The sequence below is a fragment of the Vibrio sp. KUL70 genome, assembly GCF_059725515.1.
Genome location: NZ_AP045834.1, coordinates 634,387 through 749,729, shown reverse-complemented (window position 1 = coordinate 749,729; position 115,343 = coordinate 634,387). Strand labels below are relative to the sequence as shown.

99 protein-coding genes, 1 other RNA gene, 1 pseudogene and 1 riboswitch (1 of these 102 running past the window's edge) are annotated in these 115,343 nt (G+C 45.7%); of the genes and pseudogenes, 36 read left to right on the top strand and 65 right to left on the bottom strand.

Features of this window, described 5'->3' with window-relative positions:
- The 3 genes from AC6I7V_RS03315 to AC6I7V_RS03305 all read right to left on the bottom strand — a co-directional run.
- Window positions 1-343, bottom strand: partial view of a sodium-dependent transporter gene (locus AC6I7V_RS03315; protein ID WP_498011332.1) — the beginning only. It extends 1,019 nt beyond the left edge of the window; the window shows 343 of its 1,362 coding nt (coding positions 1-343); its start codon is at window positions 341-343; the stop codon falls past the left edge of the window.
- A gap of 259 nt (window positions 344-602) precedes the next feature.
- Window positions 603-1,358 carry a YggN family protein gene (locus tag AC6I7V_RS03310; protein WP_498011331.1) on the bottom strand — a complete coding sequence of 252 codons (756 nt, stop codon included), beginning with the start codon at window positions 1,356-1,358 and terminating at the stop codon, window positions 603-605.
- A 73-nt stretch (window positions 1,359-1,431) separates the two neighbouring features.
- On the bottom strand, window positions 1,432-1,905 hold the full coding sequence (locus AC6I7V_RS03305) for a GreA/GreB family elongation factor (protein ID WP_498011330.1): 474 nt from the start codon (window positions 1,903-1,905) through the stop codon (window positions 1,432-1,434).
- Between the two features lie 134 nt (window positions 1,906-2,039).
- On the opposite strand from AC6I7V_RS03305, the gene AC6I7V_RS03300 reads away from it, so the two are divergent.
- The gene (locus AC6I7V_RS03300; RefSeq protein ID WP_498011329.1) at window positions 2,040-3,974 is read left to right on the top strand and encodes a RecQ family ATP-dependent DNA helicase; all 1,935 of its coding nucleotides are present in this window, start codon (window positions 2,040-2,042) and stop codon (window positions 3,972-3,974) included.
- A gap of 50 nt (window positions 3,975-4,024) precedes the next feature.
- Here the strand turns inward: AC6I7V_RS03300 and dinB are convergent, their stop codons facing one another.
- Window positions 4,025-5,101: a DNA polymerase IV gene (gene dinB / locus AC6I7V_RS03295; protein ID WP_255231279.1), complete on the bottom strand. Its 1,077-nt coding sequence runs from the start codon at window positions 5,099-5,101 to the stop codon at window positions 4,025-4,027.
- A 158-nt stretch (window positions 5,102-5,259) separates the two neighbouring features.
- Between dinB and AC6I7V_RS03290 the strand changes: the two genes are divergently transcribed.
- Window positions 5,260-6,483 (top strand): diguanylate cyclase, encoded by a 1,224-nt coding sequence (locus AC6I7V_RS03290; RefSeq protein ID WP_255231280.1) that lies wholly within the window; start codon window positions 5,260-5,262, stop codon window positions 6,481-6,483.
- A gap of 65 nt (window positions 6,484-6,548) precedes the next feature.
- On the opposite strand, the gene nqrM is transcribed toward AC6I7V_RS03290, so the two are convergent.
- From nqrM to bolA, 9 genes are all read right to left on the bottom strand, one after another.
- On the bottom strand, window positions 6,549-6,803 hold the full coding sequence (gene nqrM, locus AC6I7V_RS03285) for a (Na+)-NQR maturation NqrM (protein WP_255231281.1): 255 nt from the start codon (window positions 6,801-6,803) through the stop codon (window positions 6,549-6,551).
- A 15-nt stretch (window positions 6,804-6,818) separates the two neighbouring features.
- A complete protein-coding gene (locus AC6I7V_RS03280; protein ID WP_498011328.1) occupies window positions 6,819-7,823 on the bottom strand; it encodes an FAD:protein FMN transferase in 1,005 nt (334 codons plus the stop codon).
- A gap of 162 nt (window positions 7,824-7,985) precedes the next feature.
- Window positions 7,986-9,212 carry an NADH:ubiquinone reductase (Na(+)-transporting) subunit F gene (gene nqrF / locus AC6I7V_RS03275; protein WP_255231283.1) on the bottom strand — a complete coding sequence of 409 codons (1,227 nt, stop codon included), beginning with the start codon at window positions 9,210-9,212 and terminating at the stop codon, window positions 7,986-7,988.
- 29 nt (window positions 9,213-9,241) lie between these two features.
- Window positions 9,242-9,838, bottom strand: a complete 597-nt coding sequence (nqrE, locus tag AC6I7V_RS03270) for an NADH:ubiquinone reductase (Na(+)-transporting) subunit E (protein ID WP_032551424.1) — start codon at window positions 9,836-9,838, stop codon at window positions 9,242-9,244.
- 7 nt (window positions 9,839-9,845) lie between these two features.
- Window positions 9,846-10,478, bottom strand: coding sequence for an NADH:ubiquinone reductase (Na(+)-transporting) subunit D (locus AC6I7V_RS03265; RefSeq protein ID WP_255231284.1), 633 nt, complete (start codon window positions 10,476-10,478; stop codon window positions 9,846-9,848).
- A complete protein-coding gene (locus AC6I7V_RS03260) occupies window positions 10,478-11,245 on the bottom strand; it encodes a Na(+)-translocating NADH-quinone reductase subunit C (protein WP_255231285.1) in 768 nt (255 codons plus the stop codon). The genes AC6I7V_RS03265 and AC6I7V_RS03260 overlap by 1 nt, the downstream gene beginning before the upstream one ends.
- Entirely contained in the window at window positions 11,235-12,479 is a 1,245-nt protein-coding gene (locus tag AC6I7V_RS03255) for an NADH:ubiquinone reductase (Na(+)-transporting) subunit B (protein ID WP_032551421.1), read from the bottom strand. The genes AC6I7V_RS03260 and AC6I7V_RS03255 overlap by 11 nt, the downstream gene beginning before the upstream one ends.
- A 5-nt stretch (window positions 12,480-12,484) precedes the next feature.
- Window positions 12,485-13,825 (bottom strand): Na(+)-translocating NADH-quinone reductase subunit A, encoded by a 1,341-nt coding sequence (locus tag AC6I7V_RS03250; RefSeq protein WP_261882682.1) that lies wholly within the window; start codon window positions 13,823-13,825, stop codon window positions 12,485-12,487.
- 519 nt (window positions 13,826-14,344) lie between these two features.
- Window positions 14,345-14,656: a transcriptional regulator BolA gene (gene bolA / locus AC6I7V_RS03245; protein ID WP_255231763.1), complete on the bottom strand. Its 312-nt coding sequence runs from the start codon at window positions 14,654-14,656 to the stop codon at window positions 14,345-14,347.
- Between the two features lie 169 nt (window positions 14,657-14,825).
- Between bolA and AC6I7V_RS03240 the strand changes: the two genes are divergently transcribed.
- The 7 genes from AC6I7V_RS03240 (at window position 14,826) to csdA (ending at window position 22,173) form a co-directional block, all read left to right on the top strand.
- A complete protein-coding gene (locus AC6I7V_RS03240) occupies window positions 14,826-15,977 on the top strand; it encodes a methyltransferase (protein WP_498011327.1) in 1,152 nt (383 codons plus the stop codon).
- A gap of 63 nt (window positions 15,978-16,040) precedes the next feature.
- The gene (locus AC6I7V_RS03235) at window positions 16,041-16,610 is read left to right on the top strand and encodes a YajG family lipoprotein (protein WP_255231288.1); all 570 of its coding nucleotides are present in this window, start codon (window positions 16,041-16,043) and stop codon (window positions 16,608-16,610) included.
- Window positions 16,610-17,158 carry a peptidylprolyl isomerase gene (locus tag AC6I7V_RS03230; protein ID WP_150871279.1) on the top strand — a complete coding sequence of 183 codons (549 nt, stop codon included), beginning with the start codon at window positions 16,610-16,612 and terminating at the stop codon, window positions 17,156-17,158. The genes AC6I7V_RS03235 and AC6I7V_RS03230 overlap by 1 nt, the downstream gene beginning before the upstream one ends.
- 54 nt (window positions 17,159-17,212) lie before the next feature.
- Entirely contained in the window at window positions 17,213-18,568 is a 1,356-nt protein-coding gene (locus AC6I7V_RS03225; RefSeq protein ID WP_498011326.1) for an AmpG family muropeptide MFS transporter, read from the top strand.
- A 447-nt stretch (window positions 18,569-19,015) separates the two neighbouring features.
- Entirely contained in the window at window positions 19,016-19,873 is an 858-nt protein-coding gene (locus tag AC6I7V_RS03220; RefSeq protein ID WP_498011325.1) for a nucleoside-specific channel-forming Tsx family protein, read from the top strand.
- Window positions 19,874-19,983: 110 nt separating this feature from the next.
- Window positions 19,984-20,871 carry a 2-dehydropantoate 2-reductase gene (gene panE / locus AC6I7V_RS03215; protein ID WP_498011324.1) on the top strand — a complete coding sequence of 296 codons (888 nt, stop codon included), beginning with the start codon at window positions 19,984-19,986 and terminating at the stop codon, window positions 20,869-20,871.
- 90 nt (window positions 20,872-20,961) lie between these two features.
- Window positions 20,962-22,173 (top strand): cysteine desulfurase CsdA, encoded by a 1,212-nt coding sequence (csdA, locus tag AC6I7V_RS03210; protein WP_498011323.1) that lies wholly within the window; start codon window positions 20,962-20,964, stop codon window positions 22,171-22,173.
- A gap of 57 nt (window positions 22,174-22,230) precedes the next feature.
- Here the strand turns inward: csdA and csdE are convergent, their stop codons facing one another.
- The 4 genes from csdE to AC6I7V_RS03190 form a co-directional block, all read right to left on the bottom strand.
- Window positions 22,231-22,659 (bottom strand): cysteine desulfurase sulfur acceptor subunit CsdE, encoded by a 429-nt coding sequence (csdE, locus tag AC6I7V_RS03205; protein WP_498011322.1) that lies wholly within the window; start codon window positions 22,657-22,659, stop codon window positions 22,231-22,233.
- 9 nt (window positions 22,660-22,668) lie between these two features.
- Complete coding sequence (gene tcdA / locus AC6I7V_RS03200) at window positions 22,669-23,478, bottom strand: tRNA cyclic N6-threonylcarbamoyladenosine(37) synthase TcdA (RefSeq protein ID WP_032551412.1); 810 nt, start codon at window positions 23,476-23,478, stop codon at window positions 22,669-22,671.
- A 103-nt stretch (window positions 23,479-23,581) separates the two neighbouring features.
- Entirely contained in the window at window positions 23,582-24,694 is a 1,113-nt protein-coding gene (gene mltA / locus AC6I7V_RS03195) for a murein transglycosylase A (protein ID WP_255231294.1), read from the bottom strand.
- Window positions 24,695-24,775: 81 nt separating this feature from the next.
- Window positions 24,776-25,252: a DUF2850 domain-containing protein gene (locus AC6I7V_RS03190; protein ID WP_255231295.1), complete on the bottom strand. Its 477-nt coding sequence runs from the start codon at window positions 25,250-25,252 to the stop codon at window positions 24,776-24,778.
- Window positions 25,253-25,410: 158 nt separating this feature from the next.
- On the opposite strand from AC6I7V_RS03190, the gene argA reads away from it, so the two are divergent.
- Both argA and AC6I7V_RS03180 read left to right on the top strand, forming a co-directional pair.
- A complete protein-coding gene (gene argA, locus AC6I7V_RS03185; RefSeq protein WP_255231296.1) occupies window positions 25,411-26,748 on the top strand; it encodes an amino-acid N-acetyltransferase in 1,338 nt (445 codons plus the stop codon).
- 299 nt (window positions 26,749-27,047) lie between these two features.
- A complete protein-coding gene (locus tag AC6I7V_RS03180; RefSeq protein ID WP_255231297.1) occupies window positions 27,048-27,236 on the top strand; it encodes a hypothetical protein in 189 nt (62 codons plus the stop codon).
- Window positions 27,237-27,297: 61 nt separating this feature from the next.
- Here AC6I7V_RS03180 and recD read toward each other — a convergent pair whose 3' ends face one another.
- From recD to AC6I7V_RS03160, 4 genes are all read right to left on the bottom strand, one after another.
- Window positions 27,298-29,490 (bottom strand): exodeoxyribonuclease V subunit alpha, encoded by a 2,193-nt coding sequence (recD, locus tag AC6I7V_RS03175; RefSeq protein ID WP_338062721.1) that lies wholly within the window; start codon window positions 29,488-29,490, stop codon window positions 27,298-27,300.
- Window positions 29,490-33,164, bottom strand: coding sequence for an exodeoxyribonuclease V subunit beta (gene recB, locus AC6I7V_RS03170; RefSeq protein ID WP_498011321.1), 3,675 nt, complete (start codon window positions 33,162-33,164; stop codon window positions 29,490-29,492). The genes recD and recB overlap by 1 nt, the downstream gene beginning before the upstream one ends.
- Window positions 33,165-33,566: 402 nt before the next feature.
- A complete protein-coding gene (recC, locus tag AC6I7V_RS03165) occupies window positions 33,567-37,043 on the bottom strand; it encodes an exodeoxyribonuclease V subunit gamma (RefSeq protein ID WP_498011320.1) in 3,477 nt (1,158 codons plus the stop codon).
- A gap of 127 nt (window positions 37,044-37,170) precedes the next feature.
- Window positions 37,171-38,166 carry a TDT family transporter gene (locus AC6I7V_RS03160; protein ID WP_498011319.1) on the bottom strand — a complete coding sequence of 332 codons (996 nt, stop codon included), beginning with the start codon at window positions 38,164-38,166 and terminating at the stop codon, window positions 37,171-37,173.
- Window positions 38,167-38,323: 157 nt separating this feature from the next.
- Between AC6I7V_RS03160 and AC6I7V_RS03155 the strand changes: the two genes are divergently transcribed.
- From AC6I7V_RS03155 to dapD, 5 genes are all read left to right on the top strand, one after another.
- A complete protein-coding gene (locus AC6I7V_RS03155; RefSeq protein WP_255231300.1) occupies window positions 38,324-39,220 on the top strand; it encodes a LysR substrate-binding domain-containing protein in 897 nt (298 codons plus the stop codon).
- An 87-nt stretch (window positions 39,221-39,307) separates the two neighbouring features.
- Entirely contained in the window at window positions 39,308-39,601 is a 294-nt protein-coding gene (locus AC6I7V_RS03150; protein WP_032551401.1) for a YebG family protein, read from the top strand.
- A 155-nt stretch (window positions 39,602-39,756) separates the two neighbouring features.
- A riboswitch (Fluoride riboswitch) is annotated at window positions 39,757-39,843 on the top strand.
- A 179-nt stretch (window positions 39,844-40,022) separates the two neighbouring features.
- Window positions 40,023-40,715 carry an iron-sulfur cluster assembly scaffold protein gene (locus AC6I7V_RS03145; protein WP_498011318.1) on the top strand — a complete coding sequence of 231 codons (693 nt, stop codon included), beginning with the start codon at window positions 40,023-40,025 and terminating at the stop codon, window positions 40,713-40,715.
- Between the two features lie 21 nt (window positions 40,716-40,736).
- On the top strand, window positions 40,737-41,717 hold the full coding sequence (locus AC6I7V_RS03140; protein WP_498011317.1) for a GGGtGRT protein: 981 nt from the start codon (window positions 40,737-40,739) through the stop codon (window positions 41,715-41,717).
- A gap of 350 nt (window positions 41,718-42,067) precedes the next feature.
- Complete coding sequence (gene dapD, locus AC6I7V_RS03135) at window positions 42,068-43,099, top strand: 2,3,4,5-tetrahydropyridine-2,6-dicarboxylate N-succinyltransferase (protein WP_498011316.1); 1,032 nt, start codon at window positions 42,068-42,070, stop codon at window positions 43,097-43,099.
- 222 nt (window positions 43,100-43,321) lie between these two features.
- On the opposite strand, the gene purL is transcribed toward dapD, so the two are convergent.
- On the bottom strand, window positions 43,322-47,233 hold the full coding sequence (gene purL / locus AC6I7V_RS03130) for a phosphoribosylformylglycinamidine synthase (RefSeq protein ID WP_498011315.1): 3,912 nt from the start codon (window positions 47,231-47,233) through the stop codon (window positions 43,322-43,324).
- 307 nt (window positions 47,234-47,540) lie between these two features.
- Here purL and mltF point away from each other — a divergent pair, with 307 nt between their 5' ends.
- A complete protein-coding gene (gene mltF / locus AC6I7V_RS03125; protein WP_255231305.1) occupies window positions 47,541-49,139 on the top strand; it encodes a membrane-bound lytic murein transglycosylase MltF in 1,599 nt (532 codons plus the stop codon).
- Between the two features lie 70 nt (window positions 49,140-49,209).
- Here the strand turns inward: mltF and ohrR are convergent, their stop codons facing one another.
- Entirely contained in the window at window positions 49,210-49,641 is a 432-nt protein-coding gene (ohrR, locus tag AC6I7V_RS03120; RefSeq protein WP_255231765.1) for a transcriptional regulator OhrR, read from the bottom strand.
- A 139-nt stretch (window positions 49,642-49,780) separates the two neighbouring features.
- Here ohrR and ohr point away from each other — a divergent pair, with 139 nt between their 5' ends.
- Together ohr and AC6I7V_RS03110 are read left to right on the top strand one after the other, a co-directional pair.
- Window positions 49,781-50,203, top strand: a complete 423-nt coding sequence (gene ohr / locus AC6I7V_RS03115) for an organic hydroperoxide reductase Ohr (RefSeq protein ID WP_498011314.1) — start codon at window positions 49,781-49,783, stop codon at window positions 50,201-50,203.
- A 354-nt stretch (window positions 50,204-50,557) separates the two neighbouring features.
- Window positions 50,558-50,683, top strand: a complete 126-nt coding sequence (locus AC6I7V_RS03110; RefSeq protein WP_255231307.1) for a hypothetical protein — start codon at window positions 50,558-50,560, stop codon at window positions 50,681-50,683.
- A gap of 135 nt (window positions 50,684-50,818) precedes the next feature.
- Here the strand turns inward: AC6I7V_RS03110 and tadA are convergent, their stop codons facing one another.
- The 6 genes from tadA to AC6I7V_RS03080 all read right to left on the bottom strand — a co-directional run bounded on the left by tadA (window position 50,819) and on the right by AC6I7V_RS03080 (window position 56,391).
- Complete coding sequence (tadA, locus tag AC6I7V_RS03105; protein WP_498011313.1) at window positions 50,819-51,391, bottom strand: tRNA adenosine(34) deaminase TadA; 573 nt, start codon at window positions 51,389-51,391, stop codon at window positions 50,819-50,821.
- A 189-nt stretch (window positions 51,392-51,580) separates the two neighbouring features.
- Window positions 51,581-53,146, bottom strand: a complete 1,566-nt coding sequence (locus AC6I7V_RS03100) for an AbgT family transporter (RefSeq protein WP_255231309.1) — start codon at window positions 53,144-53,146, stop codon at window positions 51,581-51,583.
- A gap of 295 nt (window positions 53,147-53,441) precedes the next feature.
- Window positions 53,442-53,891, bottom strand: coding sequence for a prepilin-type N-terminal cleavage/methylation domain-containing protein (locus AC6I7V_RS03095; RefSeq protein ID WP_261882666.1), 450 nt, complete (start codon window positions 53,889-53,891; stop codon window positions 53,442-53,444).
- Window positions 53,881-55,227 carry a hypothetical protein gene (locus tag AC6I7V_RS03090; RefSeq protein ID WP_498011312.1) on the bottom strand — a complete coding sequence of 449 codons (1,347 nt, stop codon included), beginning with the start codon at window positions 55,225-55,227 and terminating at the stop codon, window positions 53,881-53,883. Before AC6I7V_RS03090 ends, AC6I7V_RS03095 begins: the two co-directional genes overlap by 11 nt.
- The gene (locus AC6I7V_RS03085; RefSeq protein ID WP_498011311.1) at window positions 55,224-55,859 is read right to left on the bottom strand and encodes a PilW family protein; all 636 of its coding nucleotides are present in this window, start codon (window positions 55,857-55,859) and stop codon (window positions 55,224-55,226) included. The genes AC6I7V_RS03090 and AC6I7V_RS03085 overlap by 4 nt, the downstream gene beginning before the upstream one ends.
- On the bottom strand, window positions 55,843-56,391 hold the full coding sequence (locus AC6I7V_RS03080; RefSeq protein WP_498011310.1) for a prepilin-type N-terminal cleavage/methylation domain-containing protein: 549 nt from the start codon (window positions 56,389-56,391) through the stop codon (window positions 55,843-55,845). Before AC6I7V_RS03080 ends, AC6I7V_RS03085 begins: the two co-directional genes overlap by 17 nt.
- Window positions 56,392-56,493: 102 nt before the next feature.
- On the opposite strand from AC6I7V_RS03080, the gene AC6I7V_RS03075 reads away from it, so the two are divergent.
- Window positions 56,494-56,931: a type IV pilin protein gene (locus AC6I7V_RS03075; protein WP_498011638.1), complete on the top strand. Its 438-nt coding sequence runs from the start codon at window positions 56,494-56,496 to the stop codon at window positions 56,929-56,931.
- A 120-nt stretch (window positions 56,932-57,051) separates the two neighbouring features.
- Here the strand turns inward: AC6I7V_RS03075 and dnaJ are convergent, their stop codons facing one another.
- The 5 genes from dnaJ to grpE form a co-directional block, all read right to left on the bottom strand.
- Window positions 57,052-58,197: a molecular chaperone DnaJ gene (dnaJ, locus tag AC6I7V_RS03070; RefSeq protein WP_152468255.1), complete on the bottom strand. Its 1,146-nt coding sequence runs from the start codon at window positions 58,195-58,197 to the stop codon at window positions 57,052-57,054.
- A 286-nt stretch (window positions 58,198-58,483) separates the two neighbouring features.
- Window positions 58,484-60,397 (bottom strand): molecular chaperone DnaK, encoded by a 1,914-nt coding sequence (dnaK, locus tag AC6I7V_RS03065; RefSeq protein WP_255231313.1) that lies wholly within the window; start codon window positions 60,395-60,397, stop codon window positions 58,484-58,486.
- A gap of 352 nt (window positions 60,398-60,749) precedes the next feature.
- A complete protein-coding gene (locus tag AC6I7V_RS03060) occupies window positions 60,750-61,787 on the bottom strand; it encodes a polysaccharide lyase family 7 protein (protein ID WP_255231314.1) in 1,038 nt (345 codons plus the stop codon).
- A gap of 839 nt (window positions 61,788-62,626) precedes the next feature.
- Complete coding sequence (locus AC6I7V_RS03055; RefSeq protein WP_255231315.1) at window positions 62,627-63,901, bottom strand: dicarboxylate/amino acid:cation symporter; 1,275 nt, start codon at window positions 63,899-63,901, stop codon at window positions 62,627-62,629.
- A 322-nt stretch (window positions 63,902-64,223) separates the two neighbouring features.
- Window positions 64,224-64,817 (bottom strand): nucleotide exchange factor GrpE, encoded by a 594-nt coding sequence (grpE, locus tag AC6I7V_RS03050; RefSeq protein ID WP_255231316.1) that lies wholly within the window; start codon window positions 64,815-64,817, stop codon window positions 64,224-64,226.
- A 143-nt stretch (window positions 64,818-64,960) separates the two neighbouring features.
- On the opposite strand from grpE, the gene nadK reads away from it, so the two are divergent.
- From nadK to AC6I7V_RS03030, 4 genes are all read left to right on the top strand, one after another.
- Window positions 64,961-65,845 (top strand): NAD(+) kinase, encoded by an 885-nt coding sequence (gene nadK, locus AC6I7V_RS03045; protein WP_498011309.1) that lies wholly within the window; start codon window positions 64,961-64,963, stop codon window positions 65,843-65,845.
- 286 nt (window positions 65,846-66,131) lie between these two features.
- Entirely contained in the window at window positions 66,132-67,796 is a 1,665-nt protein-coding gene (gene recN, locus AC6I7V_RS03040; protein WP_498011308.1) for a DNA repair protein RecN, read from the top strand.
- A 167-nt stretch (window positions 67,797-67,963) separates the two neighbouring features.
- Entirely contained in the window at window positions 67,964-68,323 is a 360-nt protein-coding gene (gene bamE, locus AC6I7V_RS03035) for an outer membrane protein assembly factor BamE (RefSeq protein ID WP_255231319.1), read from the top strand.
- A 122-nt stretch (window positions 68,324-68,445) separates the two neighbouring features.
- Window positions 68,446-69,882, top strand: coding sequence for an IS1182 family transposase (locus AC6I7V_RS03030; RefSeq protein WP_498010706.1), 1,437 nt, complete (start codon window positions 68,446-68,448; stop codon window positions 69,880-69,882).
- A 124-nt stretch (window positions 69,883-70,006) separates the two neighbouring features.
- Here AC6I7V_RS03030 and AC6I7V_RS03025 read toward each other — a convergent pair whose 3' ends face one another.
- Together AC6I7V_RS03025 and AC6I7V_RS03020 are read right to left on the bottom strand one after the other, a co-directional pair.
- Window positions 70,007-70,315 (bottom strand): RnfH family protein, encoded by a 309-nt coding sequence (locus AC6I7V_RS03025; protein ID WP_255231320.1) that lies wholly within the window; start codon window positions 70,313-70,315, stop codon window positions 70,007-70,009.
- A 2-nt stretch (window positions 70,316-70,317) separates the two neighbouring features.
- On the bottom strand, window positions 70,318-70,746 hold the full coding sequence (locus tag AC6I7V_RS03020; protein ID WP_255231321.1) for an SRPBCC family protein: 429 nt from the start codon (window positions 70,744-70,746) through the stop codon (window positions 70,318-70,320).
- Between the two features lie 118 nt (window positions 70,747-70,864).
- Between AC6I7V_RS03020 and smpB the strand changes: the two genes are divergently transcribed.
- The 6 genes and pseudogenes from smpB (at window position 70,865) to AC6I7V_RS02990 (ending at window position 74,515) form a co-directional block, all read left to right on the top strand.
- Window positions 70,865-71,350, top strand: a complete 486-nt coding sequence (gene smpB, locus AC6I7V_RS03015; protein ID WP_032551363.1) for an SsrA-binding protein SmpB — start codon at window positions 70,865-70,867, stop codon at window positions 71,348-71,350.
- 67 nt (window positions 71,351-71,417) lie between these two features.
- Window positions 71,418-71,784: a transfer-messenger RNA gene (ssrA, locus tag AC6I7V_RS03010) on the top strand.
- A 97-nt stretch (window positions 71,785-71,881) separates the two neighbouring features.
- The gene (locus AC6I7V_RS03005; protein WP_498011307.1) at window positions 71,882-72,412 is read left to right on the top strand and encodes a DUF6538 domain-containing protein; all 531 of its coding nucleotides are present in this window, start codon (window positions 71,882-71,884) and stop codon (window positions 72,410-72,412) included.
- 81 nt (window positions 72,413-72,493) lie between these two features.
- Window positions 72,494-72,643: pseudogene (locus AC6I7V_RS03000) on the top strand (IS3 family transposase); the annotation flags it as partial.
- A 322-nt stretch (window positions 72,644-72,965) separates the two neighbouring features.
- The gene (gene hipB / locus AC6I7V_RS02995) at window positions 72,966-73,214 is read left to right on the top strand and encodes a type II toxin-antitoxin system antitoxin HipB (RefSeq protein ID WP_102385596.1); all 249 of its coding nucleotides are present in this window, start codon (window positions 72,966-72,968) and stop codon (window positions 73,212-73,214) included.
- Window positions 73,214-74,515 carry a type II toxin-antitoxin system HipA family toxin gene (locus tag AC6I7V_RS02990; RefSeq protein ID WP_498011306.1) on the top strand — a complete coding sequence of 434 codons (1,302 nt, stop codon included), beginning with the start codon at window positions 73,214-73,216 and terminating at the stop codon, window positions 74,513-74,515. The genes hipB and AC6I7V_RS02990 overlap by 1 nt, the downstream gene beginning before the upstream one ends.
- A 236-nt stretch (window positions 74,516-74,751) precedes the next feature.
- On the opposite strand, the gene AC6I7V_RS02985 is transcribed toward AC6I7V_RS02990, so the two are convergent.
- Window positions 74,752-76,635 (bottom strand): ATP-dependent zinc protease family protein, encoded by a 1,884-nt coding sequence (locus tag AC6I7V_RS02985; RefSeq protein ID WP_498011305.1) that lies wholly within the window; start codon window positions 76,633-76,635, stop codon window positions 74,752-74,754.
- 414 nt (window positions 76,636-77,049) lie between these two features.
- Here AC6I7V_RS02985 and AC6I7V_RS02980 point away from each other — a divergent pair, with 414 nt between their 5' ends.
- Both AC6I7V_RS02980 and AC6I7V_RS02975 read left to right on the top strand, forming a co-directional pair.
- Window positions 77,050-77,463, top strand: coding sequence for a hypothetical protein (locus tag AC6I7V_RS02980; protein WP_498011304.1), 414 nt, complete (start codon window positions 77,050-77,052; stop codon window positions 77,461-77,463).
- 309 nt (window positions 77,464-77,772) lie between these two features.
- A complete protein-coding gene (locus tag AC6I7V_RS02975; protein WP_498011303.1) occupies window positions 77,773-78,237 on the top strand; it encodes a copper chaperone PCu(A)C in 465 nt (154 codons plus the stop codon).
- Window positions 78,238-78,315: 78 nt separating this feature from the next.
- Here AC6I7V_RS02975 and AC6I7V_RS02970 read toward each other — a convergent pair whose 3' ends face one another.
- Both AC6I7V_RS02970 and AC6I7V_RS02965 read right to left on the bottom strand, forming a co-directional pair.
- Window positions 78,316-79,017: a DUF429 domain-containing protein gene (locus AC6I7V_RS02970; RefSeq protein WP_498011302.1), complete on the bottom strand. Its 702-nt coding sequence runs from the start codon at window positions 79,015-79,017 to the stop codon at window positions 78,316-78,318.
- A 10-nt stretch (window positions 79,018-79,027) separates the two neighbouring features.
- On the bottom strand, window positions 79,028-80,740 hold the full coding sequence (locus tag AC6I7V_RS02965; protein ID WP_498011301.1) for a class I SAM-dependent methyltransferase: 1,713 nt from the start codon (window positions 80,738-80,740) through the stop codon (window positions 79,028-79,030).
- A gap of 301 nt (window positions 80,741-81,041) precedes the next feature.
- Between AC6I7V_RS02965 and AC6I7V_RS02960 the strand changes: the two genes are divergently transcribed.
- From AC6I7V_RS02960 to AC6I7V_RS02950, 3 genes are all read left to right on the top strand, one after another.
- Complete coding sequence (locus AC6I7V_RS02960) at window positions 81,042-81,809, top strand: 1-acylglycerol-3-phosphate O-acyltransferase (protein WP_498011300.1); 768 nt, start codon at window positions 81,042-81,044, stop codon at window positions 81,807-81,809.
- A gap of 141 nt (window positions 81,810-81,950) precedes the next feature.
- Entirely contained in the window at window positions 81,951-83,300 is a 1,350-nt protein-coding gene (locus AC6I7V_RS02955) for an MBL fold metallo-hydrolase (RefSeq protein ID WP_498011299.1), read from the top strand.
- A gap of 319 nt (window positions 83,301-83,619) precedes the next feature.
- Complete coding sequence (locus tag AC6I7V_RS02950) at window positions 83,620-85,167, top strand: alanine/glycine:cation symporter family protein (protein ID WP_498011298.1); 1,548 nt, start codon at window positions 83,620-83,622, stop codon at window positions 85,165-85,167.
- Window positions 85,168-85,288: 121 nt separating this feature from the next.
- Here AC6I7V_RS02950 and AC6I7V_RS02945 read toward each other — a convergent pair whose 3' ends face one another.
- The 4 genes from AC6I7V_RS02945 to guaB all read right to left on the bottom strand — a co-directional run bounded on the left by AC6I7V_RS02945 (window position 85,289) and on the right by guaB (window position 91,210).
- On the bottom strand, window positions 85,289-85,882 hold the full coding sequence (locus tag AC6I7V_RS02945; protein WP_032551341.1) for an acetate uptake transporter: 594 nt from the start codon (window positions 85,880-85,882) through the stop codon (window positions 85,289-85,291).
- A 179-nt stretch (window positions 85,883-86,061) separates the two neighbouring features.
- Window positions 86,062-87,354 (bottom strand): group II intron reverse transcriptase/maturase, encoded by a 1,293-nt coding sequence (ltrA, locus tag AC6I7V_RS02940; protein ID WP_498011627.1) that lies wholly within the window; start codon window positions 87,352-87,354, stop codon window positions 86,062-86,064.
- Window positions 87,355-87,993: 639 nt separating this feature from the next.
- Window positions 87,994-89,547 (bottom strand): glutamine-hydrolyzing GMP synthase, encoded by a 1,554-nt coding sequence (gene guaA / locus AC6I7V_RS02935; protein WP_255231356.1) that lies wholly within the window; start codon window positions 89,545-89,547, stop codon window positions 87,994-87,996.
- Between the two features lie 199 nt (window positions 89,548-89,746).
- Window positions 89,747-91,210, bottom strand: coding sequence for an IMP dehydrogenase (guaB, locus tag AC6I7V_RS02930; RefSeq protein WP_261882637.1), 1,464 nt, complete (start codon window positions 91,208-91,210; stop codon window positions 89,747-89,749).
- 238 nt (window positions 91,211-91,448) lie between these two features.
- On the opposite strand from guaB, the gene xseA reads away from it, so the two are divergent.
- The gene (xseA, locus tag AC6I7V_RS02925; RefSeq protein WP_498011297.1) at window positions 91,449-92,789 is read left to right on the top strand and encodes an exodeoxyribonuclease VII large subunit; all 1,341 of its coding nucleotides are present in this window, start codon (window positions 91,449-91,451) and stop codon (window positions 92,787-92,789) included.
- Window positions 92,790-92,873: 84 nt separating this feature from the next.
- Here the strand turns inward: xseA and ureG are convergent, their stop codons facing one another.
- From ureG to rlmN, 22 genes are all read right to left on the bottom strand, one after another.
- Window positions 92,874-93,512, bottom strand: coding sequence for an urease accessory protein UreG (gene ureG / locus AC6I7V_RS02920; protein WP_008222792.1), 639 nt, complete (start codon window positions 93,510-93,512; stop codon window positions 92,874-92,876).
- A 38-nt stretch (window positions 93,513-93,550) separates the two neighbouring features.
- Window positions 93,551-94,231 carry an urease accessory protein UreF gene (locus AC6I7V_RS02915; RefSeq protein WP_498011296.1) on the bottom strand — a complete coding sequence of 227 codons (681 nt, stop codon included), beginning with the start codon at window positions 94,229-94,231 and terminating at the stop codon, window positions 93,551-93,553.
- Between the two features lie 21 nt (window positions 94,232-94,252).
- Window positions 94,253-94,837, bottom strand: coding sequence for a HupE/UreJ family protein (locus tag AC6I7V_RS02910; RefSeq protein WP_390520382.1), 585 nt, complete (start codon window positions 94,835-94,837; stop codon window positions 94,253-94,255).
- 57 nt (window positions 94,838-94,894) lie between these two features.
- Window positions 94,895-95,347, bottom strand: a complete 453-nt coding sequence (ureE, locus tag AC6I7V_RS02905; RefSeq protein ID WP_498011295.1) for an urease accessory protein UreE — start codon at window positions 95,345-95,347, stop codon at window positions 94,895-94,897.
- Between the two features lie 208 nt (window positions 95,348-95,555).
- Complete coding sequence (ureC, locus tag AC6I7V_RS02900; RefSeq protein ID WP_255231362.1) at window positions 95,556-97,259, bottom strand: urease subunit alpha; 1,704 nt, start codon at window positions 97,257-97,259, stop codon at window positions 95,556-95,558.
- A gap of 59 nt (window positions 97,260-97,318) precedes the next feature.
- A complete protein-coding gene (locus AC6I7V_RS02895; protein ID WP_498011294.1) occupies window positions 97,319-97,654 on the bottom strand; it encodes an urease subunit beta in 336 nt (111 codons plus the stop codon).
- Between the two features lie 10 nt (window positions 97,655-97,664).
- Window positions 97,665-97,967 carry an urease subunit gamma gene (gene ureA, locus AC6I7V_RS02890; protein WP_032551330.1) on the bottom strand — a complete coding sequence of 101 codons (303 nt, stop codon included), beginning with the start codon at window positions 97,965-97,967 and terminating at the stop codon, window positions 97,665-97,667.
- 144 nt (window positions 97,968-98,111) lie between these two features.
- Window positions 98,112-99,041 (bottom strand): urease accessory protein UreD, encoded by a 930-nt coding sequence (locus AC6I7V_RS02885; protein ID WP_498011293.1) that lies wholly within the window; start codon window positions 99,039-99,041, stop codon window positions 98,112-98,114.
- Window positions 99,038-99,733, bottom strand: coding sequence for an urea ABC transporter ATP-binding subunit UrtE (urtE, locus tag AC6I7V_RS02880; protein WP_498011292.1), 696 nt, complete (start codon window positions 99,731-99,733; stop codon window positions 99,038-99,040). Before urtE ends, AC6I7V_RS02885 begins: the two co-directional genes overlap by 4 nt.
- Before the next feature lies 1 nt (window position 99,734).
- The gene (gene urtD, locus AC6I7V_RS02875; RefSeq protein WP_372065885.1) at window positions 99,735-100,577 is read right to left on the bottom strand and encodes an urea ABC transporter ATP-binding protein UrtD; all 843 of its coding nucleotides are present in this window, start codon (window positions 100,575-100,577) and stop codon (window positions 99,735-99,737) included.
- Window positions 100,574-101,797, bottom strand: a complete 1,224-nt coding sequence (gene urtC / locus AC6I7V_RS02870) for an urea ABC transporter permease subunit UrtC (RefSeq protein ID WP_498011291.1) — start codon at window positions 101,795-101,797, stop codon at window positions 100,574-100,576. The genes urtD and urtC overlap by 4 nt, the downstream gene beginning before the upstream one ends.
- Before the next feature lie 10 nt (window positions 101,798-101,807).
- Window positions 101,808-103,436 (bottom strand): urea ABC transporter permease subunit UrtB, encoded by a 1,629-nt coding sequence (urtB, locus tag AC6I7V_RS02865; RefSeq protein WP_498011290.1) that lies wholly within the window; start codon window positions 103,434-103,436, stop codon window positions 101,808-101,810.
- A 193-nt stretch (window positions 103,437-103,629) separates the two neighbouring features.
- Window positions 103,630-104,916, bottom strand: a complete 1,287-nt coding sequence (gene urtA, locus AC6I7V_RS02860) for an urea ABC transporter substrate-binding protein (RefSeq protein ID WP_498011289.1) — start codon at window positions 104,914-104,916, stop codon at window positions 103,630-103,632.
- A 296-nt stretch (window positions 104,917-105,212) separates the two neighbouring features.
- Window positions 105,213-105,440, bottom strand: coding sequence for a zinc ribbon domain-containing protein (locus AC6I7V_RS02855; protein WP_255231370.1), 228 nt, complete (start codon window positions 105,438-105,440; stop codon window positions 105,213-105,215).
- Between the two features lie 311 nt (window positions 105,441-105,751).
- Entirely contained in the window at window positions 105,752-106,639 is an 888-nt protein-coding gene (locus AC6I7V_RS02850) for an alanyl-tRNA editing protein (RefSeq protein WP_498011288.1), read from the bottom strand.
- A 73-nt stretch (window positions 106,640-106,712) separates the two neighbouring features.
- Complete coding sequence (der, locus tag AC6I7V_RS02845) at window positions 106,713-108,194, bottom strand: ribosome biogenesis GTPase Der (protein ID WP_032551321.1); 1,482 nt, start codon at window positions 108,192-108,194, stop codon at window positions 106,713-106,715.
- A gap of 159 nt (window positions 108,195-108,353) precedes the next feature.
- The gene (bamB, locus tag AC6I7V_RS02840) at window positions 108,354-109,514 is read right to left on the bottom strand and encodes an outer membrane protein assembly factor BamB (RefSeq protein ID WP_255231373.1); all 1,161 of its coding nucleotides are present in this window, start codon (window positions 109,512-109,514) and stop codon (window positions 108,354-108,356) included.
- Between the two features lie 10 nt (window positions 109,515-109,524).
- Window positions 109,525-110,139, bottom strand: coding sequence for a YfgM family protein (locus tag AC6I7V_RS02835; protein WP_255231374.1), 615 nt, complete (start codon window positions 110,137-110,139; stop codon window positions 109,525-109,527).
- Window positions 110,140-110,225: 86 nt separating this feature from the next.
- The gene (gene hisS / locus AC6I7V_RS02830; protein ID WP_255231375.1) at window positions 110,226-111,494 is read right to left on the bottom strand and encodes a histidine--tRNA ligase; all 1,269 of its coding nucleotides are present in this window, start codon (window positions 111,492-111,494) and stop codon (window positions 110,226-110,228) included.
- Window positions 111,495-111,555: 61 nt separating this feature from the next.
- On the bottom strand, window positions 111,556-112,677 hold the full coding sequence (ispG, locus tag AC6I7V_RS02825; protein WP_498011287.1) for a flavodoxin-dependent (E)-4-hydroxy-3-methylbut-2-enyl-diphosphate synthase: 1,122 nt from the start codon (window positions 112,675-112,677) through the stop codon (window positions 111,556-111,558).
- Between the two features lie 7 nt (window positions 112,678-112,684).
- Entirely contained in the window at window positions 112,685-113,626 is a 942-nt protein-coding gene (gene rodZ / locus AC6I7V_RS02820; protein WP_498011286.1) for a cytoskeleton protein RodZ, read from the bottom strand.
- Window positions 113,627-114,067: 441 nt separating this feature from the next.
- Complete coding sequence (gene rlmN, locus AC6I7V_RS02815) at window positions 114,068-115,186, bottom strand: dual-specificity RNA methyltransferase RlmN (protein ID WP_032551314.1); 1,119 nt, start codon at window positions 115,184-115,186, stop codon at window positions 114,068-114,070.
- Window positions 115,187-115,343 lie beyond the last annotated feature (157 nt).

Genomic DNA, 115,343 nt, shown 5'->3' with positions numbered 1-115,343 from the left:
CAATGCTGTAAAAGCCTAATACAGCACTTGGTACACTTAAGCCAATCCAGCCGGTCAGTGCACCGACTTTTTTCGCCAGTGGGTTCGACGTTAGTGAGCGCATACTATCCACTGGGTTAGCTTGACCATGACGACCAATCGCCATTTCAACCACCAGCATTGGGAATGCGACCACAAAGATCAGCACCAAATACACTAACAGGAACGCGCCGCCACCATTACTTGCGACTTGTGTTGGGAAACCCCAAATGTTTCCAAGGCCAACTGCAGCGCCCGCTGCTGCCAAAATAAAACCCAAACGAGAACTAAACAGCTCTCTTGATGAAGAAGATTGTTGGTTCATACTGCCTGCAAAATACCAATGAACTAGTTTGCTAGTACAATAATCAAAACCACTAACCCATGCAATCTATATATGATTAAAATGCTTATTTATAAGAAAAAACCAAACAGTAAAACTGTAAATTTTAATATACATGGAATTACCAACCACAGATAAACAACAAACCATTAACAATCACCACTCCGCACCCTTATACAACAAGCACAAAAAAGGGCACGCGAGGTGCCCAATCGAAGGTTCAATTTAATACTAACTGGTGCTAAATGGTAAACACTTGGTAGTCTTTCAAATTCGGGATCTTTTCATGCAACGATTTTTCTTGCTCAGCCATCTCATCAAGTGAGTCACAAAATGCTTCCGCTTCTTTCTCTACCTGTTGTGAGTGCTCTTTAAAACGCTCTTCAATTTTCAACTTCAGTTCAGACATACTGTCCGCCATCTCAGTTAAGTTAAGACCGCCCTCTTGCTTCATTTTTTCAGACATGGCATTGAAAGCGCTTGAGATAAACTCTTCGTTAAAGATCTCCATCGCCTTATCGAAGTCTGCACTCCAGCCATTCGCCATCGATTCAAAGCTCTCAGCCGGAAGCACTAAGTCGCCGTCTTTATAGTAACGTGCTTCCATCTCCGCAAAGAAATCACTCATTGATTTTTTAACATTATCAAACGCTTCTGGCGCATCCAAACTTAATGCAATGTCATCAATAACATCGTTTGCCAATGCTAATCCCTCTTTCGCCATTGCCTTGGCTTGAGGTAAGTATTCACTCATGCTTTCACGGTAGCGTTCAATCGCCGCTTGCTGATCTGCATCGAGCTCAACCTTTTCACCATGAATATAGAGCTCGTTACCATCAAGTACGGCCGTATCGCCATTGGTTTGGTGGATTTCAACTGTCTGCTGATCAATTCTCAGTTCATTTTTCAGGTCTACACGACACTGAGCCGCATACACAGGAACACTCGCTGCGGCCAACACCAAGGATAGTGATGCAATTAATACGTTCTTTTTCATAACATCCTCACATACATTGCTGTACTAACTATACATTGAGTGATTCACTCTATGTCATGGAAAGGTTTAGAACTTAACAAACCGACACAATTTCATAGAGAAAATGGCTGTCTGCAACACTAAATTCCACTTCGTCTCCCACCTCTTTCCCCATCAAGGCTGCACCTAGAGGAGCGTTTGGCGTCAATATGGAAACATTTTTATCACCCCACTCGAGTGATAAACCTCCGACTCTTGGCCCAATAAAGAAATACTTAACCTTATCTTGATCATCGATAACAGAAAGAAAGCTGCTCATCGCCACGCGCTCGCCTTCTCTCAGAACTAAATCACGATAGCATTGAATATCCTCTTCACACTCTTGAACTCTTACGGCCTGACCATGTGCGAGGTAAGATGCCTCTAGTGCCAGAGTATCATATTTATGTTCTGGAACTGTCTCTTCGTCTGTCGCAGCATCAATCGCTCGCTGCGTTGCTGACTGTGCAATTGCAAGCCGAGATTCAAGCTGCTGGAGGATTATTTGTTTAAACTCGGATTTATTCATACTTTTGAAGTGCTTTTCTTTAGGAGCTACAGAATAGAATTAGGTACAATCTGGTGCAAGCGCTTTGAAACTGGAGTTTCTCTGCCAATTGAACAGGCTTAGCGGCACACCACACAGATTAACCGGGCACACTTATGATAGAACAGAAGCTAAAACAGGTCTTTGGATTCGACTCACTGCGTTATGGACAAAAGCAAGTTATCGATAATGTTCTAGCAGGCCAATCGGCAGCGGCAATTTTTCCGACCGGATCAGGTAAATCTCTCTGTTATCAGCTTCCGGCGCTAGAGTTGCCCCATCTCACTTTGGTGATTTCCCCCTTACTTGCACTTATGAAAGATCAATTGAGTTTTCTACACAGTAAAGGGATTGCTGCCGCGGCCATCGAGTCGAGCCAAGACAGACAAACCACTCAACGAGTGATGCAGTCCGTTCGCAATGGCGAAACCAAAATCTTGATGATCTCGGTTGAGCGCCTAAAGAACGAGCGCTTTCGACAATTCATCTCACAGGTACCTATCTCGCTTCTAGTGGTCGACGAAGCGCACTGTATCTCAGAATGGGGTCACAACTTCCGACCTGACTATCTCAAGCTGCCCCACTATCAGAAACAGCTCAACATTCCTCAAGTCCTTTTGCTAACCGCAACGGCGACAACGGGAGTGATTCAAGACATGCAGAGCAAGTTCAATATTGCTCCAGAGAGTGTCGTAGTCACGGGCTTTTATCGTAAAAACCTCGACTTAGCGATACAACCTTGTGAGCAAGAGACGAAGTTAGAGACTTTATGTAATGTGGTCAATCAAGCGCCGCAATCGCCGACTATTGTTTATGTGACGCTTCAGCAGACAGCAGAGAATGTCGCGCAAGCCCTCAGAAATGTCGGTATTAATGCGATTGCCTACCATGCCGGTCTCAAGCCAGAAAACCGCGATGCCATTCAGCAGCAGTTTATGAGCGATGAAATCAGCTGCATCGTTGCGACCATTGCGTTTGGTATGGGTGTCGATAAGTCGAATATTCGCCGAGTGATTCACTTTGATCTGCCTAAATCGATAGAGAATTACTCCCAAGAGATTGGACGTGCCGGTCGTGACGGACAAAACTCTGAGTGTATACTGCTCGCTAATAAACACGGCCTCAGTACGCTAGAGAACTTTGTCTTTGGTGATACACCCGATAACATCGCGATTCAAACCGTGCTGCAAGAGATATACGCTTGTCAGCCCTCTGGCAATACCTACGCTACTCAGTGGGAAATCATACTCAATCAGCTCTCTCGCGAATCCAATATTCGTCAGCTGCCACTGAAAACACTATTAGTGTACCTTGAGATCGAGGGCATCATTGAACCCAAATACAGTTTCTTCGCCGATTACAAATTCAAGTTTGTTCGACCAAAACCACAGATCATCGACCAATTTCAGGGAGAGCGCCGTGCGTTTGTGGAGTCGATCTTCCAATGCTCACCGCAAGCTCGTGTTTGGTGCCAAGTGGACTTCGATGCATTGTGGACGCACTTTCAAGCAGACAGGCAGCGAGTGATCGCGGCAATCGACTACTTTAATGAGCAAGGTTGGATTGAGCTGGAAAGCAAGCAGATCACCGATGTGTATGCAGTACACAATACCAGTGAAGACCCAAATGAGGTTGCTCAGCGTCTGTCGGCACTGTTTAAACAAAAAGAGGACAATGAAATTGGCCGCCTCAATTATATGTTGGATTTCTTTGAATCAAGCACCTGCCTGAGTTCAAAACTCGCCAACTACTTTGGTGACCTTAATGCACCACAAGAATGTGGACACTGCTCAGCTTGTCGTGGCAACGCCGCCAAGCTACCTGATGTACCGTTGACGGCGATTGACGAGAGTGACCTTCAAGCTTGGATAAATGAATTCACAAGTAGCAGCCCACAATGGGTAACAGATGAAGCAATTACTCGCTTCTTATCGGGTATTGCAACGCCACTGTCTACCAAGCTCAAAGCCAGTAAGATGGTTGGATATGGCAAGCTTGAACAGCACCCTTTCCGCGATACCCTCGCTCTGGTTCAACGAATTCCAAGATAGTTCAACAAACTCCAAGATAATAAAATAGTCGCCAACTTAGCTTCTTATGATTAGAAGAAACTGAGTTGGCGCATTTGATCTTTGGGTTGCAGCATGACACTCAACCCTAGCAAGCGAATCTCACGTCCTTGCTGACGCTTTAGAATCTCACTCAACAGCTCTTTGAAGTGCTCGAGATTCAAAGAGGGTTGAATATGTTCAATGGTGGTTTGTTGAAAGTCCGCAAACTTAAGCTTGATGCCTTGCTTGGTGATAGATTTAGTCGGGCTCGCTTTCTCAAGCCTTGCTTCCAACTCAGGAAACAGGCGCTCTTCAATCACTTTCCAGCACTCTTGATAGGTTGAGATGTTTTCACTGAAAGTGCGCTCCACACCCACCGACTTTCTTTCTCGCTCAACTACAACCTCTCGATCATCAATGCCATGGCTTCTCTTCCAAAGCGAGGCACCTTGTCGACCAAACTTAGCCAACAAGGAACGATAATCTGTCTGCTTAATATCTTTACAGGTATAAAAGCCCGCTTGATGAAGCTTCTCGATACTCACTTTGCCAACGCCAGGGATCTTCTCTAATGGCAGTTCATCAATTACCCCCTGAACGTCTTGAGGGGGAATAACAAACTGTCCATTGGGCTTATTCATATCCGAAGCCACTTTAGCCAAAAACTTAATCGGCGCGACACCTGCAGACGCCGTTAACTGGAGTTCATTCCAAATATCACGACGGATAGCTTCGGCAATAAGAGTGGCTGAGCCATGACACTGCTCTGAGTCAGTCACATCAAGAAAGGCTTCATCCAGTGATAGCGGTTCAATGATGGAGGTATATCGAGAAAAGATGGCTCGGATCTGCTTGGAGATTTCCTTATAGACCTGCATCCGCCCTGGCACCACCAACAGGTTTGGGCACAACTGCAACGCCTTAGCCGTTGGCATCGCCGAGCGAATACCAAATTTGCGCGCCTCATAGTTACAAGTACTCAGTACTCCACGCTGCTTCTCGTGTCCACCTACGGCTAACGGACGATTTCGATATGATGGGTTATCGCGCATTTCGACAGCCGCGTAAAAGCAGTCCATATCAACATGGATTATTTTCCGCACTCTTTCTCTATCAGAAGCACACATGACCAAAACACCCGCCAAACACTGTATTAATAAACAGTATAATCATTTATTCGCCGAGAACAAAGTGATCATTGATTGAGCCATCTTTCGCTTAGTCAGTTGTTAACACTTCTGGTAGTATAGTTAAAAAGTATTTACTCAATATGTAGGGAACACAGTTGACTGAAAAAATACTGGTTGTTGAAGACAGTCGAGCCTTTAGAAATTACCTTCACCAACAGCTAACTACTAGCGGTTTTACGGTGACGCTCGCCGAATCTGTCCAGCAGGCTAAAGAGATACTTGAACAGGAAACAGACTTTCTTTGTGCGGTATTAGACTATTGCCTGCCAGATGGACAGGATGGCGAAATCGTCGACTTGGTTCTTGGTTACCAACAGAAGATCATCGTACTGACTGCCATGTTCAGTGCAGCCCTACGTGAGCAAGTACTTGCTAAAGGTGTGATTGATTACATTCTAAAAGACAGTAAGGCGTCAGTGACGTATTTGCTACCTTTAATTCAACGCATTACTAACAACAAAAATCACAAAGCTCTGGTTGTCGACGACTCCTCAGTGGTGCGCCACTACATAGTGCAACTCCTCGAACACCAATACATCCAAACTGTTCAAGCTGTTGACGGTGAACAAGGCTTAGCTCTACTTCAAAGCGACCCCGATATTACGTTTGTCGTTACCGATCATGACATGCCCAATAAGGACGGCATCACCATGATTCGAGAAATTCGCCAACACTACACACGCAACGAACTGGCCATCTTAGGACTGTCAGGAAGTGATGATCGCACATTAACCGCACAGTTCCTAAAAGCGGGCGCTAACGACTTTCTCTATAAGCCATTCAATCAAGAAGAGTTCTTCTGTCGTATTCACCAATTACTGGATATGAAAGAAGCCAACAATGAACTTTTCCGTCACGCCAATGAAGACGCGCTTACCGGATTATGGAATCGCCGATTCTTGTTCAATCAGGCTTGTAAAGGTTGCGATAAACGCAATATCGCGATGATGGATATCGACTTCTTTAAAAAAGTAAATGATACCTATGGTCATGATGGTGGCGACGCTGTACTAATTGCAGTTGGTCGAATCATTAAATCATTTTTCAAAGATGACGTGGCTGCTCGTTTTGGCGGCGAGGAGTTCTGTATTCAGGCTTGCGGATCATTTAGAGACTTTATCGTGCGTCTAGAAAAGATGAGAATGGCGATTGAACAGCAGGTCATAACTCATGACGATCAACAAATTCAAGTTACCATGAGTATTGGCGTCACCAATATTGAGTCCGACTTAGATAGTCAAATAAAAGCGGCTGATGAACTCTTATATCAAGCAAAAGAGCAAGGCCGTAATAAACTGGTGTTTGAAAGAAACAACTAAAAACCACCACAAACAAAAAAGCTCAAGGCTTCCCCTTGAGCTTTTCTTTTATCAGGTAAGTCTGATTAAGCGATACGGTCTTTTTCCCATGCGGCGAGCTTCTCTTCACGTGCAGCTAACTTCTCAGCACGGTAAGCTTCACGAGCTTCACGCTTCTTACGCGCATCACAAGGCTCAGGACAGTTACATACCTTATCGATACCAACCGCACCAAGACCACCACAGCTGCCTTTTACCACTTTCTTCTGGATGATGTAGCCAATCGACATTGCTGCAATCACTGCTAGAAAAACACCAAATGTAATAATAAATGTATTCATAATGCTCTCGCTACCTTATTTATTTAAGTATGGCTTGAACGCTTCAGAGGCGATCTCTTCAAAGCCATCGGCTGTTTTTACCACCATAAATGCTGGGATATTATGTTGATTTGCGATTTCCATACCTTTTACCTCACCTAAGACCATAAGGCCAGTAGATAAACCATCTGCAGTCATTGAAGACGGGTCTAGTACGGTTACTGATACCACTTTATGGTGAATCGGTTTACCTGTTTCTGGATTGATAATGTGTGAGTAACGAACACCATCACGCTCAAAATAGTTTCGGTAATCACCCGATGTGGCAATAGCCATGTCACCTGGCTCAATGATCTCTTGAATCGTACGCTCTTCAACGCTTGGCTTTTCAATCGCAATGCGCCAACCAACATTTTCACGATTTAGACCTTTCAAGCGAATCTCACCACCGACTTCAACCATGTAGTTGTGAATGCCAATAGAGTCTAGGTAGTCAGCCAGTACATCCACACCCCAACCTTTCGCAATAGTTGAAAGGTCAACGTATAAACTTGGCAGATCTTTCGTCAGCTTGTTGCCCTCTACGCTTAGATGGTGGATACCAATTTTTTGTTTGCGTGCAGCCAGCTCTTCATCCGTTGGAACCACTTCAGGGCGGGCTTCAGGGCCAAAGCCCCAAAGATTGACCAAAGGCCCAACTGTGACATCCAATGCACCTTCAGTAAGACCGTTCAAACGAATCGCTTCTTTCACAACCGTCGCAGTTTGCTCAGATACTTCAAACGCATCGCCACCTTCATACTTGTTAAAGCGACTTAACTCGGAATCTTTGCGGTATGTCGACATCTGATCATTCACTTCTTCAAGCAGACGATCGATCTCTGCGTGCACCTTGTCTGATGCAGGAAAATCATCACTATTGATGTACTTAATATTGTAGCTCGTGCCCATAGTCGGACCGTTCAAATGTACTTGCTCTCGTGGCTTTTCACAGCCAGCCAAAAACAGTAGAGAAGTTAATGCAACAAGCCAAATTCTCACTTGCTTACTCCCATTATTGTTAGTGATTTATATAAGAAAGAACAGTGTCTGCATGGTTGCCACATGTGCTTTCTTATATAAGCCGTTGTGTGGTGAACACAGCTTAGAAAAACAAATGGCTGACTCCTAAGAGCCAGCCATAATATCAGTTACTTAAGTGGATTAACCACCGAAGTCATCTAGAAGGATGTTCTCATCTTCTACACCAAGATCTTTTAGCATGCCGATAACAGCCGCGTTCATCATCGGTGGACCACACATGTAGTACTCACAATCTTCAGGAGCTTCGTGATCCTTCAGGTAGTTTTCGTACAGTACGTTGTGGATGAAGCCTGTGTAACCATCCCAGTTATCTTCTGGCATTGGATCAGACAGAGCACAGTGCCAAACGAAGTTATCGTTTTCAGCTTGTAGGCCGTCGAAGTCTTCTACGTAGAACATCTCACGCTTAGAACGTGCACCGTACCAGAAAGACATCTTACGAGTTGAGTTAAGACGCTTAAGCTGGTCGAAGATGTGTGAACGCATTGGCGCCATACCAGCACCACCACCAACGAATACCATTTCAGCATCAGTGTCTTTCGCAAAGAACTCACCAAATGGACCAGAGATAGTACACTTGTCGCCCTCTTTAAGAGACCAGATGAACGATGACATTTGACCCGGTGGAACATCAGGATTATTTGGCGGCGGCGTAGCGATACGCACGTTCAGCATAATAATACCGTGTTCTTCTGGGTAGTTAGCCATTGAGTATGCACGGATGATATCTTCATCAACCTTAGACTCGTAACGGAACAGGTTAAACTTGTCCCAGTCTTCGCGGTACTCTTCTGGTACATCGAAATCAGAATATTTGATGTGGTGAGCAGGCGCTTCAATCTGAATGTAACCACCAGCACGGAATGGTACTGATTCGCCATCAGGGATTTGCAGCTTAAGCTCTTTGATGAAGGTTGCTTTGTTATCGTTAGAGATAACTTCACATTCCCACTTCTTCACACCGAAGATCTCTTCAGGAAGTTCGATATCCATGTCAGTTTTCATAGCAACTTGACATGCAAGACGTTCACCTTCGCGCGCTTCACCTTTAGTAATGTGGTCAAGCTCAGTTGGAAGGATGTCGCCACCGCCTGATTTAATTTTTACGCGACACTGACCACAAGAGCCACCGCCACCACAAGCAGAAGATACGAATACACCAGCACCAGCTAGAGCACCAAGCAGTTTACCGCCCGGTTGTGTCGTGATTGCTAGAGATGGGTCATCGTTTACAGCGATAGTGATGTCACCTGTAGGTACAAGCTTAGATTTAGCGAAAAGAATCACTAAAACCAGTGCAAGTACAATGATGGTAAACATCGCTACACCAAGAATAATGCTTTGCATTTGTTATTCCTTATTTCTGGGTGCTTACCCTACAGTTGAACACCAGAGAAAGACATAAAGCCTAACGCCATTAGACCAACACTGATGAACGTGATACCAAGACCACGAAGACCAGGAGGTACGTCAGAGTACTTCATCTTCTCACGGATACCCGCAAGTGCAACGATAGCTAACATCCAACCCACACCAGAACCGAAGCCGTACACAACAGATTCTGCGAAGTTGTAGTCACGCGTTACCATGAAAGATACACCACCAAAGATTGCACAGTTAACTGTGATCAGTGGTAGGAAGATACCTAGTGCGTTGTACAAAGGTGGGAAGAAACGGTCAAGAACCATCTCTAGGATTTGTACAAGTGCCGCGATAACACCGATGAATGCGATGAAGTTAAGGAAACTTAAATCGACACCTTCAACAAGCGCGTTCTCTTTTAGAATGTGCGTGTAAACAAGGTTGTTTACAGGTACAGCGATTGTAAGTACTACAACTACCGCAACACCAAGACCAAAAGAAGTTTTAACTTTCTTAGATACCGCTAGGAATGTACACATACCTAGGAAGAAAGAAAGCGCCATGTTTTCGATGAAAATCGATTTAACTAGCAGACTAATATAATGTTCCATGACTACCTTACCCCTTCGCTTCTACTTGCTCTGGTTTGAACGTACGAATCGCCCAAATCAAGAAGCCGATTAGGAAGAATGCAGAAGGTGCTAGAAGCATCAAGCCGTTTGGCTGATACCAACCACCGTTGCTCACTAGAGGTAGTACTTCCATACCAAATAGTTTGCCTGAGCCTAGAAGCTCACGGAAGAAACCTACAGTGATAAGAACGAAGCCGTAACCAAGACCGTTACCAAGACCATCGATTAGAGATGGGATTGGCTCAGACTTCATTGCGAATGCTTCAGCACGACCCATTACAATACAGTTAGTAATGATTAGGCCTACGAATACAGATAGCTGTTTAGAGATATCGTATAGGTATGCTTTAAGCACTTGGTCTACCACGATTACAAGTGATGCGATGATCGCCATCTGAACGATGATACGCACACTGTTAGGAATGTGGTTACGGATTAAAGAAACGAAGAAGTTAGACAGAGCAGTAACAAACATTACTGCGATAGTCATAACAAATGCTGTTTCTAGTTTAGTGGTTACCGCAAGAGCAGAACACACACCAAGAACCTGTAGCGCGATTGGGTTGTTGTCCAATACTGGCGCTAAGATGCTCTTTTTAATATCTTTTGCACTAGACATTAGTTCAGACCTCCGTCACGAACTTTTGCTAGGAACGGACCAAAGCCCATTTCACCTAACCAGAAGTCAAATGTATGTTGAACACCAACGCTAGTTAGTGTTGCACCAGAAAGGCCATCAACACCGTGCTCAGAACCTTCAGGAGCGCCACCTTTCACAACTTTGATAGCTGGCTTGTGGTTTTCGTCGAATAGTTTCTTACCAACGAATTGAGCACGCCATGTTGGGTTCTCAACTTCACCACCAAGTCCTGGAGTTTCACCTTGCTCGTAGTACGTGATGCCAGAAACTGTGTTGCCATCAGTCTCTACCGCAACGAATGCGTACATCATTGACCATAGGCCGTTACCGTGAACAGGGATGATAACTTTAGTCGTTTCTTCACCAGATTTAACTAGGTAAACCGTACCAGTGTTAGCACGACGAAGGATCTTAGCTACGTCTTCTTCAGCTGAAAGCTTGATAGACTGAGCTGGATCTTTTGCCGCTTTACGTTGGTCGTATGCAGCTGCATCGCCGTCAACGAAATCACCAGTAGCGAAATCAACTAGACGAGGTTCGATGTTCTCTGCGTATAACGCAGGAATGTCGCCTGCTAGGTCGATGCCTGCAACTTCTAGGATCTTAGTTTGCTGATCAAGAACTGCGTTAGCTTGTTGCTTAGGTTTAAGAACAACTGCAGCTGTTGAAACGACGATTGAGCACACTAGACTCAACGCGATAACAACAAACAGCGTCTTTTTAATGCTATCGTTATTACTTGCCATAGCGAGCTAGTCTCCGCTTAATGTTCTTCTCGATTACAACGTGGTCAAACAGAGGAGCAAATAGGTTTGCGAATAGGATCGCAAGCATCATGCCTTCTGGGTATGCTGGGTTAACAACACGGATCATTACACACATTGCGCCGATTAGGATGCCGTACCACCACTTACCTTTGTTAGTAAATGATGCTGATACTGGGTCTGTTGCCATGAAGAACATACCGAATGCGAAGCCACCTAGAACTAGGTGCCAGTGCCAAGGCATGCTGAACATTGCATTCGTGTCAGAACCGATCACGTTGAACAGCGTAGACACAGCGATCATACCGATCATTACACCCGCAATGATGCGCCATGAAGCTATACGCATGTATACGATCATCGCAGCACCGATCATAAGTGCTAGAGTCGATACTTCACCGATAGAACCTGGGATGTTACCAATGAACGCGTCCATCCAAGTGATTGCTTCACCAGATACCGTGTTCACTAGAGCGCTACCGCCGCCTTGAGCCCATTGGCTAAGAGCAGTTGCACCAGAGAAACCATCCGCTGCAGTCCATACTACGTCACCAGAAATCTGAGCAGGGTATGCAAAGAATAGGAACGCACGGCCAGCAAGAGCAGGATTCAAGAAGTTACGACCCGTACCACCGAAGATCTCTTTAGCAACAACAACACCGAAGGTAATACCTAGTGCCGCTTGCCATAGAGGAAGTGTTGGCGGAACGATAAGTGCAAAAAGGATAGAAGTAACAAAGAAACCTTCGTTAACTTCGTGCTTACGCACCATACAGAACAGAACTTCCCAGAAACCACCAACGATGAATACCGTTGCGTAGATAGGTAGGAAGTAAGTCGCACCTAGTAGCATTTTGCTGCCAACACCTGCATCGGCTCCCAAGGAAGCGCCAAGCATTTGAGTCAGCCAGTAGTGCCAGTTACCATCGATTACAGATGCTAGTTCAGCGCCTGCGTACATATGGTTAAGTGCAGCGATAGCTTGGCCACCCGCGTTGTACATACCCCAGAACATAGCTGGGAATACCGCGAACCAAACCATAATCATGATACGTTTTAGGTCAACGCTATCACGAACATGCGAGCTCTTCTTTGTAATAAGACCTGGCGTGTAGAACACAGTTGCCGCTGCTTCGTAAAGCGCGAACCACTTCTCGTGTTTACCACCTGGCTCAAAATGATGCTCGATGTCTTCAAGAAACTTTTTAAGGCCCATGAAAATTACCCTTCCTTCTCAATCGTATCTAGGCATTCACGAAGTAGTTGACCGTACTCGTACTTGCCTGGACATACAAAGGTACACAATGCTACATCTTCTTCATCTAGCTCTAGCGCACCTAGTGCTTGAGCACTATCAACGTCGCCTGCACATAGATCACGAAGCAGCAGAGTAGGTTCCATATCTAGAGGCATTACGCGCTCGTAGTTACCAATTGGAACCATTGAGCGATCACTACCGTTCGTTGTCGTTGTCATGTTGAACAACTGACCTTTGAACAGGTGACCAAGGAATGAACGAGTAACAGAGAACTTGTTCTTACCAGGCATAGCCCAGCCGAACAGCTCTTTATCACGACCTTCACGTAGAACAGAAACTTGCTGATGGTAACGACCAAGGTAAGCATGAGGACCTGTTGCTTGAGTACCAGTTAGTACTGAACCAGAGATCACACGAACTTCACCTGGCATCAACTCGCTGTCCGTAAGCTCATCAAGGCTAGCACCAAGTTGAGTACGAACAAGACGTGGGTTGTTTACGACTGGACCAGCCAGAGAAACAACGCGATCTGTGTAAATTTCACCCGTTAGGAAAAGTTTACCGAACGCGATAACGTCTTGATAGTTAATGCTCCACGCTACGTTTTCTGCATTTACCGGATATAGGTAATGCATATGTGTACCTGCAAGACCTGCAGGATGTGGGCCATCGAAAACATGTTCTTCAACATTAGACTGAGACGAACGAGGTAGGCTTGTGCCTTTTTTACAAACGTAAACCTTGCCGCTCGTTAGAGTTGAAAGAATATCTAAACCAGCAACGAAAGCATCAGACTGCTCGTTAATGATCAATTCTGGCTCAGCAGCTAGAGGGTTCGTATCCATAGCAGTTACGAAAATAGCCTGAGTTTCAGAATCAACAGCTGGAACCTTGCTGAACGGACGAGTACGCAGAGCGGTCCATGCGCCAGACTCAACAAGCTGAGTCTTAACCGTATCACGGTCTAGACCTGCTAGTTGGTTAGCTTCATAGTTATTGAACGTGATTTGCTCATTGCCTGCTACTTCAATCACTACTGATTGAAGAACACGCTTAGCACCACGGTTTACTTCAATAACTTTACCGCTTGCTGGAGAAGTAAATACAACACCTGGGTTCTTTTTATCTGCAAAAAGAACTTGGCCTTTCTTCACTTCATCACCAACGCGAGCATGCATCGTAGGACGCATACCAACGTACTCTTCGCCAAGCAAGGCGACTTTAGTGATGGACTTACCATCATTAATCACCTGGGATGGAGCTCCTGCAATAGGAAGATCCAAGCCCTTCTTTATTGTAATCATACGCACTTGCACTACTTTATCGGGAAAAAGATTCTTTTAATTGCGTAAATTCAGGACGGTTTTTATGCGCCCTTAGACACGACATTAGAGTGTCCGGTTTTGGTAAAATTAAGGCACCAAAATCGCAACATTATCTTAATAAACTCATCACAAAAATGAGGTGAGATTTATCAGGTGCCGTATTCTAGCATTTTTTGACGTCTTGATGCCATGACCAATAACTTGAATAAGGGTTATATTTGGTGAGAATTGAAGCATATGGACTCTCAAATATGAATAATTTTGACGAGCCGCACAGATAAAAAGGCATTTTAATCGCGTTTTAAACAAGAGATTAACACTCTGTCACAAAGTAATATTTTTCCGATTATGTTGAAACACTGTTAATAAAAACATTACTATTTATGGGTATTTCAGATCGTTTAAGGTGTCATCAAGCTGGTCAATATAACAACGAAAAACCGATAGATTTGGCGATAAAAAAGGCAGCCAATGCCACCCTTTGTTTATCTACCCGCTTTATGACTTGCTGCCACCCATACACATTGGACTGTCTGGCACGCTGTCAAACTGCTTCTGCCATTCTTCTTTTGTATAAGTATGAATAGAGAGCGCATGGATGTGATTCGCTAACTCTTCAGACAGCACTTGATTGACAGCTCGGTGACGTGCAATCAAACGCAGACCTTCAAATGCATCACTCACCACAACCACTTTAAAATGGCTTTCAGAACCTGCTGGAACATTGTGCATGTAGCTTTCATTTACTACATTGAGATGTGTTGGCTCAAACTCATTATGCAGTTTAGTTTCAATGACTTCTTGGATCATCATGATTCCTTTATCGGACTCTTATTATTCACTATCAAAACAGTATAAACCCAAAGTGGGTAAGTGTCTTTAATACATGACACTCATAGGAATGTAGAGTTTTTTCTATCTTGTTTAGTCCGCTTTTGAGAGAATGCCGCCGTTATTTCTCACATAAAGTATCTAAGTCATGAAAACCGAACTTACCCTACACGACAGAGCCCTGACTCTACATCGTTTCCCTAAACGTTCTAGTGAAACCCTGCAGGCGTGGGATGCTGGTGATGAATACATTATCAATCATGTCGAAGAGATGGATCTAGAGCCTGGAAAACACATCCTGATTCTCAATGATCACTTTGGTGCACTCTCCGCTTGGTTCTCACAAGATCACGACGTGACAATGATGAGCGACTCGTTTATTTCTCATCGAGGCGCACTCAAAAACCTGCAACGTAACCAATGTAATCGCGTTCAGTTTCTCACTACCATGGATGATATCCCAGCTGGTGTTGATCTGGTATTGATGCAGCTACCAAAAACCAATCGCCATTTAGTGTGGCAACTAAGTCAATTGCGTCAGGCTCTTCCTGAAGGATGCCAAGTGATTGGTGTCAATAAAGTAAAAGAGATTCACACCTCTACCCTCAATCTATTTGAAAAGTACCTCGGTGAAACCAAAACCTCATTAGCGAAGAAAAAACACCGCTTGGTATTCTCGTCACCAAACTGTCAGCCTATTCACAAGGTTGAACCGTACGTTGAGTGGGACGTTGATGGTGAAGATATCCGCCTGAAAAATTTACCGAATGTTTACTCAGGGGAAGCACTCGATCAGGGCGCTCGCTATATGCTTGAGCACATCCCGCAAGATCCGGAGCTTCGTCATATCATCGACCTAGGTTGTGGCAACGGAGTATTAAGTGTTAAAGCGGCGCAACTGAACCCACAGGCTCGCATTACCTGTGTTGATGAGAGCTTTATGGCGGTGGAATCTGCCAAGCAGAACATTCATCACAACATCGGGGACGAGGGTAACTTCCAGTTCATTGCCAATAACTGTTTAGATGGATTCAAGAAGAACAGCACCTACTTGGTTCTGTGTAATCCTCCTTTTCATCAACAACAAGCGATCACCGACCATATTGCATGGCAGATGTTTTGTGATGCAAAGCATGTTCTTAGTAACGGGGGCAAATTAATTGTTATTGGCAACCGACACCTCGGATACGATGTAAAGTTAGCGAGATTATTTGGCAAGGCGAACGTCGAAACGCTTGAATTGAACCAAAAATTTGAGATATTACAAGCAACAAGAGAGCCCGCTAACTTTAATAAGTAGCTGTGGTATTGCGCGTACGGGAAAGTGCCGTGCGTCTCGTGTGGAATTAGAAAGGATATTGGAATGAAAAAACTGATTTTAGCAGCTTCTATTATGGCTTTGACGGCGTGTTCTGCGCCTCAACAAGAGCAGATCAACCTAGCTCCAGAAGCTTCTCTCAGTAATAGCAACCTAGTACAAGGCAAAACGTACACTCTAAGCAGTAAAGATGTACGTGCGGCACAATACGTCGCACTCGTGGATAGCGGCCGTTCCAACATTCAACCTATTCATGCTAAGCAGAACATGCGCATCTCTTTAGAGAACGTATTAGCTCAACAGCTTGAATCTCAAGGCTTCCGAGCGAGCGTTAATAGCGAAAACTCTGTTGTTCTTGAAATCCAAGAAGCCTTAGTGACGGTTAAGCACACCATCATGGAAAACCAAATGGATGGTAAGGTAACGCTGGAAGTAACAGCTGAAACTCCGGCAGGCAAACTGGTCAAGACCTTTAATGGTACAGCAGTTCGCACAGGAGCATTAAGTGCTTCAAACGAAGATATTGCTCTGGTGCTAAACGACGTTATCAATCTAGTTCTGACTGAAATCGCCAACGACCAAGAACTTCAAACTTACATGAAGGAGCATTTCTAATGGGTCGTATTCTAACTTCTATTACTCTAGCAATGCTAAGCGCGAGCGTTTGGGCTGGCCCCAAAGTGGCGGTTGAGACTACGTTAGGTAATTTCACGATCGAACTTAATGAAGAGCAAGCACCAATCAGCTCGGAAAACTTTCTAAAGTACGTAGAAGATGGCAGCTATGTTGGCAGCCAATTCCACCGAGTGATCCCAGGTTTTATGGCTCAAGGTGGTGGCTTTGATGAAGAGATGAACCGTCTACCGACTTATGCGCCAATCAAAAATGAAGGCAGCAACGGTCTACAGAACAAAACCGCGACGATTGCGATGGCACGTACCAACGCGCCACACTCTGCAACTCGCCAGTTCTTCATTAACTACTCTGACAACACCTTCCTAAATGCTGGTGCTGGCAATCCAGGCTATGCGGTATTCGGTGAAGTGACAGAAGGCTTCGATGTCGTTCAGAAAATGGCGACCATCCCAACTAAGCGCGTGGGTCGTATGTCTGACATCCCAGTAGACCCAATCGTGATTACAGCCGTCAAAGTTATCAAATAATCTCTTCTCACGCCCTTAACTCATTAAGGGCGTTTTTCTATACAAGGACGCCCTATGTCTTCAGGCTCTTCCTCACTTTCATGGATGCAAACTTTCCGTAGCTATTTAGATAAACGACTACTCTGGGTGTTTATGCTCGGTTGTTCCAGCGGTTTTCCTTGGGTATTAATCGGCTCCAACATGTCAGGCTGGCTGAAAGATGCCGGATTAACCCGTGCTGCGATTGGTTATTTCGGTAGTGTATTTGCCGTTTACGCGATCAATTTCTTGTGGGCACCATTAGTAGACCGCGTCAAACTACCTGTGCTTCATGCAATACTTGGCCAACGTCGTAGCTGGATATTTTTCTGTCAATCCATCGTATTGATTGCCACCCTTTTTATCGCAGGTGTTAATCCTGCCAACGATTTGATGTTTACTTCAATGTTGGCTCTGGGTATTGCGATTGCGTCTGCAACTCAAGATATCGCCATCGATGCGTTTCGTATCGATACCTTCCCTAAATCTGAAGCATCAAAACTACCACAAGCTTCTGCAATGGCAGTGGTCGGTTGGTGGACAGGTTACTCCTTGCCGGGCTATCTCGCATTTATTAACGCTGACGCAATTGGATGGAATGGTGTCTACTACGGTATGACTGGTGTAGTGGTAGTCTTAATGCTGTTCACATTACTGGTTGGAGAACCGAAAACAGAACGTGAACGGCTGCAAGAGCAAGCTCAACAACGTCATAATAAAGTGATCGATTCGAAAATCGTCGCTTGGTTTAGTGTAACTGTGATTGAACCATTTTATGACTTCTTCAAGCGCAATGGCGTACAAGTGGCAATCACTCTACTTTTGTTTGTGTTCTTGTTTAAAATTGGCGAAGCCTTTTTGGGCCGTATGTCTATCACCTTCTACAAAGAGATAGGCTTTAGCAACGAACAGATCGGTCACTACTCAAAGTTGATTGGCTGGGGAGCGACAATATTCTTCACTCTGTTAGGCAGTATCTTCAACGTGAAGTTTGGTATCGTTCGAGGGTTGATGATCGGTGGTATTGCGATGGCGGGCAGTAACCTGATGTTCGCATGGATTGCTAAAGCAGGGCCAAGTGAAACCTTGTTCCTCGCGACTATTATTGTCGATAACTTTACAACCGCTTTCTCTACGGTAGCGTTTGTGTCGTTTTTAACCTTGTTAACTGGGCAAGCATTTTCTGCGACGCAATATGCGCTCCTTGCTTCTCTGGGGAACTTTGGACGCACAACGTTGGCCTCTTTTAGTGGAGAACTTGTCGACTACCTCAATGATTGGTCGCTGTTCTTTATTATTACCGCGCTCATGGTGATACCTAGCTTGTTGATGCTCTACTCCCTTCGACACTTCTTCGCTCGCTTGCTTGAAGAAGCACGGCAACAGAAATAGTAGTCAGTTAACTCACAGTGATAAAAGAGAGCCTATTGGTTCTCTTTTTATTTGTGGCTCAACCAATTTGTATTATTTATATTGAAATAAAATCTCGAATATAACTGAAGATTTGGTGTCAAATTATTTTGTACCATTCATGTTGATAACAAGATTTAGATCACTAGATACTGCAAAAACGTTTGCTTCGTACACCAATTATTCAATTCATCTATAAAATGTGCAGCAATCGCTAAATCAATAAAAACCTGGCAGCATCAAGTTGCACTATACCCTTAAAGTTCCCTTATTTAGATCATTTGTGTGACTAGAGTCACTCTTTTATTTCTAGTTTGCATCCATTCTCACTTTTAATTGAGAGCAAAATCGCTATCATGCTCGGCATTCGGACATCACTAACACGCATGGATTAGCGAGTTACTTATTTTTAACAGAGAGAGTTCCCTTATGCGTAAATCACTTCTAACTCTTGGCCTTCTAGCAGCAACTGCAGCTCCAGTAATGGCAGCAGACTACACAGACGGCGATACTCACAAGAACGATTACAAATGGATGCAGTTCAACCTAATGGGTGCGTTCGATGAGCTTCCAGGTGAGTCGTCACACGACTACATTGAAATGGAGTTCGGCGGCCGCTCAGGTATTTGGGAACTGTACGGCTACGTTGATTTCTTTAACGTGCTAAATAACAGCGGCAGCGACAAAACTGGTTCAGACCGTATTTTTGCAAAATTCGCTCCTCGTATGTCTCTTGATGGACTAACTGGTAAAGATCTTTCTTTCGGTCCAGTAAAAGAGCTATACATTGCAAACCAAACTGTTATCAACGGTGGCGCAGAGTACTCTTTCGAAACAACTGATATTGACCCTAATACAGGCGATAACGTTGTTGTTTCAAACAAACCTCTATACCAAACATTTATTGGTCTAGGTTCTGATGTTGAAGTGCCGTGGTTGGGTAAAGTTGGCGTTAACCTATACGGTATGTACGACCTTAATGAAAAAGATTGGAACGGCTACCAAATCTCGGCTAACTGGTTCAAGCCTTTCTACTTCTTCGAGAACGGCTCTTTCGTGTCTTACCAAGGCTACATTGACTACCAATTCGGCGTGAACGATGACTTCGCTGCTCTAAACTCATCTCACGGCGGTCAAATGTTCAATGGTATCTACTGGCACAGCGATCGCTATGCTCTAGGTTACGGCCTAAAAGCATACAACGATGTATACGGTCTTAAAGACGGTGGTCTAGCTGGTAAGACATCTGGCTTTGCTCACTACATCGCAGCAACTTACAAGTTCTAATCTGAGCTTTAAGAAAACTTCCTAAATGGCGCCCTCGGGTGCCATTTTTTATTGCTTTCATATTCTGCAGCGCTATCCTGAGCACCTATTTGATAAAACTAGGTCGTATTGTGAATATTACTGTTGTCGGCCCGGGAGCCGTTGGCTCTCTGTGGGCAATTAAACTTCATCAAGCTGGTCATAACGTATCAGTCTGGAGCCGCTCCACTCAAACCGCCTGCCTAATATCACTCGACGAACAAGCAGAAGTGCGATTCGACAACAATAATAAAACCAAGCTTGCCACCAGTGACCTTATCTTAATTACAGTAAAAGCTTGGCAAGTGGAATCAGCGATCCAACCGCTTATTCCTCATATACATAAAGACGCGATTCTTCTTTTCATGCATAACGGCATGGGCGCAGTAGATAACATCGCTTCACAAGTTGAACCGTTTCCGGTTGTTCTTGCTACTACAACTCAAGCGGCTTATAAAAGCTCGCCAAATCAGGTTCATCACACGGGACACGGCAATACCCAACTTGGTGGCTACAACAGCAACGGCAACCAGTGTGACTTCTTAGTTGATGTGCTAAATCATGCCCTTCCCGACGTTGTTTGGAACGACAATATCCATCAAGCACTGTGGAATAAGCTTGCGGTGAATTGTGCGATTAACCCTTTGACTGGTCTAGAACAGGTCAAAAATGGTCAGCTCGCAGAGGAGAAGTATCAATCTTTAATCAATGAGATTATTGCCGAAGTCGTTGAAATTATGGCTGCAGAGAATCTACCAACCTCTATCGAGTCGCTCAGTTCAATCGTTCAGCAAGTTATCCAGGCTACTGCAGCCAACAACTCATCGATGAAGCAAGATATGTTCTATCAGCGAAAAACCGAGATCGACTTCATTACGGGTCACTTACTTAATACCGCTCGCAAACACGGTATCGCAACGCCAGTCAATCAAGCACTTTTTGACCGAGTAAAACAGCAAGAAGCGCTGTGGTGTAAATAGTAGTCTCCACAATCAAGTAACTCACGATACAATAAATAGAAGTGCTACGTTCGGCGCCCTATCCAATCTTCAACCCTTAGGTAATTTTAGATGCTAGACATCCAACACATTCGCAAGCAATTTCCTGCGCTCACCCAACAGGTTAATCAACAGCCTCTGATCTACTTAGACAGCGCTGCGACAACCCAGAAACCTCAAGTGGTGATCGATGCGATTAGTGAGTATTACTCTAAGCAAAATGCCAATGTCCACCGTGGAAGTCATAGTCTTACAGCCAAAGCGACCAGTCAATTTGAAGCTGCGAGGGATAATGTCGCTCAGTTTATTGGCGCTGCTTCAAGCAAAGAGATCATCTGGACTCGCGGCGCAACTGAAGCACTGAACTTAATTGCCCAAACCTATGCTCGAAGCTCTTTACAGCCGGGGGATGAGATTCTGATCAGTGAACTTGAGCACCACGCTAATATTGTGCCGTGGCAAATCGTCGCCGAACAAACCGGTGCTAAAGTGATTAAGGTACCAATGACCAAAACATGCCAATTCGATATGGCTGCTTTTGATTCTCTGTTAAATGACAAAACTAAAATCATCGCTCTGGCGCAAGTCACCAATGTCACGGGGACACGTCAACCTATTGAACAAGTCATAGAAAAAGCACACTCTGTCGGTGCGATCGTGGTTGTCGATGGTGCACAAGGGGTTGTTCATGAGACTGTCAATGTGACTGAGCTGAACGCTGATTTCTACGTATTCTCAGGACACAAACTTTATGCACCAGCGGGGATCGGTGTGCTTTATGGCAAGCTAGAATTACTAGAGTCGATGCCACCTTGGCATGGCGGAGGGAAGATGGTCGAACGTGTTTCTTTTGAGGGAACGACCTACTCTGCACTGCCCGGAAAGTTTGAAGCAGGCACACCTAATGTGGCTGGTGCGATCGCATTGGACTCGGCGATTCAATGGCTAAGCCAGTTCGAACAACAGCAAGTAGAAACGCACATTCATCAATTGGTCGATATGACCTACCAAGCCCTATCTCAATTGGATGACATCGAAGTCATTGGCTACCAACCTAACTCTAGCGTGGTCACATTTATTATGGATGGCGTGCATCATCAAGACATCGCGACGCTGCTCGATCAACAAGGCATTGCGGTTCGAGCCGGCCACCACTGTACTCATCCATTGATGGATGCATTAGGGATCAAAGGCACGGTGCGAATTTCGTTTGGGATTTATAACGATATTGAAGATGTTGAAAGACTGATTGCTGCTATAGAGAAAGCGGTAGACATGCTTTAGCGAGTAAAATATAGAAAAGGTTGGCTTAGAAGGCCAACCTTTTTCGTTGCAATTCAACTAAGAAGCAAGCTGCTTTATCTGCTCAACAATCGCTTTTAGGCCATTGCCACGAGAAGGGCTAAGGTGATCAATCAAACCAAGCTTTGCAAAATAGTCATCGATATCGAATACTTGGATCTGCTGTGACGTTTTGCCATCAAAAGCGGCCATTACCAGGGCAATCAATCCGCGCACAATACGCGCATCAGAATCAGCACAGAAATGCCAAACATCCCCGTCTTGCTGAGCCACCAACCACACTTGGCTCTCGCAGCCAGCCACAGTCACTTGCTCGCTTTTCAATTCATCAGGCATTTGAGGAAGCTTTTTCCCCCACTGAATCACTTGGCGATAGCGATCTTCCCAGCCACGAAACGTTGCCATTTTCTCGACAATGTCATCACTGGTAATTGTGGAACCAAAAGGAGAGTTAGGGAATGAATGCATCTAGTGCTCCTACTTCTTATACTTCTGAATCAACTTTTCAACAATGCGCGATACAGCGACAAAGCCAAAGGTTGCGGTTACCACAGTCGCTGCGCCAAAACCCGTCGCACAGTCCATACGTTTAGGCCCTTCTGCCGTCGCTTTAGCTGCACATACACTGCCATCAGCTTGTGGGTATTTCAGCTGTTCGGTTGAAAACACACACTCAATACCAAACTTACGCGCTGGATTTTTCGGGAAGTTATGGTGACGACGCAACGTATCTTTCAATTTCTTAGCGAGCGGATCTTGAATGGTCTTGGTTAAATCAGCAACTTGAATCTGAGTCGGGTCAACTTGACCACCAGCACCACCGGTGGTGATCACCTTAATTTTATTGCTTCGACAGTACGCCAACAGAGATGCTTTTGCTTTCATACTATCGATCGCATCCAAAACGTAATCGAACTCTTTGGTAATGTATTCAGCTTGATTGTCTGGACCAATAAAGTCATCAATTAGATTCACTTTACACTCAGGATTGATCAACTTAACGCGCTCAGCCATCACCTCAATCTTGCTTTGACCAACTGTACCAGTCATTGCATGGATCTGACGGTTAATGTTTGTCACACACACATCATCCATATCGATCAAGGTGAGCTCACCAACACCAGTACGTGCCAAAGCCTCAACAGCCCATGAACCAACACCACCGATACCAACCACACAAACATGTGCTGCTCTTAATATTTCAACTTCACTATTGCCATACAGACGGCGAGTCCCGCCGAATCGTTGGTCATAATTTTCAGAAGCTGGTGTGGTCAATTCACGCATTGTTGCCGCCAATTTATTGCATTAGAAAAAGAAAGAGTGCGTTTTATACGCACTCTTGAATAAAAAGTCTAGGGGATTAGCCGATGTAGTTCAATGCGCTAGCTTACTCAATCTTTTCAGGTGGCAACGCCCAGGGTGCTTCGGTCGCACTGCCGTCTAACCCAAGCTTCCAAACTCGGCCAAAGTGCTTGTAGTGTCCCGCTTCTGTGCCAGCTCTTGGTCCCATACCGTGATAAAGATCGAGATGATTTTGCTTCACCGCACCGCCAGTATCCAGTACCAACAATAAACGAAGCTGATGCGCCCCACTCCAAGTGCCGTCAGCATTTAGCAGTGGCACTTCCGCTAAAATCGGTGTCCCCATCGGCAAGATAGATCGGTCACCAGCAACAGCCGCCATCGGTAGTAGTGGAATACCTGCACTGCCCATTACCGACAAATCTTCATTTGCTTGGAAGAAAACAAAAGAAGGGTTCTGTTCTAGAAGCTCTTTCACGACTTCTGGATCATTTTCCATCACCCACTCTTTAATGGCTTTAAGAGACATTTTTTCACGAGGCACCAACCCTCGTTCAATCAATACACGTCCAATGCTGACATAGGCTTTGTTGTTTTTTCCGGCATAGGCAAAATACTTAAGGGTGTCATCATCACCAAAATGTACAAACCCACTGCCCTGCACTTCCATCATGAATGGATCGATACGATTCGCGGCATAACCAAGCTCTAACCCTAGTCCGTCTAATGCACCGTCGTAGATTTCAGCTCGCGTTGGGCACTCCTGACCACAATTTGGTAATGCGTAGACAGGGTAACGATACTCCTCATTTGGCTCATGACGCAGCTCCATCACAGGTGAGAAATAGCCAGTAAATAGAACATTACCCTGCTTGTCTCCACCACCAAGTTGTGCAGCCTCAACACCGTAATTGGACAGTTGTTTAGGGTCACCACTTTGCAGAGCCCACTCATTCAACTGTTGATAAAGTGGCTGATAGATTTTTGCCATAGAGGGAGACTTAGAGACCACCATTGCAGCTTGTTCATAAAAAGCCGTGTAGTCTCTAGGGGAGTTGGTTTCGATCTGCTCAACCTTATTTAAGGTACGAGGAAATTCATCATCAAGATACTGTTGAGCGCGGTCTGTCGGTTGCGCACAACCGAATAGTACTGAGGCCGAAACCAGAGGGAGCCATTTTTTAATCACAAGAATCATCCAAAATTTTCTATGCAACGAGGATGACAAAAACGGCTGAATAACTCAATCTAAGTTTGTAAGAGTTTACAGTAAGATAACCTAACGAACTGAATGGTCGTTATAGCCCTTTAAACGAAAGACAGGGTTGTAGTGTGCATCGGAATCGAGCTTCATCTCGGTATAATCCGAGTTAACCATTTTGAAACGATAGGTCTTTCCTGCAGAGCGATACTTAAAATAGTTGCCATCAAAGCTAAAATCAGTCGCAATCACAGAACCAGCGACCGTCACGCCTCTATCATTCAGCACAAACTCATCGGCTGCGTAATGCGCAACATTCTGCTCCACCCATGTGCCGTAAATCATACTTTTAGGTGTCGATGCAGCCTGCATGCGGGCAAAGACCCCTTGATACAAGATCACCACTGCGATCGTACCCACTAAAGCTAGCACCATTAAGCTACGTTCGACCAACTTATGTTTAAAGTTAGCGTTTTTTCTCTTATCCGAATCGCTAATTAAGCTCTTCGTAATGTCATCAATTTTGTTTTTACTTACTGGGGCTTGCATAACCATTACTACTCAATTTTAAGCAACTGACATTCTACACTCAATAATGTTACAGAATAAAGTATTCTTTACGGTGGCTCACTATTTTATTCCTAAAATATTCTTGTTTACGACTGAATAAAAATGTTAAATTTGGGAATAAATAACCAGAACGGATTCTCTCTGTGAAATTAAGAAGCACCGCCTTAGTTAAAGGCTTCAGACAATCAACCCCCTACGTCAATGCACACCGTGGAAAAACTATGGTTATTATGCTGGGAGGCGAAGCGGTGGCCGATCGCAACTTCGGTAACATCATTAATGATATTGCACTCCTTCATAGTCTAGGTGTAAAAATTGTTCTGGTTCATGGAGCTCGTCCGCAAATCAACGAGCTGCTATCCAAGCAAGATTGCTATACCCCTTACCACAAGAATATCCGAGTTACTGATGAGCATGCATTAGGCGTAGCTATGCAAGCGGCTGGACAATTACAACTTGCGATCACCGCACGCTTATCAATGAGCTTAAACAATACCCCGATGGCCGGCACGCAGCTCAATGTCATGAGTGGGAACTTCGTCACTGCACAACCGCTTGGAGTCGATGATGGGACTGACTACTGTCATAGCGGAAAAATCCGCCGTATTGATATCGAGGGTATCAACCGTACTCTAGCTCAAGGCTCGATTGTTCTACTCGGCCCTATTGCAAGCTCCGTAACAGGGGAGAGCTTTAATCTTCTTTCTGAAGAGGTCGCTACCCAAGTCGCGATTCGCCTCAAGGCCGATAAACTGATTGGTTTCTGTTCTGAACAAGGGGTTATAGACACCGATGGCAATGTACTTGCAGAGCTATTTCCAAAAGACGCTAAACAGATACTTGATCGCCTCACAGAGTCGCAAGATCCAACCCTCAATATGGGTAGCGGCACTCAACGTTTTTTAAAAGGCGCGATTGCAGCTTGCCACGCTGGTGTACCACGCTGTCACTTAATCAGCTATAAACTCGATGGCGCGCTAATTCAAGAACTGTTCTCGTTTGATGGTATCGGTACTCAAGTGGTTATGGCGAGTGCCGAACAAGTAAGGCAAGCGCAAATCGATGATATCGGTGGTATCTTCGATCTCATTCGTCCTCTTGAAGAGCAAGGTATTTTGGTTCGTCGCTCTCGTGAACAACTCGAACAAGAGATTCACCGTTTCACCATCATAGAGAAGGATGGACTGATCATAGGTTGCGCCGCACTTTACACTTACCCTGAAGATCATATGGCGGAAATGGCGTGTGTTGCTATTCATCCAGACTACCGAGATGGCAACCGTGGGCAACTGCTGCTCAATTACATGAGGCACCAATCTAAATCCCAAAATATTGATCAGATTTTCGTACTGACCACCCACAGCCTTCACTGGTTTAGGGAGCAAGGTTTTTATGAAATTGGAGTCGATGAACTGCCAATGGAAAAACAAAGCCTGTACAACTATCAACGCAAATCGAAAATACTGGCGTTGAACGTCTAAAACTTGATGTTTTGTGCAAAATTCCGGCACCTAAAATTTAAATCTGGTGCCTTTTCTCACTTTCGATAGAAATTGATTGCAAATGTAATCGATTACTATATGAGATTTATAAACTATGCACTTTTATTCACACCAATACTTGTATAGAATTTACCCGATTTACATTCTTAGTAAACATTGATTGGAATCGTCTATGCGTTCTTCGCATGGGGACTTGCACGGATTGCTTAAACTTAACATCGCAGGCTTAAACTTTGGCTATGCCCGTTAATAACAAAAAGCAAAAAGAGCATATTGATATGAGAACCGTTATTTGTAATTCGCTACAGAGCTTCTGGGATATGGCTGACAACCAATTTCTTGAAGGGCTCGACGTCCATTGTGTGTTTCCAGTCACTGATAACCTAAAAGAGTTTATCTTGAACTGCCAAGCAAAATACAAGATAAACCATATCTCTTTTACAAAAGCCTTTCTCAGTAACGAGTAAGACCCTTTACTCAAAGAAGCCACCACGAACGGCTGCTTCCTATCGTCATCTCTTTATTCCTTTAGCGTTCACCGCCTCCCAAACGAACCGCCAAGCCACTCACACGTTGAGTTTTCACCTTAATACTTCGCTTAAATACTGAGTTATCGCTAAACATCATCAAGCGAGATTTGGCACGCGTCACGCCTGTATAGATAAGTTCACGCGTCAAAATCGGGCTGAACTCCGGTGGCAGAATCATTAAGGTCAAATCAAACTCACTACCTTGAGATTTGTGAATCGTCATCGCATAAGCCGTTTCATGCTCAGGCACTCGACTAGGCAGCACCGCCTTAACACTGCCATCAGGCAGCTCAAAATAAACCTTAAGTCTTGGCGATGAACCATCTTCGGTAATAGTGGAATCCAGCATACACAAACCAATATCACCATTGTACAAACCAAGACCATGATCATTACGCGTTACCATCACTGGGCGACCGTGATACCAGAGCTCTTCATTGTGAGGTTGAATCAAACGCCTCGCCGCTAGAGCTCGCTCAATACGGTGGTTTAATCCTGAAACACCAAAATCACCATCTCGTACCGCACAAAGAAGTCGACACTGACTGAAAAGATCAAGGGCTTGTTTAGCGCGCCCCTCCTGTTTCTCGCCTTCAGCTAACGGTTGGTGAATACAATTTAAGTAACCGCCGTACTCATTGACCAAAGTACGTAGCATCAAATTATAACTGTCACTGGAAAGAGAGTGGTGCTCGATATCGGCAAAACCTTTATTCAATACCAAGTCAACTTGCGCGGCTGACCCAGCATTAATTGCCTTAGCCAGTTGACCGATACCGGAACGCGCATCAAAGCGATAACTCTTTTGCAGCATACACAAGCTATCAGCGACGGCTGGAGCCGAACTGATGTTGTTGTGTCTTACGTTGTGGCTAGACAAAGCGTTAAAGCCCGTCAGTTCAGCAATCAAGCTCCCTTGAGATGCGCTGTAGCCGTGAGCATTGAAATCACAAATATCGCCCAATACAGCGCCGGCTTCAACCGAGGCTAGTTGGTCTTTATCTCCCAGAAGAATCAAACGCGCATGAGAAGGAAGTGCGTCCACCAGCTTATACATCATAGAGAGATCAACCATCGAAGCTTCATCGACAACCAGAATATCCAGATGCAGTGGATTTCGACGATGATGTCTAAACTCAGCACGATTTGGAATAGCACCAAGTAAGCGGTGCAAGGTGCTCGACTCCGTGGGGATGTTCTCTTTCACTACAGGTTCAACTGGAAGTTGATCGATCGCTTTACCAATTGACTCGGTCAAACGCGCTGCCGCTTTACCTGTCGGCGCAACCAATTTAATGGTCGGCGTTTTGCCCATGTTCAATGACTGTTCGACCATCGCGGATAACAGTTTCGCTACTGTGGTGGTTTTACCTGTACCAGGACCACCTGATATCACAGCAAAACGTCGGCTGAGTGCTACCGCTGCCGCAACTTTTTGCCAATTGAGGCATACCGACAAAGGCACCAACTCATCCAACACACTCAGGTCAGAAACCTGACGTGCATCCGCTACCACTCTATCAATCTCGCTCCAATTGAGTTCAGATTCAGAGACAATATCTAAGTGATCGCAAACCAGCTGCTGGCGAAGCACTTGCGTGCTGTGACCATTCGCGTCAGCCTTAGCCAAAGCATTAAAAAGAAAGTGATAGCTCCGAGCAAATAGTTGATTAAGCGTTTGTGTCAGTGCTCGCTTCTGCTCTAGATTAAATTCCACCGGATGACTCAAGCGATTTAAAGCCTCAGCAAGCACCACCTCATAATTCCAATAGCGCTGTAGATAGACACGCTGCCCGTCAAACATGAGTGGCTTAACACAGGCAGCAGTGGTGCCAACCAGACTTGAGTTACTCAAAATAGCAGACCAATCGATATTCAATAGACGTTGATTGAGCTGCTGTGCAGCTTCGCCATATAGCCCAAGCAACTGCGCTAAGTCAGCGGGTGTATTTGACTGATAGTGATCACTCACTGTCAGTTGCATACAGATATGACCTTTTCCCAACTCATGGCTAACCACACCCGCAAGAAAACCAAGCTGCTGAGCAGTATCGGCCTCTTGTGAGTAACCACTCGCTTGCTGGGTGATAAAGCGAGCAAATTGATAATCGAGCTGGCGAATTGTCCCCTTATCAGCCAAAACCTTTAGTACATCCATTAACGGCGCTTGGTGTAAATCAATGGGTGTCATTATATAAGCTCCATCTGTCCAGCGTGGTCATCATTCGATTGGGTTGTTTGGCGATCGACGACCTTGCCGTCAATCAATTGATCCATTTCATTAAGCATGGCTTCACTTGGTTTAGCGGAAAAGATTCCTTGCTGGGATTGTCCATCCATACCACGTAAAAACAGATAATAAACGCCACCAAAGTGCTCTTGGTAACTGTAATTAGCGATTCGGCTGCGTAGGAAACGGTGCAGAGCTAGGGCGTAAATTTGATACTGCAAATCATATCGGTGATCAGCCATAGCGCCTTTAAGAGCATCGCCATGATAAACCGCCACATCATCGCCTAAGTGGTTTGATTTCCAGTCAAGCACGTAGTATTTGCCTTCGTGTTCAAACACCAAATCGATGAAACCCTTCAACATGCCTTGCACTGTGTGGAAGCCGAGGTCACCAGCTTTCGCCGAAAGAGGATCATGATACTGGATGACTCGGTTAAGTTCTGAAGATGCTAATACCTCAATGGGCAATAAAAACTCCATCTCAACAAGTCGCTGAGACGCATTTTTCTCACTTAATTTAAGCTTTTTACCATCTAGCGCAGTGTTAAGCACGGTATCAACCAATTGCTGAAGAACCGGCAACCATTCAAGCTCATACTGCTCAATTTCCAGTAAGTGAGTAATTACTTGGGTATTGTGCTCACTGGTGGCTGGTTCGGTAAACTCGACCTCTTCAAACAGAGTATGCAAAAACGTACCCGGTCTTGCACCTCGAGGGAAAGTAAAGATAGAGCGCTCTGGCTCAATCAGTTCGCCTTCATCCTGCTCATCAGCAGAATCAATATCAAAACCCGACACTTCCATCGTCGCATCATGACTCGCTCCATGACTCCCTTGCTTAACTAATCCAGAGTAACTGGTGATACGCCACGCACGGTCAATTGACGCCTTCAACTCTTGAGCTTGGAGATCAGGTTGAGGCTCTGATTTAGCCACAAAAGGCTGCTCGTGCTTTATTGGCGTCTCGCTCAGCGTAATACTTTGATTACTGCTCTCTAAGCTCGCCAGTGCTTGCTGCAATTCAGCGGTACCACACTCTTTTCCATTTTGCACCAGATAGCCCATCGCACTCAAATGCACCCCTGTCGGCTCTTTGGTTGAACGCCCTTTACGCAGTGGCGCCATACCAATAAAACAGCCATAAACAGCACGGGTTAGCGCTACATAGATCAGACGTAAGTCTTCCGCTAAACGCTCTTTGTCGGCTTGCGCTAACGCTGCATCGCTGGCGGTGATATCGAGAACCGTGGTGTCTGTAGCGTGGTCGTAATATTTACCTTCGCTCGCTTCACGGTAGCTTGCTACAAATGGTAAGAACACTAAGTCATATTCCAAACCCTTGGATTTATGGATAGTCACGATTTGCACCAAGTTTCTTTCAGACTCTAGACGTTGGATGTCATCTTCGCTGCCACCCAAGCCATTCTGCGCATCGATGATCGCTTCCGCGAGCCAGCGCAGCAGACCATAGTCACTATCGAGCTCTTGTCTCGCCTGCTGAAGCAACTCACCAATGTGCATTAAATCCGTCAGTGCTCGCTCGCCATTCTCTTCTTCCAACAATCGTTCTGCTAGGTGGCGCTTACTCATCACCGCACGTAACATCGGTAGCACGCCACGTTGTAGCCACAGCTTTCGATACTCACGAAACTCATTGACTGCGTTTTCCCAAACAACCTCATCGTTGTTCAGTTGATCTAGTGTGGCCGCATCAAGGGCAAACAACTCAGAAGCCAAACAAGCTCGAAGAGCTCGGTCATTTTCTGGGGTTAGTACCGCTTGCAACAAACGTTGAAGGTCTTGAGCAACAAGACTGACAAATACACTGTCTCGGTTGGAGAGGTAAACACTGGCGATGCCTTGCTCTGCAAGCGCCGTCTTAACTAAACGCCCTTCACTACCGGTTCGCACCAAGACGGCTATATCACCCGCTTGAATCGATTTTTGGCTTTTGCCGTTATCAAGAAACGCTTGCTGGTCTTGAGAAGCGGTCAATATTGTTTGAATTTGGCTCGCCGTCGCTTCTGCCATCGCTGCGTGATATTCCCCTTTAGGTAAGGGCTTATCTTCCGCCTCTTGCAACCAAAATGTCATCGCAGGTTGAACCTGGTCGCCAAGTGTCCAGTGACGCAAATCGGCATTGGGACTCGAAGCGACTGGAAGAAATGGAATATCTTCGTCATAGATAAACGGACTGTCAGATTGGCTAAACACCTGATTTACCGCGCTCACCATGTCTGCACTTGAACGCCAGTTAGTACCAAGAGTGTAGTGGGCACTCACTTGGTTACGCGCTTTGATATAGGTAAAAATGTCTGCGCCACGGAAGCCGTAAATCGCCTGCTTCGGGTCACCAATCATAAACAAGCCACATTGTGGGCTATCCAGATAAATACGACTGAAGATGCTGTACTGCAGCGGATCGGTATCTTGGAATTCATCGATCATCGCGACTGGATAAAGAGTACGAATGCGTTCGACCAACAGTGACTGTTCATCGACATCAATCGACGCTGAGAGCTGGGTCAGTAGATCGTCAAATGAGAGCCACTGCTTCTGCTCTTTAGCCGCGGCAAGCATGGTTCGACAATGGGTAATTGCATGTGCCAGTAGCGGCGCTTTCATATCCGCAGGCTGTGCTAAGAAGGTATCAATCGCCTCAAAAACCTCATGACAAGGAGCCGTGCCTTTCGGTGTTTTCTCGTTTAGCGTTGATTGAGAAAACTTCTCGAGTTTATCTGGGTACTGATAATCATGTGTCTCACTTTGCGCCCAAGTCGTTACCGCCTCTAACCAAGTCGGCAGTGACTTTTTGGTGTAGCTGCGTTTGTTAACATCTGAGCCCGAGATAATGGGCAGAAAGTCCTCTTGCGATGCCAGCCATTGTGTTTTGAGTGCTCTGATTTTATCAAGGTTGCTGTTGTGAAGAGATTGCAGATCACCAGACATCGCCTCTACTGTTAGCTTTAACGGCGCGCCTGTCAGGTAGCGGTTTACATCCGCTAACAGAGCAGAAGGTGAACCCCAGATATTACGTACTTCTCCAGCCAACTGCAGCGGTAATGGGTAGAACTGTTTACGCCAGTAATCCGCCACCACTTGCGCTTTTAGATGACTTTCGTCGGTCACAAATTCATTGTCAAAGCGACTACCCGACTCAAACGCATTTTGCGTTAGCATGCGTTGGCAGAAACCGTGAATGGTGTATACCGCCGCTTCATCCATCTGTCTTTCAGCATTCAGCAAGATTTGGGCAGCCCCAGTATGGTCGTCAATTTCTTCGAGTAGAGGGGCTATGACAGGATCGCTACTCTGACCACGTGCAAAAGCAATGCGCGCATCGTGGATACGTGCACGAATACGGTCTCTAAGTTCTGCTGTTGCCGCTTCGGTAAAGGTCACCACCAAAATCTGATCGACCGTTAGCGGCTGCCGATGTCGACTCGGCTCTTCACCATTAACACCAATCTCAGAAGTGCCGTGACCAAGCAAAAGTCGCAGATACAAGCCGGCTATCGTGAAGGTTTTACCCGTACCTGCAGAAGCTTCAATCAATCGCGCCCCATGCAGAGGAAACGTCATGGTATTAAGCGCTTGTGGCGTGATAACGAGATCACGTTTTGTGGTAGTCATACCGAGCTGCCTTCTTCTTAATTATTCTGTTACAAATGTGACCTAGTATCAAAAACGTCATACAAATCTGGTCTAGTACCAATATCTTATTAGGGAGTGCGATCTCTCTCACGGATCAATTTGGTGCACGTCGTTACTATGCGCCCACGAGTTCAGGCAGACGATTACTTTTTCGCCGCTAAAGAACCAAAAGAATAATGGTCCCTCTGACCTGTGGCCGTACAGCGAACGCCCTACACTAATAATGATTTACTGGCGGCCACTTTAATTCCTGTGCTTTTCACTCCCTGACTTCTCAGCACTTCCCTCATCCGATCTATACTCATTCTAAAATCGTAATAAGCTTGCCATAAGCATCGGTCTAATTGGTATGGGTTGAGCGATCTTGACGATCGCCCTAGATTACTCCTGATCATTGGGATCAACCGCAGCTAAACGCGCGGCTTGCATCACTAACGTCGAGTACAGCCTTGCTTCCGCCGCTAATGTTTCATCCCACTTCGGCCAAATACGTGAGATGTAGCTGTCGCGTCCTTCACCGGTAAACGCGTAACTGTCATTGAAAGTATCCGCCATTTTCTTCAAAGATTTCTCTTCATCATCAACCCATTTTCCTCGACTAAAGCCCGCTTCAACCCCTGCCAGTGCCGTTTTAGGAAAGTATGGAAGCGGCTGAGTCATACCTTGATAGAACAGACGAACGAGCTCACCCAAAGTCTGCTTTGCAGTTTGAACATCACTCAGAGGGCTAAGCGTAAGATGCACCACGCCCTCTTTTTTGTCGTAGCCGATAATATGCGTTGTTTGCGGGTTGCCCATCACATTGCAACACAAGTGGTCGATCCAAGCGGCCAGATAGTCTTGCGCGCGAATTTTACCACTGCGATAGCGGACTAAGCCCGATTGATAGTTGTGCGTTAACCAACCTATCAACTTGACCGGTTTTCCTTCGCCGAGGCTGTCTATCGTAATATTGACCTCTAAATCTTCTTTAGGCGCACCAGTCACGAACTGGATCTCTTTGGCTAGCTCCTCGGCTTGCACACGATTGGTCTCAAACTCAATGTCACCAAATGCCCCAACCGGCAAACGACCTTGAGCTTTCTGTTTAGCGACAAAGTGACGAATGGCTTCATCGGGTGATCGAGGGTTATCAATCAATACTTGTAATAGCGCATCTTTAAGTTGATAGCTCTCTAGACCATTCAACACAAACGGTTCGTCGTCTTCCATCACTGGTAACGGCGGCTCAAACACCACCTTTAAACGGCGATTAAAGAAGTATTGAACAGGTAAACGCCAAAAACGCTGTAACTCGACCAGATCAAGCTCAAGTGGGTAAGTTGCTCCGCCAAGATAATCTTCTAACGCTCGGTTAAATTCACCACTGCGCTCGCCTGCTCGATTTGCCGCAGGCAGCCACTCTTTAGCGTAGCTAACCTGTGAATTGTCTTGGTCCGGCATGAAAGCACTCGGACTGAATGGCGTCATGGTGTGCTCAAACATCTGCGCTTGACTCAGCTTACGCCCAGATTCGTCGCTTCCCAGAGCCTCGTCACCTTGCAGACAGTAGTTTTGCTCGCAGTATTCGATCAGCTCAGACACCAGCACTGACGGGACGCGCTCAGTGTTATCTTGAATAGAGCGACCAACATAACTAATGTACAGACTCTCTTGCGCCGATAACATCGCCTCTAAGAACAGATAACGATCATCATCACGGCGAGAACGGTCACCCGGACGAGTACGGCCATTCATTAAATCAAAGCCTTCTGGTGGCATAGAGCGCGGATACACACCATCATTCATCCCCAGCAGACATACCGTTTTGAAAGGAATCGAACGCATCGGCATCAGAGTACAGAAGTTCACTTGCCCAGCTAAAAAACGTTGGCTGATGCGTGCCCCAGAGAGTTTATTATTCAAATACTGATAAACGATGCTTGGTGATAAATCTTGCTCATATAAAGCATCATCGAGCTGTTCGTTAAGTTGCCCTAGAGCATCGCGAATCGACTTCAATACTACTTCGCCTTCCAGCTCGACGCTGAAGAAATCATCAATCAAGTTAAGCAGAGTCTCACGCCAACGTTCAATCGATTGTGACTGATTGAGGCGCTGTCGATAATAGGCAATACGGTCAATAAAGTGCGCGAGCTTACCCGCAAGTTCTGCACTCATGCCTTGCACTTCATCGTATGCGGCAATCGATGATTCGGCGGTTTCAAATAATCCTGCTGACTCTGACATCGCATAGCCAAGCAGCATCCGCTGGATACCGAACAGCCAAGTGTTTTGTTGAGTCTCGGGTAGATCAAACTCTGTTGCGGTACTGCCATCAACACCCCAGCGAATACCCGCCTCTTCAACCCACTGTTTAGCTTGCTCAAATTGATATTCGTCGATATCAAATCGCGCCATCATCGCCGGGATTTCAAGTAGTTCAAGCAGCTCTGAAGCAAGACAACGACTCTTAGGCAGCGCCACCAGCTGCATGAATGCAGTTAAGATTGGGCTCTCTTGATCAGCAGTACGGTCAGAGATCGAATAAGGTATATAACGCTCGCCCGGCGCATTACCGAACACCGCTTGAATCGCAGGGCTGTAGGCATTAATGTCCGCTACCATTACGATAATGTCGCGTGGTTTTAGGTTGGGATCGTTATCAAACATCGCCAATAACTGGTCGTGCAGCACTTCCACTTCACGCATCGGGCTATGACAAGCATGAACCGTTAACGAACGATCCCCAACAGCAATACTCTGCTTATGTTCACTCGAATCAAGGATGTGATCATCTTGATGCTCCTCAAGCTCCAAAATATCGGCTTGAAGCTGATGTAATAGGCTATCGCGCTCAACATCAATGAAAAATTCATGCTCTTCACACTCAGACTGGGACAATAAAAACAGATTGTCACGACCAAGTTTTCCCATCGATGCCAGTAGGCTATTACCCACCGCCTGGCTAGTATGCAGTTCATCTTCAACGTTAGCTTCTAGGCCATCTTTGAGAGGCGAAACCTCCCCTTCTAACTGAGGCGAGCCCTCGACCAAAGCAAACTGCTTACGACGCTGAGCTTCTACTCTTGCTAGATACTTTCTATCACGAATATCGCCCCAATAGTGCTGACATGGATTGGTGAACATCAAATGAACATCAATGTGTTCACCCATCGCTTTGAGGGCATCCATATAGCGTGGTGGTAGTGATGAGATACCAAATACAAACAACCGCTTCGGAAGGTGGGAAAGCTGATCTTTCTGCTGTGCGAGCGCTTCAATAAAGTCATGGTACAAGTTACCACGGTGATACTTTGATTGACCTTGGGATAGTGTTTGCTCATACAGAGCCTGCCACAAGATCGGCTGCCACGGATGCTCTTGTTGACCATCCGCATCTTGCAACTCAGACACAGGCTCACCCGCTTCCCAAGCCGCCATCCACTCAGGTCGGTACACCAAATAACCATCAAAAATATCGGCAATCTTCTCAGCCAATTGGTACAACTTGGAGCTATCGGTGTCGTTTTCCAAATAACGCTGCAGCGGCAAGAAATCAGGATGGTCGAGCTTAGCGGGCAGAATACTCATCAGCTTCCAAGTCATCGCCTCTTTGTTAAAGGCACTGCGCTTGGGAACATCAGGAAGAACTTGGGTAAACATCTCCCAGATGAAAGTAGCAGGAAGAGGAAAATCGATGTTTGCGGCAACACCAAACTCTTTTGCCAGCTCCATTTTAAGCCACTGAGACATACCCGGGCTTTGTACCAAGATCTGCTCTTTGTCGAATGGGTTAGCCAGAGGGTCACTTTTGATTAAGTGAACGAGAAGGATTTTTAAAGTATCAACTTTATTGGAATGGTAAACAGTAAACAAAGTGCACTCACGCTAATCTTGCCACAATATACTGCCAGATTAGCATAAGTACCGAGTTTGGATGAGCAATATAAGCTTATGAAAACCCAAAAGCTTAAGGTCTGTTTATCTTTTGAACGACCACCCGTTATAAACGGCCTTTTACAACGCTCATTAAACGGTGTGGTTTGTAGTTCATGTAGTAACGAGCGGCGACATAACCTACGACGAGCGTCGCGACCATTAGCTCTAAGTAAGCCAAATTGAACACTTGGTTGATGTACTGACCTTCAATACCTACATCTTGCATCCAATCCGCTACCTTAAACAACGCGGTCGCACCAATGACCATAGGGAAAGTAAACGCCGCATAGCCCGGGCTAAATGGTAAACGAAGCAATTTAAAGAAAGCCGCATAGATGATGAATGTCATTAAAATTGCAATTCCGAAAAGCAGACCAATCACCACAGGTGATGGGTTTGCCGTTACGGTGAGATAACCAGCCAAAGAAAGACTTGCCGGTGCAGCCAAAATAGCGATTGTTGGTTTGGCCGCGTCTGGGATCTCGTGGCGGAACATCAAGCGATATACCATCATTGGTAGCATCACAGCGTAAACACCGAGACCGAAGAGCAATACTGCATTCGCCACTGGCTCTAGTGCAGGGTTCCCCGAGAAAGAGACGTCCGCAACCACAATGCCAATAGGCGGAACAAACCAGCTTGGTACCATATGATGAATCTCAAACTCTTTAGCTCGGTGGTAAAAGAAGCTGACCAAGAAAATCACGTGCAACCCTACAGAGAGAATCCACACTAGCTCTCTTAAAAACACAGAAATCGGGTCTAATGATGCGGATACCACCATGCACCCCATAGCAAAAGTCGGAACAACGCTGCCCACGACAGGATGCGCAAGATCTTCACGCAGCAAGTGACCGTGAATCAAAAATTTCACTGCCAATATCGCGAGAAGCACACCCGCGATCCCAGCGCTCACCCACTGCACGAGCCCCGGAGTTTGCAGTAAGCCTTGAGATACGAGTACCCCATCCCAACACCAACCAAGGCTAGCGATAGCAAGTGCCAATCCCGCCATCGGAGTCGGCGCGCCAGTTAATCTATGTTTGAGTTGTTGAATCATATCAGCCTCTCTTCATTCCATTCACTTATCTGTGAACTCATCAGCTTGTTGAGGCCATAATACGCTTGCGGTTTGTTAAGTTATATCCAATTATATAGAACACTTGTTCAGGTTTTCTAAACATCAAACCACTCAATCACAGGCTGATAAAATTTCGATGGCTAATATATCAATTAAACAGCTCAAAGTATTTGTCACCATCACCCAACACTCAACGATGACTGCCGCAGCCGAGGCGCTATTTTTATCAAAAGCGGCTGTCAGCATGGCTTTAGGTGAAATGGAGAAACAGCTTGGGCACTCTCTGTTTGATCGCGTTAACAACCGACTGATCATCAATCAAGAGGGACAAAAATTACTGCCTCTTGCGGATGAGATACTACATCGAGCGGCTAGCATTGATGAGTTGTTCAGTGACGACCAACCTTTGAGTGGTTTATTAAAGGTTGGTGCCAGTGACACCATAGGTAATCAAGTTGCACCATTTATTCTCTCAGGATTTCGTCAGCAAACCCAACATCAAGAGCAGAGCCTATTTATCTCCAATACTGCTTTGATTTGCCAAAAACTGGTCGATTACGAGCTCGATATTGCTCTGATCGAAGGGAAAACCTTGCACCCTGAACTGCTTGCCAATCAGTTTAGTAGCGACGAGATGTGCATTGTTGCTAGCCCCAATCACCCATTGACCTCGTTAGATATCGTGCCATTGCGCGATCTTGAGAGCAGTCACTGGATACTTCGAGAATCTGGCTCTGGTACTCGAGAGTTCTTTTTACGTACGGTGGCGCCGCGTCTTGAGCATTGGTATGAATCATTCGAACTCAATACCACAGAAGCGATCATCAACTCGGTATCCGCTGGATTAGGCTTGGCTTGCCTTTCTAAGCTTGCTGCAGAGCCTGCAATCAAAGATGGTCGAGTCAAAACATTGAATGTGCCACTGGATATGAAGCGTCGATTTTGGATGCTAGTTCATAAAGACAAATATCAGAGTCCACTTCTCAAGTCCTTCATGAGTTATTGTGAAGAGTGGGCGGCACATCAAGATTGATACTTCTATCAAGGTTGGCAACTGGACTTTTAGTCACTAAAACTGTATAAAAAGCCAGTAAAATTTATCAAACTTAGAGGATTAACCATGGCTGTTATCGTCAAGTACGTGGTGGAACGCAACGGAGAAGAGAAAATGACTTTTACCTCTAAAGCCGAAGCTGACGCATACGACAAAATGCTGGATATGGCTGATGAGCTTTTTGAACTGTTAGGCAAAAGCGAATTAGTAGAAGATGAAGGCAAGCAAGAAGAGCTTGCGATGTACCTTGCGAAGAACAAAGAAGAAGTTCTTTATGCTCTTGGTGCCAAGCGCAAACCAGCGCCTAAGAAAGCTAAAAAGCTTGAAGCGGTTGAAGACGCGGAAGAAGACGCAGCATAACTTACTGATACCTATGCTAAAAACGCCAATGACAACTCTGAACAGAGTATGTAGTTGGCGTTTTTTATATCTATCGAAATATAATGAAGCGAGTTTATAGTTAAAATTGCTCTAAACATTCCCTTGCAAGAAAGTGTGATTGAGATCTAATCTATACGCCATCAGGTGATGGGGTTCCACCTAAGCTTTCTAGCTTCAACCGCCCGTTCATATCGAACCGTGCTAATGACTCCTACAGAATCGAAAACAGGTAAGCCTGTTGGTAGTATCGTTGTACCCACCATTTTACGAGCGTTGTTTGCTCTTTTTTCTTGGTGTCACGATACGTAAGATCTGTAGTGAAATTAGCCACACCTCTTCCAACATGTCCTGTTTTCTCAACGTTCGAGGTCTTCATCGACTTTATAAGTGAGAAAACACTATGCAATACTCATCTGAAATCCAAAATATGTGTCCGATTCAACGTGGCGATCTTCATGCATCTGCCCCTATTCCCGTTGAAGGCGCGATGGTCAGCCCGAAAGACGTGATTGCTATCTCTGGTTTAAGTCACGGTGTAGGGGCTTGTGCTCCACAACAAGGCGCCGCCAAACTAACCCTCAACGTCAAAAACGGCATCATTGAAGAAGCGTTAATTGAAACCATCGGTTGTTCAGGCATGACTCAATCGGCTGCGATGGCCGCTGAAATCCTCACTGGAAAAACCATCCTTGAAGCGCTTAATACTGACTTAGTATGCGATGCAATCAACGTCGCGATGCGCGAAATCTTTCTTCAGTTTGTCTATGGTCGAACTCAATCGGCATTCTCTGAGGGCGGCCTCGAAATTGGCGCTGCATTGGAAGATTTAGGACAAACACAACGCAGCCAAGTCGGCACCAGTTACTCAACAACCGCGAAAGGGGTGCGATACATGGAGCTCGCAGAAGGCTACGTGACTCAGCTCGCGTTGGACGAACACAGCGAAGTCATCGGTTATCAATACCTCAACCTTGGCAAAATGATGAAAGCCATGAATCAAGGTACACCAGCTGCTGAAGCCGCTGAGCTTGCCACTGGCACCTATGGCCGCTTCGATGAAGCCGCGAAAACCATCAATCCACGTCAACACTAATCGCCAAAGAGGAACCTGACTATGAACACACTAAATAATCCATCAGTAACTCGTGTATTGGCTGAAATGAACTTAGAGTCTCTCGACCAAGCCTACCAATACTGTTTAGAGCATGATGTTGACCCAAAAGCATTGGTGATGGACACCCAACCTATTGCGTTCGACAGCGCCAGTGAAGCCTACACACTAGGTACGGCACTAGCACTTTATCGTAAAGCTGAGACCGCAGAACAAGCCGCAAATATTATTGGTGAAGCGCTCCAAGCCTATACCAAGGCAGGTAGTGTTGCAGAACAGCGCCAAGTCGGTATTGGTCATGGAGCATTGGCGGCGCGTTTGCTAAATGAAGAGAGTGGCTGTTTCGCCTTTTTAGCGGGTCATGAGTCTTTTGCTGCCGCCGAAGGCGCAATCAAAATTGCACTCAACGTCAACAAATCTCGCACTAAACCACTCAAAGTGATTCTAAATGGTTTAGGAAAAGATGCTGCTTATCTTATCTCTCGTATCAATGGTTTTACCTACGTACGCACTCAATTTGACTACCAAACTGGTGAGCTAATTGAAACCGAGCGCCGCCGTTTCTCACAAGGCCCTCGCGGAGAGATCCTATGTTATGGTGCCGATGATGTTCGTGAAGGGGTTGCTATCATGCATCGTGAACAAGTGGATGTCAGTATTACGGGTAACTCAACCAACCCTACTCGCTTCCAACACCCAGTTGCAGGAATCTACAAGGCTGAACGTACTCGCCAAGGTTTACCTTACTTCTCAGTCGCTTCAGGTGGTGGTACAGGTCGAACTTTACACCCAGATAACGTGGCCGCAGGCCCTGCTTCATACGGCATGACAGATACCATGGGTAGAATGCACGCCGACACACAGTTTGCAGGCAGCTCTTCTGTTCCAGCTCACGTGGCTATGATGGGCTTCATCGGCATGGGTAACAACCCTATGGTAGGAGCAACGGTGGCGCTAGCCGTCGCAGTAAGCCAAGCCGCTTAGCCTCTACAACGAATATAAAAAAACAACAATAACGTGAAACAGATAGCCAGCGAACATGCTGGCTATTTTTTTGTTCTCGGCATGGTCAAGTGTGTTTGGTGAATACTTGGTCGAAGTTAGTTTGTAGACATAAAAAGGAGCAAGTTTCACTTTATCTGGTTGAAGAAATATATCTCTTAAAAGACAAGCAATATCATTTTACAGACTTTCTCCCCATGCGCCCTTTCATAACGAGGGCGCTCTCTTTATGATAAACGCAATTAAATTAACGTTTGCTACACAAGCTGCTCACCACACGAACAGCAAATGAAGATATAGCAAAATTAAGACTCAACACATGGAGATTCAACATGGCTTACTTTTCACTGGCCTTTGGTACGGCAACCAAAAACCGCGACAATAAAATCATTGAAGCGTTCTTCCCTAACCCACTTCTAAACCCAAGCGACGCGCTTGTAGCCGCTGTTGCTGAAGTTGCAGGTTACACTGAAGGCAACCAAGCTATCGAAATCTCTGCTGCACAAAGCGCAGAACTGGCGAAAGCATTCGCAGCAAACGACGATGCTGCAAACGCATCTTTTGCAGAAAAAGCAGCATCATCTGAGCAACCACTGGTTGTTGTTGTTCTTGCTACAGACGAGAAGCCAGCTTCAGTTGCTGAAGGCTTCCTTAAGCTACAACTTATCTCTAACCGCCTAGTGCAACCACACGGCACGGTACTAGATGGCATCTTTGGTCTACTGCACAACATCGCATGGACAAACGAAGGCCCAATCGATCTTCCTGAGCTAGCAGATCGCCAAATCGAAGCTCGCCTAGCAGGTCGTGCTCTGTCTGTAGATTGCGTAGACAAATTCCCGAAAATGGTGGATTACGTAGTACCAGCAGGCGTTCGTATCGCTGATACGTCTCGCGTTCGTCTAGGTGCACATGTAGGTGAAGGCACTACCGTTATGCACGAAGGCTTCATCAACTTCAATGCAGGTACGACTGGCGTGAGCATGGTTGAAGGTCGTATCTCTGCAGGTGTTGTTGTTGGTAACGGTTCTGACATCGGCGGCGGCGCTTCTATCATGGGTACGCTATCTGGTGGCGGTACAGTTGTCGTTTCTATCGGTGAAAACTCACTGCTAGGCGCAAACGCGGGTCTTGGTTTCCCACTAGGTGACCGTTGTACCGTCGAGTCTGGTCTGTACGTAACTGCTGGCTCTAAAGTACGTATGCTTGACTCTTCTGGCCAAGAAGTTGAAGTAGTTAAAGCTCGCGACCTAGCTGGCGTTTCTGACCTACTATTCCGTCGCAACTCAGTGACTGGTCAAATTGAATGTCTTGCTAACAAATCAGCTGTTGAACTAAACAGCGAGCTGCACAGCAACAACTAATCTAAATACTAGTCACTAGAAAACACTAAGCCGCTGGAATTAAACTCCAGCGGCTTTTCTTTTATCTGTAGAAAATGGGCTGCGTTATGCTCTCTCAGCGGCCGATACCAATCACATTTAGTATTAAAAAAGCGCAGGCCTTTCGACCTGCGCTTTAAACTTTTTCCCGTCAACTTAGCTAGTGTACAATACCAACCAAGATGTGTATTAACCTAAGTCAGATTAACCTAGATTCTTACGTGCATTTTGGAACATACGCATCCAAGCACCGTTCTCGCCCCAACCTTCTGGAGACCATGAGTTCGCTACTGTACGGAATACACGCTCTGGGTGCGGCATCATGATAGTAACGCGGCCATCTTGAGTTGTTAGACCTGTGATTGCGTTTGGTGAACCGTTCGGGTTGTTCGGGTACTGCTGCGTTGCGTTACCGTGGTTATCTACGTAACGAACTGCAACCGTACCTGATGCTTCAATCGCTGCTAGGTGGTCGGCATCACGCACTTCTACGCGACCTTCACCGTGAGACACTGCGATTGGCATACGAGAACCTGCCATGCCGTCGAAGAATACAGAATCAGATTTCTGAACTTCAACTAGGCTGAAACGAGCTTCAAAACGCTCAGATTCGTTACGAACGAAGCGTGGCCACAGGTCGGCACCTGGGATTAGCTCTTTCAGGTTTGATAGCATCTGACAGCCGTTACACACACCTAGAGAGAAGGTATCTTCACGCTGGAAGAAGCCTTCAAACTGGTTGCGAGCTTGCTCGTTGAACAGGATAGATTTCGCCCAACCTTCACCCGCACCAAGTACGTCACCGTAAGAGAAGCCACCACAAGCGACAAGGCCTTGGTATTCTTCTAGCACGGCTTGACCCGTTAGGATGTCGCTCATGTGAATATCTGTTGCTTCAAAACCAGCACGGTCGAACGCTGCTGCCATCTCAACGTGAGAGTTAACACCTTGTTCACGTAGGATTGCCATCTTAGGCTTAGCGCCTTTCGCGATATATGGCGCTGCGATGTCTTCATTTACATCGAAGCTTAGCTTAACGTTTAGGCCAGGGTCAGAGTTGTCTTTCTTCGCTTCATGCTCTTGGTCAGCACATGCTGGGTTGTCACGTAGACCTTGCATCTTATGCGTTGTCTCAGCCCAGATAGTACGTAGTTCAGTACGGTTACGCTCAAGAACGACTGACTCGCCAGAAGTGATCACTAGCTCATCAGATGCTTCTACAGAACCGATTACGTGTGAGCATGCTTCAAGGCCGTTCGCTGCTAGCGTTGAAAGTACAGAATCTAGGTCATCATTTTTAACCTGAAGTACTGCACCTAGCTCTTCGTTAAATAGTGCTGCTAGTGCGTCTTCGCCCTTCTCTTCAGAGTAAAGGTTAGCGATGTCAGCTTTAACGCCACAGTGACCTGCGAATGCCATCTCAGCTAAAGTAACGAATAGACCGCCATCACCTTTATCGTGGTAAGCCACTACTTGGTCGTTCGCGACAAGAGTTTGAACGCCTTCGTAGAAACCTTTTAGCTGTGCTGCGTTGTCTACGTCTGCTGGCTTGTCACCAAGCTGCTTGTAAACCTGCGCTAGTGCTGTTGCACCTAGACGGTTCTGGCCGTTACCTAGGTCGATAAGAACTAATGATGTATCACCTTTGTCAGTACGAAGCTGAGGTGTGATTGTCTTACGTACATCTTCAACACGAGCAAATGCAGTGATGATTAGAGATAGCGGAGACGTTACTTCTTTCTGCTCGCCATTCTCTTCCCACTTCGTCTTCATCGACATTGAGTCTTTACCAACTGGGATAGTTAGGCCAAGAGCTGGACATAGCTCTTCACCTACCGCTTTAACCGCTTCGTAAAGACCTGCATCTTCGCCCGGGTGACCTGCTGGAGACATCCAGTTCGCAGACAGTTTAATGTGTTTGATATCACCAATGTTTGTCGCAGCGATGTTGGTGATTGCTTCACCAACCGCTAAACGAGCTGAAGCACCGAAATCTAGTAGAGCAACTGGTGTACGCTCACCCATCGACATTGCTTCGCCATGGTAAGTGTCGTAGCTTGCTGCGGTTACCGCACAGTTTGCTACTGGAACCTGCCAAGGGCCAACCATTTGGTCACGCGCAACAAGACCAGTCACCGTGCGGTCACCGATAGTGATTAGGAATGTTTTTTCTGCAACCGTTGGAAGACGTAGAACACGATCCACTGCTTCGTTTAGCTCGATACCGTCACGGTTAACCGCTGGGTTATTCGCTTTAAGCGTTTTCGCATCACGGTGCATCTTAGGCGTCTTACCAAGAAGAACGTCCATTGGCATGTCGATTGGTGTATTCTCGAAGTGTGAATCTTCAAGTTTCAGTTCACGCTCTTCTGTTGCGATACCAACAACTGCGTATGGTGCACGTTCACGCTTACAGATCGCATCGAATACTTCCATGTTCTCTGGCGCAACTGCCATTACGTAGCGTTCTTGAGATTCGTTACACCAGATCTCTAGTGGGCTCATACCTGGTTCATCATTTGGTACATCGCGCAGTTGGAAGATACCACCACGTTCGCCATCGTCTACAAGCTCTGGAAGTGCGTTAGAGATACCACCTGCGCCCACATCGTGGATAAATGCGATTGGGTTCTGTTCGCCAAGCTGCCAACAACGATCGATCACTTCCTGACAGCGACGCTCCATTTCTGGGTTTTCACGCTGTACTGAAGCGAAATCTAGGTCTTCTGCTGATTGACCAGATGCCATTGAAGAAGCTGCACCACCGCCAAGGCCGATGTTCATTGCAGGACCACCAAGTACGATTAGGCTCGCACCTACCGGGATCTCTTTCTTCTGAACGTGCTCGTCACGGATGTTACCCATACCACCAGCAATCATGATTGGCTTGTGGTAACCACGAACCTCTTCACCTGCGTGAGAGTTCACTTTCTCTTCATAAGTACGGAAGTAACCCAATAGGTTTGGGCGACCAAATTCGTTGTTGAACGCCGCGCCACCAAGTGGGCCTTCTAGCATGATGTCTAGAGCGTTAACGATGCGACCCGGTTTACCGAAATCTGTTTCCCATGGCTGTTCAAAACCAGGAATACGTAGGTTAGAGGTTGTGAAACCAACTAGACCTGCTTTTGGCTTACCACCGATACCTGTCGCGCCTTCGTCGCGGATTTCACCGCCAGAACCTGTAGAAGCGCCCGGCCAAGGAGAGATAGCCGTTGGGTGGTTGTGCGTTTCCACCTTCATTAGGATGTGCGCTTTCTCTTGGTTGTAACCGTACTGGCGAGTTTCTGGGTTCGGGAAGAAGCGACCTACATCTGAACCTACCATGACTGCTGCGTTATCTTTGTATGCAGACAGCACGTTTTCTGGCGTGGTTTCGAATGTGTTTTTGATCATCTTAAACAGAGACTTCTCTTGCTTAACGCCGTCGATAGTCCAGTCTGCGTTGAAGATCTTGTGACGACAGTGCTCTGAGTTCGCCTGTGCAAACATCATTAGTTCGATGTCGGTTGGGTTACGATCTAGCTTGTTTACGAACGCATCGTAAAGGTACTCGATTTCATCGTCCGCAAGTGCAAGGCCTAAGGTAACGTTTGCGTTCTCAAGCGCAGCGCGACCGCCTTTTAACAGGTCTACGTCTGCTACCGGAGCTGGCTCTGCCACTTGGAAAAGTGCCGTTGCAGATTCGAAATCAGTGAAGATAACTTCCATCATACGATCGTGCAGGATCGCTTTAAGCTCAACCAGTTGTAGCTCAGAAAGTTCTACCGATGATTCGATATAGTAAGCGGTACCGCGCTCAAGACGTGCGATCTTATCTAGACCACAGTTGTTTGCGATATCCGTCGATTTTGAAGACCAAGGCGAAATGGTGCCAGGGCGAGGAGTTGCTAATAGAAGAAGACCTTGCGGTTCATGCTCTTCAATCGTCGGGCCATAAGTCAGAAGTTTTTCTAGTTTCTCAACTTCTTGATCATTTAGGTCTGCTGTTAGATCGGCAAAGTGCGCAAATTCAGCGTAGATGCCTGTAACAGGTAAGCCAAGTTCACGACAAAGCTCTAAAAGCTTGTTAACACGAAATTCAGATAGAGCTGGGGAGCCACGAAAAATTCTCATGTGCTTAGGTCTCTTATGCAATTGATTAAGGTGATATTGGTATAAATTCAGTGGGTTTTAGGAGTAACCTAACTGTTTTCTTCGAACTTATGCCGATTCCACCTCTCTGTTGCGGGCGCATTATATAGCAATTGTTTTTGTGACGTAACCAAAAAAGCAACCGTTTGCGTCATTTTTTTCATGTTTCTTGGCAATTGTTACTTTTGCTGCATTTCTGGCCACTTTTACTGCTGTTTACCTAAAGTCACTTTGCCGAGAGTAAACGGTTTGATATAAAGGGACGTTACTTTTTTGAGATTTCATTTTGATGCATACACTTACACGCATTTTTTCATCCAAACTTCTTCTCGTCGCAATCACCATTACCGGTTTAGCGGGATGCCAAATTGAGTCGGAACCGAAAAGCGACTTGGAGCAGATCCGAGAGCGCGGCGTGTTAAGGGTCGGAACTCTCAATAACCAACTCTCTTACTATATCGGCCCAGACGGCCCTGCTGGTTTGGATTATGAATTAGCTCGAGAGTTTGCCGAGCAGCTTGGCGTACAATTAGAGATGAAACCTGCATACCGTTTGTCAGGCTTATTCCCTGCCTTACAAAAAGGTGAAATAGACCTTATCGCAACAGGTTTGGCCCAGAACAATGAGCACACCCGCGGCTACCGTGCTGCGCCAGCTTATTATTACGTAAGCCAACAAGTAGTTTACAAGAAAGGTCAATGGCGCCCGCGTAATCTAGAACAACTGATTGAGTTTGAGAACCAACGCCAAGCGAAATTCATAGAGCAACAGAACAGAGAGCAGAATGAAGAAAGCAGCGAGCTAACAACTATCGATGACAGATTAGTCCCTGCCCTTGTAGTGATTAAAGAATCTCACTTTGAACCGACTCTAAATCAACTTCAGCAATCTAACCCAGACTTTATCTACGAGTCGGTTGGCAATGCAGACATTAATGATCTTTTGAGACAAGTGTCTAAGGGCGAACTGCGCTTTACCGTTGCAGACTCCATTGAACTATCGCTGGCACAGCGCCTCTATCCAGATCTCGCGCTTGCATTCGAGCTAACGGAAGATCAACCTATCTCTTGGTACTTAAAAAAATCGGAAGATGAGAGCCTTTATGCGCTGCTGATTGAGTTCTTCGGCAACCTTAAACAGTCTGGTGAGCTAGCAACGCTGGAAGAGAAATACATCGGTCACATCGGAAGTTTCGATTACGTGGATACTCGCGCTTTTATTCGTGCACTGGACAGCAAGCTACCGAAATGGTCACCACTATTCCAAGAGTACTCACAGGAGTTTGACTGGCGCTTGATTGCAGCCCTTGCATACCAAGAGTCTCACTGGAATCCTGTTGCGAAATCTCCGACAGGGGTGCGAGGCATGATGATGTTAACCCTTCCGACGGCGAAGAGTGTGGGTGTAACGAACCGTTTGGATCCAAAACAGTCGGTGCAAGGTGGTGTGGAATACCTGCGTCGTATCGTCAATAGAATCCCTGACTCAATCAAGCAGCATGAGAAAATCTGGTTTGCGCTTGCTTCCTATAACGTTGGCTATGGACATATGATGGATGCGCGTCGATTAACCAAAGCACAGGGTGGCGATCCGGACTCTTGGAGTGACGTAAAAGACAGACTGCCTCTACTAAGACAGAAGAAGTATTATAGCCAAACGCGCTACGGTTATGCTCGTGGTGACGAAGCCAAAAACTATGTAGAGAATATTCGCCGTTACTACCAAAGTATCATCGGCCACGTAAACCAACGCACTGAGGAAGCACTGGAAGAGAGTATGGAAGACCTGATCGTGATTCCACCACTCGCAATCTCAGGAGCAGAGTCAAGTATCAGTAATGCTGCCTCAACCGACGAGTTGAGCGACGAAGATCAGAGCGAAGAGTAGAACGCAGTTTACCTTCAACCAAAAAGCCACACATCGGTGTGGCTTTTTGTTGTTTGTCTTGAAGGAAAAGTTAACCGAGCTTCTCTAATACCTTTTCGCACAAAGTCTTCAAAGCCAACAACTCATCCAAGTCCAAGGTCAACTTGCACTTCATCGCATCAGGAACAGATCTCGCCTGAGTTTTTAGTTCTGCTCCACTCTCTGTCAATTTAAGCACTCGCACACGCTCATCGTGCTCACAACGGCTTCGTTCGACGAACCCTTTACCTTCTAGCCTTTTCAAAAGTGGCGTCAAAGTACCCGAGTCTAAATGCAATCGTGAGCCAATATCTTTCACACTGGCACCATCTTGCTCCCAAAGCACCATCATCACCAAATATTGAGAATAGGTTAAATCCAACGCATCCAATAACGGGCGATATGCTCGAACCATAGTATTCGCTGCGCTATACAGCGGAAAACACACCTGATTATCTAACAATAATTGATCATCACTACTCATATCGTTCTCTACTTCTGGTTTAATTGGTGCGAGCACTAAAAATAAATTGCGCACAATATAGTTGCATTCACTGCGTATTTCGACATAAGATTGCAAGCAATTAAGTTGCACACAACTTAAAAAAGAAAAGGGAAACGATATGACAACACTCTACACAACTCAAGCAACCGCTCTTGCCGGCCGTAATGGACAAGTGAAAACTGACGATGGTTTACTAGAGCTTGAACTGGCTTACCCAAAAGAGATGGGTGGCACTGGTCTAGCAACGAACCCAGAGCAACTATTTGCTGCAGGTTATTCAGCTTGTTTCTCGAACGCTATCTTGCACGTTGCTCGTGAAGCGAAAGTTACGCTAACCAAAGCGCCAGTGACTGCAGAAGTTGGTATCGCTCCAAATCAAACAGGTGGATTTGCGCTTACCGTAAGCCTTGCAGTCGAGCTAGACCTACCTCAAGAACAAGCTCTTGAGCTGACTCGAGTCGCTCATCAGGTTTGCCCATACTCAAACGCAGTTCGTGGCAACATCGATGTTGCAGTGACTGTAAACGGCGAAGCAATCTAAGCTCTCCCCCGCTCCAAAAAACTAAAAAAACACCGGCTAATTGGCCGGTGTTTCTATTTATAGATGAGATGTTTGTTGTCTCGTTGGCGAAAAGCTAACCATTCTCTCAATTCAGTCTGCTATCACAATCACTCAACCCGATTTTGCTACTTGAAAAGCTTCTTTGATTACCATACATATGAAGAATAACTGGCATCACTTGTCATTAATTTGCAACAAAACTGACCTATAAGGTGGGTGTCGTTGAAGTGGCGCTGCAAACTAACATACTCAAAGAGCTTGTATTGGGTATATTCAACTTAACTTAAGCTGTTTAATAGAGCTGATATTGATAGTGGGAGGCTGTTAAAAAAGATGAAACGTAAGTTACGCTCTAAACGCCTTTATAAAACCGTCGCGGCTAACCGCCGTAAGCGCATGCTAGCCAACAACAAAAAGAAGATCATCTGGCGAAACCGAGCTTTCGTACAGATGCTTTAAACCGAAAAACATCATCAGCAAGCATCTAATTCAATCTCGAAATGTCACTCTGACACCTCAATTCGAACAGTATTGGATGTTTGCTAGAATCGAAAGCTGCTTATTAGATCTACCTAAAAACCACGCGCCGTTAAACTAGATCCCTTCTTGATCGTCTTTTGCTTGCGCTAACTTCTGTTGCTGCTTTTTCTCTTTAATCTCTTTACGACGCCTTTTGAAAAACGCCTGTAGTTGAGAGCGGCACTCCTCTTCCAATAAGCCGTGCTCTACGTCAGCATAATGGTAAGACGCTTGGCTATCAAAAAGATTCAATACCGTGCCAGCGGCTCCCGCTTTCAAGTCTGGCGCGCCAAAGACAACGCGCTTCACTCGGCTGTGCAGAAGAGCCCCAGCGCACATTGGGCATGGCTCTAACGTCACATACAAGGTGGTATCGAGAAGACGGTAGTTCTCTAATGTTTGACCCGCCTTACGCAAAGTTTCAATCTCAGCATGCGCGGTCGCATCATGGCTACCAATCGAACGGTTCCACCCTTCCGAGATGATTTCACCATCTTTTACCAAGACCGCTCCAACGGGCACTTCACCCTCAAGTTCAGCTTGATGTGCTAACTCCATAGCTCGGCGCATAAAGGCTTCATCTTGCGATGTAAATTGATGGTCAGACAAAAGAAACTCCCAAAAGCGAAAAAGGTAAGCGCAGAGCATACCTTTATTTGATGATCATCGAAATGGAATTGTCAGATTTGAGCACTGACTGCTATTGAGATGGCTTTCGAGAGCCTGATTAAAAGCTGAGTACCTTTATCGGGATATCAAAAGCATGGCGAAAAAAAAGCCCGCACTTATCGGTGCGGGCTTAGGAATCAATAAAGCTTAATATTGCTTAATTCATACTTACATAGTGTAAGTGTATGGTGCTTGAATACCTAGCGGGATACCTAGTGCCCAGTAACCCAGTAGGAAGATTGTCCAACCAATTAGCATTGCAATTGAGTACGGCATCATCATTGATGCTAACGAACCAATACCTGAGCTCTTCACATAACGCTGCATGTAAACAACAACTAGAGGGAAGAACACCATCATAGGTGAAATGATGTTAGATACAGAGTCACCAACACGGTAAGCAGCCTGAGTTAATTCTGGAGAAATACCTACAGCCATTAACATTGGTACCATGATTGGACCAATCAGAGCCCATTTCGCAGATGCAGAACCCACTAGTAAGTTAACGAATGCTGTAAGTAGAACCATACCAACAATCGTCACTTCACCCGGCAGATTCATCGCTTGTAGAAGTTGTGCTCCTGACAATGCCAATAGCGTACCTAAGTTTGATTGACCAAACGCGACTAAGAACTGAGCGATGAAGAACGCCATAACCATGAAGCTTGCCATGCTCGCCATCGTTGTAGACATCGCTTTAATAATATCATCGCTCGCCTTAAACGTGCCTGCTACGCGACCATATACTACGCCAGGAATGATAAATAGAATAAAGATTAACGGAACAATAGATTGCATTACCGGCGCATCAAACGCAGTAATTACGCCTGATGGTGAACGCAGTGGTGAAGACTCTGGGATCAACGCTGCAATCAATAACGCAACACCAGCCATCATTGCCCAACCAGCACGAGAGAATGCTTTGCTTTCTAGCTCTGTGAATGACCCCATATCCGGTGCTTCTTCTGCATCTTCATCAATTTTAGTCGTCTTTTGTAGACGTGGTTCGATGATGCGATCAGTGATGTACCAACCAATACTCACAATTAAGATGGAAGAAAGGCCCGTGAAGAAAATGTTTGAAAGGGGGTTCACGACGTATGTCGGATCAAGAATAGCTGCCGCTTCTTGTGTAAAGCCAGCTAGCAGTGGATCGATACCTGAAGGCAAGAAGTTTGCAGCAAAACCACCAGATACACCAGCGAATGCCGCTGCGATACCAGCAAGAGGGTGACGACCCGCAGCGTGGAAGATAATGGCACCTAGTGGGATAACCAGTACGTAACCAGCATCAGCTGCAGTGTGGGATACGATTGCAACCAAAATAAGCACAGGAGTAATGAACTTAGCTGGTGTAACGTTAAGCATCTTCTTAAGGCCTGTGTTAATGAAGCCAGACGCTTCAGCAACACCAACACCTAACATTGCAACCAATACAATGCCTAATGGTGCAAAACCAGTAAAGTTGGTCACCATAGTTGCAAGGAAGTTTGCAAAAGACTCACCTGTCACAAGGTTTTTAACCTCAACAGCCTGACCAGAAACTGGGTGGATCAACCCAAAATCAAACTGTGATAACACAGCAGACAAGCCCCAAACTAGGAGTAATCCCCAAAAGAAAAGCAGCGCAGGATCTGGGATCTTGTTACCGGCACGTTCAATGAAGTTTAGAAAGCGATCCATACTACTGATTTTGTCAGGTGCAGGCGCTCTATTTACGGCTTGGTTACTCATGGTAACTCCATATGTGATGTTGTTTTATTTAGGCCTAATATAGTTGTGCTTAGGGCCTCTTCGTACAACACATATTCTATTCAAAGCCCCCACAAAAAGCACAAGATTCCACCTAAAATTCCATAAATGGAGACATATTTTGCAAAAACCGCATGTGACAGCAACAATCTAAAAACAGAACAAACACCATTCCGTATACAGTTTTTTAACTAGCACGTAAACAATGTCCGAGGAGTGAAAATTATCAATATTGGAGTGGTAGAGAGAGGGTTCGGGTGAACATTTACACAGTGAATTAATCAAATTCACTGTATTTAGAAAGCATGGTTTCTAGCGTTATACTTTGCATTTTACTCATTCGATCTTGCCATGAAACAGTGACCGTAATATTACGTAGAGCACTCGACATAGCACCATTAGCGTTTACTACAGAACAACTGAGTGAGTATTCAGATCCCGATAGGCCGGATAACGGACTTGAACTATCAGCATTGAGACAATGATCCGTATGATGAAGTTCCGAAAAGCGAATTAACCCAACCGCCCCACTGACATTGTTTGCCCGAGTCCGGTAATACTCCAATTGCCTCTCAGCAAAGTGAAGCGCTTCAACACTCTGAATCGCATAGTCGGCTTTCTGCTCAGCATAAGTCTGTAACTTAACCATCCCTAACGCCGCTACGCCCACCAACAGAAATGAGATAAGCACTTCAAATAAGCTAAAGCCGCCTTGGTTAGAAGTCATTCCAAGAGCCCTTTTTCCATTGATAGATTGAAGGTGGATCTGTCGGGTTTGCATTTGAACGATAGTAGAGATCCATATCACCCACGATAGTCGATACCCCATCCTTTACGTCAAAGATAAGCCCACCAGCAGGTAACCCTGACGCAAATTGGATTCCTACTGTTTTTTTCTCTATAGCTGGATCATTTAGTGGTTTAACAAATGGTGTAAATGCACTGGGTGTTGAAGAAGTGATAATCGACTCCCAAAAATCATCAATACGAGATTTGGTTATGCTATTGGCGTAATCCACTAGGTGATAGATCACTCCGTTGTATGTCATCGCGCCATTAAGCGCAAAAGCACCGTCATGAATCACCAATAGTTGAGCAGTATTAAGATTAGCCGCGACTGAGGCGTTAATATGACAGTTGCCCTCAATCCAAAGCCCTTTTGTTTGCCCGACAGTGAAATGGCTCATGATTTCGCTACCGCAATCGGTCGGGTTGATCAGTTGAATGTGCCTAAACTTGTCCGAATCTTGCGATAGATCGATAATGTTCTGCTCTGTTTTAGGCATCCCAAAGAACGAGTAAAATAGGTCAAGATTCGGATCTGGATTGAAGTCTTTCTTAAACGGGGTTGGGTTGTTTTTTTGGTAGTAATCGGGCGCATAGATCGAATAAGCATCCCCCGTAACGCCTTTGACGATTTCAGTTTTGTAGTCGGGATGACAAACACCGCTGAAGCCAGGAAATGGACCATCCGCGCTTGGGTCTTTCACCTCTAAACCCAATACCTGCCCAGAGTCACCATGAGTCGAGTCATATTGATAGGTAAAAAGGTCGCCAAATGAAATACTGACACATTCATGTTCATTGCCACTGATTGGTGTCTCTGTGGCTGTTGGTTGTAAGGTTAAAGTACCTATGATCTCGATAGGCCCCGTTGATTGAATCGCCCCAGCACCAAGCAAAGAGCTATCGCGTAGGATTTTAGTGACTCGATAACGATCAATTGCAGCTTCGACAATATGACTACCACTTAGCGTACCATTGCGCGTAGTGATCTTTGGTTGCTGATCGTAGGGACTACACCAATCGATAAACTCCGAAGGTTGAGACGGTGGCCCAACTATGTCTGAGACTTGTTTACCCTCTTCGCGTAGATAACTAAACGTACACTCCAATCCCCCTTCTGCTTGCCAGTGGTCCTTGCGTGCTTGAACCTCATTTTGTGCCCGTTTAATTTGGTAGAAGGTCGCCTTAAGTGAACCGAGAGAAACAATCAGTACACCAACTAAAAGAATACTGACTAATAGCAGCGTTATCGCTCCTCGTTGCTGATTGATCGTCATTGCCAATTCCTTTGTACAACTGATGTCATCACTTTCTGGCTCAGGTCCGCGTTCACTAGCGACGCCTCAAGTGTCACGTCAACCCTTTGCGAACTCGCCTGACTACTCGATAGCTCTTCGACAGAAACAGAAAACGCATCTACCTGAATTTGTCTCTCGAAGAACAAGCTTTGACACGTCATCGTCACGTCTCCGCTTATATTACTAAATGGCTTTTCATTGATAGCCAAAAGCTCTGTTGACTCTCCTAGGCAATAGTTGAGCTTGTTGTCTTTGAACTGATAAACAATATTACGATAAGCGGACGAGACACTATTTTGCAGATACACAAAGCCAAGGTAAGCCTCATCCGCACTGACTTGCTGGGTATAAATTGTATTTGATGCCCCAGATAACTTCAGCGATTGGCCAGCATCGGCGTTATATCCAGCACGCCAAATCTCTTCTTTCATCATTTGAGTCGTGGAGAATAAGTTTTGTGATAGGAGCAGCTCTAGGCTTTTCTCTGAGCTGAGGCGCTGATTGGTGATGAACACACTACCAATCGTCCCGATTACAATCACACCGATTGCAGAGGCCACCATCATCTCAACCAAGGTACTACCTTGAGCAGACTTAATTGCAGATCTCATAACCATAGTGACCAATACTATTGCGCCCATCGCTGTTTGGATCGCTACTGCAGACCCGAATACGCCCGGTTGTGTTTGATGCTTTAACAGAGAGTTCTTCAGACGGTGCATTCACCGAAGCCATAGTGACGTTGCCGTTGATAAAACGTCCCCTTACTCCGTCAATAGAGATCGAATTCTGATTTAAAAAACTAAACGAAACTTTGATATCTCTATAAGCTGAGCCATCAAGATGCATCACCACGTTATCTGGAACATACCAAGCGGTAGTACTCACCACCAAATCCCACTCCCCCTCTGAATCCTCAATCGCACCTAACGCATTCGAAACCAAAAATAGCAGGTGCAATTCTTGGTTGCGAGCAATCGCTTTAGAACGCGCAGCAACCAAAAAGCCATGAACCTCTGGGGCGAGTCTTTGGAGTTTAGAAGAAGCAAGCAGAGAGCTAAAACTCGGGGCAGCCGTAGCCAGCAGTACCGAAAGTACAACAACCGTGAACAGCAGCTCTATAAGCGTAAACCCGCGAGTCATTTCCCAAATCCCTATGTAATAGATTGCGTAACCGTATTTAATCTTGCACCGATGCTATCACCAGAGAAAAATAGCCTAACTAGTGAAAAGGAAGTCCTCGTGATGATTCGAAAAAATATATGCAACAGCAACAACATACGTTTACAAGGAATGACATTGATCGAGTTATTGATTGTGGTTGCCATTATCGGGATCTTGGGTGCTATCGCCTATCCAAGCTACACCCATCATTTTTTAGCAGGTCATCGAGCTACAGCTATCGCTGACATAGCACGCATACAACTAGAGTTAGAAGCGAGTTACGATGACGGCTATGATTGGAGTCATATCATCTCAGGAAGCAACTGCTTAATTTGTGATACCGACAGCTCGCGATTTTCATTCAGCGTCGTAAGTTCGGCGTCTACTGCTTATACGATTTCAGCCACACCAAAGTCGGAAGTTGGGCAAGATAAAGATGATTGTTTTGATGGCGTTAGTCCAAAAAAGCTCACTCTCAACAACGCCAATGTTGAATACCCAGAGGCTTGTTGGCTGTGAAACGGTATGAACTAAAAGGATGAAGTTAGACTGGAGATACAAAAAAGCCTGCTACATGAGCAGGCTTTCTAGTTTAGTCACTAAGTTAAATCTCAATAACTTAGGATTCAATCACCTAAATTATTTAGTTAGGTCATCGAAGAAGTTTTTAACGCCGCTGAAGAAACCTTCAGACTTAGGCTTGTGCTTGCTTGCCGCTTCACCGCCACATGTCTCTTCAAACTCACGTAGAAGCTCTTTCTGACGAGAGCTTAGCTTAACCGGTGTCTCAACCACTAGCTTAACGATTAGGTCACCCACACCGCCGCCACGAACGCCTTTCACGCCTTTGCCACGCATACGGAACATACGGCCCGTTTGTGTCTCTTCTGGCACCTTAAGGTTTACACGACCGTCTAGTGTAGGCACTTCAACTTCACCGCCTAGTGCAGCCATAGAGAAGCTCACTGGTACTTCGCAGTAAAGATTGTTGCCGTCACGCTCAAAGATGTTGTGCTCTTTTACGTGAACTTGTACATATAGGTCACCTGCTGGAGCGCCTTGCTCTCCCGCTTCACCTTCGCCAGATAAACGGATACGGTCGCCCGTGTCCACGCCAGCTGGAATCTTAACGTTAAGTGTTTTGGTCTTCTGCTTACGACCTTGACCATGACAAGAGTTACATGGGTCTTTAATGATCTTGCCTTTACCGTTACACGTTGGACACGTTTGTTGAACAGCAAAGAAGCCTTGACGCATTTGAACTTGGCCGTGGCCATGACACGTACCACACGTTTGAGCTGAAGAGCCTTTCTTCGCGCCGCTACCGTCACATACGTCACACTCAACGAGTGTAGGTACTTCAATCTCTTTCGATACACCGCGAACCGCTTCTTCTAGAGTCAGTTCCATGTTGTAGCGCAGGTCTGAACCACGTTGTGCACGTTGCTGACCGCCACCACGACGACCACCACCAAAGATATCGCCAAACACATCACCGAAGATGTCACCGAAATCACCATGACCGCCGCCGAAGCCGCCACCGCCGCCCATACCGCCTTGTTCAAAGGCTGCGTGACCATACTGGTCGTAAGCGGCTTTCTTCTGAGAATCGGTAAGGATCTCATACGCTACTTTTACTTCTTTAAACTTTTCTGCTGCGCTTTCATCACCCTGGTTACGGTCTGGGTGGAACTTCATTGCTAAGCGTTTGTACGCCTTTTTAATATCGCGCTCTGATGCATCACGGCTGACGCCTAATACTTCGTAAAAATCACGTTTTGACATGTTCTAAGTCACCAAATTTATTACCACTACCAAATTACATCTTTCAGTAGCTTGTGTATCAACCTAGATAAAGGTTCGAGATTCGAGATTCGAGATTCGAGAGCCATTATCTAGATTGACAGCCTAAATACAAATTTACGGGCGTGAGAGTTACCTCTGACGCCCGTATTAATAAGTCTTCGAGACAAATTTCTAAGCAGATAGCTTGAGTTCTAGGAGGAAGCGCGGAGCCTACGCTAGTAGGTGAGCACTTCCGACAACGAAATCAGGCTACTCTGCGACGAAATTATTTTTTGTCGTCTTTAACTTCTTCAAACTCAGCGTCAACAACATCGTCGTCTTGCTTAGGTTGCTCACCTGCTTCAGCACCAGCTTGTTGAGCTTGAGCTTGCTGTTGAGCGATTTCCATTAGCTTCTGAGCTGCTTGCATAAGTTCTTGAACTTTAGCGTCGATCGCTTCTTTGTCGTCACCAGACTTAACTGATTCTAGAGCTGCGATAGCTGCTTCAATCTTCTCTTTCTCGTCTGCAGGTAGAGCTTCACCAGCTTCTTCTACTTGCTTACGAGTACCGTGAATCATTTGGTCAGCTTGGTTACGTGCAGTTACTAGCTCTTCGAACTTCTTGTCCGCTTCTTTGTTAGCTTCTGCTTCTTGTACCATTGCTTCGATCTCTTCCTCAGACAGACCGCCTGATGCTTGGATAGTGATCTTCTGCTCTTTACCCGTCGCTTTATCTTTCGCAGATACGTTTAGGATACCGTCAGCATCTAGGTCGAAAGTTACTTCGATTTGTGGCATGCCACGTGGTGCTGGCTGGATACCTTCTAGGTTGAACTGACCAAGAGACTTGTTGTAAGTCGCTTGCTTACGCTCACCTTGTAGTACGTGGATAGTTACCGCGCTTTGGTTATCTTCAGCTGTAGAGAACACTTGATCCGCTTTTGTTGGGATAGTTGTGTTTTTCTCGATTAGCTTAGTCATTACGCCACCCATCGTTTCGATACCGAAAGATAGAGGAGTAACGTCTAGAAGTAGTACGTCTTTAACGTCACCAGCTAATACACCACCTTGAACTGCAGCACCCATTGCTACTGCTTCGTCAGGGTTTACGTCTTTACGAGCTTCTTTACCGAAGAACTCAGCAACTTTAGCTTGAACCATAGGCATACGTGTTTGACCACCAACTAGGATAACGTCAGTGATTTCGCCTACAGATAGATCAGCATCCGCTAGAGCAACTTTTAGAGGCTCAAGAGAACGTTGTACTAGATCTTCAACTAGAGACTCAAGCTTCGCACGAGTCACTTTGATGTTCATGTGCTTAGGACCAGTCGCATCAGCAGTAACGTAAGGTAGGTTTACGTCAGTTTGAGTAGTAGAAGAAAGCTCGATTTTCGCTTTTTCTGCTGCTTCTTTAACACGCTGCATTGCTAGTGGATCAGTCTTAAGATCGATGCCTTGCTCTTTCTTGAACTCGTCTACTAGGTAGTTGATCATGCGGTTATCGAAGTCTTCACCACCTAGGTGAGTGTCACCGTTAGTAGAAAGAACTTCAAATGTCTTCTCGCCTTCAACTTCGTCGATCTCGATGATAGAGATATCGAACGTACCACCACCAAGGTCGTATACAGCGATAGTGCGGTCACCACCTTGCTTGTCTAGGCCGTAAGCTAGAGCAGCTGCTGTTGGTTCGTTGATGATACGCTTAACGTCTAGACCTGCGATACGGCCAGCATCTTTAGTCGCTTGACGTTGTGCATCGTTGAAGTAAGCAGGAACAGTAACAACAGCGCCGGTTACTTCTTCACCTAGGAAGTCTTCAGCTGTTTTCTTCATCTTCTTAAGTACTTCAGCAGATACTTGAGGAGCAGCCATTTTTTGGCCTTGCGCTTCTACCCATGCATCACCGTTGTCAGCCTTAACAATTTTGAAAGGCATGATTTCGATATCACGTTGTACTTCTTCATCTTCAAAACGACGACCGATTAGACGCTTGATAGCGAATAGTGTGTTTTGAGGGTTAGTAACAGCTTGACGTTTTGCAGGTTGACCAACTAGCGTCTCGCCGTCTGTGTATGCGATTACCGACGCAGTTGTGCGTTCGCCTTCCGCATTCTCGATTACGCGTGGTTTGTCGCCGTCAAGAACAGCAACACAAGAGTTAGTAGTACCTAAATCAATACCAATGATTTTACCCATCAGGCTATCTCCGAAATAATTCTATTTAGTTTTTGCTATACCCACATATGTGGGGCTGGTTACCGAGGATTCAACCCCCGACACACAAAATTTAAGTGCAAATTTAATTTGCTTTTCGTATGCACCATAGATAAGGGCGACAAATTGGTTTTCAAGGGAACACGTAAAAAAAATCTATTTTTTTTCCCATCTTTTTTCATAACGGTAAAATATGAGCGATCCCTTGCCAGTTAAGGCTCCACAGTTGAGAAAACCTCGCATTTAGCGCCCAATTAAAACCTCTGCTTTATTCTTAGCCCCATAAAAAAGACCTTCATATAGAAGGCCTTTGAAAATCAATATTTATCGATGATTATTGGTTTAAATCCAGTTGGTAGAAACTGACTTTGGTGTAATCGCCTGCGTCCATACCTCGCCATTCACACGCTGAGCTCGACTTTTTGGTATTGCACTGGTTGTAAGCGCCAGCTTTAAAATACATCCAGTCCTGACCGTAACCTAAATCGACATCGTGACCTTGGTAGTTACCTTTCGCCAAATCCACTTCATAAGTTTTCACCACTGGCGAATCTGAATTTGGATTCTTGGTGAAAGTGAGATGCATCATCGTATCTTTAATATCAACATCGTAGGAGAAAACTTCCCCTAGCTTAATGCCATCAACTGGGTCTGCACTGCCCTTCTTCAGGTTGTATTTGCCAAACACATCATGGCGAATATCTTTGCGCAACTTCTTACCGTTCTCATCTTTCGCATTCTGCAGCTCTGGTGCAGGGTTAAGCTCATAGTTCCAAGCAAGGGAGCCATGCTCGTGCTCTGGCAACTTACGGTAAACAATCTTCAGCGGTTCATTGTCGGAGCCATGAATCTGACCAATCACCACAGAGAACGCGCCTGTCTTGTTATAGTTACCACTGGTGCTCACTTGATCAACCGACAGAGTTGCTGTCATCTGGCCACCAATCGAGCCATATTCCTTCGCATTAGTATGGCTCGACACAGCAAAGTTGTTGTCTGGCGCAGCGTAGTCGTCAGCTAACATAGCGCGTAACTCGCTTCGAGTGTTCTTACTGTTTGGTGTGGTTGGCGCTGTATTTGGAGCAACAAACACCATCGCACCCGTTTCCTTATCTGTGTAGAACCACTCAGGGTGGACATAAGGCGTCTCTACATTAGCAAGCTCAGCCTTTGCGATCTCAAGCGTTTTGCCTTTACGTGGGCCCTCTTTAGTCAGCTCAGGCAGATTGATCTTCCATTTAGACAAATCAAAGTTCTGCGCAGGGGCTTTCGCAGGATCAAGATTGAATTGAGTCGCTATATCTGTATCTGCGGCAAAAGCTGGTGTCGCCAAAACAGCAGCGGTGATTAAGCTAAGGTAGGACAACTTCATTTTAATTTCCTTAATGTCGTCTAAATGTAGGTTGCCAACGAATATAAAATACTATTGTATTATTATATGTGATCGATATTAAATATTTGCAGAACCATAGAGAATTTTCACGTTGTCATTCACAAAATTGACCACTGCCTGCAATCGAGTAGGAGGAGGCCTCACGGCCTCCGTCCTCTCACACCACCGTACAAGCGTGTATCGCATACGGCGGTTCCAAGGTAGACTAACTTACGTTAGCTTAAGTCCACTATTTAACTTTAACGCCAATGTGGCTTGTCTCTCTTCGCTAGCAACAGATCCGTTTCCGACTTCACCATCATTATTAGCGGAGTTGTAGGGGTTCTACTTTTGACTGAGACTCCATACACACTGAGAATCTGTTAACTGTAGCCTTAAAACCTTGGTTCAGGCCTTCCCCACATTGTAGGTACTATGCCCTCTGCTGACTTCTTATCAATCTTCGTCTAGCATCACTGCTAGCCTAGTCTCGCGGACAATTGATAAGACCTCCCGAGGTAAGATGTCACCCTTTCCCATAGCTCTGCCTGATTTACATAATCACACTTCTGTTCGAGACTTTGGGCTATTCTATCTGTTGCTAGGTTACCCAAGTTGATTATGCCTACTATCAGATTTCTGTTCGTCAAAGCTATGTTTTGCCATTTGCTTCCTTCAGATTCCACCTCACGATGGACACCCTTGCATAGGCTAACGCTTCCTGCTCGACAAGGCGCGTAGAGGACTTTCACCTCCTAGGTTGACACCATGCTCGGCGCACAACGAAAAACGCGAGGCACTAGGCCTCGCGTTTAGCAATTTAATGTAGAGTTTTCTGATTAAGCTTCGGCTTTATTCAGTTCAACTTCTTTGTCTGCTTCTACACCGATTTCATCTTCAGACTTAGCAACGATAGTATTTACTGCTGTGTCACCAACTACATTAGAAGAAGTACAGAACATGTCACAAATACGGTCAACCGCTGCAACGATTGCTAGACCTTCTGGTGGTAGACCTAGTTGGTGCAATAGAACACCTACCATTACTACACCACCACCCGGAACACCACCAGCACCGATAGACAGTAGCAGGATAGTAAGACCAAGAGTAAAAATATCTGCAGTATTGATTGGCTGACCAAATGCGTTAGCAACGAACATAGTTGCTAGTGCAATGTAGATAGAGACACCAGACATGTTCATTGTTGCACCTAGCGGTACACCGAAGCCCGCTACAGATTTAGAAACATTAAGTTTCTCTGTAAGGGTACGCATTGTTACAGGGATTGTCGCGTTAGAGCTTGCCGTCGATAGTGAGAATAGAACTTGCTCACGAGTTGCACGCAGGAACTGTTTTGGAGAAACACCTGTGAATGCACCAACCATTGCTGGGTAGAAGAAGAAAATCCAGAACACTAGCATTGCAACAACAAGTGCGACATAACCTGCTACAGACATTAGCGTGTTTGCATCAAGCGTTGCGCCCAGTTGAATCATAAGAGCAAATACACCGTATGGCGCAAGGCTCATTACTAAGCCGATAAGCTTCATCATGATTTCATTCGCCATCTTGAACGTCTTGATAGCTGGGCCACCACGAGAATCAAGTGCTTGAATAGCAAGGCCCGTTAGAATCGCCATGAAGATGATTTGAAGCATGTCGCCGCTTGCAAATGCTTGTACTGGGTTGCTAGGAACAATGTTCACAACCAGAGAGAAGATATCTGGAGTTTCCGTTGTTGTTAGAGCAATCGTCTCAGAAACCGTACCCGCTAAGCTAGCACCCGCACCTGGTTGGAAGATCAAACCGATAGTTAGCGCAGCAGAAATCGCAATGATGGTGTTGATAATGTAAAGAGCAAAAGTTTTACCACCAAGGCGACCAAATGAACGGATATCTTTCAGTTCAACGATACCGCAAACGATAGATACGTAAACAAGTGGGACCACAAGAAGTTTAATAAGTGAAACGAACATACCACCAGCGCCTTCCGCAGCACCGAGTAGGTAGGTATCAAAGATCGCAATACCGCTGAATAGGTACTGAATTGCAGTACCGATAAGTAGGCCGGCAAATAAACCTACAAAAATTTTACTTGAGAGCGATTTATCCATCGTTTATCTCCAGTTTGTTATGTTTGAAATGTGTACTTTTATAGTTATATATACGAGTAATATCTCGATATGACCGGAGATTTTACATATCAAGATAACAATTGAAAGTATTATTTTACATATTAATTACAAATGTGACATCAGAGTAATCAATTAAAAACAACTTGTTTCATAATATATTAATCTAAACACTTGAAATCACCGATTAAAGGGAACGCCATACTTATGGTGTTATTTTGGCTTTTTCATTAGACCACCACTGTTTAAAACATAAAAAAAGAGAGGCCGAAGCCTCTCTCTGAATTTCACATGATTCGGTTATCTATTTTGAAACCATAACCATTGCAGGACGAATCACACGACCATTTAGCTCATAGCCTTTTTGCATCACAAACATAACGGTGTTTGGCTCGTGATCTGGACTCTCTTGGATAGACATTGCTTGGTGAAGCTCAGGGTTGAATGCTTCACCTTCAGGGTTGATCTCTTTAAGACCAAACTTAGCCACTACGTCGACAAATGTTTTGTGTGTTAGCTCAACACCTTCAAACAGTGGCTTAACCACTTCGTTTTCAGCGTCTGCGGCTTGCATTGCACGCTCTAAGTTGTCGATAACTGGTAGCAGCTCTTCAGCAAACTTGTTTAGAGCAAATTTACGCGCTTTATCGATCTCTTGCTCAGTGCGGCGGCGCATGTTTTCAACTTCCGCTTTCGCACGTAGAACAGAATCTTGTTGCTCTTTCACTTTCGCTTCGCTCGACAACAAAGCTGCTTCTAGTTGAGCGATCTTTGCTTCTTGCTCGTCAGCCGCTTCTTCAACTTGCGCTTCGGCATCTGCTTCTGCTTCAACTTTCTCTGCCTCAGCAATGATCTGATCTAGCTCTTCTTCCGTTACTTTGTTTTCTTCGTTGCTCATGATATCTCCAGAATTCAGTTTTCTATGCCAGTGAGCGGCGTATTAGCGCCCAATTTGATATAAAACACTCGCATAGTCATTCAACTTGCCTTTATTATGGGGATGAAGAATTTTGATTCAAGCCTAATTCGTTTGGAAACCCTATGAAAAAGCCATTTGAAGTCATCGCCATCATTGGTAAACCTCGAGATCAACAAGCAATTCAGACTCATAGAGAGCTGTATCAGTGGTTAAGTACTGAAGGCTATCAAGTGTTTGTTGATGACAGGTTAGCCAGTATTTTAGACGACATCCCTAAAGAGCGATTCTCTAGCTTAGTCGAACTCGGAAAACGAGCGGATTTGGCGGTGGTTGTAGGCGGTGATGGCAACATGCTCGGCGCTGCGCGTATCTTGTCTCGATTCGATATCTCAGTGATCGGTGTAAACCGGGGTAACCTCGGCTTCTTGACCGACCTTAACCCTGAGAATTTCCAGTCAGCACTAACTGATGTGCTGAATGGTGAGTTCATGGAGGAAGAGCGTTTCTTACTTGAAACCGAGATCCATCGTCATGGTCAAATAAAAAGCCACAATGCAGCACTTAACGAAGCGGTACTTCACCCCGGCCAAGTCGCTCACATGATCGAGTTTGAAGTCTACATCGATGATAGCTTCGCCTTTTCACAACGTTCAGATGGTTTGATTGTCTCAACACCGACAGGCTCTACAGCCTATTCACTCTCTGGCGGTGGCCCGATCCTATCTTCAAGTTTAAATGCTATTTCTTTAGTACCGATGTTTCCACACACCCTATCGAGCCGCCCTTTAGTAGTAGATAGCAAGCGCCACATTAAACTTATCGTCTCTCCAGACAATCGTGGCACTCAAGAGGTAAGCTGTGATGGTCAAATCTCACTCCCTGTTTCACCAGGTGACGAGATTCACATCTACCAAAGCCCCAACGTTCTTAAGCTGATCCACCCTAAAGATTACAGCTACTATCACGTGCTACGAAACAAGCTCGGTTGGTCGAGTAAGTTGTTCTAAAGACACTACGAAAAAATAAAAGGTTGGCGAAATGCCAACCTTTTTTATTGCCTGAACCCCATATAATTCCTCCCCTTTTGAGCCTTGTTCACATCGTCATTCCAGAACTGAAGGACGAGGTGTCTGGAATCTCTTTTCACAAATAGACATCAATATCAGAGACCTACAAACGAAGTTTGATTTGATCGAGCTCACAAAAAATATTCACCCGCTCACTTTACTGTATAAAGAAACAGTATATACTGAGCTTATATACAGTATTGTTCAGTTATACAGGTAAATAAAAATGCTGGCTCATCTAAGTGTTAATAATTTCGCTATTGTTAAGTCTTTACAGCTAGAACTTTCTAAAGGCATGACAACCATCACTGGTGAAACTGGTGCGGGTAAATCTATTGCTATCGATGCGTTAGGCTTATGCCTTGGTGGTAGAGCCGACGCTGGCATGGTGCGACAAGGTGAAGAGAAGACCGAAGTTAGTGCCGCATTTTTACTGGATAACAACTTACATGCGACTCGTTGGCTAGAAGATAACGAGCTACTGGATGGCAGCGAATGTATCCTTCGCCGTACCATCTCGAAAGAAGGCCGTTCGCGCGCCTTCATTAATGGCAGCCCTGTTCCGCTTTCTCAACTAAAATCATTGGGGCAACTGCTTATTAATATTCATGGTCAGCACGCGCATCATCAGTTGATGAAAAGCGACTACCAAATGGCGATGCTTGACCAATATGCAGGCCACCTTAACCTGCTAAAATCGACTCGCAACGCTTACCAAACTTGGCGTCATGCAGATAACCATCTAAAAGAGCTGCGCGATAACAGCCAACAGAACCAAGCACAGAAACAACTGCTTGAGTACCAAATCAAAGAGCTGAACGAGCTCTCACTTGGGGAGGAAGAATATGAAGAGCTTGAACAAGAGCACAAACGCCTATCCAACAGTGGCGAGCTTGCATCAACCTGTCAGCAAGCTATCGAGCTTATTTACGAAGGTGAAGAAGTTAATGCGCTTGGTATTTTGCAATCGGCCAATCACTCCCTAATTCAATTGGCTGAACTGGATGAAAGACTGGCTGAGCTACCGAACATGCTCTCTGAAGCCATCATCCAAATTGAAGAAACCAATAGCGAGCTAAGAACTTACCTTGATAGCATCGATGTCGACCCAGGTCGTATGGCATTTGTCGAAGAGCGCTTCTCAAAAGTCATGTCGATGTCACGCAAGCATCATGTATTGCCGGAAGAGCTTTATAAACATCACCAAGATCTGCTTCAGCAGATTGAAGACCTAGATTGCTCTGATGAAAAACTGGATGAACTGGCTAACGAAGTTGAACAGCACTACCAAAGTTTTGTTGCGAAAGCGGAGAAGCTGCATAAGTCTCGCGTGCGTTACGCCAAAGAGCTCAATAAGCTGATCACACAGAGCATGCACGAGCTGAGCATGGAAAAAGCGCAGTTCGCGATTGAGGTAAACAACACCAATACTCACCCATCCCCATTAGGTATGGACAACGTGACCTTTATTGTTTCTACCAACCCGGGGCAACCAATGCAGCCAATTGCTAAAGTGGCCTCTGGTGGTGAGCTATCGCGTATCTCATTAGCGATTCAAGTCATCACCGCTCAGAAAGTCGACACCCCTAGCCTGATCTTCGATGAAGTCGATGTGGGTATCAGTGGCCCAACGGCTGCAGTCGTTGGCAAAATGCTGCGTACTCTAGGTGAATCGACACAAGTTATGTGTGTGACTCACTTGCCTCAAGTTGCGGGTTGTGGTCACCAACAACTGTTCGTCGCCAAGAGCACTAAAGCAGGTAAAACAGAGACGCAAATGCACACGCTTGATGAGCAACAACGTATTTCTGAGCTTGCAAGATTGCTTGGTGGCAGCCAGATCACCGATTCAACACTCGCTAACGCGAAAGAGCTCTTAGTCGCGGCTTAGATTAAACTTTCGCCAAATACCTGATGGTTTTCTGAAAAAGATTGGCAATTTTGCAACTTATTTCAAAATTGCTAGTCATATTAAGTTCAAAGAGCAAGGAGCTTTTTACTTCTTGCTGGAGCTTGTTTATTATCAGGCAGTATTTTAGCGAAGAAAGATCTCAGACTATGCGAATTAAGAAGTGGTTAGTTGCAGTTCCACTTGCACTAACAATGTTGACCGGTTGTTCTCTATTAGAAAAGTTGGTTTATCGAATTGACATCAACCAGGGTAACTACGTTGAACAAGAAGCTGTCGACCAACTGAAATTTGGTATGACCAAAACACAAGTTCGTTACGTTATGGGCTCACCAATGCTGATTGAAAACGGCTACCCAGACACTTGGTATTACATTTACCATCACCAAACAGGCCACGAAGATCCAATCCAGAAAAACCTGATTGTTAACTTTGATGCGACCGGCACACTAGTAAGCATCAACGGTGATTTTGAAGCGAGTGATGAGTTTTTCGAAAGCCTTCGATAAAAACGCTAAATGCCCCAGATACTAAAAAGCCTGCAACTGCAGGCTTCAGACTGCTGACAAAGGTCTAGCTTTCAAGCTAGACCTTTGATCTAATAGGGGTATCGAAATATGGATATCTCACTATGCTTCAAGAGCCTTCACCTCAACAATATGAACTCGAAATGGTCACCATGGAACAGCTCGTTCCTCAGAACCATTTAGTTCGTAAGATAGATAAAGCCATCGACTTCGAGTTTATCCGTAATGAAGTCGCTCACCTCTACTGTAAAGACAACGGTCGCCCACCTGTTGACCCTGTACGCCTGTTTAAAATCATCCTGCTTGGTTACCTCTTCGGAATAAAAAGCGAGCGACAACTCGTGAAAGAGATTGAAGTCAATGTCGCTTATCGATGGTTCCTGCGTATGTCACTGACAGAGAAAGTTATCCATGCATCGACACTCAGCCAAAACCGTATTCGCCGCTTTAATGGTACCGATGTGTTTGAGCGTATCTTTATCAATATCGTAGAGCAGGCAATGGCGAAAGGTTTGGTCGCAGGCCAAGAACTATTTACTGACAGCACGCACCTAAAAGCCAATGCCAACAAAAATAAGCACACGAACAAAGTGACTAAGGTTCGCGCCAGTGCTTATCTTGATATGCTCGATGAAGATGTCGCGCTAGACCGAGAGAAAGAGGGTAAGAAACCTCTAAAGTCACGTACCGCTGAGCCTAAAACTAAGAACACCAAAACGAGTACTACCGACCCGGAAAGTGGCTTCATGACTCGAGATAATAAGCCCCAAGGCTTCTTCTATCTCGACCACCGTACAGTGGATGGACAGCATGGCATTATCTTAGATACCCATGTCACAGCAGGTAATATCAATGACTCTCAACCTTATGTGAAGCGTCTGGACTATACCCTAGAGCAATTTAACCTTAATCCAATCGCCGTTGGACTCGACGCGGGCTACTTCACTGCGCCAGTCGCTGAGTCATTAGAGCGTCGAAATATCTTGGGCGTGTTCGGTTATCGCAGACCATCGAGAACAAAGAATGCGTTCAAGAAAAAGCACTTCATCTACAATGAAGAGCGAGACAGTTACCGCTGCCCTAACGGTCAAGAGCTCATCTATAAAACAACGTCTAGAGATGCGTATCGTGAGTATCACTCCGACCCGAAAGAGTGTGCGTTCTGTCCAATGAGAGATGACTGTACGCAAAGTAAAAATATGAAGAAAGTCATTACAAGACACATCTATACGGACGCGATGGATAGAGCCAACCAAATGCGGCTCTCACCTTATGGAAAAAAGACGTATAGGCGAAGAAGTGAGACGGTAGAGCGGAGCTTCGCCGACGCTAAGCAGCACCATGGTCACCGTTATGCCCGCTTCCGCGGGCTCTCGAAAGTGCAAATGCAATGTTGGTTGGCAGCTGCCGCTCAAAACATCAAGAAGATAGCCTTGGTGGTGAGCTATTTACAAAAAATAGGGCTAAATATGTCCCAAATACGTCAAATTATGGCGTCTAGATGCCAATTTAAGTGTTGGGCTCTTCCAAACTTCGCATAATAAAAAAATATCGCGATCGCGGCCTACGGCCGCTCGAAAAAGAGAACCCCACTTCAAAAAGTGGGGTTCGTCAGCAATCTGAAGCCTGCAACTGCAGGCTTTTTGCTATGTAGCGTATAACGACTTACTTAGCCGCAGCCGCTTTTGCTTGCTCAGCACGCTTACGACGAATCTCTTTTGGATCAGCCAGCAGTGCTCGGTAAATCTCAATACGGTCTTTATCGCGAACCGTAGCGTCGAGCTTCACATTACGGCTGTACACACCGACCTTATTCTTAGATAAGTCGATCTCAGGATAAAGCTCAAGTACACCAGATTGGCCGATGATCTCTTCTACCGTCGCGTTCTTGTTCACCACCAGTGTAAATACACGCTGCTCATGTGGCAGAGCGTAAACCACTTCAACGTGGATCATATCTGATTCAATGCTCATGCTTAGTACACCTGCTTCGCACGCTGAGTAAATGCGTTCACCATATTGCTGGTGAGCTCATTGAAGATCTTGCCAAAAGCCATTTCAATCATGCGACTCGAAAATTCAAACTCAAGCTTGAGTTCTACTTTGCACGCTTGGTCATCCAAAGGAGTAAAGTACCAACCGCCCTGCAATTTCTTAAATGGGCCGTCTACCAGCTCCATTAAAATCTCTGCACCTTCTGCGAGGCGATTCGATGTTGTAAATGTTTTGCTAATACCAGCTTTCGATACGTCAACCGAAGCCACCATTGCTGAATCTGAAGATTCGATCACACGAGAACCAGAACAACCCGGCAAAAACTCAGGATAACGAGCAACATCATTGACCAAGTCAAACATCTGGCCAGCACTAAATGATACTAATGCTGAACGAGTAACCTTTGGCATATAGACTCCTGTTAAAGACAGCGTTACATTAAACGAACCACAATTTTAATGGTATTGAGCCAGAGCGCAAATAAAAAGGATTCCCCATCTTTCGCGCAATCCGTATAATGAGGCCATTATGGCAAAGAAAAAATCAAAATCAAAAGCGGGTAGTAATACCATTGCGCTAAATAAGAAAGCTCGCCACGAATATTTCATCGACGATGAGATTGAAGCGGGGCTTGAGCTACAAGGCTGGGAAGTAAAATCCCTACGTGAAGGCAAAACGAACATCGCAGAAAGCTACGTCTACATCCGAGACGGTGAAGCATTCATCAGTGGTATGACTATCACGCCACTAACACAAGCAAGTACGCACATTGTCGCGAACCCAACACGTGTCCGTAAACTCCTAATGTCGAGAAAAGAGCTCGACAACTTATTCGGTCGTATTAACCGTGAAGGCATGACGCTAGTTGCAACGTCGCTATACTGGTCTCGCTCTTGGGCTAAGATCAAAATTGGCGTAGCAAAAGGTAAAAAGCTGCACGACAAACGTACTGATATGAAAGAAAAAGATTGGGCTCGCGATAAAGCACGAATTATGAAGAGTAATTTGCGTTAATCTTGAGCACTTGAACTGCACAGCGCTAGACAGGCATAGCTTTTCTGGTACTATGCAAGAACACTTTGGGGCTGATTTAGGATTCGACAGGAATTTTGCAGTCTGAGGTGCATGCCGTGGGGCGGTTGGCCACGTAAAAAGCCGCAAAAAAATAGTCGCAAACGACGAAAACTACGCACTAGCAGCTTAATAACCTGCTCAGAGCTCTCTCGCCCTAGCTTCCGCACGTAAGACGGGGAATAACGAGAGATCAAACCCAAACGCGCTAGCCCGGATTTTCCCACCTGAGAGATGAACGGCGAATTATAATTCAGGTTAGCCTTTAACTAGCGTGTCGGTTCGCAGGTTACTGGTGAATTTAAAGATCGACTAAGCATGTAGTACCAAGGATGAATGGTTTCTGGACGCGGGTTCAACTCCCGCCAGCTCCACCAAACGTTTGGAAAGGGCGATAAGTTACTGACTTATCGCCCTTTTTGTATTTTCAACACTTGGATTTAGGCTGTTTGTACTAAGTTTTGGTACTAAAACATGCGCTATCTACAGATATCAAAAGGCGGAATTTGGCAATTTCGTTACCAAGTGCCACCTGACCATCGTCACCTCTTTAGTGACCGCCGTGAGATCAAACGCTCACTAAAGACTTCAGATAAAGCTGAAGCCACTATTATGGCTCTTGAGCTTGAAATTCAGGTTCGCAAGACTATCTTGACGCCAGCGGCAGCAACATCACTCGATAAGCACTCTTCCACACCTACCATTTCGCAACCATCAACAAACGAAGTATCGTGTTATGACGCGGTAGAACGCTTTTGTAAGTACAAAGCAGAGCACATCTCATCGAAGGTAGTAACGATGTTAGAAGCTAAGTGCAAAATTGCTCTCGGGCTTATTGGCAAGTATCAATTGACAGCAATTCGATGTTCTGATGCTGAGGCGGTGGCATCACTCCTACGCAACTACCTGACCAACCTCAAAAAGCACAAACAATTTAAAGGTCTATCAGGTCATGAAGCCATCGAGTTAAATAAAAGCATGGGGCTACCAACACTAAGTGAGTAATCCGTACAGGACTACTGCCAAAAATTATCTGAGTTCTTCGAATGGTGTCAATTGAACGAACTCACTGACGTAAACCCATTCAAAGCGATCCAATATGAGTCGATGACGACGAGGGATCAGATGCGCCAAACGATCTTCGAGTACATAGAGGTTGATTATAATCGGACGAGAAGGCACAGTGCTCTTGGGTATCTAAGCCCAGTTAACTTTGAACAGCAAAATGTCGCTTAATGTAGTGTCCAGTCTTGCTGGAGCAGATCATCCAGATAAGAGCGTCTCCCTCAAACAAGAAAAACTACTAGAATTTAGTAGTCCTATGGCCAATACCAGTATTAAACATATAACTCAGTATTTCATTAGATATTGCTGCTCCTCAGCTTCTAATGCCCCTAAAATTACTCAATATCCCCAGAAAGGGATAAACCCTTTCTAATCCCTTAGTGGGGATAACATAGACTTTATCCTCTTGTGGGGATATACTTTCACCTATCCTCACTAAGGGATAATTAAATATCTTGAAGGTGCACCTTAATTCTATAGAGAACTGGAACAAATGATATATAGTCCAAAACAATTAGCAGATATGATGCTACTGATACGTCAGAAGAATGGATGGACACAGTCAGAACTAGCAAAAAAAGTCGGCATCAAGCAAGCTACAATCTCGAACTTCGAAAACAACCCTAACAAAACAACACTTGCTACCTTCTTTAAGCTTGCCCAGGCAATGGATCTAACATTGAGTATCCAAGAGAAATCACAGGTAGCTTCGTTAAATGAAAATGATGATGAGAGCTGGTAATGCAGAAGCTAATCGCATACATGAATGGTGAACTTATTGGTACTCTAGAGAAACATAAGAATGGTGCTCACACTTTTCAATATGATAAAAACTGGTTAACCAATGCGGTAACTCGACCACTATCATTGTCTTTAAAACTTCAATTACCAGCTATCACTTCCGATGCAGTTATAAACTATTTTGACAATCTCTTGCCAGACAGCCCTCAAGTCAGAGATAGAATAGTTGCAAGGTACAAGGCGTCATCCAAACAACCATTTGATCTCCTAAAAGAAATAGGAAAAGACAGTGTTGGTGCGATTGCTTTACTTCCTCCAGACCTCCCCTATAAAAAAGAGCCACTTAGCTACGAAGTCCTTGATGACAAAAAACTAGAAACTGTTCTTTCTGCATACAAGTCTGATATTCCGCTCGGAATGCTCGAAGAAGAAGAAGACTTTAGAATCTCCGTGGCAGGTGCTCAAGAGAAAACGGCTCTCCTATTCGTTGATGAGCAATGGTGTATACCGAAAGGAAACACCCCCACCACTCACATCATCAAACTGCCAATAGGCGAAATACAACAAGCCAACGCGACCCTAGATCTCAAAGACAGCGTAGAAAACGAGTACCTTTGTATTGAGTTAGCTAGAGCTCTGGGGTTTGCAGTTCCCAACGTCAAAATAATCCAAACAGACAACATTAAAGCTTTAGCTGTAGAGCGCTTTGATAGACGCTGGACAAAAGACAAAGCAGGCTTGCTACGCTTACCTCAGGAAGATATCTGCCAAGTATTTGGTATGCCCTCATCCATTAAGTACGAATCTCAAGGTGGCCCTGGCATAGCTCAGATCATGGAGTTATTAATGGGGTCAAGTAATGCTCTAGAAGATCGATATAACTTCATGAGGTTCCAAGTATTTCAATGGCTCATTGGCGCGACAGATGGACATGCAAAAAACTTTTCTATCTATATTGATAAAGGAGGCAGCTACAGACTCACTCCATTCTACGATATTTTGTCAGCCTACCCACTACTGGGAGGAAAAGGGCTCAATATCAGAAAGCTTAAGGTGGCGATGGGATTGAAAGCAACAAAGGGCAAGAAGTATGAAATCAGTAAAATCCTGCCTCGTCACTTTTTGGATACAGCTAAAGCTGTAAACTTTAATCAAGACACGATGCAAGAGATAATTGATGAAATGAAAGATGCCTTACCTAAGGCGATGTTACAGGTAAGTGCTACATTGCCTAAAGGATTTCCTGAGCATATCGTGGGCTCAATTTTTGAGAATACTCAGAAAATAGTTAAGAAGATTTAGCTATATCAAACCAGAATCCTCAGGAAAATCAACATAAGCGGACGCGGGTTCAATTCCTTTTTCAGTAGGAAATTGATGTAACATTCAATGTAACACTAAATTCAAACAATCGTTTTAACTTATTGAAGTTAAAACAAATGAGACAGCCATTCAACTCCCGACAGCTCCACCAAACGTTTGGAAAGGGCCAACTCGCAAGAGTTGGCCCTTTTTGTTTGTCTGGAATCTAGTGCGGGTTACTTTTTCTTACCCAACACATAATCTTCGTCGCTACTCACAAGCGCGCCGTACTTCAAGAAGTTCTTACCTAAGATCATGCTGTACTCAAAGCGAGAGCGGTCTTGAAGGTTGACTTTCACCTTCTTCTTTAAATCACCGAGTTTGACTTCCATTTCCACCACCGGGCGAATATTTACCTTCTCCCCTTTCTTGGCTTTAATACGCATCACGTCTATGACGGGCTTAACAAAGTCTTGCTTATCGCCTTGCTTGTTTTGATACGTGAAGCTCACCATATCTTGTCCGTCTTGCTTGAAACGTTTGATGTTTATCGCGTTCATTGAACTCACATCGGCACCAGTATCTAGCTTGGCCGGGAATGTCATGCCGCTGACTTCGACGAACTCAACATGCCCTACTTTGAACAGAGGTTCCGCGTTCAAAAGATAGTCGGCACGGGTATTAATATACACACCCTCTTTAGCCATTTTTTTGCCTAAGATGAAGTAAGGCGCCTTTTCACTCATATCTAGCACATCTAGTGCAAACTCTCGTTCATGAGCTTTGCCAGAGACAACAAGATCAGCGCTGACGACTGGACGAACATCTTTGCCGACTCTTAACTGTTTAATCACCTTTTTAGACACTCTTTGCTGCTCACCGTTAGCGTCTATCAGGAAGAATTCAACCTTGGCATCATCACCCGCCCCCGTCATTTCATAGCTTTCCACTTTCAAAACTGGTGTGCTCACCGCAAATGAAGCAACAGCTTTGAGTGGGAAATTATCCAGCGTAATTTTCTCTTCTGGTGAAAGGATCAAAGGCTCGTCAGACTTCGTCGCCTCTTGGAAGCTCTCAGCACCTTGCGACAATAGATTTTCAGCATTGCTGTTGATCATAAAGTGCTCACTCGCAGTCATGGTGCCCACTCTTAGCTGAGAACCACTGCCTGAGCGATCACGCAGATACACTAAAATATTTCGCGTGGTGTCTTTATCTAATTCAACAGGGACATACACCAAAGGTCTTTGTTTACCACTTACGTTGAGCATACGAACCAGTGGTAAGCTCATCTCTTTTTTTTGACCATCGATACTGACGATATCAAAGGTCACTAGATTATTTTTCTTATCAATATCAATCTCTTCCGCATGCATATTGCTGTAGCGGTTTACAAGAGAGAAGCTCGCATTCATAGCAAAGCCATTAATGGTAACCACTTCTTTTCTGCCTACAACGGTCGCCTTTTCTTGCTCTTGTAAATAATCGTAACCTGCAAACACCAATGCATTTTCAGCTAAGAAGGTTTTGCCAATCAGAATAGGCGCAGAGAAGTGGCTTCTATCGGTGAGATTGACGTCTGTCTCCAGCTCTCTGCCGGCGATTTTGAGCGACATTTTTATGGTAGGACGAAGTATCGGCGTGCTGCTCGTACGACTACGGATCATACTGACGCGCTCTAAAGGTGCCTCGATCAGCACCATATCTCCCGTTCTAGGATTTTGAACCTTAAACGACACCTCTGTTTTAAAAGGTTCGAAAGTGCTGCCATCCCAATCACTGTATGCAACATCGCCGTTCTCCAGAACCTCTTCCGTTAACGCTAGCATCAGCTCTTGGTCTTTGAGATTTTCATAATCTGGATGGCTGCTGGTTACGTGAATATCTTCTGCGTGCATCGACGTAGTTTCGGCTCCCGTATCGATTTTACCGATAAAAGGAATATCACTGAGCCCTTCCGCGTTAGAGAGATAAACATTCTCAGTACGGCCTAGTACCGACTTACCATCAAGCTCGTAAGTTGGGTTTTGCGTTGTATGTGAAGCCTCAGTTGTGGCTATGGAATAGTGTGAAAAAACGAGTGTGCTTAATAGAGTTAAAGCCAAAGGTATCTTTTTCATTAGTTGTTCCGTTGTCATCAGTTCACTAATAATACTGACGTTTTTGCTCAGAGTTACCTCGTCAGCAGTAGTTCTCACATAACGTTTACGTGGTGGCTTTTTCAATGACAAATCGATGACTTAACAGGGTTTGAACTCATCAATTATTGACTTTTTAGCAGCGTATTTTCGCAACGTATCTAGATAAAATTCGAAACGATACATCATTAAGTTCATTGAAGGTAAGGCAGCCTTTTTAAACGAATCAACTAACAGTATAGAAGCTAAATGATTATTTCTTTTAAGTATTTATGTCACCATTTTATAAACTTAGCATTACAATACCTTAGTTTCTTTGGTAGTATCCGCGCCGAATCTAGTTAACTGAATGTTGCGATGCATATATCAAGAAATACGCAAATAAAACAAAAAGTAATGGCGATTTACGTCATTGCTGCTTTGCTGTTTCAGATATATTTGTTAGCCACGATGGCACTCAACCCATCACAAGTTAATAACAAAAACTGGCTGTCAGAAGCACAGGGAGAGAAGATTCTACTGTGTACAGCTGAAGGGTTTAAATGGGTCGATATTAGCGAACTCATCGAAGATAACGCGATGTCACCACTACCAATCGGTGAAATTCATGACCCACTCAAGTTTCAATGTCCTCTGCTAGAGATGTGCCAATTTTCTATCACCGTGATCGCAACGGTGCTAGCGGCATTGGCGGTTTGGTTATGCCGAATCGCGGCCTCATTCACGCCATATCACCACGTTCAAAGCTACCGTAAGATTTACCTCGCGCTAGCGCCTAAGCAATCTCCACCCACTACTTTCGTCGCGTAACTCGGCGATCTCGCCGTACACCCACGTCTAACAAACCGAGTTCACCGCCTTTTATTCGACTGGCGGGACGTATTTGCACACATTCATTCCGTTGTGCACTACAAAAACAAGAAAGGAAAGTCGATGTTCAACCCAATCCCAGCAACAAAAGCGCTTGTTTCTGCTCTTGTCTGCTTTGTCGGTTTGTGGTGGCGCTTCAAGCTCTGACCCATCAACGTCGGCAACTCAGCGAGTGCCACTATTGAATTTGGACTTGGGTATTAAGGTAACTTGACTTGGTAATCTATTATTAAAAAAAGAGAGACTATTATGAAAAAGCAGCTCAACACTTTGATTCTATTTATCGCGACGCTTGTTAGTGTCAACGTCGCGGCTCATGAGTACACCGCTGATAGCATTCAAATTGACCACCCTTGGAGTCGTGAAGCTCCACCGAATGCGACTGTGATTGGAGGCTTTTTCCAGCTAAAGAACATGGCGGCAGAGGATGACTTTTTGATCAGCGCATCAACCCCTATCGCAAGTCGTGTAGAGATTCACACTCATGAAATGTCAGACGGCATGATGAAGATGATCAAAATCGACAAGGTGCGTATTGGTAGCATGGAGACGGTGATGTTCAAGCCGGGCAGCTATCATCTAATGATCTTCAACCCAAACAAGTCTTACAAAAAAGGCGAACGCTTCCCAATGACGCTGCAATTTGAAAATGCAGGTACAGTAGAGGTGGAACTCGCGGTTGAAGAGAACGCACACATGCAACATCACCACTAATTATTAGTTCATAAATAAGCCCCTTGTGATTTTTACCACGAGGGGCTTTTAAGTTTTAGAGCGATGGTTATCCAAAAACTATGGCTGCCAGTAGACAATCTCGCGGGTTCGACCTTGCGGATCATTGTCTTCACTTTCAGGAAATGAGCTCAGTTGATCAGAATGCAAAGCGCACAGCATTAGAGCGAACGCGTCGATGAGATCATCAGGCGCGACTTTCGATTTTTTGGTGGTTGCTACTTGGTGCTTGAGCTTATCGATATGTTGAGGGAGATATCGCGCTAACAAACCGAGCCTTTGATGCTGGCCTTCAATGCTCTTTTTCGAATGCTCTAACGGCGCACCATTCAAAGTAGCAAACACCACCTCTGGGTGAGATTCTCGCAAATAGAGTTCAGGGTAAAAATTGAGTAACGCATCCACCTCGCGCACTTTTGGCAGGATATACCAAGCCTGTTTAGAGAGTTTACGCCCACACAACTCGAAGTTAATCTCACAAGCTTGAAGGTAGCTTTCAGCATAAGCCGCTTCACGACAAGGCACTGGGAACACCGAAGCTCCGCGAGTTCTCGTTAAGTATTTTCGAGCTGCTTTGTCACACAACCTATCGGGCGTTTCGGAATCACTAAAACCAATTGGGATATCGATTAGAGTATGAGCATCACGCAACTGTTCTGTTATCTCAGAGAGCTCAGCGACCACTTCAAGCTGCACCTCATCCTGCTGCCAACTCCAAACCACCCAACCCATTTTGCAGGCATCTATGCCGATGTGTTTCATGACTCTCTACCTAACTCCATTCATTGATTAACAGGCGACTCTTAACGCCACGAACCTGCAGTCCCATCGCATCAAATACCTCTTCAAAGTCGCGGCATTGAGGTGGGATGTTCGGCAAAGAGAGCGCTGCCTCAGAAAAGAATCGCTGCTTGGATAGCTCAGAGTGATCCCATGCCAATTGCCACCAATCCAAGATCCTCTGCTTTGATTTATGTAGCTTCTCCGCTGTAGGCACTTTGTCACTTTTTTTGAGGTTTTCGTTGGTTGTGGTTGGCAATAAATTCCATTTATCGTTGTTCGGCCAATAGGTAAACGGCAGACAGTGATCAACGTGATAGTCTTGCTTGAGTACAGTTCCACTCCACACGCTAATAATCTCAGTTTGTTCTTTGCGCAGTTGTTCAACACGCTTTCTGACATCTCGCGTATCGTGGTTGTGGTCAATCCACACCAAGCAGTCATGATAGGTTTGCAGTGAAATGTTGCGTTCACGGTTTGTCTCAAAACGCTGCATTTCCATCACCCACTGATTAACGACTAATGGTTCAATCCAAGAGTGGTAGATTCGAAAACACTCCCACAAACTCTCATCCAAAGTGAAGTAACCAAAACTGGCTAAGAAGTCACTGTCTATAACCAAAGAACTGAGTGACTTCCGACGTTGCGCTGGAGGCAGTATCTCGAACAGTTTGTTGTCTTTGGCTCCCTGGTAGATAAAAGTGACAGGCCCAGCTTTGATGGTACTTATGGTATGTGAGAACAGTTTCTGTAGCGCTTTCGCTTCTTCTCCTAAAAACATCGCACCAATCGCAAGATCGTCGGCACTCAAATGCTTGAGCTGATTCCAACCATCTTCTTTAACAAAACCGAGCCCCTTGGTGGTATTGCTGTTCTGCTGAATACCCGAGCCTGCAATGTCGATATCAATCAACCTTTTAAACTGCCTTACCCAGTACAGAGCTACCAGTCCTACTGGAAGCAGTATTTTTCCTTCACTTCTATCAATCACCGCTCCTGAGTGAGCATCAGCAATGCGTAATAGTGTTCGCAACAAGGCCAGTTTGTAAGTCGCTGACTTGTTGTCGTTAACGATTATATGGCGCACTTTGTTGAGATCACCGGAACCATCATCAGGCAAGATCATAACAACGGTCTGCCACCAAACCTCACTTCGATTGAGTTTGTCTTTACTCTCGTCAATATGTCGGACTTGTAAGGCACTATTTTTTGCCAGCTGTTCGAGCTCTTGAACAGAAACCGAATAGCCTTGTCGTTGGTCGTCGAACTCACCATGTCGAAGACTGATAATCAAGCGGCCATTAGGTGCAAGTAGATTAGAGAGTTTACGAAAGGCTCGTTCACGGTAGCTGCTTGGAAGATGCATCCAAACCGCACTCACCAAGATAAGATCAAAACGCATCCCGAGATTTTCAGTTCGACTCAATGCAGGAAGTGTATCATTAATCCAAGTAACCTCTACCCCAGTGTATTCTGCTCCTAACTCGCGAAGAGCATTACTCGGTTCGACAGCTATCACCTCACAACCTTGTTGTTGCATCCAACGAGCATCACGCCCGCTACCAGCGCCAACATCAAGCACTTTATCGCCCGCTAGAGGCCAATAAGGCTTCCAACTGTGGTGTACAGATTCAAACGATACCGAGTTGTACTGATGACTTAAGGTAAGCGCATTGTGGTGATAGAAATCGATAGTAGAAGACATACTCGGCCGGTTGTTGTGAGTTCTAACTCAATGATAAGTCGATGATTAATAGATTTCTATCTAGAGATGCTGTTGTTACTGTTTTTTCCTCAGCATGATCGCTTTCTTTGATCCCAATATCACTCTAGCCAGTGAACACGTGTGTGCTGATACCCTAGATTCTTGGCTGCGGTTTTATATACATCTCTCACTCTTGATGTCTGCCGCTCTCAAAATGTTGCAACTTGGTTAAATAGAACTGAAGCTCTAATCTTCTTCAACGGTTTGAATACTGCCAATGTGCAGTGGAAAGGAGTCGGCTGTGCTTACTGTTCTTCGTCTTATTTTGGCTACGGTGTTTGTGGTTACCACGACACTGAGTGCGCTTGTTTTCTGTCTGTTTAGCCCTAAAAACCCTAAGCATGTGTATTTCTTCTGTCGCTGGTTCAATCAACTGCAAAAGATCCTTGGCCTTACAATTATTCAGCGCGGGTTAGAAAACGCGCCAACGCCGAAAAACAGCGTGTACATTTCGAATCACCAGAGTGTATTTGATTTCGTCACCGATCCGGGAATGCTAAGGCCGCGCACCGTATCACTGGGTAAACGCGATCTACTGTGGATTCCATTCTTTGGTGTTTTGTATTGGATCACGGGGAACATCTTGATCAATCGTGAAGACAAATCCAAAGCCAGAGACACGATTAAACAAGTGGCTGAGGCGATTCATCAAAGAGACCTTTCGGTATGGGTTTACCCAGAAGGTACTCGTAGCAAAGGCCGTGGGCTCTTGCCTTTTAAAACCGGTGCATTCCGAATGGCAATTGAAGCAGGCGTGCCTATTACCCCAATGTGTACCAGTACCACTCACAACAAGATTGATTTGAATCGCGCCAACAACGGTATAGTGATCACTGAAATGCTCGAACCTATCGATGTGTCGGATTACGAACTGGGTGATGCCAGAGCCCTTGCTGATCATTGCCACGCTTTAATGGCGGAAAAAATCGCCCAGCTTGATGCAGAAGTCGCGCGCTTAGAGGCTGAAGCCAGTCCAAAGCTCGGTACACATAAAAGTTCGACCCAATAGCAGAGTCATATCTCGCGACAGTTGGGCTGAGTGAAGGCTCAATTACATTTTATCGCTCACGGCCTCGCAACTCTCGTCGCTGCTATTTTCTTTGCCCGTCCCGATTAGCACAATTGAGGTTGGCTTTAATAGGAGCGACGAATGCAGGTTATTCATCACGGTGGTAAACATACAGTTACGGGCTCTTGCCATGAGCTAAGAGTAGAAGACCAAGCAATACTGATTGATTGTGGTCTGTTTCAAGGTGCAGATACTCGCCCATTAGACGTTGAGTTTGAGACTCAGCATCTAAACGCTTTGTTGCTGACCCATAGCCATATTGATCATATTGGTCGCATTCCATGGCTGCTAGCGACTGGCTTTAATCAGCCCATCATATGTACCAAAGCGACGGCCGCTATTGCGCCACTAATGATTGAAGATGGCTTGAAACTGCAAGGCGTTAGCCACAGTCAACGAAAGCAAATCCTCAAAAGAATTCACTCACTAATACAGCCCCAAGCCTATCATCAGTGGTTTCCAATTCCACGGGTTCCTCATCTCAACAAGCAAAAGGATCATAGTAGGCCAAATACTCTTTATGCTCGTTTTCAACCCGCGGGGCACATACTTGGTTCGGCTTATATTGACGTTAAATTGCCCAGTGAAGAGGTCGTGGTGTTTTCTGGGGACCTTGGCCCAAGTAACACTCCTCTACTGCCAGACCCTGTGTCACCTGAACGAGCCGACTATCTGTTTATTGAATCGACCTACGGTGCGAGCAATCATTCCAATATCGCTGAGCGTGCAGAAACCCTAAACCGCATTATTGACCACTCACTAGAAAATGGTGGCGCAATCCTTATTCCCGCCTTTAGTGTTGGAAGGACACAAGAGTTGCTGTTTGATATTGAACAGATGATCGAGCAACGCTCTCTGAGTCGCCAACTGCCCATCATTCTTGACTCGCCAATGGCACACAAGATCACCCGCTCCTATCGTCAATTTAAAGAACTATGGGGAGAGGAAGCGAAACAGAGATTAGCAGGACACCGCAATCCATTGGCGTTCGAGCAGTGCATTACGATTAATGATCACCGTACCCACAAAAAGCTGGTCAACAGGCTGAAATCAACAGCAGAGCCTGCGATCGTTATCGCGGCATCGGGGATGTGTCAGGGGGGACGAATTATGAATTACCTATCGGCACTGCTGCCCGATAAGAGAACGGATGTGATTCTAGCGGGTTACCAAGCGCACGGAACATTAGGTCGCGCGTTGCAGCAAAGGGTTGAGTCTGTAGAGATCGACCAAGCTCATATTCCGGTGAATGCACAAATTCATACCATGTCGGGCTATTCGGCTCACGCGGGTCAAAGCGATCTCATGCGCTTTATCGAGGGCATCACTCCCCCATCAAAATCTATCCATTTGATTCACGGTGAACCAAAAGCTCAAACCGCCTTTGCCAAACGACTTGAAGAGCGTGGGTTTAGCGTGTCAGCTGACTAATTTAAGACGAAACGAGTATCACAGTGGCAAATTCGTTTCACCGACTCTACGATAGCTAACTCCATGATCAACTGTAGTTTTTAAGCAAACGACCAATGAAAAGCATCCATGAAATATAACTAGATATGCAATAAAATGCATCTGTATGTCGAATGGCGAACGGAAAAATAGAACTTATCGTTAACAAAAGCCCTCAATAACATGCGATATATCACACTATTAAGCTTATATAGACAAATAATTTAACAAGAGCATTACATGTGAAGTATTGTGTTGTACGAAAAACAATCATAAGTACAACCAACAGGGAAAAATACTCATGCAGTCATTCGTTGATTTTTTGAATGGAATAATCTGGAGTCCGGTACTGATTTACTTGTGTCTAGGCGCAGGTTTGTTCTACTCCATAATGACCCGATTTGTTCAAGTTCGTCACTTTTTTGAAATGTGGCGTTTGTTGTTATCTGGCAAAAGCTCAAGTAAAGGTATCTCATCTTTTCAAGCACTTGCTGTTTCGCTTTCTGGCCGTGTAGGTACAGGTAATATTGCTGGTGTTGCTGCGGCAATCGGTTTTGGTGGTCCTGGTGCGGTATTCTGGATGTGGGTTGTTGCCTTCTTTGGCGCGGCAACGGCGTTTGCAGAATCGACACTGGCTCAAATCTATAAAGAAGAAGATGAAGGCGAGTTCCGTGGTGGTCCAGCTTACTACATCGAAAAAGCGATGGGTCAGAAATGGTACGCGTGGATCTTCGCTATCGCGACAATCTTTGCTTGTGGTGTTCTACTACCAGGCGTGCAGTCAAACAGCATCGGTAATGCGGTAGAAGCAGCGTTTGGCACAGGCGACATGATCGAAACAGCTATCGGTACGTTCAGTTTTGCTAAAGTTTTCACTGGTACTGTTATTGCGATCATCCTAGCGTTCATCATCTTCGGTGGTGTTAAGCGTATTGCGAACTTCACGCAAATCGTGGTTCCTTTCATGGCGCTAGCTTACATCGTGATTGCTTTCGTTATCATCCTTCTAAACATTGGTGAAGTGCCACGCATCTTCGGTATGATTATTGGTGATGCATTTACGCCTATGGCGGGTGTTGGTGCTGCTATCGGTTGGGGTGTTAAGCGTGGTGTTTACTCTAACGAAGCAGGTCAAGGTACTGGTCCTCACGCGGCAGCGGCTGCAAGCGTTGATCACCCTGCACAACAAGGTCTGGTTCAATCTTTCTCTATCTACATCGATACGCTACTAGTATGTTCAGCAACTGCGTTCATGATTCTTATCACTGGTGCATACAACGTACACGGTGGTGCGGAAGGCGCATTCCTAGTACAGAACCTAGCTGCAGATATTGGCGCGAACGGCCCTGTATTTACACAGCTTGCAATCGAAAGTGCTCTACCAGGCGTTGGTAAGCCATTCATTGCGTTCGCTCTGTTCTTCTTCGCGTTCACGACTATTCTTGCTTACTACTACATTGCAGAAACGAACATCGCGTACCTACGTCGTACGATTAAGATTCCAGGTATGATGTTTGCTCTGAAAGCGGTTCTTATCACTGCGGTATTCTACGGTACAGTGAAAACCGCCAACCTTGCATGGGCAATGGGTGATGTGGGTGTAGGTCTGATGGCTTGGCTAAATATTGTCGGTATTCTGATTATCTTCTTCATGTCTAAGCCAGCTCTGAAAGCGCTGAAAGACTACGAAGAGCAACAGAAGAAAGGCGTGACTGAGTACACATTCAACCCAGTTAAACTTGGCATTAAAGGTGCAACTTACTGGGAAGGTAAATACAAGCGTGTAACAGGTAAATCACCTGAAGCTGAAACAGCTGACAGCAAACCAGTTGAACAGCCATCTGCGTAGGTAAACGCCTAAGCTGGATAGATGCTGTAAGGTCTATTCAGAGATAATAAAAAACGGGTTAGCCATGTCGGCTAACCCGTTTTGTTTTCCTGTCTCTTAAGCCTGTTCCCAAAAACCGGTCTTAAGCTGCGATCTCTTGCGTTGCAACTTGCGGTGCTTTCTTCTCACCGATTGGCAATACTGTGCGACCGTATTCGTTGTTGATCACTTGAGCCATTGCAAAGTAGATAGCAGAAGCGCCACAGAAGATACCTTCAAAACCAGCGATGGTGCCGATTAGTTCGCTACCCGTGAAGTCACGCGCTGCTAGTAGGAAGAATAGAATCGTTAGAGAGCCGAAGACCACTTGCTTCGCGACTGGGTAGCATAGAGAGCCGATGAACATGAAGCCTGTGAATACGCCCCATAGCAGTAGGTACCAACCCATAAAGCTTGCTGGGCTTGCTGGTAGGCCCATGTAAGGCATTACGATCAGACCAACCAGTGTCAACCAAAATAGACCGTAAGAAGTAAACGCTGTCGTACCGAACGTGTCACCACGCTTAAAGCACATAGTGCCGACAATCACTTGGCTCAAACCACCGTAGAAAATACCCATCGCTAGGATCATCGAGTCAATCGGGAAGAAACCTGCGTTGTGAATATTAAGAAGAATGGTGGTCATACCGAAACCCATTAAGCCAAGTGGCGCTGGGTTAGCTAGTTTGGTCGACATTGCGAATTTACCTTTATCAAATAGGGGTTAAACAAAACCAATAAAAATTATAATAAAATTTTAATCTATAAACCGTATTTGAGGTAATCCAGTTATCGAAAACTTAGGTTGAGTAAATGATCATTCTGGCGATTGGCTTCAAAAATCGAGTAGGAGGAGGCCTCACGGCCTCCGTCCTCTCACACCACCGTACAAGCGTAGGTCGCATACGGCGGTTCCGAATATATTTTCAGTGACTCATACCCGTCTCGTAACGAGTATAATTCCATCTCATTGAACCATTTAACTGGCATGGCGTGATTCACCTGAGGCGTTAACGTCAGATGCCACCAACCTTTATCTGACATCGCTAGCTTCCACGCATTGCGCTCTGTTACACCTTGTCGCTGTAACCATGTCGCTATGCTGTATCTGCGTTTGCGCTGCTTCAGTCGGTAGCATCTTAATCGACGCCGTATCCATTCGTCTAAACGCTGCATCGCGCTCTTACGCAGGGCGAGCTTGAAGTAGTGCTGCCAACCTCGTAGGTATTGGGTTAACTCGGTGATTATTACCGATAACTCTCGACCTCGATTTCGCTTCGTTATTCTCCGCACTCGCTTCTTCATTTGAGCTTGTGCCGATTTTGATATCAGGATGGTTCCGTCTCTCTTGAAGCTATGGCTTAAATAAGCTCGCTCCGTCACTCTTGTTGCTGCACTTTTCTCACGATTTACCGTGAGCTTTAGCTTCTGCTCCAAGAACCCCGTTATCGACTCTTTGACTCGATGGGCGGCTTCCTCACTACGAACGTAGATTTGGCAGTCATCTGCATATCGACAGAACTTATGCCCTCTACGCTCTAACTCTTTATCCAGTTCATCTAATACGATATTGGAGAGTAACGGAGATAATGGACCACCCTGTGGTGTTCCTCGTTGTCTTCGTTCAACTAACCCATCTCGCATTAAGCCTGCCTGTAGATATGCCCTGATTAGCTTTAATACTCGTTTATCACTAATGTCCTTAGATAACCTGTGCATCAGCCTATCATGGTTCACTGTGTCGAAGTATTTCGCTAGATCGATATCCACTACATAACCTCGACCCTCTCTGATGTAACGGCTTGCGGTCACTAATGCATAATGCGCACTGCGGTTTGGCCTGAACCCATAACTGCTGGCGGAGAACTTAGGCTCATAGATATCAGTCAGCACCGATGTAATTGCCTGTTGAACAACCCTATCAAGCACCGTGGGGATGCCTAGTTGCCTTACACCACCATTAGGTTTAGGGATTTCTGCACCAAGGACTGGTTGAGGTTGATAGCTTCCGTCCAGAAGACTCTGCCGGAGCTCTTGCCCATTTGAAGCTTGTCGAAGTTTACAGATAGTCGCTTCGATATCGAGTCTATCGACACCTGCACAACCCTTATTCTTCTTCACGCGTCGAAGAGCATGGTTCAAATTCACTGGAGAGCAGATTTGCTCCATCAGCGGAGTTGGGGTCACCAAGACTCGTCCTCCTTTCTACGCCGATCATGCTTGTCATTCTTCGTGACCATGAGCTCTACTTGCGGCATTGCCCATTGGGACGTAGAGATGTTTTCCATCTTGCTATGACTCCACATCATTGAGTAAATAGTGACTGCTTCTTGATATATTCAGTTCAGGCCTTCCTTTGAGTTGTACTTCCTCAAAGTACTATGCCTTCTGCTGACTTCTCATTGCCCATCACACAACATCACTGCTGTATTAGTCTCAACTGAGACAAGCAATAAGATCTCCCGAGGTAAGACGTTGCTCTTTCCCTTGGTCGTGCCTGATTTACCTATACACACTTCCCGTCGAGGCATTGGGCTATTCTATCTATTGCTAGGTTACCCAAGTTGTACAGGCCTACTATCAGATTTCTGTTCGTCACAACCAAGTTTTGCCATTTGCTTCCTTCAGATTTCACCTCACGGCGAACACCCTTGCATAGGCTAACGGTTCTCGCTCGACTGAGCCCGTAGAGGACTTTCACCTCCTAGATCAACGCCATGCTCGGCGCACAAACAAAAAGCCCCGAACTGAGTTCGAGGCTTCTAGAATCTAAGACAAATTTGTCTCGATTACATCAACAGAGAGAGATTATTCCCACTCGATTGTTGCTGGTGGCTTACCAGAGATGTCGTAAACAACACGTGAAATGCCGTCAACTTCGTTGATAATACGGTTAGAAACCTTACCTAGGAAATCGTATGGCAGGTGTGCCCAGTGAGCGGTCATGAAGTCGATCGTTTCTACAGCACGTAGAGACACAACCCAATCGTACTTACGGCCATCGCCCATTACACCAACAGAGCGTACTGGTAGGAATACCGTGAACGCTTGAGATACTTTGTGGTAAAGGTCAGCAGCGTGAAGCTCTTCAATGAAGATAGCATCAGCGCGACGTAGCAAGTCACAGTACTCTTTCTTGATTTCGCCAAGAACACGAACACCTAGACCTGGACCTGGGAATGGGTGGCGGTAGAGCATGTTGTATGGAAGACCTAGCTCTAGACCGATCTTACGAACTTCATCTTTAAACAGCTCACGTAGAGGCTCAACAAGCCCCATTTCCATATCGTCTGGAAGACCACCAACGTTGTGGTGAGACTTGATGACGTGCGCTTTACCCGTCTTAGATGCCGCAGACTCGATTACGTCTGGGTAGATAGTACCCTGAGCCAGCCATTTAGCATTCTTCAGTTTCTTAGACTCTTCATCGAAGATATCTACGAATACGTGACCGATGATCTTACGCTTCGCTTCAGGATCGTTCTCGCCTTTAAGCGCTTCTAGGAAACGGTCTTCAGCGTTAACGTGGATGATGTTTAGACCAAACTTGTTGCCGAACATATCCATAACTTGCTCAGCTTCGTTGAGACGAAGTAGGCCGTTATCTACGAATACACACGTTAGTTTGTCACCGATAGCACGGTGCGCAAGCATCGCAACGACTGATGAATCAACACCACCAGAAAGACCAAGGATAACTTCGTCGTCACCTACTTGTTCTTTAATGCGTGCAACTGCATCTTCAATGATTGAAGCAGAAGTCCAAAGGCCTTCACAACCACATACATTAAGAACGAAGTTTTCTAGCATTTTCATGCCGTTCTTAGTGTGTGTTACTTCTGGGTGGAATTGAACGCCGTAGTATTTTTTCTCTTCGTTCGCCATTGCTGCGTAAGGACAAGTGTCTGTTTCACCTGTTTTAACGAAGTCAGTTGGGATTTCTACTACTTTGTCACCGTGGCTCATCCAAACATCTTGAGATGCTTCTAGATCAGCAAACAGTGCAGATTCACCTGTTACTTGTACTGCTGCGTAGCCGAACTCACGCTCAGTAGACGTTGCTACTTTACCGCCAAGTTGCTCAGCCATAGTTTGCATGCCGTAGCAGATACCGAATACAGGAACACCTGAATCAAATACATATTGAGGTGCACGTGGAGAGTTCTCTTCCGTTACACTTTCAGGGCCACCAGAAAGGATGATGCCGTCTGGGTTGAATTCACGAATATCCGCTTCTTCTACGTCCCAGCTCCAAAGTTCACAGTAAACACCGATTTCACGAATACGACGAGCAACTAGCTGCGTGTATTGAGAGCCGAAATCTAGAATTAGAATACGTTGGTCATGAATATTTTTAGTCATTGTAAGCAGTCTTATTGGCTATGTGATGAAACGGAGGCGAGTTTACTCACCTCTCATTAACTCTTCAAGAAATAAAGCAAACGTTTTCGTCAATTTTCTCTTACTCAATGTTTAATCACTATATAGATAGAGAAAAAACAGAGCTAGATAAAACAGTGTGCCTCTAACGGGCACACTATAAAACGTTTAAAGGAGGCGATTAACCTAGACGGTAGTTAGGCGCTTCTTTAGTAATTTGAACGTCGTGTACGTGAGACTCTTTCATGCCTGCACCAGAGATACGAACAAACTCTGCTTTAGTACGCATATCTTCGATAGTTGCTGAACCAGTTAGGCCCATGCTTGAGCGAAGACCACCCATTTGTTGGTGAACGATCTCTTTTAGGCGACCTTTGTATGCGATACGACCTTCGATACCTTCTGGTACCAGTTTGTCTGCTGCATTGTCAGACTGGAAGTAACGGTCAGAAGAACCTTGAGACATTGCGCCAAGAGAACCCATACCACGGTAAGACTTGTAAGAACGACCGTTGTAAAGGATAACCTCGCCCGGTGCTTCTTCAGTACCAGCGAACATAGAACCAACCATCACACAAGATGCGCCAGCTACGATTGCTTTACAGATGTCACCAGAGAAACGGATACCGCCATCAGCGATAACTGGGATGCCGTATTCGTTAGCCACTTCTGCTGCGTCTGCAATTGCTGTTACTTGAGGAACACCAACACCAGTAACGATACGTGTTGTACAGATAGAACCAGGGCCGATACCTACTTTAACTGCGCTTACGCCAGCTTCGATAAGTGCACGAGCACCTGCACCTGTTGCAACGTTACCACCAATGATCTCTAGATCTGGGTAAGCTGCGCGAGTTTCGCGGATACGGTTTAGGACACCTTCAGAGTGACCGTGAGAAGAGTCGATAAGTAGAACATCTACACCAGCTTCAACAAGAGCAGCAACACGCTCTTCGTTACCAGCGCCAGCGCCAACAGCGGCACCAACACGTAGACTGCCGCGCTCATCTTTACATGCGTTTGGCTTACGTTCTGCTTTATGGAAATCTTTTGCTGTGATCATACCGGTTAGTTGGAACTCATCGTTCACTACCAGTACTTTCTCAACGCGTGCTTCGTGCATTTTCTCTTGCACTTCTTCACGTGTTGCACCTTCTTTAACTGAAGCTAGACGCGACTTAGGCGTCATCACTACGTCTACTTTCTTAGACAAGTCTGTTACGAAGCGAACGTCACGACCAGTAATGATACCAACCAGTTCATTTGTTTCAGTAACCACTGGGAAACCAGCAAAGCCGTGCTTCTCAGTTAGAGCGACAACGTCAGCGATTGTTGCATCAGGGCTTACTGTTACAGGGTGAGAAACCACGCCTGCTTCGTAGATTTTAACCTGACGAACCATCTCAGCTTGTTTCTCGATAGACATGTTCTTGTGGATAAAGCCAATGCCACCTTCTTGCGCGAGTGCGATAGCCAGACGAGCTTCCGTCACGGTATCCATCGACGCAGAAATCATAGGGATGTTCAGTGAAATGTTTTTAGTCAACTGAGTGCGAAGATCAGCTGTGTTTGGGAGAACAGTGGAGTGTGCTGGCACAAGTAGTACGTCATCGAATGTCAGCGCTTCTTTGGCAATTCTTAGCATTTGCAATATCTCACAATTGAGGGGTAGAAAGAAAAATCCCGCTTCATCGTTTCGCATAATGAAGCTCTTAGGATTAGATATTGCGGAGGGATTATACGCACGGGGAAATCGCTTGGCTACACATTTTTATATTTTTTATTTGCATTTACCCCCTTGATATGTATTATATTGCCGCTATCTTCCATACTCACGCCCTGTGAGATACGACATAAGACCGTCCGACAAAGATAGCGCCTCTATGACCAATCCAAACATCTTTACTGTTTCTCGCCTCAATGCAGAGGTTCGACTTCTTCTTGAAAATGAAATGGGTATTGTCTGGCTCGTCGGCGAGATCTCCAATTTCTCAGCACCTGTCTCCGGTCACTGGTATCTCACTCTTAAAGATTCTCGCGCTCAGGTAAAGTGTGCCATGTTTCGTGGCAACAACCGTCGAGTGACATTTAAACCTCAGAACGGCAATCAAGTGCTGGTTAAAGCTCGCCTCTCTCTTTATGAGCCGCGTGGTGACTATCAGCTGATCATTGAAAGCATGCAGCCTGAGGGTGATGGCCGACTTCAACAAGAGTTTGAAAAACTCAAGATGAACCTTGCTGCAGAAGGCCTATTCGCTCAATCCAATAAGCAGCCACTGCCTGAGCATCCTAAGCGTGTTGGTGTCATCACTTCGAAAACGGGTGCCGCTCTCTACGATATCTTGGACGTACTTAAGCGTCGTGATCCATCTTTGCCTGTTGTGGTTTACCCAACCATGGTTCAAGGCGAAGAAGCAGCGATTCAGATTGCTCAAGCGATTGGGCGTGCCAATGAGCGCAACGAATGTGATGTATTAATTGTTGGCCGTGGTGGTGGTTCGCTGGAAGACCTTTGGTGCTTTAACAACGAAATCGTTGCGCGCACCATTGCGGCAAGCCAAATCCCGATCATCAGCGCTGTCGGTCACGAAATAGATGTGACGATTGCTGACTTTGTTGCTGATATGCGCGCGCCAACTCCATCAGCGGCAGCTGAACTGGTTAGCCGTGATAACAGCCACAAAGAGCAAGCTTTTTCTGCCAAGCGTGCGCGTTTAATCAGTGCGATTCGTCACTCATTGATGAAACATGCACAGACAACACATGCACTCAAATTCCGCTTAGAGAAGCAGCATCCAAGCTACCAGCTACAAAAGCAGAGTCAGCAACTTGATGATCTCGATATGCGTTTGCGTCGTGGTATAACTCAATACTTAAAACAGCACCAACAACGTATCGAGCGTAAACACCACCAGTTGCAACTCCACTCGCCGGTGAAACACTTGGGTGAACAAAAGCTGCACCTGCAACGCTCTGAGCAAAAGCTATTGGATGCGATGGATAAAACACTGCTAACCACTCGCCACCAGTTGGCCATGGCCGCTGAGAAGCTGGAAACAGTAAGTCCACTCGCGACACTTAAGCGTGGCTACAGCATCACTCATTCAGCTTCTAAACAGACAGTCTCTTCGATTGAAGATGTAAATGTTGGCGAAGTGATAAAAACGCAAGTTGAAGATGGCGTGATTGAATCTCAAGTCACCCAAAAGATTGCAAAAGCATAATCAACTTAGCCGCACTCAATTAGAAAGCCCTATCAAATTTGATAGGGCTTTGCTTATGGGGGAATTATCAGAAGCTGCGAATGACTAACTTGTTTTCTCGGGCTCTTTAAGCGTAAGCATTCCTTCGGTCACAATGAAATCGATAATGGTGTCTAACCCTTTACTCTCTTTAAGATTGGTAAACACAAACGGCTTAGTTGGACGCATACGTTGCGTATCTTGCTCCATCACTTCTAGCGACGCGCCAACATAGGGTGCCAAATCAATCTTGTTGATCACCAGCAGATCCGAACGTGTAATACCCGGACCCCCCTTGCGTGGGATCTTCTCCCCTTCCGCTACATCAATTACATAGATAGTCAGATCAGCAAGCTCTGGACTGAACGTCGCACTCAGGTTATCGCCACCACTTTCAACAAACACCACATCAAGATTTTTGTGCAACTTAGCCAGCTCTTCAACGGCTGCAAGGTTCATCGACGCATCTTCACGAATCGCAGTGTGTGGGCAGCCGCCCGTCTCCACACCGATGATACGGTCAGGTTCTAAAGCTTCAGCTCGCGTGAGGATTTTTGCATCTTCCTGTGTATAGATATCGTTGGTCACGACCGCGATATTCAGCTTGTCACGAATCGCCTTACACAGCACCTCAAGCAGTGCCGTTTTACCAGAGCCTACTGGCCCACCAATACCGATTCGAAGCGGTTGCTTATAACTTTCCATAGTCTTATTCCTTATATTCTTTTCACTACATCGTTGCGCTATGAACGAAATAGTCTTGTGTATTGTGTTTCATGCAGTGAGCTGGCAATCGAGAGCGACGGCGTGAAACTGCCAATCATCCACTCTTCAATTTTTCGCGCCTGATTGATCACTTCAGGAAATCGCTCTGTGACATTCAGTAGTGCTAGCTGGCCATCGGTTTGACCAAGTGGTACCAGCTTCACACCTGCAGTGACCAAGTTCTCTAACCAACTCCACAGGTAGCCTTGCTTTAAATCCTCTAAACTGATTTTCCAATGCCTTGCTGCTATACAGAATCCCAACAGTTGATTTGGGTACGATTGGATTGAATCCATGACAGAGACATCAATCTCCAACCGCTTAAGCAGAGTAAACAACGCCAGCCCACGCTGTTTCTCCTCAGCGCGCAGCTCGCTAGTTTCACGACTTGCGTACAAAAAATCACACCAGTACTCAATCTGATCGAGCTCGCCTTGTTCTAGTGCCAGATAGAGTCGGTCAATAATTGGCAGCTCTAGAGTGGCGACGCTTGAGTTGGCCATGTAATTCAGCCACTGCTCCATCGTAGCGCGGTTGGTCACCCAACCCGCTTCCACGGCATACTCCAGCCCCTGAGAGTAGGTGAAGCCACCGATGGGCAATGAAGGGCTAATTAATTGAAATAGGCGATAGCTCGCGACATTCGCTGTTGCTTGCATGCTTATCTCCCTAGAGGCAATTTAAGCCGCCATTAAAAACAGCGCGCTTAGCGAAGCCACACCCAAAGATGCCCATTTTGAATACAGCGCCTTGCCTGCAACATAACCAACGCCCATCAACCCTAAAGCACTTACGCCCATGCCTGCCGCGAACTGTGCAAGACCAGACGCAGCTTCAACGCCGTGGGCGTAACCATGGAAGAATAGGAAACCAATTGAAACAGCCAGTACGCTGTTGACCTTAGTTGTTGAAGGTGAAAACACATGCCATAGACATAGGCTTACGACAAACAGAGAAGCGATAATCGCAGGCTCAACCACGACAGAGAAGCCCATTGCCTGACCGACCAATAGACCCGCCATAAGAGAGACAAGACCGCCACCGACTAGAGCGGATTTAATCTTGTTGGAATAAGAGAGCGCACCAATCAACATGCCGAATGCCACCAGCATAATGAGATGGTCGACGCCGGTAACAGGGTGCGTTAGACCAGAGAAAAATGAGTGAGAGCCGTGATCATGGCCAGGGTGAGCGAAAGCCAATGTTGGTGTTGTTAGCGAAGCGATTGTTAGTGTCGTTAAGCCAGTAGCGTATTTAAAGTTCATCGCGAAATCCTTGCTTTATTGTTATTTAAATCGTGGTTGTATCTAGGAATAGATGTATTAGTGATGGTGGTGATGACCGCCAGAGCGTCCACCATAAGCCCCACCTTCTGGTTCAAAAGGTTGTTTTTCAGTGGTTACTGTTGCACCTAAACCCTCGACCATTTCATCCAGTACATGGTCGTGCTGATAGCGAACCCAGCCAGCTTCCACTTGCAGGGGAACATGTCGGTTACCTAAGTGATAAGCCACGCGCGTCAGCAGGTGCGCATCATCGCAATACACCGTAGAGACGGTTTCCGGTGCTGCTTTAACTTCGACCGTTAGGCCACACTCACTGGTGAGCTGTTCGCCTCCACGTAGAATGTGTCCGCGAGGAAGAAACAAACCAGCGTCACGACCATCATCGAGCGTCACTTTAAGACGGCTTTTAATACGACTGTCGATCGGTAGGCGCAAAAAGCCATCGGGAGTCGTGCTCTGCTCTGCTTGAATTTGAGTTAGTTCAATCATGTTATTACCTCAACCTCCATATGAGATTCATAACCTTGAATAAGGCGTAGAATTAAAATACGAGCTCTTAAAACAAGAGTGTTCAAATCAAGAGCTATCTAAAATAATTTTTCGTAAAACCATTCTTCTCTGAAACCGCTGTTCTCTGAAGCAGCTCTTCTCAAAACAGCTTTTGTTTAAAACAACTTTTCTTTAAAACAACTTCTCTTTAAAACAAAAAGTAACGCTGTGCCATCGGCAGCTCTTTGGCCGGCTCACACTCAAGCAGCTGACCATCAGCTCGTACTTGATAGGTTTGTGAATCGACTTCGATCTTTGGCATCCAATCGTTGAGCTTCATATCTGCTTTGCTGATATTTCGGCAGTTACTCACCACACCAATCAGGCTCTTCAGCCCAAGCTGCTTATCAATGTTTTGCGCCTTGGCTTCTTTAGAAACAAACAGCATTGAGGTGTTTTGACTTGCCTTGCCCGAGCTACCAAACATAGAGCGGTAGTGCACAGGCTGTGGCGTTGGGATAGAGGCATTAGGGTCGCCCATCGGAGCCATCGCGATCATACCGCCCTTTAGAATCACGCTTGGTTTGACACCAAAGAAAGCCGGTTTCCATAAAACAAGATCCGCCAACTTACCTTCTTCAATCGAACCGATTTCATGCGCCATGCCGTGAGTGATGGCAGGGTTAATCGTGTACTTTGCAATGTAGCGGCGCAGACGGAAGTTATCGCTGTAGTCTGAATCCTCCTCTAGACTGCCACGCTGAACTTTCATCTTGTGCGCGGTTTGCCAAGTACGAGTGACTACCTCGCCGACACGACCCATTGCTTGTGAATCCGATGCAATCATCGAGAACGCACCGAGATCGTGCAGAATGTCTTCAGCAGCGATGGTTTCACGGCGGATACGAGACTCAGCAAACGCGACATCTTCAGCAATCGACGGTGAAAGATGGTGACACACCATCAGCATATCTAAATGCTCATCAACGGTATTAACGGTGTAAGGCCTTGTTGGGTTGGTTGATGACGGCAATACATTTGGTTCGCCAGCAGCGCGAATGATATCAGGCGCATGACCGCCACCTGCTCCTTCAGTGTGGTAGGTATGAATCACGCGATCACCAATTGCACCGAGTGTCGATTCCACAAAGCCTGATTCGTTCAAGGTGTCAGTATGAATCGCAACTTGTACATCCATCTCATCAGCAACACTTAAGCAAGTATCAATGGATGCTGGCGTGGTTCCCCAATCTTCATGCAGCTTTAAGCCCACCGCACCCGCAGCCACTTGCTCTCGTAGTGCTTCTGGTTGGCTGGCATTACCCTTACCGAGTAAGCCAAAGTTCATTGGATATTCGTCTAAGGCTTCCAACATACGGTGCATGTTCCACGGCCCCGGCGTACAGGTCGTAGCATTGGTACCGGTATTAGGGCCAGTACCACCACCAATCATGGTTGTGACACCAGACGCCAACGCCTCTTCAATCTGCTGCGGGCAGATAAAGTGAATGTGTGAATCAATGCCACCAGCCGTCAGGATTGCGCCCTCACCGGCTAAGATTTCGGTGCCTGGGCCTATCACGATATCAACGCCTGGCTGAACGTCTGGGTTGCCCGCTTTACCGAGCGCCTGAATGCGGCCATCTTTAATCGCAACATCGGCTTTTACGATGCCCCAATAATCGAGCACGACGGCATTGGTTATCACGAGATCTGGCGTTTCTGCGCTCACTCGCTGGCTCTGTCCCATGCCATCACGAATCACTTTGCCGCCACCAAACTTCACTTCGTCACCGTAAACGGTGTAATCCTTTTCTACTTCTAGCCATAAATCGGTATCTGCAAGACGCACGCGGTCGCCGATTGTTGGCCCAAACATCTCGGCATATGCCTGTCGGGATATCGTCGCCATTATCAATCCTTTGTTATTTTGTCTCTTTGACGGTTATCTGCTTCGGGTACTGTTGAGCGTTAAAGCTTGCCCATCACTTTTCCTTGGAAGCCGTACACTTCCCTTGCACCTGCATAGCTCACCAGCTCAACAGTACGCGACTGGCCCGGTTCAAAACGGGTTGCAGTGCCAGCAGGGATGTTCAGGCGATAGCCCTTAGTTAATTCTCGCTCGAAAATCAGAGAAGGGTTCGCTTCATAGAAGTGATAGTGAGAGCCTATTTGAACCGGACGGTCACCAATGTTGTTGACCTTCACAGAGACAGTATCTCGCCCTTCATTCAAGGTAATACTGCCGGGTGCTGTCTCTATTTTTCCGGGTACAAACCCTCTGTAGTTTGAGTTGGAACTGGCCATTGAACTCTCCTTACACAATCGGTTCGTGAACGGTCACCAACTTGGTGCCATCAGGAAAGGTGGCCTCGACTTGCACGTCGGGGATCATGGAGGGAATGCCTTCCATCACATCATCGACGGTGAGAAGAGTACGTCCAAAATCCATTAGCTCGGAGACGGTTTTTCCTTCTCTCGCACCTTCGAGAATGGCGCTACTGATCAGTGCGATGGACTCTGGGTAGTTAAGTTTTAAGCCTTTGTCTTTTCTCTGCTGCGCGAGCATACCTGCGCAGAAGATGAGGAGTTTGTCTTTTTCTCTTGGTGTTAATTCCATTTATTTGCTCGCTGTTCGTCTAGCTACTTATCGTCTAGATACTTAGCCCGTTTTCCTTCTGAACTAAGTGAATTTTTCACACAGCAAGCGAAAAAAAGTACCGAGGGCTGGAAGTCTACCCTCGGTACAAAAATGGGCAGGTCGCTAAGTCGCCCAAATCCTTGGTAAATCTGGGGTGGAACCACAAAGGTGTGAGCGCGTTGCTTGCCATATCTGTCCAAAGGCTTGGAGTATGTCTTCACTCCAATGACCTAAAGCTCGGATCACAATCAACCCTTCAATTTGTGTCGCGCCCATAATTAATGAGGACTTACTCGATGAACCAAAATGAACAGGTTGCAGTGAAGCTTGCTGTGTAATAGATAAGAGCAAGCTCTGTACCAACTCTAAATCTTGTGGCTCATCCGCAGTAATATAGAAGGTCCCCATCATCGGATAGTTTAATAACCCCATATTTATCATTAACTTATCACCACCATGAAAATTAAAACCTTCGGTAAGCAATTTCTTGTTATCTAAGTAGATTTCAGTTTCCCCGACCAGGTGTCCTTGCTCAAATCCCTCATTTTGTGCAGGCCGACCAAAACAGTGCATCTCCCAACCCCAAAACTGTGCACCTTTTTCAAGATAGATTTCAGTGTCTAAACGGACGTGCGCATCGGGAAAAAAGATGTTCTCTTGTGGCATCCACTCAAGGCGCGCATCTTTAGCAACGTGCAGCATCTGTTTTTGCTTGGCGTACTTTGCGTTAGAACGATAGAACTTGGTGGCACCCGGTGTTGTGATCAGAGTGTGCGCTCCACTTTCTACTGATATATCAATATTTAAGCTATCTCCACCCACAACACCACCCGGTGGATGCAGCAGGTAGCTGTGACAGGTTTTGCCATCAGGATACAGAGGTCTTTGCACTGCAAGAGGCCCCAGCTGATAACGATGTTTGAGTACGGTTTTGTCTCCACGGTCTGCAAAGGTAAGATTCAAATTGGCTTGCCAGCCGTCTCTCACATCCTCTGCAATTGCCTTCCCAAGTGGCTGCGCGTCTTCCAAGATCGCGTTAAGTACATCGCTCATACCGTGAGATACTCCTTTATCAATTTTTCATCGAGACCTTCCATTTCGCCTTCTGCTACTTGTCGGCCTCGGTCAAGAATGCAAAAGCGGTCTCCCACCTTGCGAGCAAACGGCAGCTTCTGCTCAACCAGCAATACCGTTAGCCCCATTTTTTCGTTAAGCATGCGGATAATGTCGCCAATTTCCTGAACAATATTCGGCTGGATCCCCTCGGTCGGCTCATCCAGAATCAGTAACTTTGGATTGACTACCAAGGCTCTGCCGATCGCCAGCTGCTGCTGTTGACCACCAGACAGATCGCCTCCGCGACGATGTAGCATCTCTTTCAATACCGGAAATAGATCGAAGATAAACTCTGGGATCTTGCGATCGCCTTTGGCACGGATGGGCAGTCCAACCTCTAGGTTCTCTTGAACCGTGAGCATGGGAAAGATTTGACGCCCTTGCGGTACATAACCAATGCCTTGTCTTGGTCGCTCTTCCGCATCAGACTTCAACAGAGATTCTCCAGAGAGCGAGATATCGCCACTTTCAACTTTGACCAACCCCATAATGCACTGTAACAAGGTGGTTTTACCGACGCCATTGCGCCCCATAAGTACGGTGCACTTGCCTTCTGGAATATGCATATCTAAATCCCACAAGGTGTGGCTCTCACCGTAATACTGATTAACGGATTTCACTTGTAACATCTTACTCTCCCAGATAAACCTGTTTAACTTGTGGGTGTGCTTGCACTTGATCCATGGTGCCTTCCGCCAGAACATGACCTTGGTGAAGTACCGTCACGTGGCTGGCAATCGAACGCACAAAATCCATGTCGTGTTCAACCACCACCACTGAATGCTTACCTGCAAGAGAGTTAAGTAGCTCTGAGGTTCTGTCCATCTCCTGATGAGTCATGCCTGCCACGGGCTCATCCACCAGCAACAACTTAGGGTTTTGCATCAGCAGCATGCCGATTTCCAACCACTGCTTCTGACCATGAGATAGATTCCCAGCGAGGTTCGCTGCTTCTTCATGCAAGTGAATCAGTTCAAGTACAGAGAGCAGCTTATCTTTCTGTTCACCCTTCATCACCGCGGTGAAGGTTCCCCACACTGAGCGCACGCCAGACATTGCTAGCTCTAAGTTTTGCCACACAGTCAGGCACTCAATCACCGTTGGCTTTTGGAATTTACGCCCAATGCCCGCGTTGGCAATCTCGGCTTCATTCATCTTCAAAAGATTGATGTTAGAGCCAAGCCATACTTCTCCAGTATCGGGTTTGGTTTTACCAGTGATGATATCCATCATGGTGGTTTTACCCGCTCCATTCGGACCTATGATGCAGCGCAGTTCCCCTTCCTTGATATACAGGTTCAGGTCATTGATCGCCTTGAAACCATCGAAGCTTTTATTCACCCCCTCCACATACAACAAAATATTGTGACGAGTATCAATCGCAGGGTGCACATCTGGTTTAAGATAATCAAAAACTTGATCGCGACGTGTCAGTGCACTCACCGAGTCCTTTAGAGAGTTCAATGTACTCATGCTGTCACCTCCTTCGGCTTGATTGATGAGCTACCCGTATTGTCTGAATTAGGGTTAGAAGGCGTATTGTTCGATGAATCACTATTGGAAGAGTCAGGCTTCGACGCGCTGGTTTTCTTGCGCAGCTGCTGCCACTTATCGCTGATAAAGCCAATCACACCTTGTGGGAAGTACATGGTCGATAGGACAAACAGGCCACCTAAAGCGAATAGCCATACCTCTGGGAATTCGACCGTGAACCAACTTTTGGCATAATTGATAATGAGCGCACCGACAATCGCACCAAACAGAGTCGCTCGACCGCCCAAAGCAACCCACACCACCACTTCAATCGAGTTAAGCGGCGCAAATTCACCTGGGTTGATGATGCCGACTTGAGGCACATACAGAGCACCTGCAATACCCGCGATAACCGCCGATAGCACAAATACCCACAACTTGATGCCATCAACGTCATACCCCATGAAGCGAGTGCGTGACTCAGTATCGCGAATAGCCAGTGCAACACGACCTAAGCGGCTTGTTACCACCATACGACAAACGATGTAGCTAACAATCAACGCCAAGCCCGTGCAGACGAATAGGCCGATTTTGGTCGCGTCGCTCTGCAGGCTGTATCCTATAATGTCTTTAAAATCAGTCAGGCCATTGTTACCGCCAAAGCCCATCTCATTGCGGAAAAACGCCAGCATCAGCGCGTAGGTCAGCGCCTGCGTCATGATAGAGAGATAAACACCAGACACGCGCGAACGAAATGCCAGATAACCGAACAAATAGGCTAATGCGCCCGGCACTAATAGAACCATCAAGCAAGCAAACCAAAACTGATCAAAGCCCTGCCAGAACCATGGCAACGCAGACCAATCAAGGAACACCATGAAGTCAGGTAAGATAGGATCACCATAAACCCCACGGTCACCGATCTGACGCATCAGGTACATGCCCATCGCATAACCACCAAGAGCAAAGAATGCCCCGTGCCCAAGGCTGAGAATACCTAAGTAACCCCAGACTAAATCCAGCGCTAAAGCTAGCATTGCATAGCTCAAATACTTACCCATCAAAGAGATGGTAAAGGTCTCAACATGAAGTGGGTGTCCACTTGGCAGCAGCGTATTGGCCATAGGTACCAATATCACCGCAGCAAGAAGCACGAGTATGGTCAACTGACCGCCCTTATCACCTCTCAAGGCTGAGAGAACAAAAGATTTCGACTGCATAATGTTCTCCTTAACCTTCAGCCGCGCGCCCACGCTGTGGGAATAGCCCGCGTGGTCGTTTTTGAATAAATAGAATGATGAAAACCAGTACTAAGATCTTGGCGAGAACCGCGCCAGCCCAAGGCTCTAAAACCTTGTTAAACAGACCCAGACTCAAACCTGCAACTAAAGTGCCCCATAGGTTACCAACACCGCCAAACACCACTACCATGAATGAGTCGATGATGTAGGCTTGTCCCATGTTCGGGCCAACATTGGTCAATTGAGAAAGAGCCACACCCGCAACGCCTGCGACACCTGAACCTAAACCGAAGGTCATAGCATCTACACGCTCAGATCGAATCCCCATTGCACGAGCCATTGCACGGTTTTGAGATACAGCACGTACCTGCAAGCCAAGTGGCGTTTTCTTCAGAACCATAAGCAGTGCCATAAACACCAAAGCACAGAACAAAATGATATAGAGTCGGTTATAGGTCAGTGACAACATTGGGTTGAGCTCAAGCGCACCTGCCATCCATTCTGGTGTACTCACAGAGCGGTTAAGTGGTGAGAAGATACTGCGAACCGCTTGTTGTAAGATCAAGCTGATACCAAATGTCGCAAGCAGCGTTTCGAGTGGACGACCGTAAAGGTGACGAATAACAGAACGTTCGATAACAATGCCAACTAACCCAGAAACGATGAAAGCAACCGGAATCGACAATAGCAACGCAGTACCAATATGGTTTGGCATCAGCAGTTGCAGAACATAGGTCGTGTAAGCGCCTATCATGATCAGCTCGCCGTGAGCCATATTAATCACGCCCATGACACCAAACGTAATCGCTAAGCCAATACCGGCTAGTACCAATACTGAACCCATACTCAAACCAAAGAAGACAGTTTCAACGCCTGAGTAGAAAGCTTGGCTCTGCTGATATTGATCGAGTGCGCGCTCAACCGCATCAATGATTGCCGGTTCACTCTCTTTGCTAAGCAGTGTATTAAGCGTTTTAAGCACCACAGATTGCTTAAAATCACCCAAGGTTTCGATAGCCTCGATACGCGACGCTGCATTGGTTTGGTTATCTTGCGAAGTATGTACCGCCAATAGCAATGTCATTAAATCAGCGACACGATCATTCTCTTCGCTAGGCTGCATTAGCCTGATGCGCTCTATGATGGCGCGATCTTTAGTACCAAGAAGGTTGTTGACCGATTGATAGCGAACCTCTGAATCTTCGCTATTAAGTCCCATTGAGGCGATTTCGATACGTAGGATTCCACGCAGTTTGTTGTTTACGCGAACCTTTTTGAATTGCTTGGTCGACTCAATCGCCAGAGTCTCTTCACTCCAAGCAGATTGCGCCTGAGTGGCTGTTTTAATCCCTTCAATCAAATACAGCTGTTTGTAGTGGTCGCTCTTTCTGTCATTCACATAGTAGAGCGTGCCGTCAAGCCAACTGTTCAAGAGTGGTAGTGCGACGCCTTCCGGTTGCGAAGCAATTATCCATTCAATAGCTGACTCTTTCTCTGACGTTTTTTTACCAATTAGCGCCTTGGTAAAACTTGCGCTGTCGGACACATCGGCCCACGCAAACTGCGCACTCACTGCAAAAAGCAGCAGTGCCTTAAACACGTTTAATACGTTTTTCATTTATTGTTCCTTAACCCACCAAGCACATTTTTATTCAAGCCACGTTTACGCAGCTTATTGTTATAGTTCCTTGGAAACTTATTGCTGCTTGGAAAATCATCCTGATTTGGACGCATCAACATTTGGATGCACTCACGAAGGCGCCCTCGGCGAAGTTGACTGAAATGCCAAGAGCGCACGTATTTAGGTGTGCTTAATTGCTACCTGAACACTTCTTCGTTTCTACATTGAAAGCACCACATGAGAATGGCTTCGACCAACTAGAGTAAAGTTTGGCTGATTCCGGTAAGTAGCTTGACCACGCATCCCCTGCCACAAGACCGGTAGTTTCCCACACAACTTCAAACTGGCCGTCTTCTTGGATCTCACCGATCAATACTGGTTTGGTGATATGGTGGTTAGGTAGCATGGTTGAGTAACCACCTGATAGGTTAGGAACCGAAACACCAATCAATGCATCTTGCACCGCTTCTGCATCGGTTGTGCCCGCATTGGTCACAGCTTGAGCCCACATGTTGAAGCCGACGTAGTGCGCTTCCATTGGATCATTAGTCACGCGTTTTTCGTTCTTAATGAATGCTTGCCATGTCTCGACAAACTCTTCGTTGGCTTCGGTATCGACACTCATGAAGTAGTTCCAAGCAGCAAGGTGACCAACCAATGGCTCAGTATCCATGCCCGATAGCTCTTCTTCACCCACCGAGAAGGCAATCACAGGAATGTCTTCAGATGAGATACCTTGTGCGCCCAACTCTTTATAGAATGGAACATTCGCATCGCCATTAACCGTTGAGACTACGGCTGTCTTTTTACCTGCATCGCCAAACTTCTTAATATCAGAAACAATAGACTGCCAATCAGAGTGACCAAACGGTGTGTAGTTGATCATGATGTCTTCTTGCGCGACACCTTTCTCTTTTAGGTAAGCTTCGAGGATCTTATTGGTTGTACGCGGATAAACGTAATCTGTCCCCGCAAGTACCCAGCGCTTCACTTCAAGCTCCTCCATCAAGTAATCCACTGCTGGGATCGCTTGTTGGTTTGGCGCAGCACCCGTATAGAAAACGTTTTTCGAAGATTCTTCACCTTCATATTGAACTGGGTAAAAAAGAATACTGTTGAGCTCTTCAAACACTGGCAACATGGATTTACGAGAAACCGATGTCCAACCACCAAACACCACATCGACTTGCTCTTTTTCAATCAATTCACGGGCTTTTTCAGCAAATAGCGGCCAGTTTGATGCAGGATCCACTACGACAGGTTCAAGCTTTTTACCCAGTAGACCACCTTTCTTGTTCTGTTCATCTATTAGCATCAGAACCGTGTCTTTTAGCGTAGTTTCACTGATCGCCATAGTGCCCGACAAAGAGTGTAGAACCCCCACCTTAATCGTATCTTCCGCAGCCAACACGCTTGCAGAAGAGAAAGAGAGTGAAGTACATAGTGCAGCTAACGATAATTTGAACACCTTGTTCATAGTTGTTACTCCATAATTGTTTTTTATTATCCAGTTACAGAACTACAAGAAGAGTGCCAAGCTATCTACAAAGTTAAAAATAAATTAAACGATTGATTCTTAATGACTTAAATTAATATGAGACCACTATGGTGCAAGGTGCACTATGTAAGCTGATTCATGGTGGTGCAGTTGTCTTAGAAATGAACCAATATGAAACATGACGATAAGAAAAAGCCCAGCTCGTTGAGAACTGGGCTTAAAAATAGAAATGTATTTCAGGACGAGACAAACAAAATGGACGAATTACACCAAAACTAAGCCGTCGGCTTAAACTCAAATGTGACTCTCGACTTAGACTTAAGCTCATTGCACTTATCATTGCAGAAATAACTGGCAGAACCGCATGCTTGAAGCTTCTCGAGTTGGCTTTGGCAATCCGGGCAGTAACCAATTTTAGTGAAGTGCATTGCACAGGTTTCGCAGTGGTATTGCCCGTCCCAACCTAATTCAGACTGGCACTGAGGGCAGGTATTTTCACTCATATCGCATTCCTAAATCATCAACTAGAGTTAACTCTACGCTTAGTGTATTTTCGATTGCTTGATTTGATACATGTTCTTGTCATTATCGGTTCGATATCAAAATACTATGCAGGGTATATCACGAAGATCAAAGCTTGATCTTTTGCTTTATCTATTTTGATCAGCGATCTACCCTAAAAAGAATATTTATATCACCACACACCGAAAGCATAAGTTACATGTGCTGCATTTGGATTTTAAACAGAGTAATAATCCATGCAAACTTAAAAACCGTCACTTAAACAGAACATCATCAATCGATCTAAAACCAATTATCTTTGATTTACATGCGTCTGCATTTCAATGTGTTGGTCATCGAGTTTGGTCAATTTTACTGTCAAACCGCCAAGCTCAGCTGTACTATTGATGTGAGTTCCACCACAAGGAATTGAAATTAAAGTACTTTCATTTTTCTGCCATTGCCAGTAACGGGAATCTGTCAAACACTCACCATCCAATTTCATTGCAACTGAGCTTTTTTGCTCCAACCAATCGGCGATCGTTTGATTGACTGCGATTTCAATTGCAGAAAGATTTTCGAGCATATCCGCAACATTAAGACCACGTTTCTTGAGAGTTTTGCCCAAACGGTATTTATCGGTACATAAATCAGGGGTTACAAAGCTGGTCACTTGAGCATAGCTATTGAAATCATAGTGGCCCAATGGATCTTTCCTGTCTGCATCTTTACGCCAATATTGCTCTGCAAGCACTTGGTTTAAAGCAAGATATGCGATGTGTCCGGCACTGTGTCCACGGCTAAGGCTATCTTGATAGTCTTGGTCAACGTGAAGCTCGACAGCTTGACCAACTTCAATAGCCTCTGAAGAAGTCGGTAGTTGATGCACCACAACAAACACCCAACCCTCTGTATCTCGCTTAACAGGAATATCTTCTGCAACGAAGAGTTTTCCAGTCGATTGTTCTATCGCTCCAACTAGACAGTCTTCTACCTCTATCTGCTGTTGATTAGCGACAATGTAGCCGCGGTCTGCAGGGTGATCAGGCCAAATATGGCTAACTGGGTGAAATGGGGTTTTATTAACAACAAGGTAAGTTTTCTCAGCTTGCTGCTCTATGTATTGCGCAGTAGCGGTTAGGCTCCAAGTTTGGTGACAAAACTGAGTGATAGTTGGATGAATTTGAATCGGTGTAGTCATGTTCTTTAGTTCTAATGAATTTTGCTTAAAAAAATACCCGAGCTCGGCTCGGGTATCAAATCAGTTATAAAGGTTACTTACGGCCTTTCATCATGCTCATCATGCGCTTACGTTTACGCTCTTGAGAGACAGTTAGCTTGTTAGTCTTACCTTCAAACGGGTTCTCACTGTTCTGGAACTGAATACGAATTGGTGTACCCATGATCTCTAAAGAACGGCGGTAGTAGTTCATCAAGTAACGTTTGTACGAGTCTGGTAGCTCACGAACTTGGTTACCGTGGATAACCACGATTGGTGGGTTGTAACCACCCGCGTGCGCGTATTTAAGCTTCACACGACGGCCACGAACCATTGGCGGTTGGTGATCATCGGTTGCCATCTTCATGATACGTGTTAGTACCGATGTACCTACACGGGTCGTCGCTGACTTGTAAGCTTCTTGAACAGACTCGAACAAGTGACCAACACCTGTGCCGTGAAGTGCAGAGATGAAGTGGATACGTGCAAAGTCAACGAAACCAAGACGGCGGTCTAGCTCTTTCTTTACGCGCTCTTTCACGTCATTATCCAGACCATCCCACTTGTTTACTGCGATCACAATTGAACGACCAGCATTCAAAGCGAAACCTAGCAGGCTCAAGTCTTGGTCAGAGATGTTTTCGCGAGCATCGATAACAAGTAGAACAACGTTAGCGTCTTCAACTGCCTTCAGCGTTTTAACAACCGAGAACTTCTCAACCGTTTCGTTGATGTTCTTACGACGACGTACACCCGCTGTATCAATCAGAACGTATTCACGCTCATCACGGCTCATTGGGATGTAGATAGAGTCACGCGTTGTGCCCGGCATATCGTAAACAACCACACGCTCTTCACCTAGGATACGGTTAGTTAGCGTTGATTTACCTACGTTTGGACGGCCAATGATCGCGAGCTTAATTGGTTGATCTTGAAGACGCTGGAATTCTGCTTCCGCTTCTTCTTCAGTGAAATCAACTTGCTCAGCTTCTTCATCTTCAAACTCAGTCAGATCGCTCACTTCACCTGCTTCTGCTTTTAGCGCTTCAGCAAATGGGTTAAGTGCTAGGTCGATCAGTGCCGTTACACCACGACCGTGAGCCGCAGCAATTTGGTACATGTCTTCAACGCCAAGTTGCCAGAAGTCTGCACTTGCTGCATCAGGGTCGATACCATCAACCTTGTTTACTACTAGCATTGAAGGCTTTTCTAACTGACGAAGGTGCTTCGCGATAGCAATATCAGACGGTGTTAGACCAGCACGGCCATCTACCATGAACAGTACTACATCAGCTTCGTCGATCGCCGCCAATGATTGTTCTGCCATTTTTGTTTCAACACCTTCTTCAGTACCGTCGATACCGCCAGTGTCGATTACAATAAATTCATGTTCACCAAGCTGAGCTTGGCCATATTTACGGTCACGCGTTAAGCCAGGAAAATCCGCAACCAATGCATCGCGAGTTCGAGTCAATCGGTTAAACAACGTAGACTTACCTACGTTCGGACGCCCTACTAGAGCAACAACAGGTACCATAACAACCTCTACAATTTCTTTTCTTAATGTAGTTATAGGTAAACACTTGTTCGCAAGTTTAAACTCTTACCTATAACCACACGCTTTATTAATTTTACAACAACAAAACGGCTCCTGGCTGTTACCAACCAGGAGCCGACTGTGAATTATATCACGCTTTTATTGGCTAATCGTCAGTTTCTTTACATCGCCGTTGCGAGTAACGACAAGGTAGCCGCCAGCTAGCTCAATCGGTGCTACAGCGAAACCACTGTCATCCACTAACTGCTGTGCCACAAAGTCTCCTGTCGCGCGGTCTAGCCAGTGTAAGTAGCCTTCTGTATCACCTACTACAACGTATCCGTTAATGATAGCAGGTGCTGTCAGTAAGCGGTTTTCAAGTAGAGATGTACTCCAGATCTCTGTACCACTGCGCGCATCAACCGCAGCTAAATGATCGTTATCTGTCACAACAAACAGACGGCTGCCATCGCTCGCTAAGTCAATAGCAGAAGAGTAATTACGCTTCCACACTGGTTTACCTGAACGTAGGTCAATCGCAATCAATTGACCATTAATGCCGACAGTATAGAGCGTGCCACCTAGGACAACTGGAGAAGAGTCAACATCGACAAGACGGTCGATTTCAGTCGCGCCTTTTGGTGTACCTACTGGTTGTTGCCAAATAAGCTGGCCACGGTCAACGATAGCAGCAGCCAATCGACCATTTGCCGTTCCCCAGAACACACCGCCAGAGACTGTCACAGGTGCACTGTCACCACGCAGAGTTAAGCTAGGAACTTCGGTACTGATGGTCCACTTTTCCTCACCTGTTGCTTGGTCAAGCGCTACCATCATGCCACGGCTAGTGTGAACCAGAACCATGTTGTTCTCTGTTGCAGGTGCCGCTAATACTTCACCATTAACAGAAACACGCCATAGCTCTTCCCCGGTCTCTTCATCAACCGCGATCATCTCGCCATTTTCAGAACCTACGAAAACCTTACCGTAGCCTGCTGTCAAACCACCAGAGATACGCGCAATCACGTCTTTCTCTAGATCGTTTCTCCAGATCTCTTTACCCGTTTCTGGATCAAGCGCTTTGATCATGCCATCGCGGCTAGCCACAAATACTTTGTCGTATGCGTATTCAGGCGTGAGCTTTGAGAAGTAATGACCAACGCCATCACCCACTGAAGTAGACCACTCTTGGGATGGTGTAAATTCACTCGTTACAGTTGGCACTGGTGCCATGATAACGGTGTCTTCTTCACCCGCACAGCCAGCAAGTAGCCCTAGAGCTATCGCACACAGTGTCGCTTTGGGAAACATCTTCTTCATTCAAAGCGCCTTATTTAGCTAAGTCGTCAAGTTTGATTTGAAGCGTTTGGCTAGCGTCAACCGCTTGTTGTGCCTCAGTATATGCCGCATATGCAGCATCGCTGTCGCCTTTACGCAGTGAGATATCACCACGCAGTTCAGCAACACGACCTTTCCAAGATTCATCAGTGATCGCCGCTAGTTCGCTAAGCGCTGCGTCAAACTCGCCCTGCTCTGCTTTTACACGAGCTACACGGTAGCCTAGCAAAGGTGCTAATGCCGCGTCTTTTGTCGCTGACTGTGCCCACTCAAGCTGCTCAAGCGCTGCTGCTAGATCACCCGCTTCTACTTGTGCTTTTGCCAGTTGCATTGCCGCAAGTACAGAGTACTCGGCGTCTTTGTTGCTATCGATGAAAGCTTGAATATCCGCTTGTGCATCTAGGCCTTTTGCATCCAGTGCAGAAATCGCTGTGGTGTAGCTTTCAGAAGCTGCTTCACGAGCCTGGGTCACTGAGTCTTGGTAATAGCGCCAGCCAAACAGACCACCTAAACCAATCACAGCACCAAAGATCACAGCTTTGCCGTTCTCTTTCCACCAGTCTTTGATGGCTTCAACTTGTTGCTCTTCGCTATCGTAAAGTTCCACTTCCTGTCCTCTTTGATTCTTTTAAACGCCAGCAAGCAGCTGGCGTTGAATATTCATATTGAGCGTTTGATTGCTCTGTGGGCGAGTTAGATTAGCGCCGCTACTTTTGCAGCAACTTCTGCTTGGGCAACAACTTCTTGTTCACCACCAACCAGATCTTTTAATACCACCGTGTTGTCTGCTACTTCGTTTTCACCCAGTACCAGTGCTACTACAGCGCCCACTTTGTCAGCACGTTTGAACTGTTTCTTAAAGCTACCACCACCGAAGTGGTTCATTACGCGAACGCCTGCAATGTTGTCGCGCAATTCATTCGCCAGTTGCATGCCCGCAATCATGGTGCCTTCACCTGCTGCAACCATGTATACGTCAACACTGCGACGCACTTCTGTTAGCTCTAGAGTCTCCATCATTAGAACAAGACGCTCTAGACCCATTGCAAAACCAACTGCATTAGTTGCTTTACCGCCTAGTTGCTCAACTAGACCGTCGTAACGACCACCGCCACATACAGTGCCTTGTGCACCTAGGCTGTCAGTGATCCACTCAAATACAGTGCGGTTGTAGTAGTCAAGGCCACGTACTAGACGCTCGTTAACTTGGTATTCGATACCTACCGCATCAAGAAGTTCACACAAACCTGCAAAATGTTGCTGAGACTCTTCACCTAAATATTCAGAAAGGCGAGGTGCATCACCAAGAATCGCTTGTACGTCTGGGTTCTTCGTATCTAGAACACGCAGTGGGTTTGTGTGCATACGACGCTTACAATCTTCATCCAACACGTCGATGTGTTGCTCTAGGAAAGCCACAAGCGCTGTACGGTAGTTTGCACGGTCTTCAGTCGAGCCGATTGAGTTCAGCTCTAGACGCACGTGCTTGTCGATACCTAGCTCACGCCATAGACGCGCCGTCATCATGATAAGTTCTGCGTCAACATCTGGACCATCTAGACCAAACACTTCCACACCACATTGGTGGAATTGACGGTAACGACCTTTTTGAGGACGCTCGTGACGGAACATTGGGCCCATGTACCATAGACGCTGCTCATCACGGTTGATAAGGCTGTTTTGGATGCAAGAACGAACACAACCCGCTGTACCTTCAGGGCGTAGAGTTAGGCTGTCACCATTTCGATCTTCAAAGGTGTACATCTCTTTTGAAACTACGTCAGTCTCTTCACCAACAGCACGGCTAAATAGGTTCGTCTCTTCAACGATAGGCATACGTACTTCGTTGTAGCCGTATGCGCTTACCACGCTTTTTACCGCGTTTTCTACTTTCTGCCACAGTGGTGATTGAGTTGGAAGGCAATCGTTCATGCCTCGGATTGCTTGAATATTTTTAGCCACAATTTTTTCCGTCATTTTTCACGACAAGGTGTGCCTAAACGCTTCACCTTATCGTGTTGTATTAATCTTCTAGGTTCTTAAGGTCAATGCGATTGGATTTATCCATCATAGACGCTTTTGCTCTGATCTTCGCTTCTAGCTGATCGACAAGGTCGTTGTTGTCGAAACGCTCTTTCTGACGCTTACCGTCTTCGTAGAACGCACTCTTACGCGCACTACCCGCAAGGCCTAAATGCGATACTTCCGCTTCACCAGGGCCGTTTACCACACAACCGATGATCGACACATCCATTGGTGTAATTACGTCTTCCAAACGCTCTTCTAATGCATTAACCGTATTAATAACATCAAACTCTTGGCGAGAGCAGCTTGGACAAGCGATAAAGTTGATACCGCGCGAGCGAATACGCAAAGACTTAAGAATATCAAAGCCAACTTTGATCTCTTCAACTGGGTCTGCAGCTAGAGAGATACGCAGCGTATCACCGATACCTTCTGACAGAAGCATACCTAAGCCAACCGATGACTTAACCGCGCCTGCGCGTGCACCACCAGCTTCAGTGATACCTAAGTGTAGAGGCTGGTCGATCTTCTGTGCTAATAGACGGTATGAACCTACCGCTAGGAATACGTCTGATGCTTTAACACTGACCTTAAATTGATCAAAGTTAAGACGATCAAGAATATCGACATGGCGCATTGCAGACTCAACTAATGCTTCTGCCGTTGGCTCTGTGTATTTCTCTTGAATATCTTTCTCTAGAGAACCACCGTTAACACCAATACGAATCGGAATATTTTTATCGCGAGCACAGTCAACTACAGAGCGAATACGGCTCTCATTACCGATATTGCCTGGGTTAATACGTAAACAGTCAACGCCGTACTCCGCCACTTTCAGTGCGATACGGTAGTCGAAATGAATGTCTGCAACCAAAGGGACTGAAACTTGCTGTTTGATCTGCTTGAACGCTTCTGCTGCATCCATCGTCGGAACAGAGACACGTACAATGTCAGCGCCAACATTTTCTAGCGATTTAATTTGAGCAACAGTCGCCGCAACGTCTGTTGTTCGAGTATTAGTCATGGATTGCACAGCAATTGGTGCACCATCACCGATCGGCACGTCGCCCACATAAATACGGGTCGACTTGCGACGAATAATAGGAGATTCGTGTTGCATATTAACTCTAAGGTAAGGTTATTCTAGCTACTTTGCCTGAAGTATACCCAGAAAGGTCGACAGGTTCACTCGCAAATGTCATTGAGACAGCTTCTGGAGCACCAATAACGACTTTATACGGGGTTTCACCTGACAAATTGAGTGATTGACCTGCTTTTTTAATGCCGGTCGACAACGTTCTGCCTGTCGCATCTTTCACTTGAATCCAGCAGTCAGAGCTAAATTGCATGACTAACTCATTAGACACAGCTTCAGGTGCGACAACGCCTGTCTCAGTAACTTCCGTCTCTGTAGCAGTTGCAGGTTCCGTTGATGCGCCGACTTCAGAAGTGATATCAGCTTCCATCGCATCTGCAGCGACACTGGTTTCGATCGTCGCTTCACTCTCTACATTTTGAGACGCTTCAACGGCTGGTGCTTCAGCTTCAATCAGATCGAGAGAAGTAGTCAGTGAGTCGTCATTGAGCTCGTCAGCCACAACCTCTTCCGCACTCTCTTCAGTAACAGTGGATTGAGAGAGGGTATCTTGCTGCTGATTCTGCCACCACCAAAGTGAAGATATACCAGCAATAACCGCGAAAATGCTCCAAGTTAGCAACATAATACGACTGTTGTGTTTCTCTGTTTTGGTTTTACGCGAGAAGCTCATCATCTCTTGTTCTTGATGCTGAACATCACCAGAGTGTTCCAAAGCCTCAAGCACGACTTTCTCATCTAGATTGACGTACTTGGCGTACGAGCGAACATAACCACGCATAAATGTGGCGACTTGGTCGGTGTCAAATTGGTTGTCTTCAATCTGCTGAATCAAACTAACACGTAGCTTTAAGCGAGAAGAGACTTGTTGTTGGGTTAATCCTAGCGACTCACGTCGATTTTTAAGGATAGTACCGGCTTCCAGTACAGGAGCTGCCGCTTGCGGCGTTTGTGTATCTTGTTCTGTGTCCATAAAGTAGAACTTCTAAATATTATAGTCGGTTGTCGAGAGCCATTTTTCTTATCGTTTACGCTCAATCTTACAACCCACTCTATGTGAAATTTATCCTACTACTCTCACCAAAAACCTTTTGAAATCGAAAACCAAGACCTGCTATGCAGGAGGGCTTCTCAGGCAGCTATCTGTTTAATGCCAACCTAGTAAATAGACATATTGATGGTTCGAGTAACAAGTAAGTACTTAAACTGAGTCTAAGCTGTTTTAATCATAAGCTAATGCCCTGACAAGGCAAAAACTCTTTCGACAAAATTTACCATTAGCTCATGGTTTTGTACAAAATTTAACGAAAAATGTAATAAAGCGTGGCGCGATGAACAGATAAAAGGTGATAAACAGTCAAAAACAAACAAGCCAGAAGTAGACTTCTGGCTTGTTATCAAAACGGAGAGAGGATTAAAGCGCTTTTACTGGAATAGTTTCCGCAGCGGCCTTTTGCTTAGTTCGCTTGGTACGGTCGATAACATCTCCCACCAATTGACCACATGCAGCATCGATATCGTCACCACGAGTCTTACGTACTGTTACTGTGTAATCGTATTCCATCAGTGTTTTCTGGAAGCGATCAATACGAGAGTTGCTTGGCTTCTTGTAAGGTGAACCTGGGTATGGGTTAAATGGAATCAGGTTAATCTTACATGGCGTGTCTTTCATGAGCTCAGCCAATTCACGTGCGTGGTCCATATCGTCATTCACATGATCAAGCAGCACGTACTCAACGGTAACTTTACCGCGGTTAGCGTTTGACGATGCGATGTAACGACGTACCGATGCTAGGAAGTCTTCAATATCCCAACGATCGTTGATCGGCATGATTTCGCTACGTAGCTTGTCGTTTGGCGCGTGTAGTGAGATTGCAAGAGCAACGTCAATGTTACCTGTCATTTGGTCAAGGCCCGATACAACACCAGAAGTCGATACGGTTACACGACGCTTAGACAGAGCAAAACCAAGATCATCCAACATGATTTCTAATGATGGCATTAGGTTTTTCATGTTAAGTAGAGGCTCACCCATACCCATCATTACAACATTTGTAATTGGGCGGCGACCAGTCTCTTTCTCAAGGCCGATCTCACGAGATGCACGCCAAATTTGACCAACAATCTCTGAAACTTTTAGGTTACGGTTGAAGCCTTGTTGCGCAGTAGAGCAGAACTTACATTCAAGAGCACAACCTACTTGTGATGATACACATAGCGTCGCACGGTCACCATCAGGGATGTATACCGTTTCAACGTCTTGATCACCAACTCGCATTGCCCATTTAATTGTACCGTCAGAAGAGTGTTGAGCTTCAGAAACAACAGGCGCAACAATCTCACAGCGACGTTGAAGTTTCTCACGCAGCTTCTTGTTGATGTTGTTCATGTTTTCGAAATCATCGACACCGAAGTGGTACATCCACTTCATTACTTGATCTGCTCGAAAAGCTTTCTCATTCAGTTCTTCTGTGAAAAATTTACGAAGACCTTTACGATCAAAATCGAGTAGATTGACTTTAGCTGTGGTCATGGTGCCTCTCAATGACGGAACAATAATTAAGGGCGCGAATTATACAGCCTTTACGCATCTTCAACAAGGGTTGTAAAACCCTGTCTTTACTAAGACATTCAAAGTTAAGTGATTAAAATTTACACAGCCCTCTTTCATTACTCGCAATTCACGAAAT

Bases quoted from the DNA above. Each gene is read 5' to 3' on its own strand.
- bamB (WP_255231373.1), bottom strand. From the start codon at position 109,514: ATGAAGAAGATGTTTCCCAAAGCGACACTGTGTGCGATAGCTCTAGGG.
- AC6I7V_RS02850 (WP_498011288.1), bottom strand. From the start codon at position 106,639: ATGACTACACCGATTCAAATTCATCCAACTATCACTCAGTTTTGTCAC.
- ohrR (WP_255231765.1), bottom strand. From the start codon at position 49,641: ATGAGTAGTGATGATCAATTATTGTTAGATAATCAGGTGTGTTTTCCG.
- dapD (WP_498011316.1), top strand. From the start codon at position 42,068: ATGGCTTACTTTTCACTGGCCTTTGGTACGGCAACCAAAAACCGCGAC.
- AC6I7V_RS03220 (WP_498011325.1), top strand. From the start codon at position 19,016: ATGCGTAAATCACTTCTAACTCTTGGCCTTCTAGCAGCAACTGCAGCT.
- der (WP_032551321.1), bottom strand. From the start codon at position 108,194: ATGGTACCTGTTGTTGCTCTAGTAGGGCGTCCGAACGTAGGTAAGTCT.
- AC6I7V_RS02910 (WP_390520382.1), bottom strand. From the start codon at position 94,837: ATGAACTTTAAATACGCTACTGGCTTAACGACACTAACAATCGCTTCG.
- AC6I7V_RS03310 (WP_498011331.1), bottom strand. From the start codon at position 1,358: ATGAAAAAGAACGTATTAATTGCATCACTATCCTTGGTGTTGGCCGCA.
- AC6I7V_RS02980 (WP_498011304.1), top strand. From the start codon at position 77,050: ATGGCGATTTACGTCATTGCTGCTTTGCTGTTTCAGATATATTTGTTA.
- AC6I7V_RS03060 (WP_255231314.1), bottom strand. From the start codon at position 61,787: ATGAAGTTGTCCTACCTTAGCTTAATCACCGCTGCTGTTTTGGCGACA.
- mltF (WP_255231305.1), top strand. From the start codon at position 47,541: ATGCATACACTTACACGCATTTTTTCATCCAAACTTCTTCTCGTCGCA.
- AC6I7V_RS02895 (WP_498011294.1), bottom strand. From the start codon at position 97,654: ATGGCCAGTTCCAACTCAAACTACAGAGGGTTTGTACCCGGAAAAATA.
- AC6I7V_RS02945 (WP_032551341.1), bottom strand. From the start codon at position 85,882: ATGTCGACCAAACTAGCTAACCCAGCGCCACTTGGCTTAATGGGTTTC.
- AC6I7V_RS03080 (WP_498011310.1), bottom strand. From the start codon at position 56,391: ATGACTCGCGGGTTTACGCTTATAGAGCTGCTGTTCACGGTTGTTGTA.
- AC6I7V_RS03160 (WP_498011319.1), bottom strand. From the start codon at position 38,166: ATGATTCAACAACTCAAACATAGATTAACTGGCGCGCCGACTCCGATG.
- rlmN (WP_032551314.1), bottom strand. From the start codon at position 115,186: ATGACCACAGCTAAAGTCAATCTACTCGATTTTGATCGTAAAGGTCTT.
- AC6I7V_RS02965 (WP_498011301.1), bottom strand. From the start codon at position 80,740: ATGTCTTCTACTATCGATTTCTATCACCACAATGCGCTTACCTTAAGT.
- AC6I7V_RS03300 (WP_498011329.1), top strand. From the start codon at position 2,040: ATGATAGAACAGAAGCTAAAACAGGTCTTTGGATTCGACTCACTGCGT.
- ureG (WP_008222792.1), bottom strand. From the start codon at position 93,512: ATGGAAAGTTATAAGCAACCGCTTCGAATCGGTATTGGTGGGCCAGTA.
- urtE (WP_498011292.1), bottom strand. From the start codon at position 99,733: ATGTTACAAGTGAAATCCGTTAATCAGTATTACGGTGAGAGCCACACC.
- dnaK (WP_255231313.1), bottom strand. From the start codon at position 60,397: ATGGGTAAAATCATTGGTATTGATTTAGGTACTACTAACTCTTGTGTT.
- AC6I7V_RS03155 (WP_255231300.1), top strand. From the start codon at position 38,324: ATGGCTAATATATCAATTAAACAGCTCAAAGTATTTGTCACCATCACC.
- AC6I7V_RS03225 (WP_498011326.1), top strand. From the start codon at position 17,213: ATGTCTTCAGGCTCTTCCTCACTTTCATGGATGCAAACTTTCCGTAGC.
- AC6I7V_RS03235 (WP_255231288.1), top strand. From the start codon at position 16,041: ATGAAAAAACTGATTTTAGCAGCTTCTATTATGGCTTTGACGGCGTGT.
- csdE (WP_498011322.1), bottom strand. From the start codon at position 22,659: ATGCATTCATTCCCTAACTCTCCTTTTGGTTCCACAATTACCAGTGAT.
- AC6I7V_RS02985 (WP_498011305.1), bottom strand. From the start codon at position 76,635: ATGAAAAAGATACCTTTGGCTTTAACTCTATTAAGCACACTCGTTTTT.
- ureC (WP_255231362.1), bottom strand. From the start codon at position 97,259: ATGGCGACGATATCCCGACAGGCATATGCCGAGATGTTTGGGCCAACA.
- urtA (WP_498011289.1), bottom strand. From the start codon at position 104,916: ATGAACAAGGTGTTCAAATTATCGTTAGCTGCACTATGTACTTCACTC.
- AC6I7V_RS03255 (WP_032551421.1), bottom strand. From the start codon at position 12,479: ATGGGCCTTAAAAAGTTTCTTGAAGACATCGAGCATCATTTTGAGCCA.
- AC6I7V_RS03095 (WP_261882666.1), bottom strand. From the start codon at position 53,891: ATGACTTCTAACCAAGGCGGCTTTAGCTTATTTGAAGTGCTTATCTCA.
- AC6I7V_RS02855 (WP_255231370.1), bottom strand. From the start codon at position 105,440: ATGAGTGAAAATACCTGCCCTCAGTGCCAGTCTGAATTAGGTTGGGAC.
- nadK (WP_498011309.1), top strand. From the start codon at position 64,961: ATGAAAAAGCCATTTGAAGTCATCGCCATCATTGGTAAACCTCGAGAT.
- AC6I7V_RS02955 (WP_498011299.1), top strand. From the start codon at position 81,951: ATGCAGGTTATTCATCACGGTGGTAAACATACAGTTACGGGCTCTTGC.
- grpE (WP_255231316.1), bottom strand. From the start codon at position 64,817: ATGAGCAACGAAGAAAACAAAGTAACGGAAGAAGAGCTAGATCAGATC.
- AC6I7V_RS02975 (WP_498011303.1), top strand. From the start codon at position 77,773: ATGAAAAAGCAGCTCAACACTTTGATTCTATTTATCGCGACGCTTGTT.
- recN (WP_498011308.1), top strand. From the start codon at position 66,132: ATGCTGGCTCATCTAAGTGTTAATAATTTCGCTATTGTTAAGTCTTTA.
- nqrF (WP_255231283.1), bottom strand. From the start codon at position 9,212: ATGCAAAGCATTATTCTTGGTGTAGCGATGTTTACCATCATTGTACTT.
- mltA (WP_255231294.1), bottom strand. From the start codon at position 24,694: ATGATTCTTGTGATTAAAAAATGGCTCCCTCTGGTTTCGGCCTCAGTA.
- urtB (WP_498011290.1), bottom strand. From the start codon at position 103,436: ATGAAAAACGTATTAAACGTGTTTAAGGCACTGCTGCTTTTTGCAGTG.
- AC6I7V_RS03025 (WP_255231320.1), bottom strand. From the start codon at position 70,315: ATGAGCATTGAATCAGATATGATCCACGTTGAAGTGGTTTACGCTCTG.
- AC6I7V_RS03230 (WP_150871279.1), top strand. From the start codon at position 16,610: ATGGGTCGTATTCTAACTTCTATTACTCTAGCAATGCTAAGCGCGAGC.
- AC6I7V_RS02950 (WP_498011298.1), top strand. From the start codon at position 83,620: ATGCAGTCATTCGTTGATTTTTTGAATGGAATAATCTGGAGTCCGGTA.
- AC6I7V_RS03305 (WP_498011330.1), bottom strand. From the start codon at position 1,905: ATGAATAAATCCGAGTTTAAACAAATAATCCTCCAGCAGCTTGAATCT.
- AC6I7V_RS03030 (WP_498010706.1), top strand. From the start codon at position 68,446: ATGCTTCAAGAGCCTTCACCTCAACAATATGAACTCGAAATGGTCACC.
- recB (WP_498011321.1), bottom strand. From the start codon at position 33,164: ATGACTACCACAAAACGTGATCTCGTTATCACGCCACAAGCGCTTAAT.
- AC6I7V_RS03055 (WP_255231315.1), bottom strand. From the start codon at position 63,901: ATGGATAAATCGCTCTCAAGTAAAATTTTTGTAGGTTTATTTGCCGGC.
- AC6I7V_RS03250 (WP_261882682.1), bottom strand. From the start codon at position 13,825: ATGATTACAATAAAGAAGGGCTTGGATCTTCCTATTGCAGGAGCTCCA.
- ureA (WP_032551330.1), bottom strand. From the start codon at position 97,967: ATGGAATTAACACCAAGAGAAAAAGACAAACTCCTCATCTTCTGCGCA.
- tadA (WP_498011313.1), bottom strand. From the start codon at position 51,391: ATGCTCTGCGCTTACCTTTTTCGCTTTTGGGAGTTTCTTTTGTCTGAC.
- AC6I7V_RS03190 (WP_255231295.1), bottom strand. From the start codon at position 25,252: ATGGTTATGCAAGCCCCAGTAAGTAAAAACAAAATTGATGACATTACG.
- nqrM (WP_255231281.1), bottom strand. From the start codon at position 6,803: ATGAATACATTTATTATTACATTTGGTGTTTTTCTAGCAGTGATTGCA.
- AC6I7V_RS03090 (WP_498011312.1), bottom strand. From the start codon at position 55,227: ATGACGATCAATCAGCAACGAGGAGCGATAACGCTGCTATTAGTCAGT.
- AC6I7V_RS03020 (WP_255231321.1), bottom strand. From the start codon at position 70,746: ATGCCAAAGGTTACTCGTTCAGCATTAGTATCATTTAGTGCTGGCCAG.
- xseA (WP_498011297.1), top strand. From the start codon at position 91,449: ATGACCAATCCAAACATCTTTACTGTTTCTCGCCTCAATGCAGAGGTT.
- dinB (WP_255231279.1), bottom strand. From the start codon at position 5,101: ATGTGTGCTTCTGATAGAGAAAGAGTGCGGAAAATAATCCATGTTGAT.
- AC6I7V_RS03100 (WP_255231309.1), bottom strand. From the start codon at position 53,146: ATGAGTAACCAAGCCGTAAATAGAGCGCCTGCACCTGACAAAATCAGT.
- AC6I7V_RS02990 (WP_498011306.1), top strand. From the start codon at position 73,214: ATGCAGAAGCTAATCGCATACATGAATGGTGAACTTATTGGTACTCTA.
- AC6I7V_RS03005 (WP_498011307.1), top strand. From the start codon at position 71,882: ATGCGCTATCTACAGATATCAAAAGGCGGAATTTGGCAATTTCGTTAC.
- AC6I7V_RS03180 (WP_255231297.1), top strand. From the start codon at position 27,048: ATGAGAACCGTTATTTGTAATTCGCTACAGAGCTTCTGGGATATGGCT.
- AC6I7V_RS03240 (WP_498011327.1), top strand. From the start codon at position 14,826: ATGAAAACCGAACTTACCCTACACGACAGAGCCCTGACTCTACATCGT.
- AC6I7V_RS03265 (WP_255231284.1), bottom strand. From the start codon at position 10,478: ATGTCTAGTGCAAAAGATATTAAAAAGAGCATCTTAGCGCCAGTATTG.
- ohr (WP_498011314.1), top strand. From the start codon at position 49,781: ATGACAACACTCTACACAACTCAAGCAACCGCTCTTGCCGGCCGTAAT.
- AC6I7V_RS03150 (WP_032551401.1), top strand. From the start codon at position 39,308: ATGGCTGTTATCGTCAAGTACGTGGTGGAACGCAACGGAGAAGAGAAA.
- bamE (WP_255231319.1), top strand. From the start codon at position 67,964: ATGCGAATTAAGAAGTGGTTAGTTGCAGTTCCACTTGCACTAACAATG.
- rodZ (WP_498011286.1), bottom strand. From the start codon at position 113,626: ATGGACACAGAACAAGATACACAAACGCCGCAAGCGGCAGCTCCTGTA.
- AC6I7V_RS02885 (WP_498011293.1), bottom strand. From the start codon at position 99,041: ATGAGCGATGTACTTAACGCGATCTTGGAAGACGCGCAGCCACTTGGG.
- csdA (WP_498011323.1), top strand. From the start codon at position 20,962: ATGCTAGACATCCAACACATTCGCAAGCAATTTCCTGCGCTCACCCAA.
- recD (WP_338062721.1), bottom strand. From the start codon at position 29,490: ATGACACCCATTGATTTACACCAAGCGCCGTTAATGGATGTACTAAAG.
- guaB (WP_261882637.1), bottom strand. From the start codon at position 91,210: ATGCTAAGAATTGCCAAAGAAGCGCTGACATTCGATGACGTACTACTT.
- AC6I7V_RS03140 (WP_498011317.1), top strand. From the start codon at position 40,737: ATGAACACACTAAATAATCCATCAGTAACTCGTGTATTGGCTGAAATG.
- ureE (WP_498011295.1), bottom strand. From the start codon at position 95,347: ATGATTGAACTAACTCAAATTCAAGCAGAGCAGAGCACGACTCCCGAT.
- bolA (WP_255231763.1), bottom strand. From the start codon at position 14,656: ATGATCCAAGAAGTCATTGAAACTAAACTGCATAATGAGTTTGAGCCA.
- urtC (WP_498011291.1), bottom strand. From the start codon at position 101,797: ATGCAGTCGAAATCTTTTGTTCTCTCAGCCTTGAGAGGTGATAAGGGC.
- guaA (WP_255231356.1), bottom strand. From the start codon at position 89,547: ATGACTAAAAATATTCATGACCAACGTATTCTAATTCTAGATTTCGGC.
- AC6I7V_RS03145 (WP_498011318.1), top strand. From the start codon at position 40,023: ATGCAATACTCATCTGAAATCCAAAATATGTGTCCGATTCAACGTGGC.
- AC6I7V_RS03085 (WP_498011311.1), bottom strand. From the start codon at position 55,859: ATGAGATCTGCAATTAAGTCTGCTCAAGGTAGTACCTTGGTTGAGATG.
- AC6I7V_RS02915 (WP_498011296.1), bottom strand. From the start codon at position 94,231: ATGCAAGCAACAGCGAATGTCGCGAGCTATCGCCTATTTCAATTAATT.
- AC6I7V_RS03075 (WP_498011638.1), top strand. From the start codon at position 56,494: ATGATTCGAAAAAATATATGCAACAGCAACAACATACGTTTACAAGGA.
- purL (WP_498011315.1), bottom strand. From the start codon at position 47,233: ATGAGAATTTTTCGTGGCTCCCCAGCTCTATCTGAATTTCGTGTTAAC.
- urtD (WP_372065885.1), bottom strand. From the start codon at position 100,577: ATGAGTACATTGAACTCTCTAAAGGACTCGGTGAGTGCACTGACACGT.
- smpB (WP_032551363.1), top strand. From the start codon at position 70,865: ATGGCAAAGAAAAAATCAAAATCAAAAGCGGGTAGTAATACCATTGCG.
- ispG (WP_498011287.1), bottom strand. From the start codon at position 112,677: ATGCAACACGAATCTCCTATTATTCGTCGCAAGTCGACCCGTATTTAT.
- nqrE (WP_032551424.1), bottom strand. From the start codon at position 9,838: ATGGAACATTATATTAGTCTGCTAGTTAAATCGATTTTCATCGAAAAC.
- tcdA (WP_032551412.1), bottom strand. From the start codon at position 23,478: ATGCGTGAATTGACCACACCAGCTTCTGAAAATTATGACCAACGATTC.
- hipB (WP_102385596.1), top strand. From the start codon at position 72,966: ATGATATATAGTCCAAAACAATTAGCAGATATGATGCTACTGATACGT.
- AC6I7V_RS03110 (WP_255231307.1), top strand. From the start codon at position 50,558: ATGAAACGTAAGTTACGCTCTAAACGCCTTTATAAAACCGTCGCGGCT.
- ltrA (WP_498011627.1), bottom strand. From the start codon at position 87,354: ATGGAGCAAATCTGCTCTCCAGTGAATTTGAACCATGCTCTTCGACGC.
- AC6I7V_RS02970 (WP_498011302.1), bottom strand. From the start codon at position 79,017: ATGAAACACATCGGCATAGATGCCTGCAAAATGGGTTGGGTGGTTTGG.
- dnaJ (WP_152468255.1), bottom strand. From the start codon at position 58,197: ATGTCAAAACGTGATTTTTACGAAGTATTAGGCGTCAGCCGTGATGCA.
- AC6I7V_RS03260 (WP_255231285.1), bottom strand. From the start codon at position 11,245: ATGGCAAGTAATAACGATAGCATTAAAAAGACGCTGTTTGTTGTTATC.